Annotated in this window: 72 protein-coding genes, 1 tRNA gene and 39 pseudogenes; 77 read left to right on the top strand and 35 right to left on the bottom strand. The window is 73.6% G+C overall.

All coding sequences use genetic code 11. From position 1 onward, the window contains the following. Positions 1-201 precede the first annotated feature (201 nt). Positions 202-1,068, top strand: a complete 867-nt coding sequence (locus ACZ411_RS01395) for a PH domain-containing protein (RefSeq protein WP_464167951.1) — start codon at positions 202-204, stop codon at positions 1,066-1,068. On the opposite strand, the gene ACZ411_RS01390 is transcribed toward ACZ411_RS01395, so the two are convergent. Both ACZ411_RS01390 and ACZ411_RS01385 read right to left on the bottom strand, forming a co-directional pair. Next, positions 1,065-1,238 (bottom strand): hypothetical protein, encoded by a 174-nt coding sequence (locus tag ACZ411_RS01390; protein ID WP_464167949.1) that lies wholly within the window; start codon positions 1,236-1,238, stop codon positions 1,065-1,067. The two genes, ACZ411_RS01395 and ACZ411_RS01390, sit on opposite strands and share 4 nt — an antisense overlap. A gap of 5 nt (positions 1,239-1,243) precedes the next feature. Then, a complete protein-coding gene (locus ACZ411_RS01385) occupies positions 1,244-1,612 on the bottom strand; it encodes a GtrA family protein (protein ID WP_464167947.1) in 369 nt (122 codons plus the stop codon). 135 nt (positions 1,613-1,747) lie between these two features. Here ACZ411_RS01385 and ACZ411_RS01380 point away from each other — a divergent pair. The 4 genes and pseudogenes from ACZ411_RS01380 to ACZ411_RS01365 form a co-directional block, all read left to right on the top strand. Further along, a pseudogene (locus ACZ411_RS01380) lies at positions 1,748-2,874 on the top strand (5-(carboxyamino)imidazole ribonucleotide synthase). Positions 2,875-2,959: 85 nt separating this feature from the next. After that, positions 2,960-3,485, top strand: a pseudogene (gene purE, locus ACZ411_RS01375) (5-(carboxyamino)imidazole ribonucleotide mutase). Next, positions 3,482-3,952, top strand: coding sequence for a hypothetical protein (locus ACZ411_RS01370; RefSeq protein ID WP_464167945.1), 471 nt, complete (start codon positions 3,482-3,484; stop codon positions 3,950-3,952). Before purE ends, ACZ411_RS01370 begins: the two are co-directional and overlap by 4 nt. 37 nt (positions 3,953-3,989) lie before the next feature. After that, positions 3,990-4,532 (top strand): annotated as a pseudogene (locus ACZ411_RS01365) (LCP family protein); the annotation flags it as partial. A 157-nt stretch (positions 4,533-4,689) separates the two neighbouring features. Here ACZ411_RS01365 and ACZ411_RS01360 read toward each other — a convergent pair. After that, a complete protein-coding gene (locus tag ACZ411_RS01360) occupies positions 4,690-5,574 on the bottom strand; it encodes a glycosyltransferase family 4 protein (protein ID WP_464167943.1) in 885 nt (294 codons plus the stop codon). 86 nt (positions 5,575-5,660) lie between these two features. Here ACZ411_RS01360 and ACZ411_RS01355 point away from each other — a divergent pair, with 86 nt between their 5' ends. Continuing rightward, a complete protein-coding gene (locus ACZ411_RS01355; RefSeq protein ID WP_464167941.1) occupies positions 5,661-5,927 on the top strand; it encodes a hypothetical protein in 267 nt (88 codons plus the stop codon). A 154-nt stretch (positions 5,928-6,081) separates the two neighbouring features. Here ACZ411_RS01355 and ACZ411_RS01350 read toward each other — a convergent pair. The 4 genes and pseudogenes from ACZ411_RS01350 to rfbB form a co-directional block, all read right to left on the bottom strand. Continuing rightward, positions 6,082-6,800, bottom strand: a pseudogene (locus tag ACZ411_RS01350) (ABC transporter ATP-binding protein). Positions 6,801-6,825: 25 nt separating this feature from the next. Then, positions 6,826-7,693 (bottom strand): annotated as a pseudogene (locus ACZ411_RS01345) (ABC transporter permease). Positions 7,694-7,788: 95 nt separating this feature from the next. Beyond that, positions 7,789-8,643: pseudogene (rfbD, locus tag ACZ411_RS01340) on the bottom strand (dTDP-4-dehydrorhamnose reductase). Next, a complete protein-coding gene (gene rfbB / locus ACZ411_RS01335; protein WP_094115369.1) occupies positions 8,640-9,629 on the bottom strand; it encodes a dTDP-glucose 4,6-dehydratase in 990 nt (329 codons plus the stop codon). The pseudogene rfbD and the gene rfbB overlap by 4 nt, the downstream one beginning before the upstream one ends. Positions 9,630-9,784: 155 nt before the next feature. Here rfbB and ACZ411_RS01330 point away from each other — a divergent pair, with 155 nt between their 5' ends. From ACZ411_RS01330 to rfbA, 3 genes are read left to right on the top strand one after another with little or no spacing between them, the layout of a single operon-like run. Beyond that, positions 9,785-10,237, top strand: a complete 453-nt coding sequence (locus ACZ411_RS01330) for a GtrA family protein (RefSeq protein WP_094115370.1) — start codon at positions 9,785-9,787, stop codon at positions 10,235-10,237. Positions 10,238-10,262: 25 nt separating this feature from the next. Then, complete coding sequence (locus tag ACZ411_RS01325) at positions 10,263-10,865, top strand: dTDP-4-dehydrorhamnose 3,5-epimerase family protein (protein WP_464167938.1); 603 nt, start codon at positions 10,263-10,265, stop codon at positions 10,863-10,865. A 9-nt stretch (positions 10,866-10,874) separates the two neighbouring features. Next, on the top strand, positions 10,875-11,738 hold the full coding sequence (rfbA, locus tag ACZ411_RS01320) for a glucose-1-phosphate thymidylyltransferase RfbA (protein WP_464167936.1): 864 nt from the start codon (positions 10,875-10,877) through the stop codon (positions 11,736-11,738). 218 nt (positions 11,739-11,956) lie between these two features. Here rfbA and ACZ411_RS01315 read toward each other — a convergent pair whose 3' ends face one another. Further along, positions 11,957-12,298 carry a hypothetical protein gene (locus tag ACZ411_RS01315; RefSeq protein ID WP_464167934.1) on the bottom strand — a complete coding sequence of 114 codons (342 nt, stop codon included), beginning with the start codon at positions 12,296-12,298 and terminating at the stop codon, positions 11,957-11,959. Between the two features lie 643 nt (positions 12,299-12,941). Here ACZ411_RS01315 and ACZ411_RS01310 point away from each other — a divergent pair. Beyond that, positions 12,942-15,155: a hypothetical protein gene (locus tag ACZ411_RS01310; RefSeq protein WP_464167932.1), complete on the top strand. Its 2,214-nt coding sequence runs from the start codon at positions 12,942-12,944 to the stop codon at positions 15,153-15,155. Then, positions 15,152-16,114, top strand: a complete 963-nt coding sequence (locus tag ACZ411_RS01305) for a glycosyltransferase (protein ID WP_464167930.1) — start codon at positions 15,152-15,154, stop codon at positions 16,112-16,114. Before ACZ411_RS01310 ends, ACZ411_RS01305 begins: the two co-directional genes overlap by 4 nt. Positions 16,115-16,156: 42 nt before the next feature. Here the strand turns inward: ACZ411_RS01305 and ACZ411_RS01300 are convergent, their stop codons facing one another. Both ACZ411_RS01300 and ACZ411_RS01295 read right to left on the bottom strand, forming a co-directional pair. Then, positions 16,157-17,155: a glycosyltransferase family 2 protein gene (locus ACZ411_RS01300; protein WP_464167928.1), complete on the bottom strand. Its 999-nt coding sequence runs from the start codon at positions 17,153-17,155 to the stop codon at positions 16,157-16,159. A gap of 89 nt (positions 17,156-17,244) precedes the next feature. After that, complete coding sequence (locus tag ACZ411_RS01295) at positions 17,245-19,095, bottom strand: hypothetical protein (RefSeq protein WP_464167926.1); 1,851 nt, start codon at positions 19,093-19,095, stop codon at positions 17,245-17,247. 181 nt (positions 19,096-19,276) lie between these two features. Here ACZ411_RS01295 and ACZ411_RS01290 point away from each other — a divergent pair. The 5 genes and pseudogenes from ACZ411_RS01290 (at position 19,277) to ACZ411_RS01270 (ending at position 25,972) form a co-directional block, all read left to right on the top strand. Continuing rightward, positions 19,277-20,126 (top strand): annotated as a pseudogene (locus ACZ411_RS01290) (glycosyltransferase). Positions 20,127-20,192: 66 nt separating this feature from the next. Further along, entirely contained in the window at positions 20,193-21,356 is a 1,164-nt protein-coding gene (glf, locus tag ACZ411_RS01285; protein WP_094115377.1) for a UDP-galactopyranose mutase, read from the top strand. Continuing rightward, positions 21,356-23,374, top strand: coding sequence for a glycosyltransferase (locus ACZ411_RS01280; protein ID WP_094115378.1), 2,019 nt, complete (start codon positions 21,356-21,358; stop codon positions 23,372-23,374). Before glf ends, ACZ411_RS01280 begins: the two co-directional genes overlap by 1 nt. A gap of 135 nt (positions 23,375-23,509) precedes the next feature. Next, the gene (locus ACZ411_RS01275; protein ID WP_464167923.1) at positions 23,510-25,348 is read left to right on the top strand and encodes a hypothetical protein; all 1,839 of its coding nucleotides are present in this window, start codon (positions 23,510-23,512) and stop codon (positions 25,346-25,348) included. A gap of 297 nt (positions 25,349-25,645) precedes the next feature. Next, complete coding sequence (locus ACZ411_RS01270; protein ID WP_464167921.1) at positions 25,646-25,972, top strand: GtrA family protein; 327 nt, start codon at positions 25,646-25,648, stop codon at positions 25,970-25,972. Between the two features lie 27 nt (positions 25,973-25,999). Here the strand turns inward: ACZ411_RS01270 and ACZ411_RS01265 are convergent, their stop codons facing one another. From ACZ411_RS01265 to ACZ411_RS01250, 4 genes are all read right to left on the bottom strand, one after another. Next, entirely contained in the window at positions 26,000-26,407 is a 408-nt protein-coding gene (locus ACZ411_RS01265; protein WP_464167919.1) for a hypothetical protein, read from the bottom strand. A gap of 312 nt (positions 26,408-26,719) precedes the next feature. Further along, a complete protein-coding gene (locus tag ACZ411_RS01260; protein WP_464167917.1) occupies positions 26,720-27,292 on the bottom strand; it encodes a hypothetical protein in 573 nt (190 codons plus the stop codon). A 48-nt stretch (positions 27,293-27,340) separates the two neighbouring features. After that, a complete protein-coding gene (locus tag ACZ411_RS01255) occupies positions 27,341-28,711 on the bottom strand; it encodes an O-antigen ligase family protein (RefSeq protein WP_464167915.1) in 1,371 nt (456 codons plus the stop codon). A 171-nt stretch (positions 28,712-28,882) separates the two neighbouring features. Continuing rightward, positions 28,883-30,061 carry an acyl-CoA dehydrogenase family protein gene (locus tag ACZ411_RS01250; RefSeq protein WP_094115382.1) on the bottom strand — a complete coding sequence of 393 codons (1,179 nt, stop codon included), beginning with the start codon at positions 30,059-30,061 and terminating at the stop codon, positions 28,883-28,885. Between ACZ411_RS01250 and manA the strand changes: the two genes are divergently transcribed. The 7 genes and pseudogenes from manA to ACZ411_RS01215 all read left to right on the top strand — a co-directional run bounded on the left by manA (position 29,945) and on the right by ACZ411_RS01215 (position 37,738). Beyond that, the gene (gene manA / locus ACZ411_RS01245) at positions 29,945-31,531 is read left to right on the top strand and encodes a mannose-6-phosphate isomerase, class I (RefSeq protein WP_464167913.1); all 1,587 of its coding nucleotides are present in this window, start codon (positions 29,945-29,947) and stop codon (positions 31,529-31,531) included. The two genes, ACZ411_RS01250 and manA, sit on opposite strands and share 117 nt — an antisense overlap. 35 nt (positions 31,532-31,566) lie before the next feature. Further along, entirely contained in the window at positions 31,567-32,535 is a 969-nt protein-coding gene (galE, locus tag ACZ411_RS01240) for a UDP-glucose 4-epimerase GalE (protein WP_464167911.1), read from the top strand. A gap of 149 nt (positions 32,536-32,684) precedes the next feature. Beyond that, a complete protein-coding gene (locus ACZ411_RS01235) occupies positions 32,685-33,002 on the top strand; it encodes a WhiB family transcriptional regulator (RefSeq protein ID WP_104291124.1) in 318 nt (105 codons plus the stop codon). A gap of 100 nt (positions 33,003-33,102) precedes the next feature. Further along, positions 33,103-33,696, top strand: a pseudogene (locus ACZ411_RS01230) (glycosyltransferase family 2 protein); the annotation flags it as partial. A 205-nt stretch (positions 33,697-33,901) separates the two neighbouring features. Next, positions 33,902-36,235: a glycosyltransferase family 2 protein gene (locus ACZ411_RS01225; protein ID WP_464167909.1), complete on the top strand. Its 2,334-nt coding sequence runs from the start codon at positions 33,902-33,904 to the stop codon at positions 36,233-36,235. Beyond that, positions 36,222-36,362 (top strand): hypothetical protein, encoded by a 141-nt coding sequence (locus ACZ411_RS01220; protein WP_464167907.1) that lies wholly within the window; start codon positions 36,222-36,224, stop codon positions 36,360-36,362. Before ACZ411_RS01225 ends, ACZ411_RS01220 begins: the two co-directional genes overlap by 14 nt. Further along, entirely contained in the window at positions 36,359-37,738 is a 1,380-nt protein-coding gene (locus ACZ411_RS01215; protein ID WP_464167905.1) for a DUF5719 family protein, read from the top strand. Before ACZ411_RS01220 ends, ACZ411_RS01215 begins: the two co-directional genes overlap by 4 nt. 98 nt (positions 37,739-37,836) lie before the next feature. On the opposite strand, the gene ACZ411_RS01210 is transcribed toward ACZ411_RS01215, so the two are convergent. Then, complete coding sequence (locus ACZ411_RS01210; protein ID WP_464167903.1) at positions 37,837-38,277, bottom strand: metallopeptidase family protein; 441 nt, start codon at positions 38,275-38,277, stop codon at positions 37,837-37,839. Positions 38,278-38,322: 45 nt separating this feature from the next. On the opposite strand from ACZ411_RS01210, the gene ACZ411_RS01205 reads away from it, so the two are divergent. The 8 genes and pseudogenes from ACZ411_RS01205 (at position 38,323) to ACZ411_RS01170 (ending at position 44,756) form a co-directional block, all read left to right on the top strand. Then, a complete protein-coding gene (locus tag ACZ411_RS01205) occupies positions 38,323-38,526 on the top strand; it encodes a DUF3499 family protein (protein ID WP_464167901.1) in 204 nt (67 codons plus the stop codon). Positions 38,527-38,541: 15 nt separating this feature from the next. Further along, positions 38,542-39,971 (top strand): annotated as a pseudogene (locus ACZ411_RS01200) (phosphomannomutase/phosphoglucomutase). 151 nt (positions 39,972-40,122) lie between these two features. Next, positions 40,123-40,404, top strand: coding sequence for a metal-sensitive transcriptional regulator (locus ACZ411_RS01195; RefSeq protein ID WP_015489737.1), 282 nt, complete (start codon positions 40,123-40,125; stop codon positions 40,402-40,404). Positions 40,405-40,510: 106 nt separating this feature from the next. After that, on the top strand, positions 40,511-40,726 hold the full coding sequence (locus ACZ411_RS01190; RefSeq protein WP_094115387.1) for a heavy-metal-associated domain-containing protein: 216 nt from the start codon (positions 40,511-40,513) through the stop codon (positions 40,724-40,726). Between the two features lie 80 nt (positions 40,727-40,806). Further along, positions 40,807-43,201, top strand: a pseudogene (locus ACZ411_RS01185) (heavy metal translocating P-type ATPase). 62 nt (positions 43,202-43,263) lie between these two features. Next, positions 43,264-43,620, top strand: a pseudogene (locus ACZ411_RS01180) (adenosylhomocysteinase); the annotation flags it as partial. A 94-nt stretch (positions 43,621-43,714) separates the two neighbouring features. Beyond that, positions 43,715-44,140: pseudogene (locus ACZ411_RS01175) on the top strand (adenosylhomocysteinase); the annotation flags it as partial. A 70-nt stretch (positions 44,141-44,210) separates the two neighbouring features. Next, the gene (locus tag ACZ411_RS01170) at positions 44,211-44,756 is read left to right on the top strand and encodes an adenosylhomocysteinase (RefSeq protein WP_464167859.1); all 546 of its coding nucleotides are present in this window, start codon (positions 44,211-44,213) and stop codon (positions 44,754-44,756) included. Positions 44,757-44,902: 146 nt separating this feature from the next. On the opposite strand, the gene ACZ411_RS01165 is transcribed toward ACZ411_RS01170, so the two are convergent. Together ACZ411_RS01165 and ACZ411_RS01160 are read right to left on the bottom strand one after the other, a co-directional pair. Then, positions 44,903-45,343 (bottom strand): hypothetical protein, encoded by a 441-nt coding sequence (locus ACZ411_RS01165; protein ID WP_464167858.1) that lies wholly within the window; start codon positions 45,341-45,343, stop codon positions 44,903-44,905. A 9-nt stretch (positions 45,344-45,352) separates the two neighbouring features. After that, positions 45,353-45,451: pseudogene (locus ACZ411_RS01160) on the bottom strand (RDD family protein); the annotation flags it as partial. Between the two features lie 343 nt (positions 45,452-45,794). On the opposite strand from ACZ411_RS01160, the gene ACZ411_RS01155 reads away from it, so the two are divergent. Then, positions 45,795-45,980, top strand: a complete 186-nt coding sequence (locus ACZ411_RS01155) for a hypothetical protein (protein ID WP_464167856.1) — start codon at positions 45,795-45,797, stop codon at positions 45,978-45,980. A 200-nt stretch (positions 45,981-46,180) separates the two neighbouring features. Beyond that, a pseudogene (locus ACZ411_RS01150) lies at positions 46,181-46,805 on the top strand (stage II sporulation protein M). A 75-nt stretch (positions 46,806-46,880) separates the two neighbouring features. Here the strand turns inward: ACZ411_RS01150 and ACZ411_RS01145 are convergent. Both ACZ411_RS01145 and ACZ411_RS01140 read right to left on the bottom strand, forming a co-directional pair. After that, a pseudogene (locus ACZ411_RS01145) lies at positions 46,881-49,339 on the bottom strand (beta-glucosidase); the annotation flags it as partial. Between the two features lie 74 nt (positions 49,340-49,413). Continuing rightward, positions 49,414-50,442: an MFS transporter gene (locus tag ACZ411_RS01140; RefSeq protein ID WP_464167854.1), complete on the bottom strand. Its 1,029-nt coding sequence runs from the start codon at positions 50,440-50,442 to the stop codon at positions 49,414-49,416. 497 nt (positions 50,443-50,939) lie between these two features. Between ACZ411_RS01140 and ACZ411_RS01135 the strand changes: the two genes are divergently transcribed. Then, entirely contained in the window at positions 50,940-51,443 is a 504-nt protein-coding gene (locus ACZ411_RS01135; protein WP_464167852.1) for a TetR/AcrR family transcriptional regulator, read from the top strand. 97 nt (positions 51,444-51,540) lie between these two features. Here ACZ411_RS01135 and ACZ411_RS01130 read toward each other — a convergent pair whose 3' ends face one another. The 5 genes and pseudogenes from ACZ411_RS01130 to ACZ411_RS01110 all read right to left on the bottom strand — a co-directional run bounded on the left by ACZ411_RS01130 (position 51,541) and on the right by ACZ411_RS01110 (position 57,045). After that, complete coding sequence (locus ACZ411_RS01130) at positions 51,541-52,848, bottom strand: DUF58 domain-containing protein (RefSeq protein ID WP_464167850.1); 1,308 nt, start codon at positions 52,846-52,848, stop codon at positions 51,541-51,543. A 16-nt stretch (positions 52,849-52,864) separates the two neighbouring features. Then, a pseudogene (locus tag ACZ411_RS01125) lies at positions 52,865-53,817 on the bottom strand (AAA family ATPase). Then, positions 53,814-55,070, bottom strand: coding sequence for a DUF4350 domain-containing protein (locus tag ACZ411_RS01120; RefSeq protein ID WP_464167848.1), 1,257 nt, complete (start codon positions 55,068-55,070; stop codon positions 53,814-53,816). Before ACZ411_RS01120 ends, ACZ411_RS01125 begins: the two are co-directional and overlap by 4 nt. Then, positions 55,067-55,753, bottom strand: coding sequence for a DUF4129 domain-containing protein (locus ACZ411_RS01115; RefSeq protein WP_464167846.1), 687 nt, complete (start codon positions 55,751-55,753; stop codon positions 55,067-55,069). Before ACZ411_RS01115 ends, ACZ411_RS01120 begins: the two co-directional genes overlap by 4 nt. Next, positions 55,750-57,045 (bottom strand): DUF7847 domain-containing protein, encoded by a 1,296-nt coding sequence (locus tag ACZ411_RS01110; protein ID WP_464167844.1) that lies wholly within the window; start codon positions 57,043-57,045, stop codon positions 55,750-55,752. Before ACZ411_RS01110 ends, ACZ411_RS01115 begins: the two co-directional genes overlap by 4 nt. Positions 57,046-57,167: 122 nt before the next feature. Here ACZ411_RS01110 and mtrA point away from each other — a divergent pair. The 10 genes and pseudogenes from mtrA (at position 57,168) to secA (ending at position 66,026) form a co-directional block, all read left to right on the top strand. After that, positions 57,168-57,849: pseudogene (mtrA, locus tag ACZ411_RS01105) on the top strand (MtrAB system response regulator MtrA). A gap of 4 nt (positions 57,850-57,853) precedes the next feature. Continuing rightward, entirely contained in the window at positions 57,854-58,444 is a 591-nt protein-coding gene (locus ACZ411_RS01100) for a hypothetical protein (protein ID WP_464167842.1), read from the top strand. Beyond that, a pseudogene (locus ACZ411_RS01095) lies at positions 58,329-58,862 on the top strand (HAMP domain-containing protein); the annotation flags it as partial. The gene ACZ411_RS01100 and the pseudogene ACZ411_RS01095, both read left to right, overlap by 116 nt. Positions 58,863-59,199: 337 nt before the next feature. Further along, complete coding sequence (locus ACZ411_RS01090; protein WP_464167840.1) at positions 59,200-59,490, top strand: ATP-binding protein; 291 nt, start codon at positions 59,200-59,202, stop codon at positions 59,488-59,490. Positions 59,491-59,561: 71 nt separating this feature from the next. After that, positions 59,562-59,732, top strand: a pseudogene (locus ACZ411_RS01085) (hypothetical protein); the annotation flags it as partial. A gap of 88 nt (positions 59,733-59,820) precedes the next feature. Next, positions 59,821-60,567 carry a GerMN domain-containing protein gene (locus tag ACZ411_RS01080; RefSeq protein WP_464167838.1) on the top strand — a complete coding sequence of 249 codons (747 nt, stop codon included), beginning with the start codon at positions 59,821-59,823 and terminating at the stop codon, positions 60,565-60,567. Between the two features lie 309 nt (positions 60,568-60,876). Next, positions 60,877-61,218: an LpqB family beta-propeller domain-containing protein gene (locus tag ACZ411_RS01075; RefSeq protein ID WP_464167836.1), complete on the top strand. Its 342-nt coding sequence runs from the start codon at positions 60,877-60,879 to the stop codon at positions 61,216-61,218. Positions 61,219-61,364: 146 nt separating this feature from the next. After that, positions 61,365-62,234, top strand: a complete 870-nt coding sequence (locus tag ACZ411_RS01070) for a ComF family protein (RefSeq protein ID WP_464167834.1) — start codon at positions 61,365-61,367, stop codon at positions 62,232-62,234. A 70-nt stretch (positions 62,235-62,304) separates the two neighbouring features. Beyond that, positions 62,305-62,994: a ribosome hibernation-promoting factor, HPF/YfiA family gene (gene hpf / locus ACZ411_RS01065; protein WP_094115398.1), complete on the top strand. Its 690-nt coding sequence runs from the start codon at positions 62,305-62,307 to the stop codon at positions 62,992-62,994. 266 nt (positions 62,995-63,260) lie between these two features. Next, complete coding sequence (gene secA, locus ACZ411_RS01060; RefSeq protein ID WP_464167961.1) at positions 63,261-66,026, top strand: preprotein translocase subunit SecA; 2,766 nt, start codon at positions 63,261-63,263, stop codon at positions 66,024-66,026. 195 nt (positions 66,027-66,221) lie between these two features. On the opposite strand, the pseudogene ACZ411_RS01055 reads toward secA, so the two are convergent. Further along, positions 66,222-66,551 (bottom strand): annotated as a pseudogene (locus tag ACZ411_RS01055) (Rv3235 family protein); the annotation flags it as partial. Positions 66,552-66,949: 398 nt separating this feature from the next. Between ACZ411_RS01055 and ACZ411_RS01050 the strand changes: the two are divergent. Both ACZ411_RS01050 and ACZ411_RS01045 read left to right on the top strand, forming a co-directional pair. Continuing rightward, positions 66,950-67,558: a hypothetical protein gene (locus tag ACZ411_RS01050; protein ID WP_094115401.1), complete on the top strand. Its 609-nt coding sequence runs from the start codon at positions 66,950-66,952 to the stop codon at positions 67,556-67,558. 237 nt (positions 67,559-67,795) lie between these two features. After that, positions 67,796-68,257, top strand: coding sequence for a hypothetical protein (locus ACZ411_RS01045; protein ID WP_464167830.1), 462 nt, complete (start codon positions 67,796-67,798; stop codon positions 68,255-68,257). On the opposite strand, the gene ACZ411_RS01040 is transcribed toward ACZ411_RS01045, so the two are convergent. Further along, a complete protein-coding gene (locus ACZ411_RS01040) occupies positions 68,223-68,570 on the bottom strand; it encodes a hypothetical protein (RefSeq protein WP_464167828.1) in 348 nt (115 codons plus the stop codon). The genes ACZ411_RS01045 and ACZ411_RS01040 overlap by 35 nt on opposite strands. 316 nt (positions 68,571-68,886) lie before the next feature. On the opposite strand from ACZ411_RS01040, the gene ACZ411_RS01035 reads away from it, so the two are divergent. From ACZ411_RS01035 to ACZ411_RS01020, 4 genes and pseudogenes are all read left to right on the top strand, one after another. Continuing rightward, on the top strand, positions 68,887-69,852 hold the full coding sequence (locus ACZ411_RS01035) for an AAA family ATPase (RefSeq protein WP_464167826.1): 966 nt from the start codon (positions 68,887-68,889) through the stop codon (positions 69,850-69,852). Beyond that, a pseudogene (locus tag ACZ411_RS01030) lies at positions 69,813-70,262 on the top strand (histidine kinase N-terminal domain-containing protein); the annotation flags it as partial. The gene ACZ411_RS01035 and the pseudogene ACZ411_RS01030, both read left to right, overlap by 40 nt. Before the next feature lie 157 nt (positions 70,263-70,419). Further along, positions 70,420-70,920, top strand: a pseudogene (locus ACZ411_RS01025) (histidine kinase dimerization/phosphoacceptor domain -containing protein); the annotation flags it as partial. Then, on the top strand, positions 70,871-71,365 hold the full coding sequence (locus ACZ411_RS01020) for a sensor histidine kinase (RefSeq protein WP_464167824.1): 495 nt from the start codon (positions 70,871-70,873) through the stop codon (positions 71,363-71,365). The pseudogene ACZ411_RS01025 and the gene ACZ411_RS01020, both read left to right, overlap by 50 nt. 91 nt (positions 71,366-71,456) lie before the next feature. Here the strand turns inward: ACZ411_RS01020 and ACZ411_RS01015 are convergent. After that, positions 71,457-71,706, bottom strand: a pseudogene (locus ACZ411_RS01015) (WhiB family transcriptional regulator). 698 nt (positions 71,707-72,404) lie between these two features. Beyond that, a pseudogene (locus tag ACZ411_RS01010) lies at positions 72,405-72,880 on the bottom strand (peroxiredoxin). 154 nt (positions 72,881-73,034) lie between these two features. On the opposite strand from ACZ411_RS01010, the gene ACZ411_RS01005 reads away from it, so the two are divergent. The 4 genes and pseudogenes from ACZ411_RS01005 (at position 73,035) to ACZ411_RS00990 (ending at position 75,223) form a co-directional block, all read left to right on the top strand. After that, a tRNA-Lys gene (locus ACZ411_RS01005) sits at positions 73,035-73,114 on the top strand. A 286-nt stretch (positions 73,115-73,400) separates the two neighbouring features. After that, positions 73,401-73,906, top strand: a pseudogene (locus ACZ411_RS01000) (CarD family transcriptional regulator). Between the two features lie 206 nt (positions 73,907-74,112). After that, the gene (locus tag ACZ411_RS00995) at positions 74,113-74,301 is read left to right on the top strand and encodes a hypothetical protein (protein WP_464167822.1); all 189 of its coding nucleotides are present in this window, start codon (positions 74,113-74,115) and stop codon (positions 74,299-74,301) included. Between the two features lie 184 nt (positions 74,302-74,485). After that, on the top strand, positions 74,486-75,223 hold the full coding sequence (locus ACZ411_RS00990) for an HNH endonuclease family protein (protein WP_464167820.1): 738 nt from the start codon (positions 74,486-74,488) through the stop codon (positions 75,221-75,223). A gap of 570 nt (positions 75,224-75,793) precedes the next feature. On the opposite strand, the pseudogene ACZ411_RS00985 reads toward ACZ411_RS00990, so the two are convergent. From ACZ411_RS00985 to ACZ411_RS00975, 3 genes and pseudogenes are all read right to left on the bottom strand, one after another. Continuing rightward, positions 75,794-77,284, bottom strand: a pseudogene (locus tag ACZ411_RS00985) (amino acid permease); the annotation flags it as partial. A 746-nt stretch (positions 77,285-78,030) separates the two neighbouring features. Further along, positions 78,031-79,359, bottom strand: a pseudogene (locus ACZ411_RS00980) (MFS transporter). Beyond that, positions 79,356-79,589, bottom strand: a complete 234-nt coding sequence (locus ACZ411_RS00975; protein WP_464167818.1) for a hypothetical protein — start codon at positions 79,587-79,589, stop codon at positions 79,356-79,358. The pseudogene ACZ411_RS00980 and the gene ACZ411_RS00975 overlap by 4 nt, the downstream one beginning before the upstream one ends. 661 nt (positions 79,590-80,250) lie before the next feature. Between ACZ411_RS00975 and ACZ411_RS00970 the strand changes: the two genes are divergently transcribed. Then, entirely contained in the window at positions 80,251-81,108 is an 858-nt protein-coding gene (locus tag ACZ411_RS00970; protein ID WP_464167816.1) for an alpha/beta fold hydrolase, read from the top strand. Positions 81,109-81,172: 64 nt separating this feature from the next. Here the strand turns inward: ACZ411_RS00970 and ACZ411_RS00965 are convergent. Beyond that, positions 81,173-83,050 (bottom strand): annotated as a pseudogene (locus ACZ411_RS00965) (glycoside hydrolase family 15 protein). A gap of 89 nt (positions 83,051-83,139) precedes the next feature. On the opposite strand from ACZ411_RS00965, the gene ACZ411_RS00960 reads away from it, so the two are divergent. Continuing rightward, positions 83,140-84,522 carry a glucose-6-phosphate dehydrogenase gene (locus tag ACZ411_RS00960; protein ID WP_464167814.1) on the top strand — a complete coding sequence of 461 codons (1,383 nt, stop codon included), beginning with the start codon at positions 83,140-83,142 and terminating at the stop codon, positions 84,520-84,522. 52 nt (positions 84,523-84,574) lie between these two features. Here ACZ411_RS00960 and ACZ411_RS00955 read toward each other — a convergent pair whose 3' ends face one another. Then, on the bottom strand, positions 84,575-85,630 hold the full coding sequence (locus ACZ411_RS00955; RefSeq protein WP_464167812.1) for a hypothetical protein: 1,056 nt from the start codon (positions 85,628-85,630) through the stop codon (positions 84,575-84,577). Between the two features lie 245 nt (positions 85,631-85,875). Here ACZ411_RS00955 and ACZ411_RS00950 point away from each other — a divergent pair. The 7 genes and pseudogenes from ACZ411_RS00950 (at position 85,876) to ACZ411_RS00920 (ending at position 92,608) form a co-directional block, all read left to right on the top strand. Continuing rightward, positions 85,876-87,029 (top strand): annotated as a pseudogene (locus ACZ411_RS00950) (SLC13 family permease). Between the two features lie 119 nt (positions 87,030-87,148). Continuing rightward, on the top strand, positions 87,149-87,691 hold the full coding sequence (locus ACZ411_RS00945) for a TetR/AcrR family transcriptional regulator (protein ID WP_464167959.1): 543 nt from the start codon (positions 87,149-87,151) through the stop codon (positions 87,689-87,691). Positions 87,692-87,731: 40 nt separating this feature from the next. Further along, positions 87,732-87,953, top strand: a complete 222-nt coding sequence (locus ACZ411_RS00940; protein ID WP_464167810.1) for a hypothetical protein — start codon at positions 87,732-87,734, stop codon at positions 87,951-87,953. Beyond that, a complete protein-coding gene (locus tag ACZ411_RS00935; RefSeq protein ID WP_464167808.1) occupies positions 87,950-88,828 on the top strand; it encodes an MMPL family transporter in 879 nt (292 codons plus the stop codon). The genes ACZ411_RS00940 and ACZ411_RS00935 overlap by 4 nt, the downstream gene beginning before the upstream one ends. Before the next feature lie 365 nt (positions 88,829-89,193). Then, a pseudogene (locus tag ACZ411_RS00930) lies at positions 89,194-89,775 on the top strand (MMPL family transporter); the annotation flags it as partial. A gap of 815 nt (positions 89,776-90,590) precedes the next feature. Next, on the top strand, positions 90,591-90,716 hold the full coding sequence (locus tag ACZ411_RS00925; RefSeq protein ID WP_464167806.1) for a hypothetical protein: 126 nt from the start codon (positions 90,591-90,593) through the stop codon (positions 90,714-90,716). After that, positions 90,713-92,608, top strand: a complete 1,896-nt coding sequence (locus ACZ411_RS00920) for a YhgE/Pip family protein (RefSeq protein ID WP_464167804.1) — start codon at positions 90,713-90,715, stop codon at positions 92,606-92,608. The genes ACZ411_RS00925 and ACZ411_RS00920 overlap by 4 nt, the downstream gene beginning before the upstream one ends. 87 nt (positions 92,609-92,695) lie before the next feature. On the opposite strand, the gene ACZ411_RS00915 is transcribed toward ACZ411_RS00920, so the two are convergent. Both ACZ411_RS00915 and ACZ411_RS00910 read right to left on the bottom strand, forming a co-directional pair. After that, the gene (locus ACZ411_RS00915) at positions 92,696-92,998 is read right to left on the bottom strand and encodes a putative quinol monooxygenase (protein WP_464167802.1); all 303 of its coding nucleotides are present in this window, start codon (positions 92,996-92,998) and stop codon (positions 92,696-92,698) included. 47 nt (positions 92,999-93,045) lie between these two features. Continuing rightward, positions 93,046-93,984, bottom strand: coding sequence for a sugar phosphate isomerase/epimerase family protein (locus ACZ411_RS00910; RefSeq protein ID WP_464167800.1), 939 nt, complete (start codon positions 93,982-93,984; stop codon positions 93,046-93,048). A gap of 220 nt (positions 93,985-94,204) precedes the next feature. Between ACZ411_RS00910 and ACZ411_RS00905 the strand changes: the two are divergent. The 14 genes and pseudogenes from ACZ411_RS00905 to ACZ411_RS00840 all read left to right on the top strand — a co-directional run. Further along, positions 94,205-95,027: pseudogene (locus tag ACZ411_RS00905) on the top strand (fructosamine kinase family protein). A gap of 109 nt (positions 95,028-95,136) precedes the next feature. Next, positions 95,137-96,730, top strand: a pseudogene (locus ACZ411_RS00900) (alpha,alpha-trehalose-phosphate synthase (UDP-forming)). 288 nt (positions 96,731-97,018) lie between these two features. Then, positions 97,019-97,564, top strand: a complete 546-nt coding sequence (otsB, locus tag ACZ411_RS00895; RefSeq protein ID WP_464167798.1) for a trehalose-phosphatase — start codon at positions 97,019-97,021, stop codon at positions 97,562-97,564. A 137-nt stretch (positions 97,565-97,701) separates the two neighbouring features. Further along, positions 97,702-100,267, top strand: a pseudogene (locus ACZ411_RS00890) (proton-conducting transporter transmembrane domain-containing protein); the annotation flags it as partial. An 85-nt stretch (positions 100,268-100,352) separates the two neighbouring features. Continuing rightward, positions 100,353-100,634, top strand: a complete 282-nt coding sequence (locus ACZ411_RS00885; RefSeq protein ID WP_464167957.1) for an MnhB domain-containing protein — start codon at positions 100,353-100,355, stop codon at positions 100,632-100,634. A 4-nt stretch (positions 100,635-100,638) separates the two neighbouring features. After that, positions 100,639-101,217, top strand: coding sequence for a Na(+)/H(+) antiporter subunit C (locus ACZ411_RS00880; RefSeq protein WP_104291017.1), 579 nt, complete (start codon positions 100,639-100,641; stop codon positions 101,215-101,217). After that, a pseudogene (locus tag ACZ411_RS00875) lies at positions 101,214-102,791 on the top strand (Na+/H+ antiporter subunit D); the annotation flags it as partial. The gene ACZ411_RS00880 and the pseudogene ACZ411_RS00875, both read left to right, overlap by 4 nt. A gap of 259 nt (positions 102,792-103,050) precedes the next feature. After that, positions 103,051-103,200 (top strand): annotated as a pseudogene (locus ACZ411_RS00870) (Na+/H+ antiporter subunit E); the annotation flags it as partial. A 292-nt stretch (positions 103,201-103,492) separates the two neighbouring features. After that, positions 103,493-103,756 carry an MrpF/PhaF family protein gene (locus ACZ411_RS00865; protein WP_464167796.1) on the top strand — a complete coding sequence of 88 codons (264 nt, stop codon included), beginning with the start codon at positions 103,493-103,495 and terminating at the stop codon, positions 103,754-103,756. Then, positions 103,753-104,322 carry a monovalent cation/H(+) antiporter subunit G gene (mnhG, locus tag ACZ411_RS00860; protein ID WP_464167953.1) on the top strand — a complete coding sequence of 190 codons (570 nt, stop codon included), beginning with the start codon at positions 103,753-103,755 and terminating at the stop codon, positions 104,320-104,322. Before ACZ411_RS00865 ends, mnhG begins: the two co-directional genes overlap by 4 nt. A gap of 78 nt (positions 104,323-104,400) precedes the next feature. Next, a pseudogene (gene ilvD, locus ACZ411_RS00855) lies at positions 104,401-106,100 on the top strand (dihydroxy-acid dehydratase); the annotation flags it as partial. Positions 106,101-106,155: 55 nt separating this feature from the next. Continuing rightward, a pseudogene (locus tag ACZ411_RS00850) lies at positions 106,156-107,956 on the top strand (acetolactate synthase large subunit); the annotation flags it as partial. A gap of 25 nt (positions 107,957-107,981) precedes the next feature. After that, a pseudogene (gene ilvN / locus ACZ411_RS00845) lies at positions 107,982-108,490 on the top strand (acetolactate synthase small subunit). Between the two features lie 103 nt (positions 108,491-108,593). Further along, positions 108,594-108,743, top strand: a pseudogene (locus ACZ411_RS00840) (ketol-acid reductoisomerase); the annotation flags it as partial.

Here is a 108,743-nt window from a genome sequence, read left to right as displayed (position 1 = left end):
GCTGCCGGCCTCGTCGAACGGCTTGCCGATGTGTGCGACCATCGGGCGGGATGTCCGCGTCGAGCTCCCGGGTGGCGGGAGCTGCTCGGGCGCTGACCGGGGGTGGACGACGACGGGCGGCTCACCGTGGAGTCCGCCGGGGATCCGGCCGTCACGTCTGTCGCCGCCGGGGACGTGACGCATCTGCGGTATCAATGAGGCATGGCGCACACGGGTGACACGCAGCGGTACGCACCCGGGGAGGGCGGTCGAGCGCTGCCGTCTGTGGCGCGCTGGGCCAGGCGCAAGGCCGAGAAGGAGGAGCGCCGGCGCATCGCCGACGACGAGGCCGCCCGCCTGACGTCGTCGCACGACGTCGATCCGCGCCTCGGCCGGCCCGTCGCCCCGCCCGCCGCGCCGGCCCAGCAGGTGGTCGCCGCCGACCCGGAGCGCGTCCTCGTCCGCCTCCGGCCGCACGGTCGCGCCCTCACCCTCCCGGCTTCCTGCTCCTCGCCGATCTGCCTCGCCGCCGGCTACTTCGGCTCGTGGTTCCCGGAGCGGTGGGAGAACATGCTGCTGCTCGTCTCCCTCGCGGGCGTGGGCGTGTTCGTCACGGTCCTGCCGGTGCTCGTCTGGCTCAACCGCCGCTACACGGTCACCACCCGGCGGCTCGTCGTCTCGCACGGCTTCTTCGTGCGGACGCGCCAGGAGCTCCTGCACTCGCGCGGCTACGACGTGACGCTCCGTCGCGGACCGCTGCAGCACCTGCACCGCAGCGGCAACGTGACGATCAACGCCGGGCTCGAGGCCCCTCGTCGTCCTCTGCGCGACGTCCCCTCCGCCGGCTGTCGTGCAGGCCCTGCAGGACCTCATGGAGGAGAACGCCAACATGGTGGCCGAGCGGCGCCGCCAGGAGGAGTCGCGCCGCGGGCGCCCGGGGGACGTCGCGTGGCGGCAGCAGGACGACGTCCGGTCCGCGTGGCCGGACGACACCCAGCCCTGGCAGCGGTCCTGACCGGTCGCCGGCCGGTCCCTACCAGGTCCCCGGGCCCGCGCCCGTGGGGCGGACCCCGCGGCACGCGCGGCTAGGGAGCGGCGATGCGCTCCGGCTGCACGGCGCCCTGCGCGCGCGGGTCCGTCACGACGGAGGGGCCGGACGGCCGCGCGTCGAGGTCCGTCGCCGCGACCGCGTGGCGGCGTGCGGGGGAGTACACCCACTGCCGGTACAGCACGAAGCGCACCGCGGATCCGAGCCCCATGCCCATCACGTTGGCGGAGACGTTGTCCGCGAGCGGGACGTGAGGCCGAGCAGGTAGTGCGAGACGTAGAGGCAGCCGAGGCCGATGGCCATGCCGACCAGGTCGACGGCGAGGAACTCGAGCGCCTCCCGGCCGCGCCGCGCGGTGCGGTCGGCCCCGAACGTCCAGTACCGGTTGCCGACCCAGTTCACGGCGATCGCGACGACCGTGGAGGCGGCCTTCGCGAGGATCGGCTGCTCGACGGCGTCCGGATGGAAGACGGTCGCGCGGAGGAGGTTGAAGACCCCGAGGTCCACCAGGAAGCCCAGCCCGCCGACGAGGCCGAAGCGGGCGATCTGGACGCCGAGCGACGCGAGGGAGCGGCGGGGGGACATGGGCGGGGTCCGTCCTGGATGGGGAGGATGGCGGTGGCGAGACGGACGATGCTACCGGCTGGTTCCGGGCGGCGGCTGTCGCGCCGACGCCTCCAGGCGCCTTCGCGCCCACCCACCTTCGCAGAGGAGCACACCATGACGCCCATCGTCGGAGTCGTCGGCGGCGGCCAGCTCGCCCGGATGATGATCGCCCCCGCCGTGGAGCTCGGCATCGGGATCCGCGTGCTCGCCGAGGCCGACGGCATGTCCGCGGGCCTCGCCGCGACCGCCGTCGGCGACTACCGCGACCTCGACGCGGTCCGCGAGTTCGCACGCGGGGTCGACGTCATCACCTTCGACCACGAGCACGTGCCGCAGCACGTCCTGCGCGCCCTCGTCGCCGAGGGCGTCGCGGTGCACCCGGGGGCCGGACGCCCTGCTGGTCGCCCAGGACAAGCTCCTCATGCGCGAGCGGCTGGAGCAGCTGGGCGTGCCGGTGCCGGTGTGGGCGCGCGTCGCCGACCGCGCCGCGCTCGCCGCCTTCCTCGCCGACAACGGCGGGGTCGCGGTCGGCGAACACCCGCGCGGCGGGTACGACGGGAAGGGCGTGCGGTCGTGCGGTCGGCCGACGAGGCGGACGACTGGTTCGCCGCGCTCGGCGCCGGCGACGCCCTCCTCGCCGAGGAGCTCGTGGACTACGCCGGCGAGCTCGCCCAGTCCGTCGCCCGCCGGCCCTCCGGGGACATCGCCGCGTGGCCGGTCGTCGAGTCCATCCAGCGCGACGGCGTGTGCGCCGAGGTCATCGCGCCGGCGCACGGGGCGAGCCCCCGGCTCCGCGAGGCGGCCGAGGAGATGGCCCGCGGATCGCGGAGGGCCTCGGCGTCACCGGCGTCCTCGCCGTCGAGCTGTTCGAGACCGTCGACGGCCGCCTGCTCGTCAACGAGCTGGCCATGCGCCCGCACAACACCGGGCACTGGTCGATGGACGGGGCGGGCCACCGGACAGTTCGAGCAGCACCTGCGCGCCGTGCTCGACCTGCCGCTCGGCTCCCCGCGCCCGCTCGCGCCCTGGTCGGTCATGATCAACGTCCTGGCGGCCCGGAGGACGGCACCGTCGCGGACCGCTACCCGCGCGCGCTCTGGACCAGCCCGAGGCCCGCTTCCACTTCTACGGCAAGGAGCCCCGGCCCGGCCGCAAGGTCGGCCACGTGACCGTGGTCGGCGACGACCTCGACGATACTTGCGTACCGCGCCCGCGCGGCCGCCGCGTTCTTCCGGGGCTGACCCGCGACCGCACCGGCGTCCCTGGCGCGCACTCCCGCGGCGGCGGCTGCGTGGCGAGGCCGGGCACGCGGATCCGGCACCTAGCATGGAGCCCGTGAATCCCGACACCCCTGCACTCGTCGGCCTCGTCATGGGCTCCGACTCCGACTGGAACGTGATGGAGAAGGCGTCCGTCGCGCTCGACGCCCTCGGCATCGCGCACGAGGTCGAGGTCCTGTCCGCGCACCGCACGCCCGAGCGCATGATCGCCTACGGGCAGGCCGCGCGCGAGCGGGGGATCCGCGTCATCATCGCCGGCGCCGGCGGGGCCGCCCACCTGCCCGGGATGATCGCCTCGGTCACCACGCTGCCCGTCATCTCGGTCCCCTGTGCCGCTCGCGACCCTCGACGGCATGGACTCGCTGCTCTCGATCGTGCAGATGCCCGCGGGCGTCCCGGTCGCCACCGTCTCCATCGGCGGCGCGGAGAACGCGGGGCTCCTCGCCGCGCGGATCCTCTCGACGTCCGACGAGCGCATCGCCGACGCCCTCGCGCGCCACCGCGCCGAGCTCGCCGAGCTCGTCGAGCGCAAGAACGCCGCGCTGCAGCAGAAGGTCTCGTCGCGCGCGTGAGCCTGACGCAGCCCATCCGGCACCCGGACAGCCGGTCGCCGCGGATCATGACCACCCGGGCCTGGTGGCTCGTCGTCCTGAACGTCCTCATCCCCGGATCCGCTCAGGTCCTCGCGGGGAACCGCCGGCTCGGCCGGATCGGGCTGGCCTCGACGCTCGTCGTCTGGGGCCTCGCCGTCGTCGTCGGCGGGCTCGGGCTCTTCGCGCGCGGCGCGCTCATCCAGCTCGTCTCCGAGGAGTGGCTGCTCGTCGTGCTGCAGGTCGTCCTCGCGGCCTACGCGGTGCTCTGGGTCGTGCTGGCCCTCGACACCCTGCGGCTCGCCCGCATCATCCGGGTGGCGCCCCGGGCCCGGCCGGTCATCGCGGCGCTCTCCGTGCTCCTCATGGTGGGCACCGCGGGTTCCGCCGCCTACGCGGCGACGTCGTCGGCGTCGGCCGCGGCGCACTCGGCGGGATCTTCGGGATGACGCCAGCGAGGCGCCGGTGGACGGGCGGTACAACATCATGCTGCTCGGCGGCGACGCGGGCAGCGACCGCGCCGGCCTCCGCCCGGACAGCATCACGGTCGTCAGCATCGACGCCGACACCGGGCGCGCCACCATGGTCGGGCTCCCGCGGGACATGGAGGACGTGCCGTTCTCCGACGGCTCCCCGCTCGCGGCGCGCTACCCGGACGGGTACCGGCGCTGCGACGTGGACGCCTGCATGCTCAACTCCATCTACACGGAGGTGGAGGTCTACAAGCAGGACCTCTACCCGGACGCGGTGGAGCGCGGCAGCCTGCCCGGCATCGAGGCGATGCGCGAGGCCGTGCAGGGCGTCACCGGGCTGACGATCCAGTACTACGCGCTCATCGACATGCAGGGCTTCTCCGAGATGGTCGACGCGCTCGGCGGCATCGAGATCCACGTGCAGCGGCGCATCGGCATGGGCTCCGGGCACGACGAGCAGTTCTCAACCCGGTCCCGATCCCCGAGTGGATCGAGCCGGGGGAGGCAGCGGCTCGACGGCTACCACGCCCTCTGGTACGCGCGCTCCCGCTACCAGACCACGGACTACGACCGCATGGCGCGCCAGCGCGAGGTCCAGCAGGCGGTCGTCCAGCAGTTCGACCCCGCCAACGTGCTGACCAAGTTCGACGCGATCGCGGAGGCCGGCCAGCAGGTGGTCAAGACCGACATCCCGCGCGGCATGCTCGGCTACTTCACCCAGCTGGCGCTGAAGACGAAGGGCCAGCCCATCGACGACCTGGAGATCGTGCCGCCGCGGTTCGACTCGCAGGACCCGGACTTCCCGGCGATCCGCCAGGCGATCCAGGACCGGTTCGCCGAGGGCTCCGCGGGCTGACCCGCGCCGCGCCTACAGGTCGGCGTGCAGCTGCCAGACCTTCTCGGCGGCGTCGCGCCAGCTGAATGCGCGCGGGCGCGGTCCTGGCCGACGACGGCGAAGGGCGCTCGCGGGCGGCTGGGTCGGAGAGCAGGCCGCCGATGGCGTGGGCCAGGCGCTCGGGATACCCGTCGGGGTCGTCCCGGGGCACCACGACGCCGGCGTCGGCCGCGACCTCGAGCAGCGCGGGAACTGGACGTCCCCAGTGCACGACGGGCGCGCCGAACGACAGCGCCTCGACCACGGGCAGGCCGAAGCCCTCCGAGAGGCTGGGGTGCACGAAGACCGTGGCGCGGTCGAGGGCGACGGCGAGGTCGGCGTCCGAGAGGGATCCGAGGCTGCGGACGCGCGACGGGTCGACGCCCGCCTCGTCCGCCACCTGGGCGAGCTCGACGTCGCCCCACGTCGCGGGCCCGACGATGAGGAGGGGGAGGTCGCCCGTCTCCGGCCGCGCCAGCGCCTGCACGAGGGCCTGGACGCCCTTCCGCGGCTCGAGGCTCCCGACCGTGAGCAGGTAGTCGGCGGGGAGGTCGAGCTCCGCGGCGCGGGCGGCCGGGTCCTCGGGCAGCGCGATGCGCGGGCTGACGGCGCCGCCGATCACCCGCACCCGGTCGCCGAGGTCGACGTACCGCGCGAGCTCGTCGGCCAGCGCGTGCGACGGCACGACCACGGCGTCGGCGTGCTTGCGCGCCCGCTTCGCCATGGCCTTCGTCCCGGAGACGGAGGCGCTCGTCTATGCTCTCGGTGCGTCCACGCGTTGACGTCGTGGATGGTCGCGACGATCTGGTCGTGCGTGTTGACCCGGTCGTGGCGTCGGAGCGGCGCCAGGAGGCCCGGAGCGTGCACCATGCCCGTCGTCCCGGGCGTCGGCAGCCCGAGCTGCCATGCGCGGGAGAGCTCACGGCGGGGAGCGGCACGCGCGTGATGCGGGCGAGCCCCGGCAGCCGTGCCTCGAGGTCGGCCGTCTGCTCCGGCGTGATCGCGGAGACGACGCCCTCGACCTCGCAGCCGCTCGGCGTGGCGGCGACCACGGCGCTCGTCAGGTCCTCGGCGTAGCGGCCGATGCCGCCGGGCGCGGGGCCGGCTCAGCTGGTCGATGATCACGCGCAGCGTGGTGGTCACGGTCCTCCATCGCGCGGGTGTCGGGTCGGCCCGCGGGAGGACCATCGTACCGACGGCCGGCGCGGGCGGCAGGGAGGAGCGCCGGACGTCAGCCCTGGCGCATCCGCTCCACGGCCTCCTTCGAGGGGCCGTCGAAGCGCAGACCTTCCCCGACTGGTACTGAGGATCCCGCGCTCGCACAGGTCCGAGACCATGTCGAGGTCGTGGCTCACGACCACGAGGGTCTTGCCCTGGTCGTGCAGCTCGCGGATCTTCGCGAGGCACTTGCGCTGGAACGGCTCGTCGCCCACCGACAGGATCTCGTCCACCAGCAGGATGTCGACCTCGGTGTGGATGGCGACCGAGAACGCGAGCCGGAGGAACATGCCCGAGGAGTAGTGCTTGACCTCGGTGTCGATGAACTTCTCGATCTCGCTGAAGGCGACGATCTGGTCGAAGCGCGCATCGATCTCGGTGCCGCTCCATGCCGAGGATCGCCGCGTTCAGGTAGATGTTCTCCTCGGCGCCCGGACAGGTCGGGGTGGAAGCCCGCGCCCACCTCGATGAGGCCCTGACATGCGCCCGCGGGCGAGCACCTCGCCGCTGTCCGGCTGGTAGACGCCGGAGATGAGCTTCAGGCAGCGTGGACTCGCCGGATCCGTTGAACCCGAGCAGCTGTCGACCGGACCCGCCGGGACGCACGGAGAAGCTGACGTCCTCCAGTGCGTCGAACGTGGAGGCCAGGGGCTTGCGGCGGACGGCCGCGATGACGGTCTCCTTGATGGAGTGCGTGTGGCGAAGCAGGAACGACTTCCGCACGTTCTCCACGATGATGCGCGGGAGCGCGTCCGACTCAGAGGTCCTCGGCAAAGCGCCCCTCCAGCTTCTTGAAGACGAGCTGCCCGAGCAGGAGGCTCAGGAGCGAGACGCCGAGGGCGATGAAGCCGTACATCCAGAGGTTCGGCGGCAGCTCGCCCGTGCCGCCCGTTGTGGGATACCAGAAGGCCGCGTGGAAGAGCTCGACCGCGGCAGTGACGGGGTTCAGCTGGTAGACCACGAGCATCCAGTCGGGGAGCACTTCGGACCTGCCCGTACGGGTATAGGACCGGCGAGGCCCAGACCACGACCATGACGATGAGCTCCACGAAGTTCTGCGAGTCGCGGAACGACACGTTGGCGGCGCCGAACAGCATGCCGAGGCCGATGGCCAGGGTGCCGATGATGGCGATGCCCAGCAGGATCCCGAGGACCTGCACGGGCGTGGGCGCCCACCCGACGAAGAGGCAGACGACCAGCAGGATCACCAGCTGCGGCAGGAAGTTCACGAGCGCCACGAACGTGCTGGAGACCGGGAACAGCTCCCGCGGCAGGTAGATCTTCTTGATCAGCGCCCCGTTGTCGACGAGCGACTTCGTCGAGTTGGAGAACGCCTCCGTGTAGAAGTTGATGAGGATGATCCCGGAGAACAGGTAGACGGGGTAGTTGACCTGGTTGCGGTTGAGCTGCAGGAAGATGCCCATGGCCACGAAGAACACCGCGAACTGCGCCGCCGGCTTCACGTACGACCACAGCCATCCGAGCACCGAGCCGCGATACCGGACCTGCACCTCCTTGCGCACGAGCAGGGAGAGGAGGTAGCGGCGACGGTAGACGTCGAGGAGGCCCGCACCCGTGCCGGGCCTCGAGAACTCCCGCGCCTCGGAACTCGTCATGCTCGACACGTCGGTGGTGCCCTTCGGACTGCGTGGGGCCCGCGCGGGGCGCGGAGCGGGGACGGGGACGGCATCCGGGATCGGACCGGACACGAGTGTAGCCGTCAGGGTGCCCGGAGGACGCCGTGGGCCGCGGCGTCGGACAGCGCCTCCCGCCAGTCCCGCAGCGGGGCGAGCCCCACGCGCGCCCAGCCGTCGTGGCCGAGCACGGAGTACGCGGACGGGGCGCCGGCCGCACGAAGGACGCGCTGTCGGTGGGCCGCACGCGCTCGGGATCGAGTCCCGCCTCGGCGAAGACGGCACGCGCCAGGTCGTACCAGGTGGCGACGCCCGACGACGTCCCGTGGAAGACCCCCGCGGGCGCGCCGGCCTCGACGAGCTCGACGAGGCGCGCCGCGAGGTCGACCGTCCACGTCGGCTGCCCGCGCTGGTCGTCGACGACGGAGACCGTGTCGTGCGTCTGCGCGAGCCGCAGCATGGTGGACGGGAAGCTCGGGCCGCCCGCGCCGTACAGCCAGGCGGTGCGCACCACGCTCGCGCCCGCCGGGTGGCCCGCGAGCACGAGCCGCTCACCCTCGGCCTTGGTGCGCCCGTAGGCGGAGACGGGAGCGTGCGGGGCGTCCTCCGGGTACGGCGCGACGGCGGATCCGTCGAACACGTAGTCGGTGGACACGTGCACGATGCGGGCGCCCGCCCCGGCCGCGGCCCGTGCGAGGACGCCGGCGCCCGTCGCGTTGACGACGCGGGCCTCCTCCTCGTGCTCCTCGGCCGCGTCGACCGCGGTGTACGCCGCGAGGTTCACGACCACGTCGTGGCCGGCGACCGCGGCACGGACCGCGGCCTCGTCGGCGATGTCCAGCTCGGAGCGCGTGGGCGCGGTCACGTCGTGGCCGGCGAGGGCCGGCAGGAAGGTCCTGACCGAGCATCCCGCGGGCGCCGGTGACGAGGATCCGGCTCACGCGGGCAGCTCGGCGCGCTGCTTCAGCGGCTCCCACCAGGAGCGGTTGTCCCGGTACCACTGCACGACGTCGGCGAGGCCCTGCTCGAACGGCACCTGGGGCGCGTAGCCGAGCTCGCGCTGGATCTTGGAGATGTCGACGGAGTAGCGGAGGTCGTGGCCCTTGCGGTCCTCGACGCGGTCGACGTACGACCAGTCGCGGCCGGTGGCGTCGAGGAGGAGCTGCGTCAGCTCGCGGTTGGTGAGCTCGGTCCCGCCGCCGATGTTGTAGATCTCGCCGGGCGCGCCCTGCACGAGCACGAGCGCGATGCCGCGGCAGTGGTCGTCCACGTGCAGCCAGTCGCGGATGTTCAGGCCCTCGCCGTAGAGCGGGACGTGCCGGTCGTCGATGAGGTTCGTGACGAACAGCGGGATGACCTTCTCGGGGAAGTGGTACGGCCCGTAGTTGTTGGAGCAGCGCGTGATGGACACGTTCAGCCCGTGGGTGCGGTGGTACGAGCGGGCGAGCAGGTCGCTGCCGGCCTTCGACGCGGAGTAGGGGGAGTTGGGCTCGAGCGGCCGCTCCTCGTCCCACGAGCCCTCGGCGATGGACCCGTAGACCTCGTCGGTGGAGACGTGCACGAAGCGCTTCAGGTCGTGGCGGAGGGCGGCGTCCAGGAGCTTCTGCGTGCCGAGCACGTTCGTCTCGACGAAGATGCTGGCGTCGCGCACGGAGCGGTCGACGTGGCTCTCGGCGGCGAAGTGCACGACCGCGTCGACCTTCGGGATCCACTCGTCGAGCACGGCGTCGTCGCGGATGTCGCCGTGCACGAACGTGTACCGCGGCGAGTCGCTGACGGGGGCCAGGTTCTCGAGGTTGCCGGAGTAGGTGAGCGCGTCGAGCACGATCACGTCGGCGCCCTCCAGCCCGGCGTAGTGGTCCTGGAGCGCGTGGCGCACGAAGTTGGAGCCGATGAAGCCGGCGCCGCCGGTCACGAGGATCCTCATGGGGATACGTCCTGTCGTCGAGACGCCGGGCGGGTGGGCCGACGTCGGGGAGAGTCCGCGTTGTTCGGGGGCGGATCGCCTGCGAGTGTACCGGCGGCGGCCGCGCGGGCCACGTCCCCGTGCGGGAGGGCGGTCGGGCGCGGCATGATCGCTGCATGGCCGACTCCCGCATCCGCGCGCTCCTCCGCGACGAGCGCGTGGCGTTCCTGCTCGTCGGCGCCTTCAACACCGCATTCTCCTTCCTCCTGTTCGCCGGCCTCGCGGCGACCGCCGGACGCGCGCTCGACGCCGCCGGCCTGCCGGTGCTCGGCTCGCTGGTCCCCCTGGCGGGCAGCTACGCCGTGGCCGTCCTCGTGGCGTTCGTGCTCTACCGCCGGCTCGTCTTCCGCGTCCGCGGCCACGTCCTCCGCGACCTCGCCCGGTTCGCCTCGGTGTACGTCGTGTCGATCTCCCTGAACGCGGTCTCGCTCCCGCTGCTCGTCGCCGCCGGGGTGCCGCGGCTCCTGGCGCAGGCGGTCATCGTGGCGGTCATCACGGTCATCAGCTACGTCGGCCACCGCTGGTTCTCCTTCCGCCGCCCGCGCGAGGACCGCGCGCCGGGCCGCTGAGAGGCCCGTTGTGAGACTCCGACCCGTGCAGATCCGCGAACTCGCCGTACCCGACGCGTACGAGCTCACCCCCGTCCAGCGCACCGACGACCGGGGCGTGTTCCTCGAGTGGTACCGGTTCGACGAGATCCAGGAGGCGGTCGGCCACCCGCTCGACCTCCGCCAGGCGAACATGAGCGTGTCGAGGCGGGGCGTCGTCCGCGGCGTCCACTTCGCCGACGTCCCGCGCGGCCAGGCCAAGCACGTGAAGGCCGTCTCCGGCGCCGTGCTCGACTTCATCGTGGACATCCGCGTGGGCTCGCCGACCTTCGGCCAGTGGGACAGCGCGCGCCTCGACACCGAGACCCACAAGGCGGTCTACATCTCCGAGGGCCTCGGCCACTGCTTCGTCGCGCTGACCGACGACGCCGCCGTCACGTACCTCGTGAGCGACGTCTACAACCCGGCGGCCGAGCACGGCATCACGCCGCTCGACCCCGACCTCGAGCTCCGCTTCCCCGAGGAGGCCGGCGAGGCGCTGCTCTCCCCGAAGGACCTCGAGGCGCCCACCCTCGCCGAGGCGGCAGCCGCCGGGCTCCTCCCCGCCTGGTCGGACATGCGTGCCTTCCGCCAGACTCCCAGAAGGTGAGCTGATCCCGTGAAGGGCATCATCCTGGCCGGCGGTTCCGGCACGCGGTTGTGGCCGATCACGAAGGGCATCAGCAAGCAGCTGATGCCGATCTACGACAAGCCGATGATCTACTACCCCCTGTCGACGCTGATGATGGCGGACATCCGCGAGGTGCTCATCATCACGACGCCCGAGTACGACGACCAGTTCCGAGCGCTGCTGGGCGACGGCTCGCACCTCGGCATGCGCATCGAGTACGCCGTGCAGCCCTCGCCCGACGGCCTGGCGCAGGCGTTCGTCATCGGCGAGGAGTTCATCGGGGACGACTCGGTGGCGCTGGTGCTCGGCGACAACATCTTCCACGGCGCGGGCCTCGGCACGAGCCTGCGCAAGAACACCGAGATCGACGGCGCGCTGATCTTCGCGTACCACGTGGCCGACCCGACGGCCTACGGCGTCGTGGAGTTCGACGACGACTTCACGGCCGTCTCCATCGAGGAGAAGCCGGCGAAGCCGAAGAGCGCCTACGCGGTGCCCGGCCTCTACTTCTTCGACAACGACGTGGTCGAGATCGCGAAGTCCATCGAGCCGAGCGAGCGCGGCGAGCTCGAGATCACGACCGTCAATGACCACTACCTCCAGGCGGGACGCCTGCGCGTGCAGGTGCTCGACCGCGGCACAGCCTGGCTCGACACCGGCACGTTCGAGAGCATGATGCAGGCCTCCGAGTACGTGAAGGTCATCGAGGACCGCCAGGGCTTCAAGATCGGCTGCATCGAGGAGATCGCGTACCGCGCCGGCTGGATCGACCGCGACGCGCTCGAGGCGCTCGCACGTCCGCTCATCAAGAGCGGGTACGGGCGGTACCTGGTCACGCTGCTGGAGCAGTAGCGGCGCAGGAAGCCGACGGGGTCGCCGGGCCGGCGCAGACCCCGGATCAGCTTCCCGTCGACCGCGACATGCGACGCCCGCGATAGAGGTACACGAGGCGGCGCGACAGCGCCTTCGCCCGGGCCATCAGATCGCCGAGCCGCACATCCGAGCGAGAGACGACGCCGGGATGCGCGTCGAGCGCCCGGCGGTGGAAGCCGGCCGCCGCGCTGGCCTGCTCACCGGCAAGCCGTGCGCTTCCACTGGGAGTCGGAGATGCGGAAGCCCGCGAGGGCCTTCGGGCCGACCGAGGCGAAGTCGCCGCGGAGCAGCACCTTCGCGTACGTGGTCTCGTCGATGAGGTACGGCCAGCGGGAGTCCCACCAGCCGACGGCCTCGAGGTCGGCGCGGCGCATGCGGACGCAGCCGGGCTCGCCGAACATGTTGGTGCCGGAGCGGATGGTCCGGCGCACCGCGGCGGCGCCGGACATGGCGATGCGCGCCCCGGAGACGCCGTGGTCGCGGACCACCGGTCGGCTGTCCGCGTCGACGATGTCGCGCGGCGAGGCGACGAGCACCACCGAGGCCGTGAGGCGTCGATCTCGGCGACCTGGCGTTCGAGGATGGTCGGGTAGAGGAGGTCATCGCCGCACACGAGCTTGATCAGCTCGCCGCGGGCCCTCCTGGCTCACGCGGTTCCAGTTGCGGAGGGCCCCTCCTCCCGCCTCGGTCGTGAGCAGCCGGAAGCGCGGGGTCGTCCGCGTAGCGGGCCATGACGCCTGCCCGTGCCGTCGGTCGACGAGTGGTCGGCGATCGCCACCTCGAAGTCCGTGTAGGTCTGCGCGAGGACGGACGCGATCAGTCTCCTCGAGGTAGTCGGCGTTGTTGTACGCGGGGATGACGATGGACGCGCGGGGTGTCGGACACGGGGGCTCCGGATCTGATTGGGGGCTGGCGCCCGCGCCCCGCTTCGGCCTCCCGGAGGGGAGCGCGGGTCGCGGCGGAGGGAGACGGGACCATCGTCTCACGCCGCCCGTGCGGGGCTCCGGCTCCGGCGCCGTGAGCGAGTGCGCGTCCCGGCTCGGCGGCGGCGGCAGCGTATACCCTGAGGGAGGCTTCCGGGCGCCCAGGGCGGGATCGTCCGCCGGCGCAGGGTCCCGGCGCTCCGTCGGACCGCAGTCGCCGGTCGGAGCCGGCGTCAACGTGTGGAGGTACCAGCTGAACGTGTCGAAGAGAGCCGTGTGGCCCCTGGTGGTCGTGGTCGGCGTCCTGGTGGGCGCCGTCATCCCCCTGCTCGTGGATCCCGGCTACTACTTCGTGGACGACAGCCAGTCGGGCTTGTTCGGCCAGTGGTACGAGATCGGCAACCGCGTGCTCGCCGGCGAGTGGGCCCTCGTCGTGCCCCAGGTCTGGCAGTCCGGCAACTACCTCGCCGAGGGTGCATGGGGTCTGTTCAGCCCGGCGCTGTGGCTCATCGGAGTGGGTTCCCACCAGCTGCCCGACGCCGTGGTCTACGTGACCCTCGTCAAGCTGGTCTTCCTCGTCGTGGCCGGGCTCGGTGCGCAGCTTCTCGCCCGCACCTTCGGCATACCGCGGTCGTGGGCCGCCGTCACCGGCATCGCCGCGCCGCTCGCCGGCTTCACCCTGTACATGGACGCGCCGTCCTGGGCGAACGGCCTCATGGCGTACTGCCTCTGGCCCCTCGCCTGGGCCCTCGCCCGGCGCACGGCGCTCCTCGGCCGGTCGGCCGTCCCCGCGGTGATCGTCGGGGCCACGCTCATCGGGTTCAGCTATGCCGCGGCGACGATCTTCCTCGGGCTCGTCCTCGGGTCCACCCTGTTCGAGGCGTGGCGGTTGAAGAGGCCCGGCATGGTCCTCCGGGCGTTCTGGCTGTCGGTCGCGCTGGGGTCGTTCGCCGTGATCGTGCACCTGCCCGGCCTCCTCACCGCACCCGTGACGGGACGGACCGACGGCATCATCAACACCGGCCTCCTGACCGTGAACCTCAGCGGCCTGTTCACCTCGAGCACCCCGGTGGGGAGCCCGCAGATCTACATCTTCGACCGCTACTTCCCGCTCGTCCCCATGCTGTACATCGCCTGGTTCCTGCCGCTCCTCGCATTCGTCGACTGGTCCCGGCTCGTTCGCCTGCTCCGCTCGAGGTCGCGTCGCGGGATCCTCGTGGTGCTGGTGGCCGCGACCATCGGTGTCCTCCTGCCCAGCGACTTCGCGGTGTTCCGCTTCCCGGTGCGGATGATGCCGTACCTGACGCTGGCGGTGCTCCTCATCACGGCGCTCGCGCTCGGCCGGGCGCGCGTCGCGCGCGTGACGCGCCGCCGTGTCCTGTTCGCGGTGGGCTTCGTCGTGGCGAGCTCCGCCTTGACCGACAGCCAGACGCCCGCCTATTGGAAGGTCATCGTCCTGGCGGCCGTCGCCTCGATCGCCGGGGTCCTCCTGGCCGCGCTCGTCATCCAGCGGCGGCGTGCGGTGGCTCCGGACACCGTGACGCCCGTGGCGGGGGACGCGGTCACCCGGATGCTCGCCGTGCTGGCCATCGCCGGCACGCTGCTGTTCCTCGTCCCTCAGCATCTCGCGCATCCCAGCTCGCCGCTGCGGAACTACGACGTCCCCGCGGACGTCGCGGACTACCAGCGGCAGCTGACGGGAGCCGAGGGTGACGTGCTCGTCGTGGGGACCGTCGCGGACGACGCAGCCGAACGCCGTCAGTGGGCCGACACCCTCGTCGCGAACCTCTGGTACGTCAATCCCGCCCAGGTGCAGAACGCCTACTCCTCCGTCTACTTCCCCGCCTACCAGGACACCCTGTGCATGGCGTACAACGGGTACACCTGCTACCAGCTGTTCTCCCGTCTCTTCACGATCGAGCCGCAGACCGGCGAGCGGTACGTCGACCTGCTCTCCGTGAGCTCGATCCAGCTCATCAAGGAGTCCTTCCCGACCGACGCCGGCTGGTCCCGGGTGCCGGACGGCTGGCACGTGGCGTCCGACACGGCGCTGACCCGTCTCCTCGTCCGCGATGAGCCGCTGCCGACGGCGGGCGGCGTGGTGTGGCAGTCCGACGGAACCCGCGTCACGGAGGTCGACAGGGACGACTCCGGAGTCCGATTCCGCGTGGACGAGGTGCCGGCGGACGGTGGCTCCGTCGCGCTCAGCCGCATCCCCTGGCCCGGCTACAGCGCGTCGGAGGGCGAGGTGCAAGCGGAGCCCGTCGCCGGGTTCCTCACCCGCGTTGACCTCGACGGCGCGAGCCCCGGGGACGTCGTGGACGTGACCTTCCGAAGCCCCGGATGGCAGGTCCAGTCCCTCGCCGGGATCCTCGTGCTCCTCGGCCTGGGCGTGATCGAGGTGCACCGCTTCCGTGCACGGCACCGTCGACGTGCCGTGACGTCCTCGCCGGCGGCCGAGGTGCGCGCGTGACGCGCCGCGAGCCACGCGTCGTCGTGGTCGTCGTCGCCTACGACCGTCGTGAGCTGGTGACGGAGACGCTCGCTGCTCTGGAACGGCAGACCCGGCAGCCCGACGCGGTCGTCGTCATCGACAACGCCTCGACCGACGGATCGCCGGACGCCGTCGCCTCCCTGTTCCCGGCCGTCCACCTGACGCGGCTCATGCGCAACACCGGTGGCGCAGGCGGCTTCGCCGTCGGGATCGAACGCGCCCTCCACGCCCACGACGCCGACGTCGTGTGGCTCATGGACGACGACACCGTCCCGGACCCTGGCGCGCTCGCCGCCCTGTTGCGCGCACGGGCGGCGGCGCCGGCCCGGACCGCGGTCCTCGCGTCCGCGGTGCGCTGGGTGGACGGTCGACCCCACCCCATGAACACCCCCCGCGCGCGGCCCTCCTCGCGGCGCCGAGAACGCGAGCGCGCCGCCGAGCACGGGTGCACGCCAGTGCGTTCGGCCTCGTTCGTGTCCTTCATGATCGAGGGCGACGCCGTCCGCCGACACGGCCTCCCCGTCGCCGACTACTTCCTCTGGAACGACGACTTCGAGTACAGCACGCGCGTGCTCCGCGAGGGTCGCGGGTACCTCGTGCGGGACAGCACGGTGGAGCACCGGACCCGCACGTTCGGGTCGACGGACGTCGATCCGGGGGCGCGGTTCTACTTCGAGGTGCGCAACAAGGTGTGGCTGCTCACCCGCAGCCGTGCGCTGTCGCCCCTCGAGCGGATCCTCTACGCCGGTGCCGCCACCCGCTCCTGGACACGGACCTTCCGACGCTCGTCGGCCCGTGCCGTGCTCGCCGACGGCTTGCGCCGGGGGCTGGCTGACGGCCTCGCCCGCGGCCCACGGGCCTCCGCCGTCGTGCTGTCCGGCCTCGGCCCGATCACCGACGGCGTGAAGCGACTGGAGCGGGGCGCCGGGCGGGCGTGACCGCGCGGTCGGGGCGCGGGCCTGCCGCCCCGGACGTGGTTCTCACACCTCCGGGCGCAGCGGATCGACGGCCACCGTCTTCTGATGCGGTCGCGCACCGTGGTGGGTGTCGATCAGGTAGAGCGGACGGTTCTGCACCTCGTCGTAGACGCGCCCGAGGTAGCTCCCGAGCACGCTCAGCATGATGATCTGGACACCGCCCACGAAGAGGATGGCGATGACCGTGAACGTCCAGCCCGGCACCGTGTTCTCGGGAGCGACGAGGCGGCTGATCAGCACGTAGACGACCAGGAGCGCGCTGATCGCGGAGACGATCCAGCCCACGAGCTGGATGAGCTTGAGCGGGAACGTGGAGAAGCCGAGGATGCCGTCGGCGGCGAACTTGAGCATCTTCCGCAGCGGATAGCCGGTCTCGCCGGCGTGACGCTCGTCGCGGTCGAACTGGACGCTCGTCTGCCGGAACCCGACGTACGACACCATCCCGCGCAGGAAGCGGTTGCGCTCGGGGAAGCGGCGGATCGCGTCGATGACCTTGCGGTCGATGAGCCGGAAGTCACCCGTGTTCCGCGGGATCTCGATCTCGGCGACCAGCTGGAGGACCCGGTAGAAGACGTCGGCCGTCACCTTCTTGAAGAAGGTGTCCTTGCGTGTCCGGCGCTGCGCGTAGACGACGTTGTAGCCCTCGCGCCAGGTGCGGATGAGTTCCACGGCGACGCGCGGGGGATCCTGCAGGTCCGTGTCCATGATGACCGCTGCGTCCCCGCGGGCGTGGTCGAGGCCAGCCGTGACGGCGATCTGATGACCGAAGTTGCGGGAGAAGTCGATGACCTGGACGCGGTCGTCCTCGGCGGCGATGGCCAGGAGCTTCTGCAGCGTGTCGTCCCGGGAGCCGTCGTTGACGTAGATGAGCTCCATGTCGACGTCCAGGTCGGCCTCCTCGACCGTGTCGACGAGGGTGCGGTAGAAGAGGTCGACGCTGCCCGCCTCGTTGTACGAGGGGAGGACGAAGCTGACGAGCGGGCGGGCGGGCGTGGGAGTCACGGTCGGTTCAATCCTCGGTTCTCGGTCTCGGTCCCGGGTCGCGGGAGGCGTCGGTCGGGCCGTGGACGAGCTTATCGACCGGCCCCGAGTCATCCGGCGATGCGGTACAGGACGGCGCGGTCGCCCGTCGCATCGTCGTAGACGACCCCGTCGGTCTCGACGAGGCCGGGATCGGATGCCGGGTCGGCCCCGGCCGTGCACGCGGAGTCCGCCACGAGCCACGTCACCCCCGCCTGCCGTGCAGCCTCGACGTCGATGCGGCCCTCCGCGGCGGATGCGCGCACGCGGTCGACCGCCTCGCGGTCCGCCGGCCATGCCATCCCGAGGTTGTAGTGGGCGATGGCGCGACCTGCGTCGACCTTGACGATCTGCGGGTCGAGGCACGGTCCGACCGCGATGAGCCCGTCGGCCGCGCCCGCGGTGACGTCGGCTACCGCTCGGTCCACGGGGACGGCGAACGTGATCTGACGCAGGTCCCGGCCTGCGCCGAAGAAGCGCACCCAGTCGATCGCGCTCGTGACGCCCACGGCGACGATGAGCAGCGCGCAGACGGAGACGACCGTGCGGCTCCTTCGGGCGTCCCGGGATCGCGCGACCGCCGGGGTGCGGGCGTCGGGGCGGACGCCGACGTCACCGCGAGGGGCGAGGGTGCGCACGGCCACGTCGAGCAGCACCGGCACGATCGTCACGGCGATGAGCAGGAACGAGTCGATCCACAGACGGTACGGCTCCTGGTTCGCCTTCCAGAGGTCGTTGGTCGACGTGATCGCCCAGGTGAGCATCGCGCCGCCGGCGTAGGCGGTCCACACCGTGCGGCGGGCGCGGATGCCCGCGACGAGGATGACGACGAGCGGCACGATGAGCGCGGCCCCGGCGAGGGGACCGAGGGGCAGGTCCACGCCCAGGTCCTTGCTCGACGCGACGCGGTAGGAGAGGAACGGATCGTCGGCCGCCGCGGCGAGCGCGGTCGCGATGAGCTGGGGGAGCGTCGCGGCGAGCGCGGCGCCCATGGGCACCAGGGCACGGCCGCGGGTGCGCCCGATGGTGGCCAGCAGCCCCGGCACGGTGGGGAGGAGCCCGACCACGAACGCGGGCAGCGGCCCGACGGCGGACGCGACGACGACCGCGAGCGCGAGCGAGGCCGGCACCATCACGGCGGACAGCACGAGGAGGCGGCGACGGGGGCGCTCCAGAACGGCGTACGCCGCGACGACGTAGGACGCGAGGAACACGGTTGCCAGGAACGAGTAGACGTGCACGTTGAGCAGCCCGCCCAGGACGACGGCGACCGCCGTCATCGCGATCAGGCGGGCGCGGCGCGACGAGCCGCGGAGGAAGGGCACGAGCGCCCCGAGGAACGCGATGCCGGCGACGGAGAGCGCGGCAGCCTCGCCGTTGAGGGTGAACAGCACGCCGAACGGTCCCCACAGCACCGCGTGGGAGCTCATCTGCCAGTACCACGCGCCCGGCCCCTGCGTCCACGCGAAGGTCCCGACGAGCAGCGGCGCGAAGCCGAGGACGCCGGTCCAGGCGCGACCCGTCACGCGGATGCAAGCGATCCCGATGGCGGCGACGAGGGCCGCCTGCAGCGCGGTGCCCACGACGTTCCACGCCTCGACGGGTCCGAGGCCCGTGACGTGCCCGACGGCGCCGAGCACAAGGTAGTAGAGGTGCGGGTAGGTGTTGCGCCCGGTCTCGGTGAACGGCTCGACGGACGCGAAGTCGCCACGGGCGAAGTTGACGACCATGGAGAGGTACGACAGCTGGTCGTAGACGAAGTAGTCGCGGAACGTGCGGACGACGTCGCCCGTCCGATGCACGAGCATCCCGACCTGGGTGAGGAGGAAGAGGAGGACCGCGACCGCTACGGCGGCCGTCGACGTCAACGGCCCCGGAGGCCTCCGCGCATCGATCCGGGGCGGGGAGGCGGGGGAGGGCACGGGCGCTGATGCTATCAGCCGGGCATCGGGCCCCCGTGGGCTCCTCGCATGGCGTGGGAACGCCTCCGTCGGTTCCCCGTCGCGCCCCGGGTACACTGGGCCGCTCGACGCCCGCGGCCCACGCGGCCGGGCCCGTCGATCCAACGGACGTGAGGCTGCGCAGGCAGCAGAGGGGACGCGCATGCCCACCGAGGCCTTCTCGCTCCTCCTCCCCGTGTACCGCGGCGATCGTCCCGAGTTCCTCCGCCGTGCGTTCCGCAGCAGCGTGGACGACCAGACGCTGCGGCCGGACGAGGTCGTCGTCGTCCGAGACGGGCCGGTGTCCGCGGAGCTCGCGCGCACGATGGCGGAGCTGCGCCGACGCCTCGCCCGTCCCCGTCGTGACCGTCGAGCTCGCCCGCAACATGGGCCTCGCCTACGCCCTGGAGCGCGGGCTCGAGGCGTGCGCGCACGACGTGGTCGCACGGATGGACGCGGACGACATCAGCCTCCCGGAGCGCTTCGCGCGCCAGCTGGAGCTCATCTCCAGCGGCCTCGACCTCGTCGGCACGGGGATGTACGAGTTCGCGGACGAGGTCGGCACCATCGCGGGCCGGCGCACCCCTCCGGTCGGAGCCGACGCGATCTCCCGCTACGCGCGCTTCCACGACCCGTTCAACCACCCGACGGTGGTGTACCGCCGCGCCGCGGTGCAGCGCGCGGGCAGGTACTCCCCATCGGGCTCATGGAGGACTACTACCTCTTCGCCCGCATGATCCAGTCCGGTGCCCGGGTGGACAACCTGCCGGACCCCCTCGTCATGTACCGCGTCAGCGCCGGGGCGTACGCCCGGCGCGGCGGCGTCGCGCAGCTGCGCGCGGAGCTGCTCCTGCAGCGAGGAGTTCCGCCGCCGCCGGTTCACGTCCCTCGCGCAGGCGCTCCGCAACGTGGCCGTCCGCGGCAGCTACCGCCTGATCCCGGAGGCCGTGCGGCGCGGCCTGTACCGCCGGCTCATCACGCGCGACCGGACCGCCTCGCGGGCCCGCGGCTGAACCCCCGTTACCCTTGACCAGTCCCCTCGAGCGCCCGACGGGCGCCACCCAGCAAAGGAATGTGCCATGAGCCCTGATCTCGTAGTGGTCGGATCCGGTTTCTTCGGACTCACGATCGCGGAGCGCGTCGCCGAGGAGCTGGGCCTCAAGGTCCTCGTCATCGACCGTCGCGACCACATCGGCGGCAACGCGTACAGCGAGAAGGACCCGGAGACGGGGATCGAGGTGCACCGCTACGGCGCCCACCTCTTCCACACCTCCAACGAGACCGTGTGGGAGTACGTCAACCGCTTCACGGAGTTCACGCCCTACGTGCACCGCGTGTACACGGAGCACCGCGGCGAGGTGTTCCCCCTGCCGATCAACCTGGGCACCATCAACCAGTTCTTCCGCTCGGCGCACGGGCCGCAGGCCGCGCGCGACCTCATCGCGGAGCAGGCCGCCGAGCTCGACGCCGGGGAGGCCCGGAACCTCGAGGAGAAGGGCGTCTCCCTCATCGGGCGTCCGCTCTACGAGGCGTTCATCCGCGACTACACCGCCAAGCAGTGGCAGACGGATCCCACGGACCTGCCCGCCGAGGTCATCAGCCGCCTCCCCGTGCGCTACACGTACGACAACCGCTACTTCAACGACACGCACGAGGGCCTGCCCGTCGAGGGCTACACCGCCTGGCTCGAGCGCATGGCGGACCACCCGAACATCGAGGTGCGCCTCGAGACCGACTTCTTCGACGAGACGCAGGAGGTCAACCGGGCCTCGGTCGTGGGCCGGGTCCCCGTCGTCTACACGGGCGCCATCGACCGGTACTTCGGCTACTCGGAGGGCGCGCTGTCGTGGCGCACGCTCGACTTCGAGCGCGAGGTGCTCCCGGTCGGCGACTTCCAGGGCACGCCCGTCATGAACTACGCCGACTCCGACGTGCCGTACACGCGCATCCACGAGTTCCGCCACTTCCACCCCGAGCGGGAGGCGCCGGCCGACAAGACGGTGATCATGCGCGAGTACTCGCGCTTCGCCGAGGGCGACGACGAGCCGTACTACCCGGTCAACACCGCGGCCGACCGCGAGGGGCTGCTCAAGTACCGCGAGCTCGCCAAGCAGGAGGAGGGCGTCTTCTTCGGCGGCCGCCTCGGCACGTACCAGTACCTCGACATGCACATGGCCATCGGCGCGGCCCTCTCGATGTACGAGAACAAGCTGAAGCCCGTCCTCGCGAAGGACGCCTCCTGATGGCCGCCGACCTCGCGGGCGCACCCGCCGGGCTCGACCTGATCCAGCGCGTCATCCTGCCGTCCGAGCACGACCCGGACATCGTCCCGCTCTACGTGGACGCGGACTACTGGACGAGCATCCCCGTCGCGCCGGAGAAGCGCCGCCGGTCCTCGCTCCGCGTGGTCGAGCCGGACGCGAGCACCGCCGTCGTCCGTCTCAGCGACATGGGCATCATCAGCGCCATCACGGGCGACCGGGGCTTCCAGGTGCCCCACCGCCGCAAGGTGTCCTTCGGCACGTACTTCAACGCCTTCCCCGCCTCCTACTGGCGGGCGAGCACGACGCTCGACGGCGTCGTCCTCGAGGTCGAGACCAGCGGCGAGGGCCAGGTCATCGTCTACCGCTCGAACGCCCGCGGCGTGATCCAGAAGGTCGACGGCGCCGCCGTCTCCGGTCCCACCACCTCGCGCTTCGAGCTCCCCTTCACCTACTTCGCCGATGGCGGCTGGTACTGGTTCGACCTCATGGGCGAGGAGGCGGACTTCGCGCTCGTCGAGGCCGGCTGGTACGCCCCCGCGGGGACGGAGCCGACCGCGGGTGCCGCCGGGTCCGTCAGCATCGCGATCACGACCCTCAACCGGGCCGAGTACTGCGTGAAGCTCCTCACCGACATCGGCGGCAAGCCCGACGTGGCCGCGCTCCTCGACCACGTCTACGTCACCGACCAGGGCACCCAGAAGGTCGCCGACCAGCCCGCGTTCCCGCGGGCGCAGGAGCTCCTCGGCGAGAAGCTCCGCGTCATCGACCAGGCGAACCTCGGCGGCTCCGGCGGGTTCTCGCGGGGCATGTACGAGACCCTCAAGGAGGGCGCGAGCGACTACGTCCTCGTCATGGACGACGACATCACGCTCGAGCCCGAGAGCATCCGACGCGCGGTCAAGTTCGCGGACTACGCCCGGACGCCCACCATCGTCGGCGGCCACATGTTCGACATGTACGACAAGAGCAAGCTCCACGCGTACGCCGAGGGCTTCGACATGCACAACTTCATGTGGGGCCCGGTCACGCCGACGCGCCACGACTTCAGCGCCTCGAACCTCCGCCAGACGCGCTGGATGCACCGCCGCGTCGACGCCGAGTACAACGGGTGGTGGATGTGCCTCATCCCCGTCTCCACCATCAAGCGGATCGGCCTCTCGCTGCCGGTCTTCATCAAGTGGGACGACGCCGAGTACGCGCTCCGGGCACGGGAGGTCGGCGTGCCGACCGTCACGCTGCCGGGCGCGGCCGTGTGGCACGTCTCGTGGGTCGACAAGGACGACTCGCAGGACTGGCAGGCGTTCTTCCACGCGCGCAACCGGCTCATCGCGGCGCTGCTGCACTCGCCCTACGAGCGCGGCGGGCGCTTCCTCACGGCGAACCTCGCCACCGACGTCCGGCACCTCGTCTCCATGCAGTACTTCGCGCTGGCCGCCCGGCACGAGGCGTACCGGAACATCCTCCGGGGGCCCCGCGGCCTGCACCAGGACATGGTGACCCGGCTCGCCCGCACCCGCGAGCTCGCGCAGGGCTTCTCGGACGGCGTGCCGATCCGGGATCGCGCGTCCCTCCCCGAGATCGTCGCCGCCGAAAAGCCCCAGCGTCGGCGTGGAGGCGGAGCGCCCGCCGGGCTCGCGCGCATGGTGTGGCTGGCCCGGACGGTCGCCCGTCACGCGCTCTCGCCGATCAGCCCGGCGGCGAGCCGCGGCCCGGAGGCGCACCTGTCCTTCGAGGACGCCCGCTGGTGGGTGGTCCCGTCGTTCGACAGCGTGCTGGTCTCCAACGCCGAGGGCTCCGCCGCGCTCCTGCACCGTCGCGACCCCGCGATGTTCCGCCGCATGCTGTGGACGAGCATCGTCCTCCGGTGGCGCATCCTCGCGCGCTGGCCTCAGCTGAAGGCGGCGTACCGCGCGGCGCTGCCCACCGTCACGAGCCCCGAGGCCTGGGCGCGCACCTTCGGCGTCGACCAGCCGCCGGCAGGCCGCCGGGCGCGCTAGTCGTCGCCGGCGATCCGCCGCAGACCATCGAGGGAGGCGCCCTCTCGCCGCATCGCGGCGGGAGGGCGCCTCGTCGACATGTGAGAATCACAGGACTGCACGGGGACGCAAGGGGATGCATTGGCCGACGACGGGGTGGACCACAGCAGGCGCGCGCGCCGAGGATCCAGGCTCATCGCCTGCCTGGCCGTCTGGGCGGTGGCGCTCGGCGTCGGCCTGATCGGCACGGGCGTGGTGGGGCAGGGGGCGGAACCCGCGGGGGCCGCGACCGGGAGCGACTTCGATCCCGGCATGATCATCAGCGACGCCAAGTTCTACGACGGCGACGCGATGTCGCAGGGCGACGTCCAGCGCTTCCTGCGCGAACGGGTACCGAGCTGCGCCTCCGGCTACGTGTGCCTCCGCGACTACGTCGAGAGCATCCCGGCACGCGCGGCCGACAGCAGGTGCTCCAGCCTCCAGGCGTCGCGGCTCACCGGCGCGGACATCGTCTACTGGGTCGGTCGCGCCTGCGGCATCAGCCAGGCGGCGCTCCTCGTGCTCCTGGAGAAGGAGCAGGGCCTCGTCACCGACAGCACCCCCAGCGCACGCCAGTACCGGAGCGCGACGGGCTACGGCTGCCCGGACACGGCGGCCTGCGACTCGCTCTACTACGGCTTCTTCAACCAGGTCTACAACGCGGCGCACCAGTTCAAGGCCTACCAGGCGAATCCCACCCGATGGAACTACCAGGCCGGCCGCAGCGACCGCGTCCTCTGGCACCCGAACGCCGACTGCGGTTCCTCGCAGGTGACCATCCGCAACCAGGCGACAGCCGGCCTGTACATCTACACGCCGTACCAGCCGAACGCGGCGGCCCTGCGCAACCTCTACGCGACGGGCGACTCCTGCTCCTCGTACGGCAACCGCAACTTCTGGCGCCTCTACACCGACTGGTTCGGCAGCACGAGCGACGGCCCGGTCTCCTCCTTCGTCAAGACGGCGACGGACGCCACCGTCTACCTGGTCAGCCGCGGCCAGAAGCACCGCGTGCCCGACCTCTCCGTCTACCGGGCGCTCTCGGCCCTGGGCGGCATCAGCACCGTGTCCCGCTCCTACGTCGACGCGCTCCCCTCGGGCGTCCCGGCCTCGGAGCTCGTGCGCGATCCCGTCTCCGGCTCCGTCGGCCTCGTGCAGTCCGACCGGCGGCACCGGTTCGGCTCGTGCGACCTCGTCGCGACCTACGGCTACGGCTGCGGCGACGCGGTGGACCTCGACCCCGGCCAGCTCCGTGCGCTGCCCGACGCGGGGGAGATGAGCGCCTTCTTCGTCCTGCCGGGCAGCCCGATCACCTACCTCCTGAGCGGCGGCGTCAAGCACCCCATCTCGACCTGGGCTGCGCTGCTCGCGCTCAACGAGGGGCGCTCGCCGTTCGTGGCGACGATGCGGAGCGCCGTCGGTGCCCTGTACACCACCGGTCACGCGGCGCTCGAGCCGGGCACGCTCGCCAAGGCGTCGAACAGCGCCGACGTGTACCTGGTGGACGGCCTCGACCGGAAGACGCGCGTGCCGGACTTCGCGGTCACCGCGGAGCTGGGTCTCGGACGCTCCTTCGCCACGGTGGCGCCGGCGACCATGGACGGGTATCGGCGGGCTGCGGGCGACCTCTCCCTCCTCGTCCGCTGCGCCGGGGTCACCTCGCTGGCGACCCAGGGCCGGGTCGTCACGCTGTCGACGCCCGGGTCCACGGGGCTCCCCGTGACCGACCTCTCCGCGTCCACGTGTCGCACCCTCGACCGGGCGTCGGGCTCCGTCGCCGGCTCCGTCTTCGTCCGGGGCGCCTCGGCGGCCACCGTCTACCTCCTGCAGGGCGGGCAGGCTCGGCCCGTCTCCTCGTGGGATCGGCTGGTGGCGTTGGCGGGCACGACCTCGCCGACCATCACGACGCTGGGCGGACCCGCCCTCGCCCGCATCCCCGTGGGCGCCGCGTACTGACGCCCGACGGCACCCGTCGTCGGTCGGCGGGCGGGTGCCGCGGCAGGTCGTCCAGCGGCCAGCGGATACAGTGGGGGCCGCACCGGTCCGAGCGGGGCGGCCCGTCGGCTGTCCGCGACGCCCGCCGGCGCGGTGAGGAGAGCGAATCGGACCAGCACGCGGACGGAGTCGACGCATCCCGCGAGGAGGCACCGGCGCCCCGGCCCGGCATCCTGCTCCGGCTGATCAAGGACGAGCGCGTCGCGTCTCCTGCTCGTCGGCGGCTTCAACACCGTCCTCGGCACGGCGTGGTTCGCCATGTTCTACCTTCTGTGGGGGCACGCGATCCCGTACCCGATCGTCCTCGTCATCGCCTGGGCGGTGCAGCTGCCCATCGCCTTCACGCTCCATCGCAAGCTGGTGTTCAAGGTGAGCGGCAACCTGGTGCCCGACTTCTCGCGCTACACGCTCGTCAACCTCATGCCCCTCTTCGCGAACATGCTGCTGCTCCCGCTGGTCGTCGAGACGACGCCCCTGGAGCCGATCGTCGCCCAGGTGCTCGTGACCATCGTGATCACGGTCGCCACCTACACCGGCCACAAGTTCTTCTCGTTCCGCCGCCCGCGCGACGAGGCCGTGCGCTGACGCGTCCCGCGTCCCGCCTCTCGCGGATCAGCCGGGCCGGTGCTCCTCCGGCAGCCCGTGCCGCCAGCTGCGGCCCTGCGCGGCCTTGACCGCGCAGATCACGAGCAGGACCCAGCCCCACTCCACGAGCGTCGCGCTCTCGGCGAGCGAGGACACGAGCAGCACGACCAGCACGAGCGCCGTCCAGACGTAGCCGACCCCGCGCTTCGTGGTCGCCAGCACCCAGGAGCGCCCGAGCGCGAGGGCGCCGAACACCGCGAACAGGGCGAGGCCCACGAGCCCGGCCTGCAGGTACAGGTCGAGGTAGGCGTTGCGCCCGCTCTCCTGCGCGCCGCGGCTGACCAGGTCGAGCGCCGTGTAGGGGTAGGCGTCCAGGGGCCAGGAGCCGACGAACCCCCACCCCTCGATGGTGTTGAGGTCGATGAGGCGGAGCATCTCCCGCCAGACCGCCGACGCGCTGCAGGTAGTCGGGGCGGGCCTGCAGCACCTGGAGCACGGGGGAGCGGAACGCCACGACGAGGACCGCGACGACGGCCGCGAGCACCAGGACCGCGCTGTTCGCGAGCGGACGCGCCTGCCGGGCGAGGTGCCGGAGGCCGAGGATCGCGAGGGCGGCGACGGCGAGCACGAGGAACGTGCCGAGGATCACCGACGAGCGCGTGAGGGACGCCACGAGGAGGGCGACGGCGATCGAGAACACGCCGCGGCCGCGGGAGACGGAGCGGGTGATCAGCTCCACGGCGAAGGTCACGGCGGCGACCAGGGCCACGATCCCGAGCGCGTTGCGCTCGCCGAGGAGGCCCTGGATCGGTCCCAGGCGCTCGAGCGCGCCGCGGATCCCGAGGAACGGGATGGGGCCGTCGATGAGGAGGCCCGCCAGCACCTCGAGGGCGAGGGAGGACACGAGGACCAGCCGCAGGACGTCGCCGGCGGCCCGCACGATCTGGATGAGATCGCGGACGACGCCCACGTACACGGCGAGGAAGGCGGAGGCGGTGAGGTACAGCACCCGCCGACCGCATCCGACCGGGAGGCCGTCCACAGCAGGGTCGCCGCGCACCAGCCCACCAGGACGAGCAGCGAGATCGGGAGGAGCCCCCGCCACTCCCAGTCGCCCCGCTTCGCCGCGAGCGATCCGGCGGCCATCGCCACGAGCGCCGTCACGACGGCGGCGAGCCCCGCCCAGCCCATCGTGGAGCGGAGCGCGTGCGCGAGGACCGCCGTCCCGAGGATGCACTGGGTGAGCGCCGCCGAGAAGCGCGCCGATCCGAGGAGGTCGGGTAGGCGCTCGGGCAGGGGGAGGCGGGCGGGGAGGGTCATGCGCGGGGCGTCGCGGAGGGGAGGCGGTGCACCGGTCGGCCGCGCGGCTCAGGCGACGCCGGGATCGGCGGTCGCGATGGACGGGGCGGGTGCGGCGCCGACGGGCGACGCCGCGGCGGTCGACGGCACCGCGGATGACGCCGCGGCGGCACCCGGACGGGCCGGAGCGTCACGGCGGCGCGAGTCGACGGGGCCGGGGACGTCCTCGCGCGCCACCATGCCGGAGCGGGTGGCGATGGCGATGACGACGAGGAGCAGCCAGTTGCCCTCGTAGAGGAGGCGGCTCTCGGCGAGGCTCTGCACGACCAGCGCGGTCATGAGGAGCAGGGGCGCGAGCGCGAGCGCGGTGTAGGGCTCCACGCGGTCCCGCCGGTGCTGGGGGCGGTCGATGGCCGCCCACCAGGAGCGGACGTACGTGGTGACGACGAGGCAGGCGAAGACGAGGAGCCCCACCACGCCGAGCTGCATGAGGACGTCGAGGTAGGCGTCGTGCGCCTGGAGGTAGGTCACGCCGCTGCGGACGGCGAGGCCCTCGAAGGGGTGGACCCACGGCGCCCAGTAGCCGATCCAGCCCCAGCCGAGGACGGGGTGCTGCTGCCAGAGGCCGAGGACCGACTCCCAGATCTCGAAGCGGCCCGTGAGGTCGGGCGACCGCCCGAGGAGCTCGAAGACGTCCGCCGTCCGCGTCGCGACGACGACCGCTGCGCCGACCGCGGCGACGATCACGCCGGCGGCGAGCACGAGCCGGCCGCGGAGTCCCACGCGGCGGGCGAGAAGGGCGAGCGCGGCGACGACGCCCGTCATGACGAGCGCGACGAGGACGGTGGAGCTGCCGGTGAGGGCCAGGGTCGCCAGCGCCACGACGATCCACGTGACCGCTCGGCGGCGGGGCAGGGTGCGGGCGGCGAGCTGCAGCGCGACGACGACGAGGGCCAGCAGGGCGACCATGGCGAGGAGGTTCGCGTTGCCCACCACCCCCTGGATGCGGCCCCCGCTCAGCAGCTCCCCGCGGGTCCAGGCGAAGGCCGCCGGCGCATCGGGACCGTAGTCGGTGAAGAAGGGCATGACCGGCTGCCGCACCACGACCGCGACGAGCAGCTCGAACGCGAGCGACAGACCGAGGATGATGCGCAGCGCCCGCCCGAGCGCCTGCACGATCTCGGCCCACGAGAGCAGGAGGACGAGCGTCACCGCGGCGATGGACGTGGACAGCTGGATGACGACGCCGATCGCCGACTCCGGCCGGTACCCCGACCACGCGATGGACAGCACCGCGAGCCCGGTGAAGGCGATCAGCGGGACGGGCAGCACGCGGAGGCGCGGGAGCGGCCGCGACCGCACGATGAGGGTGCAGCTCGTGATCAGGATCGCGAGGGCGATGGCGCCGAACCCCCACCAGCTGAGGCCGTTCCGCCACATGTCACCCGCGAAGGTGGTGACGAGGACGGCGGTCGCGAATCCCGGAGGGCTCGGCGGCTGGCGGTGGGCATGCCCATCAGGGTATCCGGGTCCGGCCGTGCGTCCCGCCGTCTGAGGGAAGCGGCGGGGACGGCGCCCGGGTGCCGGGTGCGCCGCCCGTCGCGCTGTCCGTCAGACGAAGGCCGCGTGGCCCGTGATGGCACGGCCGACGATGAGCGTGTTCATCTCCCGGGTGCCCTCGTAGGAGTAGATGGCCTCCGCGTCGGCGAAGAACCGGGCCACGTCGTAGTCGAGGACGATGCCGTTGCCGCCGAACGCCTCGCGGCACCAGGCGACCGTCTCCCGCATGCGGCTCGTCGCGTAGGCCTTGGCGAGCGCCGAGTGCGAGTCGGTCTGCGTGCCGTCGTCGACCATCTCCGAGGCGCGCGTGACCAGGCCGATGGAGGCGGTGATGTTGCCGAGGCTGCGGACGAGCAGGTCCTGGATCAGCTGGTGCGCGCCGAGGGGCTTGCCGAACTGCTCGCGCTCGCCCGTGTAGGCGACCGCGGCCTCGTACGCGCCGACCGAGATCCCGATGGCGGCCCACGCCACCTCGGCGCGCGTCAGGCGCAGCACGGTGGCGGTGTCGGCGAAGGAGCGCGCGTTCTGCAGCCGGTTCCGCTCGGGCACGATGACGCCGTCCAGCTCGATGTCGGCGTTCTGCACGATGCGGAGGGCCTGCTTGTCCTCGATGCGCGTGGCGCGGAAGCCGGGGGAGTCGTTGGGCACCAGGAAGCCCTTCACCTGGCCGTCGTCGGCGTCCTTGGCCCAGATGACGGTGACGTCGCTCACCGTGCCGTTGCCGATCCAGCGCTTGCTGCCCGTGATGCTCCACTCGTCGCCGCGGCGCGTCGCGACGGTGCGGAGGCCCCGGGCGGAGTCGGATCCGGACAGCGGCTCGGTCAGCCCGAAGGAGCCGAGGATCTCGCCCGAGGCGAAGCGCGGCAGCCACTCGGCCCGCTGCTCGGGGGACCCTGCCACGGCGACGCTGCCCATCACCAGGCCGCTCTGCATGCCGACGAGGGTCGCGATGCTCGCGTCGACGCGGCCGAGCTCGAGCGCCGCCCAGCCCCGGTACACGGCCGAGTTCTCGAAGGGGCGGGTCTCGGCGAACGGCATCCCGAAGATGCCGCGCTCGGCCAGCCCGCCCACCACGTGCCGGGGGAACTCGGCCCGGGCCCACAGGCCGTTGACGTGGGGCCTGACCTCGGCCTCGAGGTAGGCGCGCAGGTCGGCGAGGGACTCCTTCTCCCGGTCGCCGAGCCGGGACTCGTAGCCGTAGAAGTCGCCGATGAGGGGGGTGAGGGACACGATGCTCCGTTGCGGTTCGTCGGCGCCCTCGGGACGGGCGCCTCGCGGCCGAGCCTATGTCGGCGTCGCGGCGGCGCCCCGATCGGTTGGTACTTTGGTCGCGTCCGGACAGGACGCGCCCCCTCGGGCGTTGTAGGTAGCCGCCAAGCCCGACAGGATCATCCGTGTTCACCTCCCTCGCCAACACCCCTCGCGACTACGCCTGGGGGTCCCGCACCGCCATCGCCGAGCTCCTCGGCCGCGAGCCGTCCGGCGGCCCGGAGGCGGAGCTCTGGCTCGGGGCGCACGACGGCTCGCCGACGCGCATCGTCGATCCCGCGCAGGCGCGGCGGCGCGACGACGCTGTCCGCGTGGATCCAGGCGGATCCCGCGACCACGCTCGGTCCCCTCGCCGAGGGCCTCCGCCCGGGCGACGGCCCCGGCCTCCCGTTCCTCCTCAAGGTGCTCGCGGCGGGCGGCCCGCTCTCGCTCCAGGCGCACCCGGACCTGCACCGGGCCCGCCTGGGCTTCCGCGACGAGGAGGCGCGCGGCGTCCCCATCGACGCCCCGCACCGCAACTACAAGGACCCGCTGCACAAGCCGGAGCTCGTGTACGCGCTGAGCGACGAGTTCCACGCGCTCTGCGGCTTCCGTCCGCTCGCGGAGGTGCGGCAGGTGTTCACGCTGCTCCTCACGCTCGACGCGTCCGGCCCCGACTCCGACCCGGCGGTCATCCGCAGCGTCCTCTCGCGCCTCACCGGGGCCGAGGCGGACGTCCTCCGGGACGTGTTCGCCTTCCTCATGGGCGGGGGAGCCGCCGTGCGGCGCCTGGTCGACCGCGTCACCCTGCTGGCGAGCCTCGCCTCCGACCGGCAGTGCCGGGAGTTCTCCACCGAGATGCGCACCGTGCGGGAGCTCGCCGAGGCGTACCCGGGCGATCCGGGCATCGTCACCTCGCTGCTGCTCAACCGCGTGACGCTCCGCCGCGGCGAGGCGCTCTACCTGCCCGCCGGCAACATCCACGCGTACCTGCACGGTCTCGGGATCGAGCTCATGGCCGCGTCCGACAACGTCCTGCGCGGCGGCCTCACGCCCAAGCACGTCGACGTGCCCGAGCTGCTCGACGTGCTCGAGTTCCAGGCGCTGCCCGTGCCGTACCTGGAGCCGGAGCACGCGGCGCCGGGCGTCGAGCTGTACCGGCCGGACGTGCCCGACTTCCTGCTCGCGCGCATCGCGCCGGCCACGCGCGACGCGGCCGACGGCGACGCGGGCGCGAGCGTCGTGGTGATCGACGGGCCCGCCATCGTCATCTGCACCGCCGGCGCCGTGTCGATCCGCGGCGAGGCCTCCGCGGTCGACGTCGCCCGCGGCGAGGCCGTGTTCGTGACCCCCGACGAGGGCCGGCTGGTCGTCGTCGGCGACGGTGAGGCGTTCCTCGCGACGACGCCCGCGCCCACCGCCCGGGACGAGGACGACGCCCCCTCCGCGTGACCGGGGCACCGCGGCGCCGTCGATAGGGTTGCCGCATGACATGGTTGGTCACCGGCGGCGCCGGCTACATCGGTTCGCACATCGTCTCGGCGTTCAGGCGCGCGGGGCTCGACACGGTCGTCCTCGACGACCTCTCGAGCGGGCACGAGTCCTTCGTCCCCGAGGGGGTCCCCTTCCACCGCGGATCCGTCCTCGACCGCGAGCTCCTCGCCCGCGTCCTCGGGACGGGCGACATCCGCGGCGTCGTGCACGTCGCGGGCTTCAAGTACGCCGGCGTCTCCGTCCAGCGCCCGCTGCACACGTACGAGCAGAACGTCACGGCCACGGCGGTGCTCCTCGAGGAGATGCAGCGCGCGGGCGTCGACAGCATCGTGTTCTCGTCCTCCGCCGCGGTGTACGGCACGACCGACGTCGACCTCGTCGACGAGAGCACCCCCCGGGCGCCCGAGTCGCCGTACGGGGAGTCCAAGCTCATCGGCGAGTGGCTGCTGCGCGACCAGGGCGTCGCCACGGGCCTCCGGCACGCGTCGCTGCGCTACTTCAACGTCGTCGGATCCGGCGAGGAGGGCTACTTCGACACGAGCCCGCACAACCTGTTCCCGCTCGTCTTCGACGCGCTGCTCGACGGCCGGACGCCCCGCATCTACGGCGGCGACTACCCGACGCCCGACGGCACGTGCGTCCGCGACTACATCCACGTCGCCGACCTCGCGGCCTCGCACGTCGCGGCCGCACGCCGCCTCGAGGCGGGGGAGCCCGTCGAGCCCGTCTACTGCCTCGGCAGCGGTGAGGGCGCGAGCGTGCGCGAGATCATGACGGCCATCCGCACGGCGACCGCCATCGACTTCGAGCCGGAGCTGCACGACCGCCGCCCCGGCGACCCGGCGCGCATCGTCGCGTCCGGGGAGCTCGCCGCGCGCGACATCGACTGGGCCATGCGCCACACCCTCGACGACATGGTCCAGAGCGCCTGGCGGGCCCGCCAGGCCGGCACCGGGGCGTAGCGCCGACGGCGAGCCGCGGCGCGTCGCAACCCTCGAGGAGCGGCTGAGGGTTTACTCTCCGCAGCTTGACGAAGGCGAGTTACACCGGTGTAATTATGACGATGAGCTGGGGCCGGCCGGGCGCCCCTGCCGCGTGGGGAGATCGTGACATGGCACTACCTGAGTACCACGCCGGAGTCCCCGACGACTGGTTCGTCGACCCCGTCCGACTCGGGGTCCCGGGCGTCCGCACCGTCGAGGACGGCAACCCGCTCGCGTGGCAGGCGGACTCGCTCTGCGCGCAGACCGACCCCGAGGCGTTCTTCCCCGAGAAGGGCGGATCCACCCGCGACGCGAAGAGGATCTGCGGCTCGTGCGAGGTGCGCAGCGAGTGCCTCGAGTACGCGCTGGAGAACGACGAGCGCTTCGGCATCTGGGGCGGCCTCTCCGAGCGCGAGCGCCGCAAGCTCCGCAAGCGCGCCGTCTGAGCGCCCACCGGGCACCCGTCCGCGCCCCGGCGCGGGCTGACCGGCGCGCCGGTCGGCTGCGGCGGATCCGCACCACGCACCACGTAGGGTCTCCTCTGTCATGCAGCCACGAGTAACCGCGATCCTCGTCGCCCACGAGGGCGCGCAGTTCCTCGACCGGACCCTCCAGGCCCTCGCGGCCCAGACGCGTCGCCCGGACCAGGTGGTCGCGGTCGACCTCGGCTCCCGCGACGCGTCGGCCGCCCTGCTCGCCGCGTCCGAGCCGACGCGCATGGTGCAGGCGCCCGCCCGGATGACCTTCGGGCAGGCCGTCGACCAGGCCGTCCGCGTCATCGCGTCGCCCGAGGGCGACCACGAGCTGCTCTGGCTGCTCTCCGCCGACAACGCGCCCGCGCCCGACGCCCTCGAGCGGCTGCTCGCCGCGGTCGAGGCGTCGCCGAGCGTCGCGGTCGCCGGTCCGAAGACGATGGAGTGGGACCACCCCGGCTACATCCACGAGATGGGCACCACGCTGACCACGCTCGGGGCCGCCGTCCCCATCGTCGACGTGGAGCTCGACCAGGCGCAGTACGACGAGATGAGCGACGTCCTCGGCGTGGCCGCGGGCGGCATGCTCGTGCGCCACCGCCTCTGGGACGAGCTGGGCGGGTTCGACGACGCGCTGCCCGCCGTCGACGACGCCATCGACCTCTGCGTGCGGGCCCGGCTCGCCGGCCACCGCGTCGTCGTGGTGCCGGCCGCCACGCGTCGCCTCCGCGGGCGACGCCGCGCCCGGGACCGCCTTCCTCGGCCGCCGAACGCCCCGTCACCGCCGCCGCCGGCTGCGCCGCCAGGCGCAGCTGCACCGCCGCCTGGCCTACGCGCCGCCGGCCGCCGTCCCGTTCCTGTGGCTCTCCCTCGTGCCCCTGGCCGTCCTCCGGGCGCTGCTGCAGCTGCTGCGGAAGCGGCCCACCGCCGCGCCCGGGGAGATCGGCGCGGCCGTCCGCGTCGCCGTCGCACCCGGACGGATCCGGGCCAGCCGCCGCCGCCTCGCCGCCGTGCGGACCGCGCCCTGGTCGAGCATCGCGTCGCTGCGCCAGCCGCTCGCCGTCGGCCGCCGACGCCGGTCGCTCGCCCGCGAGCAGTACCGCGTCGAGCACATGGGCGTGTCGGACGGCGTGGAGTTCCTCGCCACGGGCGGCGGCTGGACGGTGCTCGCGGCCCTCCTCCTGGCTGCCGTCATGTGGCTGCCGCGGCTCGCCGGCACCGCGCTCACCGGCGGGCAGCTCCTGCCGCTCGGGCCGAGCGCCGGTGCGCTGTGGGCGCAGGTCGGCATCGGGGTGCGCGGCTCGGGCGCCGGACCCGTGGCCCCGTCCGACCCGTTCGCGTACATGCTCGCGGTGCTCGGCAGCGTCACGGCGTGGGAGCCCTCGCTCGCGGTCCTCGGGCTCTTCGTGGCGGCCCTGCCGCTCGCCGCCCTGGCCGCGTGGCTCTGCGCCGCGCAGCTCACCCGGAACGCGTGGCTCCGGGCCCTGGCCGCGCTCGTCTGGACGCTCGCGCCGACCCTCCTCGTGGCGCTCGGCGAGGGCCGTCTACCCGCCGTGCTCGCGCACCTGCTCCTCCCGTGGCTCGCGCTGGCGGTGCTGCGCGCGCCCCGCTCGTGGTCGGCGTCCGCCGTGGCGGGGATCCTCATGGCCGCCGTCGGCGCGTCCGCCCCGTCGCTGGTGCCCGCCGTCCTCGTGCTCTGGCTCGTCGCGACCGTGCGGGCCGGACGCCGGGCCGGGCGGCTGGTCACGATCCCCGTCCCGCTGGTCGCGCTCGTCGCGCCCCTCGTCGCGTACCGCGTCATGCAGGGCCAGCCGCTCGCCCTCGCCGCCGATCCGGCCGTGCCCGCCGCCTTCGCCCCGGCGGACGTGCCGGGGCTCGCCCTCGGCTTCCCCGTCTCCGGCCTCGGCGGCTGGACGGCGTTCGTCGACGGGCTCGGGCTCGGCCTGCCGTCCGCCGTGCCGCTCGTCGTCGTCGCGGTGCTCGTCGCCCCGCTCGTCCTCGGCGCCCTCGCCGCCCTGTTCCTGCGCGGATCGCACCGTGCCGCCCTCGCGCTCGGCGTGACGGTGCTCGGGTTCGCCACCGCCGTCCTCGCCGCGCGCACGGTCGTGCAGGCGAGCGGCCCCGACGTCGTCGCCGTGTGGCCGGGATCCGGCCTCAGCCTCCTCTGGCTCGGGCTCGCGGGCGCGCTGGTGCTCGGGTTCGCCACCCTCGGGCGCCGCTCCGTCGTCCCCGGCCTCGTCGCCGCGGTGACGCTCGTGGTGCTGGCGCTGCCGCTCGTCTCCGCGGCGGTCGCCGGATCCACCGCCGTGCGCGCCACCGCCGAGACCTCGCTGCCCGGTCTCGTGGTCGCGGAGGCGGCGAGCGACCCCTCCGTGGGCACGCTCGTGTTGCGCGCCGCCGACGACGGCTCGCTCATTGCGGACGTCGAGCGCGGCACCGGCCGGACCCTCGAGCAGGTCTCCACGGTCGACTCCGCCGTCGGTGAGCTCACGGACACCCAGCGGCGCGTCGCGGAGCTGGCCGGCAACGTCTCCTCCCGCTCCGGCCTCGACGCGACCGAGGAGCTCCGCGGCCTCGGCATCGGCTACGTGCTGCTCGCGCCGCCCGCGGGCGAGGCGCAGGCGGCGCTCCACGACCGTGCGCGCGCGGCCCTCGACGACGATCCCGTGTTCACGGTGGTCGGCGAGACCGAGGCCGGCCTCCTCTGGCGCTTCGTCGGCAGCGACGACCTCGACGCCCGGGTCCCGGTCCCCGGCAACCTCGACGACGCGGGGCGCGCGGGCGTGCTCGCGGCGCAGGCCCTGGTATTCGCGCTGACGCTCCTGCTGGCCATCCCCACCGGCCGGCTGGCGGCGCGCAGCCGTCCCCTCCCCGCGTACCGCGAGACCGTGGTCGCCGCCGACGCGCGTCCCGCGGACGCGGACGAGCCGCGCCCCGAGCACGACGACCGCGGCATGCCCGCCTACCTGGACGAGGCCACGGGCGCGAGCGTCGAGTCGGCGGCATTCGGCGACATCCCGCAGGCGGGGGAGCGCAGGCCCGACGACGACGACGCCGTGGACGTCCCCGTGCCCGCCGACGGCGGGCGCTCGGACCGCGAGGAAGGCGACCGCGAGATCCGCGACCGCGAGATCCGCGACCGCGAAGACCGCGACCGCGGAGCCGACCCCCACGACGACCGCAGGAGGACAGATGGCCAGGCGTGACGCCGTGCGCATCGCGACGCGCGTGACCACCGGGATCGCCGGGGTGGCCGTGCTCGGGGTCGTCGTCGCGGGGGCGCTCCTGCTGCCGCCGTCGGCGGTGGGGACAGCGCGCCCTCCGTCCTCGTGACGCCCGTCGCCACCGACCAGCTGCGCGTCTGCGCGGGCGCCCTCCTGCGCCCGCCCGAGGCGGACGCCTCCTCCACCACGACCGCGGTCGCCGTCGGCAGCGCCGCCGTGACGAGCGGATCCGCGGTCGCCGGCGCCGCCGACGGCGGCCCCGGTGTCCGCACCTCCCGCATCCCCGCCCCCGACGTGCAGGGCGGCGACTCGAGCCAGGCGTCCGTGCTCGCGGTCGCGGGCGACGTCGACGGGGAGCCGACGGACCTCGCCGGCGCCGCGTCCGAGATCGCCGGCGAGAGCGACCTCGCCGGGCTCGCCGCCGTCCCGTGCGCGGAGCCGACGGCCGAGTCCTGGCTCGTCGGCGGCGCCACGACGACCGGCCGCACCACCTTCGTCGTGCTCGACAACCCGTCCGGCGTCGCGTCGACCGTGGACCTCGCCATCGCGGGCGAGGAGGGCCCCGTGAGCGCCCCGGGCGCGAGCGGCATCTCCGTCCCGGCCGGCAGCAGGCGCGTCCTCAGCCTCGCGGGCCTCGCCCCCGACCTCGCCTCCCCGGCCGTGCACGTCCAGAGCCGCGGCGGCCAGGTCGTCGCGCGGCTGGAGCAGAGCACGGTGCGCGGCCTCCTCGCGGGCGGCGTCGACTGGATCGGGCCGGCCGCGGCCCCCGCCACCCGGCTCACGATGACGGGACTCCGCATCGACTCCGCCTCCGCGCCCGTGGCGCCCGTGGAGGGCGAGGAGGCCCCCGCGGCCGACGACGGCGGGTCCGCGCCCGGCGCCGGCTCGGATCCCGGCACCGACCCCGACCGCGAGACGGCCGTGCGGATCCTGGTGCCCGGCACCGAGGACGCCGACGTCAGCGTGAGCGTCGCCCCCGAGGACGGCACCGACGGCACGGGCACGACCTTCACGGTGCAGGCCGACGCGGGCCGCACCCTCGACGTGCCCGTCACCGACCTCCCCGACGGCCGCTACGCCGTGACCGTGCAGAGCTCGGTCCCCGTCACCGCCGCCGTGCGGAGCGTGTCGGGTGCGGCCGAGAGCGGCGCCACCGACTTCGCCTGGCTGCCGTCGGCCGAGGCGCTCACGCGCGACGCGCTCGTCTCCGTCCCCGAGGGGCCCGCGCCGCTCCTCCACCTGCGGAACGCCGGGGACGCGGTCGCGACCGTGACGGCGCGGCCGACGGACGGCACCGAGGCCGTCGAGATCCAGGTGCCCGCGGGATCCGCCGCGTCGGTCGCGGTCGCCGCCGGGCGCACCTACCTGCTCGAGGGCGCGACGGACCTCACGGCCACCGTGACGCTCGCCGAGCCGGGGCGGTCCGCCGCCCTGCCCGTGGTGCCCGTCCTGCCGGCCGCGGACCCCCTGCGCGTCCACCCCTGAGCGTCGACCCCTGAGCCCCGCGCCGGCCGTCGCGCGGCGCCGACGGGGCATCGGCGCGCCCGTCGCGCGGAGACCTGCCGGGTGCGCGGCATCCGCCGCTAGTGCGGGTCGTACCTGTCCGGGGCGAGGTCCCACGGGTCCTTGCCGAGGAGCTCGCCGACCGCGCGGAACACGCAGCCCTCGACGAGCGCGCGCTGGTGGTGCTCGTCGTCCTCGTGGAGGTGCGCGAGGCGCTCGATGGGGAGCCGGTAGAAGATGACGCGACGCTGGTCCTCGAGCACGCTCCAGCGGTCGATGCCGTCCCGCTCGCTGTTCTCGGCGGAGGCGGCGACCTCGAAGGAGACCCGGTCGAGCTCGTCGGGCCAGAGGCCGCGGAGGTACTCGGCGGCGGACGCGACGGTCTGGTCGAAGAGGTCCGCACGCGTGCGCAGCACCGGCAGCTCGGGCCCGGTGACGGGGGAGCGGAGGCCGCGGCCGTGCCGGTCGCGCCAGGAGCCGCGGATCGAGACGTGGCCTCCCCGGCGGCGTGGACGTGGCATGGCCCCATCGTACGGCCCCGGCGACGGCGGTAGTGTGGGCCCGACATGACGAACAGGCCCTGCTCCCGCGTCGGCTGCACCGGCGGCGCCACGACCACGCTCACCTACGTCTACGCGGACTCCATGGCCGTCCTCGGTCCCCTCAGCCACGACTCCGAGCCGCACAGCTACGACCTGTGCGACCGCCACGCCGCGCGTCTCTCTGGCCCCGCAGGGCTGGCAGATCGTCCGGCACGGAGTGCTCGGTGAGGTAGGTTTCGGAGCATGACGACGACTGCCGCCGAGAACCTGACCGCCATCGTGAAGACCTACGACGTGCGGGGTCTCGTCGGCAGTCAGCTCACGGAGGAGCTGGTCACGGCCCTCGGAGCGGGCTTCGTCGACGAGCTCGGCGCGGCCGGCAGCGAGGTCGTCGTCGGCCACGACATGCGCGACTCCTCGCCGTCCTTCGCCCGGGCCTTCGCCGAGGGCGCCACGGCCCGCGGAGCCGACGTGCTGCTCATCGGCCTCTGCTCCACCGACGAGACGTACTTCGCGTCCGGATCCCTCGACGCGCCCGCGGTCATGTTCACCGCGAGCCACAACCCGGCCACCTACAACGGCCTCAAGTTCTCCCGCGCGGGCGCGCAGGGCATCAGCCTCGACACGGGCCTCGCTGCCATCCGCGACCGCGCCATCGGCTTCCTCGCCGACGACATCGCTGCCGTCGAGCCGGCCGGCCAGGTGCGCGAGCGCGACGTCCTCGCCGACTACGCGGGCTACCTCCGCCAGCTGGTGGACCTCTCCTCCATCCGCCCGCTCCGCGTCGTCGTCGACGCCGGCAACGGCATGGGCGGCATGACCGTCCCCGCCGTCCTCGGCACCGCGGCCGGCCTGCCCGAGCTGCCCATCGAGATCATCCCGCTCTACTTCGAGCTCGACGGCACCTTCCCGAACCACGAGGCGAACCCGCTGGAGCCCGCCAACCTCGTCGACCTGCAGGCGGCCGTCGTCGCGCACGGCGCCGACCTCGGACTCGCCTTCGACGGCGACGCCGACCGGTGCTTCGTGGTCGACGAGAAGGGCCAGGCGGTCACGCCCAGCGCCGTCGCCGCCGTCGTCGCGCTCCGCGAGATCTCGCGCGTGAAGGCGCAGTCGCCGGACGACGAGGTCACCGTGCTCCACGACCTTCATCACCTCGCGCATCGTCCCCGAGACGATCGAGGCGGCGGGCGCCACGGCGGTCCGCACGCGCGTCGGCCACTCGCTCATCAAGGACCAGATGGCCGCGACGGGCGCCGTCTTCGGCGGCGAGCACTCCGCGCACTACTACTTCCGCGACTTCTGGGGTGCCGACAACGGCATGCTCGCCGCCATGCACCTGCTCGCGGAGTTCGGGCAGAGCGAGGGCCTCATGTCCGACCTGTCGGCGCGCTACACGCCGTACGCGCTCTCGGGCGAGATCAACAGCACGGTCGAGGACGTCCCGGCCGCCTACGAGCGCATCGTCGAGGCGTTCTCGCGGCCGCGGCGAGTTCGACGAGCTCGACGGCCTGACGGTCGACGGTCCGGTCGAGGCCGACGGCGCGTTCTGGTGGTTCAGCGTCCGCCCCTCGAACACGGAGCCGCTGCTGCGCCTGAACGTGGAGGCCTCCACGGAGGAGCGCATGGCGTCCCTCCGCGACGAGCTCCTGGGGCTCATCCGCGGCGCCTGACCCGCATCGCACCGCCCACGACGCCGCGTCCCTCCTCGAGGGGCGCGGCGTCGTCGTGCGTGCAGCTGTCGTCGCCTCGATCGGATACCCCCGGGGGGTTCCATGCCATACCCCTAGGGGGTACCATGGATGGGAACGGGAGGTGGCCGCGATGGTCGGGTACAGCGAGGGCAAGGACGACATCCTCAAGCGGCTGCGCCGCGCCGAGGGCCAGGTGCGCGGCATCGAGCGCATGGTCGAGTCCGACACGTACTGCATCGACGTGCTCACGCAGGTCTCGGCCGTCACGCGGGCCATGGAGACCGTGGCGCTGAAGCTCCTCGACGACCACCTCGCCCACTGCCTCGCCGAGGCCGCGCGCGAGGGCGGCCAGGTCGCGGACGACAAGGTGCGCGAGGCCTCCGCGGCCATCGCGCGGCTCGTCCGCTCCTGATCCGCCCGGCGGCCGCGTCGGCCGCCGCCCGTCGCGCCCCCGTCGCACCACGACGCCTCCCGCGCCTGCGAACCCCCGCACCTGCGAACCCCGAGAAGGAGATCCCATGACCACCACGACCTTCCCCGTCACCGGCATGACCTGCGCCCACTGCGTCGCGAGCGTCACCGAGGAGGTCGGCGAGCTGCCCGGTGTCGCGTCCGTGGCCGTCGACCTCGTCGTCGGCGGCGCGTCCACCGTCACCGTCGAGAGCGACGGCCCGCTCGACCCCGAGGCCGTGCGCGCCGCGGTCGACGAGGCCGGGTACGTCGCGGGGCTCTGACATCGACCGAGCCCGTCACCGGATCCGCCCCCGTCGCGGAGGACGCCGCGCGCACCCGCGTCGACCTCGACGTGCAGGGAATGACCTGCGCGTCGTGCGCCCTGCGCATCGAGCGGAAGCTCGGCCGCATGCCCGGCGTCGAGGCGGCCGTCAACTACGCGACCCACCGGGCGCGCGTGCGGCTGCCCGAGGGCGTGAGCGTCGCGGACGCCATCCGCACCATCGAGCGGACCGGCTACCGCGCCAACGAGCGCGCCGCGCACGGGAGCACGAGGGCGCCGGAGGAGGCTGAGCTCGTCGAGGCGCCGGTCTCCGCGCGCTCCTCGATCGCCGACGCCGACGCCGACGCCGCTACTGCCGCCGCGCCGCGCACCGCGCCCGCCGCCCCGACCGGGGACCCGGGCCGGAACTGGGCCGTGGCCTCGACCCCGGCCGGGGCCGCGACTGCGGGACGGGGCCCGCCCGCGCGACGCCGTCGCCGCCCGCGTCCCCGACGCCGACGAGCTCGCCCTCCGGCAGCGCCTCGTCGTCTCCGCCGCGCTCACGGTCCCGGTGTTCCTCACGGCGATGATCCCGGCGCTCCAGTTCCCCGACTGGCAGTGGCTCTCCCTCGCGCTCGCGGCGCCCGTCGCCGTCTGGGGCGCATGGCCGTTCCACCGCGCCGCCGCGGTCAGCGCGCGCCACGGCGGCGTGGGCATGGACACGCTCGTCAGCATCGGCGTCGCGGCCGCGTTCCTGTGGTCCCTCTACGCGCTCTTCCTCGGCGACGCCGGGGAGCGGGGCATGACGATGACCATGGCGCTCGTCGGGGAGCCGGGCGCGGGATCCGGCGACATCTACCTCGAGGTCGCCGCCGCCGTCACCGTCTTCATCCTCGGCGGGCGCTACCTGGAGGCGCGGGCCGCCCGCGCGTCCGGCGCCGCCCTCGCGGCGCTCCTCGACCTCGCCGCGAAGGACGTGGCGGTCGTGCGGGACGGCGTCGAGCGGCGCATCCCGATCGGCGCCCTGCGCGCCGGCGAGGAGTTCGTGGTGCGCCCGGGCGAGCGGATCGCCACCGACGGCGTCGTCGTCGACGGCGCGAGCGCGGTCGACCGGTCGCTGCTCACGGGCGAGTCCCTGCCGGAGGAGGTCGGGCCGGGCGACGACGTCACCGGCGCGACGCTCAACGCCGGCGGCCGCCTCCTCGTGCGCGCGACGCGCGTGGGGGAGGAGACGCGCCTCGCCCGGATGGCGGCCCTCGTGGAGGAGGCGCAGACGGGCAAGGCCCGCATCCAGCGCCTCGCCGACCGCGTGTCGGCCGTCTTCGTCCCCGTCGTGCTGGTCCTCGCGCTCGGCACGCTCGTCGGCTGGCTGCTGCTCGGGTTCCCGCCGGAGGCCGCGTTCACGGCGGCCGTGGCCACCCTGATCATCGCGTGCCCGTGCGCCCTCGGGCTCGCGACGCCGACCGCGCTCCTCGTGGGCACGGGCCGTGGTGCGCAGCTCGGCATCCTCATCACCGGCCCCCAGGTGCTCGAGTCCACCCGCCGCATCGACACCGTGCTCCTCGACAAGACCGGCACGGTCACCACGGGCGTCATGTCCCTCGTGCGCGCCGTCCCGGCCGCCGGGGTCGACGCCCGGGAGCTCGTGCGTCTCGCGGCCGCCCTCGAGGCGCGCTCCGAGCACCCGGTGGCCCGGGCCGTCGTCGAGGCGGCGGGCACCGAGGCGTCGGGCGCCGGATCCGCGCCCGCCGTCGAGGGCTTCGTCGCGACCCCGGGCCTCGGCGTCCACGGCGTGGTCGACGGCCGCGCCGTCGCCGTGGGGCGGCCGTCGTGGCTGCGGGACGCCTGGTCCGCGGAGCCCGACGCGGCGCTCGCCGACGCGCTCCGTGCGGCGGAGGCCGACGGGTCGACCGTGGTCGCGGTCGCGTGGGACGGCGCCGTCCGCGGCGTGCTCGCGGTCGCCGACACCGTGAAGCCGACGAGCGCCGAGGCGGTCCGCCGCCTCCGGGCGCTCGGCCTCCGTCCCGTGCTCCTCACGGGCGACACCGCGGGATCCGCCCGACGCGTCGCCGACGAGGTGGGGATCGAGGAGGTCGTCGCGGGCGTCCTGCCCGAGGGCAAGCTCGAGGCGGTGCGCCGGCTGCAGGACGAGGGCCGCGTCGTCGCGATGGTCGGCGACGGCGTCAACGACGCCGCCGCGCTCGCGCAGGCCGACCTCGGCATCGCCATGGGGACCGGCACCGACGCCGCGATCGAGGCGGGCGACATCACGATCGTCCGCGGCGACCTCGTGCTCGTGGCCGACGCCGTGCGCCTCGCCCGCCGCACGCTCGGCACCATCCGCGGCAACCTGTTCTGGGCCTTCGCGTACAACGCCGCGGCGATCCCGGTCGCGATGGCGGGGCTCCTGAACCCGCTCGTCGCGGGGCTCGCCATGGCGCTGTCCTCGGTGTTCGTCGTCACGAACAGCCTGCGCCTGCGGTCCTTCCGCTAGCCGCCCGGCGCCCGCCCGTCACGCACGGGCGGGCGTCATGCCGCGGATGCGAGACTGGGGGCATGACCCTGCTGCCGGAGGCCACCTCCACCGCTCTGCCCTTCCGCGTCGCCGACCTCTCGCTCGCCGAGTCCGGCCGCCACCAGATCCGCCTCGCCGAGAACGAGATGCCCGGCCTCATGGCGCTCCGCGAGGAGTTCGGCGCGTCGCAGCCGCTCGCGGGCGCGCGCATCGCCGGATCCATCCACATGACCGTGCAGACGGCCGTGCTCATCGAGACCCTCACCGCGCTCGGCGCGCAGGTCCGCTGGGCCAGCTGCAACATCTTCTCCACGCAGGACGAGGCCGCGGCGGCGGTCGCCGTCGGCGCGGGCACCCCGGAGGCGCCCGCGGGCGTGCCGGTCTTCGCCTGGAAGGGCGAGACGCTCGAGGAGTACTGGTGGTGCACCGAGCAGATCTTCGACTGGTCGGGCGAGGGCGCTGGCCGCCGGCGCCGAGCGGACGGGCCCGAACATGATCCTCGACGACGGCGGCGACGCCTCGCGTCCTCGTGCACAAGGGCCGCGAGTACGAGCTGGCGCAAGCCGTGCCGGAGAACTCCCCGAGGACGCGAGCCACGAGTACCGCGTCATCCTCGACACTCTCCGCCGCAGCCTGCAGGCGTCCGGCGACCGCTGGACCCGCCGCGCCGCCGACATCCAGGGCGTCACCGAGGAGACCACCACGGGCGTCCACCGCCTGTACGAGCTGGCGCGCGACGGCGAGCTGCTGTTCCCGGCCATCAACGTCAACGACTCGGTCACCAAGAGCAAGTTCGACAACAAGTACGGCATCCGCCACTCGCTGCCGGACGGCCTCAACCGCGCCACCGACACGCTCATCGGCGGCAAGGTCGCGTTCGTCGTCGGCTACGGCGACGTCGGCGAGGGCGCGGCCGAGGCGCTGCGCGGCCAGGGCGCCCGCGTCATCGTCTCCGAGGGTCGACCCCATCTGCGCGCTCCAGGCGGCGATGGACGGCTACCAGGTCGCGCGGCTGTCGTCGGTCATCGAGACCGTCGACATCCTCGTCACCGGCAACGGGCAACGTTCGAGCGCCGTCCGCGCGGACGACATCCAGCGCATGAAGCACCAGGCGATCATCGCCAACGTCGGCCACTTCGACAACGAGATCGACATGGCCGGCCTCGAGCGCCTCCCCGGCGTGGAGAAGGTCGAGATCAAGCCGCAGGTGCACGAGTGGCGCCTGCCGTCCGGCCGCAGCGTGCTGGTGCTGTCCGAGGGCCGCCTGATGAACCTGGGAAACGCCACCGGGCACCCCTCGTTCGTGATCAGCAACTCGTTCACGAACCAGGTGCTCGCGCAGATCGAGCTCTACGTCCGCAACGACCAGTACCCGATCGGCGTCTACGTGCTCCCGAAGCACCTCGACGAGAAGGTCGCGCGCCTCCACCTCGACGCGCTCGGCGTGGAGCTCACCGAGCTCCGCCTCGAGCAGGCCGCCTACATCGGCGTGCCCGTCGAGGGGCCGTACAAGGTGGACCACTACCGGTACTGATCGACCGCTCGGCCGCCGACGCCGTCCGACCCGCAGCGCGGGGCGGGCGGCGTCGTCGCGTGCGGGGCCCGGGCGCAGCGCGCACGCTCGTGCACCCGCCCTGCGCGTGCGGACATGCGCGTGCGGACCGCGGACCGCGGGCGGCGTCAGGCCGGGGTCGAGGGCCCGGGCGGCGGGAACCCGTGCGGGCGGCCCGCGAGGATCGGCTCGAGCGCCGTCATGCGGTCGCGCTCGAGCATCAGCGCCCGGTGCTCGCGCTCCCGGCGGACGGCGCCCACGGCGGTCACGAACGACTCCGGGTCGGTCGCGGGTACGGGCGACACGTGCGCGGCGGCCTCCGCGGCGAGCTCCGCCGCGAGGCGCGCGCGGGAGGCCGGGGTCATGGCGCCGCGCTGGGTGAGGAAGCGCGCGAGGCGGCGGCCCAGCTGGTCCGGGAGCCGGCCCACGTCGGCCTCGGCGGCCCATGCGACGAGGTGCGGCGGCACGGCCGGCAGCGGTGCGGGGTAGGCGGGCACGCGCTCGTGCTGCGAGCGGGTGCCGGCCACGAGGTCGCCGAGGCGCTGCGCGCGCGGCGAGAGGAGCCCCACGAGGGCGGCCGGGACCCCGCCGAGGGTCAGGTGCAGCTCGAGGATCCCGACGAGGGCGCGGGCGACCGCGTGGCGGAGGCCGATGCCGCCGCCGTCCGCGCGGACGATGCGGGCTCCGACCGCCCAGCGGCCGAGCGAGCGGCCGACGGGAGGCGACCTCGACCACGACGGGCATCACGACGATCGCCAGCACGACGGCGGCGATGACGCAGGCCGCGCCGGACGCCTCGTCGAGGAGCCCCGCCTCCGCGAGCCGGCCGATGAGGAGGACGAGCAGGAGGCCCACGACCAGGGACGCGAGCACGTCGATCGCGGCGCCGGCCGCCCGGAGCACGAAGCCCGCGGGGCGGACGTCGAGGGCGACGGCCTCGCCCACCACGAGCGCGTCGGGGCCGTCCGAGGATCCCGGTGCCGTGCGCGTCGGCGGCCGCCATGCATATAGTCAAAGCAGATGGACCTCGACGCCTACACCGCCGCCCACCGGGACGCGTGGGACCGGCTCGCCCGCCTCGCCGGCCGGCGCCGGCTCACGGGACCCGACGCCGACCAGCTCGTCGCGCACGACCGGTACCAGGCGGGCGCGGCGCAGCTCTCCGCGATCCAGGCGCTGACCTGCCGGGTCCACCGCGCAGGGTGACCGGCTCTCCGTCGCCCTCTCGCGGGCCCGCATGCGCTTCACCGGGCAGGCGACGGACCCCGCCGCGCGCATCCCCGCGTTCTTCGCCGTCGACCTCCCCGCGGCGCTGTGCCCGGATCCGCTGGCTGACCCTCGCGGTCGCGCTCGCGACCATCGCGATCGTGGCGCTCTACGCCACCTGGATCCTCGGCGACCCCGCGATGATCGCCAGCCTCGGCAGCGACGAGGACCTCCGCCGCTACGTCGAGGACGACTTCATCGACTACTACAGCTCCAACCCCGCGGCCTCGTTCACGGGCCAGGTCTGGACGAACAACGCGTGGATCGCGGCGCAGTGCGTCGCCTTCGGCGGTATCACGGGGCTGTGGGTGCCGTACGTGATCCTGCAGAACGCGCAGGGCCTCGGCACCACCACCGCCGTCATGTTCTCCTACGGGGAGGGCGGCACGTTCTTCTCGTACATCCTCCCGCACGGCCTGCTGGAGCTGACCGCCATCTTCGGGGCCGCCGCCGCGGGCCTGCGCATCTCGTGGTCGTGGATCGCGCCCTGGGGCCCGCACCCGCGGCCAGGCGCTCGCCGAGGACGGGCGGGCCCTCATCACCGTGGCGATGGGGCTCGTGCTGGTGCTGCTCGTGAGCGGGATCATCGAGGGCTTCGTGACGCCGCAGCCCTGGCCTGTGCCGCTCAAGATCGGCATCGGGGCCGTGGCGCTCGGGGCGTTCCTCTTCTACATGGTCGTCGTCGGCGGCCGGGCGGTCCGCTCGGGCGCCACGGGCGACCTGGACGAGTTCGAGGCGGGCGGCCGGCGGATCGTCGCGGGCTGAGCCCCGTGGATCCGCCGGCCGCCCGCCCTCGCGGGTCGTGCCGGTGCGGGTCAAGCCGGCGGCGGGGGCGCCGGACGGGTCGACGTCCTGCTCGAGCGGCGTCGCGTCCACCGAGGCGCCCACGTGCAGGCGGAAGGCGCCGGCCTCGCGGCGCCACCCGCCGTCCCAGTGCTCGAAGGCGCGGGCGGCGATCGCGACGGGGACCTCCGCCGACGCCCCGGGCTCCTCGGCTCCACGGACGCGAAGCCCGCGAGCCAGCGCACCGGCCGGTCCACCGAGGAGGCGGCGCGCGACGCGTAGGCCTGCACGACCTGCTTGCCCGCCCGGTCGCCGGTGTTCGTCACGGTCACGGTGGCCGTGATCCCGCCGCTGTCCTCGGTCACGTGCAGGTCGTCGAGGGCGTGCGTCGTGTAGCCGAGGCCGTGGCCGAACGGGTAGGCGGGCGTCGCGCCGGCGCGGAGCCGGGCGCGGTACCCGACGTGGATCCCCTCGTCGAAGACGACCTTCCCGTCGACGGGCGTGACGCTCGTGACGGGCACGTCCTCCTCCGCGGCGGGCCATGTGGTGGGGAGCCGTCCGCCGGGCTCGACCGCGCCGAGGAGCACGTCCGCGAGGGCCGCGCCGAACTCCTGGCCGCCGAACCAGGCGAGGAGTACCGCGTCCGCCTCCTCCCGCCACGGCAGGGACCGGGGAGCCCGAGTTCACGACGACGACCGTGCGCGGGGCGACGGCGGCGACCCGGCGCACCAGCTCGTCCTGGCGGCCCGGCAGCGCGAGGGACTCGCGGTCGAAGCCCTCCGACTCCACCTGGGCGTTCGTGCCGACGACGACGATCGCGACGTCCGCGCCCGTCGCGGCCGCCACGGCCTCGTCGAGGAGGCGCTCGGGGTCGGACTTCGTCGGCCTCGAGGCCCACCGTGATGCCGAGGATGCCCGCGAGGCCGCCCGGCATCGACGTCAGCTCGAACTCCACCCTGAGGTCCACGGGCTCGCCCGCGGTCGCCGGCAGCGCGGCCGAGATCGAGGGCGGGGACATGAGGCTCGCGCCGAGGTCCATGCCCACGGGCGCGGCGCCGTCCTCGCGGAGGAGCGCGCCGTAGGAGTACACGCGGCCGCGGCCGGTGGCGCTGAAGCCGAAGAGCACCTCGCCCGTCGTCGTCGGGGTCCAGCGGGCCGTGATCTCGATGACCGCCGCCGTGCCCGTCGGGGCGTCGCCGCCGAAGTACATGAGGGTCGTCGCCCGGCGGTCCTCCGTGAACATCTCGCCGCCGTCCGCGTCGAGGAAGCGCACGAGCGCGCCCGGCTCGCCCGTGCGGGGGTTCCGGATCTCCGCGAGCGGCAGCTCCTGGATCCCCTTCTGCACGACCGCGCCGCGCGCGTACCGCACCGCGACGCCGTCGGGCAGCGCGTCGCGGATCCCGTCGAGCGGCGTGACCACGTGCTCCGGGATGACCGTCGCGCTGCCCCCGCCCTGCGTGCGCGCCTCGACGGCATTGTGGCCGATCACGGCGACGGTGCGGAGGGCGGACGCGTCGAGCGGGAGGACGTGGCCGCATCCGCACGAGCACGCTGCCGGCCGCGGCGGCGGTGCGCACGAACGCGACGCCGTCCTCGACGGCGACGGGGGCGGGCGCCACGGCGTCGAAGCCCTCGAGCGCGCCGACCCGGGCGGCGAGCCGGAGGAGGCGGAGGACCTTGCGGTCGATGTCGCCCTCGAGCACGCGGCCGTCGCGCACGGCGTCGAGGAGCGCGGGGCCCCACGCGCCGAGCGGGCCGGGCATCTCCAGGTCCTGCGAGGCGCGCGCGGCGTCGACGCTGCGGACGCCCGTCCAGTCGCTGACCACGACGCCGTCGAATCCCCACTCCGAGTTCAGCGGCGTCTCCAGCAGGTCGTTCTCCGTGGACGTCGTGCCGTTGATGGAGTTGTACGAGCTCATGACGAGCCAGGCGCGTGACTCGACGACGGCCTTCTCGAACGCCGCGAGGTACAGCTCCCGGAGCGCCCGCTGGCGACGACGCTGTCCGCCGGTGAACCGGTCGGTCTCGTACTCGTTGGCGACGTAGTGCTTGGGGGTGGCGCCGACGCCGTTCTCCTGGACGCCCCGCACGTACGCGGCGGCGAGGTCGGCGGTGAGGAGCGGATCCTCGCTGAACGCCTCGAAGTGCCGCCCGCCGTAGGGGGAGCGGTGCAGGTTGATGGTCGGGCCGAGCACGACGTCGACGCCCTTCCGGCGCGCCTCCACCGCGGACGCCCGGCCGTAGCGGGCGGCGATCCCGGTGTCCCAGGTGGACGACAGCGCGGATGCCGACGGCAGGTTCAGCGAGGGCGAGCGCTCGTCCCACACCTCGCCGCGCACGCCGCTCGGGCCGTCGGAGACGAGCATGCGGCGGAGGCCGATCCCCTCCACGGGCCACGTGGTCCAGAAGTCGCGGCCCGTGACGAGCTGCACCTTCTGCTCGAGGGTGAGGCGCCCGGCGAGCTCCTCGAGGCGGGCGGTGTCGGGGTCGAGCGGGGTGCTCTCGCGGGGGTCCATGGGTGCTCCTTCGGGGACGTCGGCGTCGGGGCGAGTCTCCTCGCCCCGGTCGGGTGCGGGGAAGACGGGGCCGCTCATCGGACGCCCTTCACGCGGAACGCGGCCACCGCGCCGAGGAGGCCGGCGGCGGCGCCCGCGAGGAAGAGGCCCGGGTAGCCGGCGACGGCGACGACGCCGCCCGCCGCGGTCGGGACGAGCGACTGGGGCAGCGCCTGCGCGATGTTCACGACCCCGAGGTCCTTGCCGTTGTCGGAGTCGCTCGGGAGGACGTCGGTGATGAGCGCGAGGTCGACGGCGTCGAACGAGCCGATGCCCGCGCCGATCACGAGCTGGGCGGCGTAGACGACGGCGAGGCTGGGCGCGAGGGCGAGGATCACGAGGCCGACGACCGCGACGAGCGCGGCGGCGGCCACGAACACCTTGCGGCGGCCGAGCCGGTCGCTCAGCCAGCCGGCCACGAAGGTGGTCGAGACCACGCCGACCACGTTGAAGAGGGTCGCGAGGAAGACCGCGTTCGCGACGTCGGCCTCGGCGACGCCGAGGTCGTCGATGAGGTACAGCGCCAGGTAGTTGGTGGCCGTGACGGCCGACGCGGTGAGCAGGAAACGCATGAGCCAGGCCCAGCCGAAGTCGGGGTTCCTGCGCGGGTCGAAGACGAACGACCCGAGCAGCTGGCGGACGCCGAGGGGCGCGGCGGGACGCTCGTCGAGCACGCGGTCCCGGAAGACGAGCGCGAAGGCGACGACCACGGCCACGCCCACGGCGCCGGGCACGAGCACCTGCTGCGTCGTGGTGGTGAACAGCTGCACGATGAAGGTGCCCACCACGAGCGAGCCGTTCTGCGCCACGCCGACGGCCGCGGCGACGCGGCCGCGGTTGCGGGGGCGGGCGGAGTCGGCCATCACGGCGATGAGGGCGGCGATGGCGGCGTTGAAGCACGCCTCGACGAGCATCCACGCGCCCACCAGGGCGAGCACGGTGGTCGCCTGCGTGAGGAGGACGAGCGCGCCGTAGCCGAGGACGACGCCGCCGATGATCCAGGGACGCCGCATGCCGAGGCGGCCGGTGGTGCGGTCCGAGAGGCGGCCCGCGAGCGGGTTCACGACGAGCGCGACGACCGCGCCGAGGCCGAGCGCCGAGGCTCAGCGTCCCGGCGGTGCTTGCCGGCGCCACCTCGTTCACCTTCAGCGCCGACGACACGATGATCGGCGGCAGCAGGGCCACGAACAGGCCGAGGAGCGCGATGGGCATCCCGATCTCGGCGCGACGCGAACCGGGCGGACGGACACCGTCCCCGACGCGGGGGGAGACGCGCGACGCGCCCCCGGTGTGCTGCTCTCGGACTGCGTCGGCCACGGTGCCTCCTGGTGTCTGGCCGCCCTCGTCGGCGGCTCGGCACGACGGTAGCACGCAAAACCGACCTTCGGTAGGTACTCTCCGTCGCCCGGGATCGCTAAGGTCGGACCATGGTTGGGGCAGAGGGGCCGCGGCGGTACGCCAAGGGGGCGACCCGGCGGCGCGAGATCCTCGAGGCCGCGCTCGCCCTCATCGCCGAGCGGGGGTACTCGGCGTCCTCCCCCTGCAGGAGATCGCCGACGCCGTGGGCATCAGCAAGGCGGGCGTCCTCCACTACTTCGAATCCCGCGAGGCGCTCATCGCCGCCGTGCTCGAGGAGCGCGACGCGCACTCCGCCGCGGACCACCGCGAGGCGATGCCCGACGCGGACCCCGCCGACATGGTGGGCGCCCTGCTGCACGCCAGCTCCCGCAACGCCGAGACGCCCGGCCTCGTCGCGCTGTACTCCCGCCTCGTCGTGGACGCGGCCGGTGTCGAGCACCCCGCGCACTCCTACATCGCCGACCGCTACGCGCGCGTCGTGGGGGCGCTCGCCGACCAGGTGCGCGACCTCGGCGTGGAGCTCCCCGCAGGCATGGACCCGGACGGCTTCGCCCGCCTCGCCGTGGCCGTCAGCGACGGCCTCCAGCTGCAGTGGAGCTACCGCCCCGACATCGACATGCGCGACGCGCTCGAGAGATCGATCCGCGCCCTGAGCGGCGGGGTGCTCCCGCTGCCGGCCGAGGAGCGCGCGGTCACCCGCGCCTGAACCGGTCGCCGCCCGACCGCGACCACCTCCGGTCCCGGACGCCGTCCGCCGCGGGCGCGGCTCGCGCCTGTCGAGGGCCGGGGTCCGAGGTCCGGGCTCAGAGCCGCCCGGTGGCCTTCAGCCGGATGTACCGGTCGGCCAGCGCGGGCGGCAGGTCCGCCGGCGCGCCCGTGACGACGTCCGCCCCGAGCCGGCGCACGGCCGCCTCGACGCGGGCGACGTCGAGGAGCGCGCGCTCGGCCGCGGCGGCGCGGTACACGGCCGTGCGCCCGGTGCGGTCCGCGGCGCGCTCGGCGAGGCCGGGATCCACGACCGCCGCCACCAGCACGTGGTGCGTGCGCGTGAGCTGCGGCAGCACCTGCAGCAGCGCCGTGGAGCTGCCGGGGGAGTCGATGGACGTCAGCAGCACCACGAGGGAGCGCTGCGTCACGATGCGGCGGACGAGCGCGGGGACCGCGGTCCAGTCGGTCTCGAGGAGCTCCGGATCCACGGGGGCGAGGGCGTCGACCATGCGGGACACGACGTCGCCGCCGGATCCCGCGCGCACCCGGGCGCGCACGCGCCGGTCGTGCGCCACCATGTCGACCCGGTCGCCGGAGCGCGTGGCGAGCGCGGCCAGCAGGAGCGAGGCCTCGAAGGCCGTGTCGAGCCGAGTCTCGTCCTGGATCCGTCCCGCGGCCGTGCGCCCGGTGTCGAGCACGAGCACCACGCGCCGGTCGCGCTCGGGGCGCCAGGTGCGGACCACCACGTCCTGCCGTCGGGCGGTCGCGCGCCAGTCGATGGAGCGCACGTCGTCGCCGCGCACGTAGTCGCGCAGGCTGTCGAACTCGGTGCCCTGCCCGCGGACCATGAGGGCCGTGCGGCCGTCGAGCTCGCGCATCCGGGCGAGCCGCGACGGGAGGTGGCGCCGGGAGCGGAACGGCGGCAGGACCCGCACGGCGCCGGGGGAGAGGAGCGTCGCCTGACGGGCGGCGAGGCCGAGCGGACCGGCGGAGCGGATCATGACCCGCTCGGTGCGGCGCTCGCCGCGGCGCGTGGGGGTGAGCGCGAGGCGGATCGCGCGGCGCTCGCCGGCCGGGATCCGCACGCGGTCGCGCGTGGAGGAGGCCCCGGCGGAGGGCTGCCAGGCGTCCCGCACGACGGCGCGGAGCGTCCGCGATCCGCGGTTCGTCATGAGCAGGAGGCTCTCGCCGGTCTCGTCGAGGCGGATCCTGGCGGGCAGGCTCCGCTCCAGCGCAACCCGGCGGGGGCTCGCGGCGAGGGCCAGGTCGAGCGTCACGAGGAGCGCGACCAGGAGGATCCAGCCGGCGAGCAGCGCGTAGGCCGCGTCCGACCCGTCGCCGAGCGCGACGAGCGGCGCGAGCCCCAGGAGGAGCAGCGCGACCGTGCGGCCGGTGAGGGCCATGCTAGCGCGGCGCCATCTAGATCGGCACCTGCACCTGCGACATGACCCCGCGGAGCACGGCGTCGACGGAGACCCCCTCGAGCTCCGCCTCGGGGCGGAGCGCGATGCGGTGGCGGAGCACGGGCAGCACCATCTCCTGCACGTGGTCGGGCGTGACGGCCTCGATCCGCTCAGCCAGGCCCATGCGCGGCTCGCGGCGAGGAGGCTCGTGGACCCGCGCGGCGACGCCCCGAGCTGCACCGACGGCGACCGGCGGGTGGCGCGCGCGAGGTCGACCATGTAGGCGAGCACGTCGGCGCCCACGCGCACCTCGCGCACGGCGGCCTGCGCCCGGCGGAGCCCGTCCGCGTCGAGCACGGGCGCGACGCCCGCGGCGCGGAGGTCGCGCGGGTCGAAGCCCGTCGAGTGGCGGCGGAGCACCTCCACCTCGGCGTCGCGCTCGGGGAGGTCGAGGACGAGCTTCAGCAGGAAGCGGTCGAGCTGCGCCTCGGGCAGCGTGTAGGTGCCCTCGTACTCGACGGGGTTCTGCGTGGCGGCGACGAGGAACGGGTCGGGCAGCGGGTGGCTCTCGCCGTCGACTGTGACCTGCCGCTCCTCCATGGCCTCGAGCAGCGCCGACTGGGTCTTCGGCGGCGTGCGGTTGATCTCGTCCGCCAGCAGGATGCTGGTGAACACGGGGCCCCGGCGGAACGAGAACGCGGCCTCGCGGGAGTCGTAGACGAGCGACCCCGTGATGTCGCCCGGCATGAGGTCGGGGGTGAACTGCACGCGCGCCGTGTCGAGGGCGAGGGCCTGGCTGAGCGACCGGACGAGCAGCGTCTTCGCGACGCCGGGGACGCCCTCGAGGAGCACGTGGCCGCGGGCGAGGAGGGCGATGATCATGCCCGTCACGGCGCCGTCCTGGCCGACCACCGCCTTCCCGACCTCGGTCCGGACGGCGAGCAGGCTGGTGCGGAGGTCGTCGGTCATGGCGTCCATTCTCCTAGGCGGGGTCCACGGCGCGGGCGACCCGGCGCTCGAGGGCGGCGAGCCGCCCGGCGAGGTCGACGAGGTCGCGGTCGGTGCGGGGGCGGGTGTCGAGGAGCAGGGCGCGGATCCCGGCCGGGTCCTCGCCGACGGCGGCTGCCGCGGCGGCCAGCTACCTCGTCGACGGACGCGAGCCGCCCGAGCGCGAGCGTCGTCGCGAGCCGGTCCACCGTTCCCACCCGGAGCGCGTCGAGGGCGTGGCCGCGCGCGTCGGCCCGCAGGTACAGCCGGGCGCGGCCCTCGGCGGTCTCGTCGGCCGGGACCACGACGGGCAGCCGCTCCACCACGAGCGGTCCGAAGCGGCGGCCGCGCCAGACGGCGGCGGCGAGGGCGGCGGCGCCGAGCAGGAGGATCGCGGGGGTCGCCCACCCGGGCGTCAGCTGGCCGAGCGTGGGCGGCGCGTCGGCCGCCGCGTCGTCGGGCGACGGCGTGTACCAGACGAGCCGGGGGCGCTCCCCGAGCACGCCGAGCGCGAGGGCGGCGGACCCCTGCTCCCCGATGCGGTCGTTGGTCAGGACGGGATCGGCGTCCAGCACGACGACCGTGCCCCCCGGTGCGAGGACCGCGGGCACCTCGAGGAGCGCGAAGGCGTCCCCGGTGTCGTCGGGGAAGCACGTGACGACCGCGGAGGCGTCCTCGCCGACGAGGCGGAACACGGGCGCGTCGTCGGGGACGGATCCGCGGCCACCGCGGCCGGGAGGGCGCACCGGGCGTCCAGGGCGCGGTCGTCGGACTCGGCCGCGCCGCCCGCCGCGACGTCGGGCGCGATCGCGCGGAGCGTCCGGAAGTCGGGGGAGAGGAGCACCGTGCGCGTCGTCCAGCCGGCCGACCTCGGCCAGGCGGTCGTCGTCGAGGCGGTCCGAGGTGGGCCCGAGCACGAGGGTCGCATGGTCGCCCTCCCCGACCGCGGCACGGGCCTCGGCGAAGGTGCCGGCGAGGGTCACGTCGACGCCCTGGGCGGCCAGCACGCGGGCGAGCGCCTGCGTGCCGCCCGGAGCGGGGTTGTCCGGCGCGAGCGCGTCGCCCGGCCGCGCCGCGCCGCCGATCGCGAGGGACGCCAGCGCCACGAGGACGGCGAGGGCCGCCAGCGCGATCCAGGTCCCGGCCCGCCGGAGCGCCTGGCCCGGCGTGCGGGTCTCGGCGGTCGCGAGGGCGGACTCCGAGGGGGCGGAGGCGGAGGACGCGGGCGCGTTCACGCGGGACCCGCGCCCACGGGCTCGCGGAGCACGGGCGCGGCCGTCCGCAGGTCGCGGTCCAGCGCGACGAGCCGGTCGACCATCTCCTCCGTGCCGGCGCGTCCGAGGTAGCGGACGGCGTCGAAGTCGTCGGCGGCCGCGACGAGCCGCTCCGCGTGGCCGGGGTGGGCGGATCCGGCGCGGCGGGCGAACCCGCGGGCGGTGCTGCCGGGATCCACCGCGACTATGGTGCGCTCCGCCTGCTCGCGGGCGATGGCGCGGAACAGGTCGGAGACGGCGGAGTCGAGGTCGCCGGCGCGCCGGGCCGCCTCGGCCGCGCGCCGCAGCTCCTCCGCCGAGCGCCGGTCGTCGGATCCGAACAGCCCGTCGCCGCGCTCAGCGGCCCGCCGCCGGTCGCGCCGCGGAGCGCCGAACACGAGGAACGCCACGACGACCACCGCGAGGACGAGCGCCCCGATCACGAGGGGCGCGAGGTCGGCCAGGCCGCCGCTCGCCCCGCCCAGGATGCGCGCGATCCAGTCGCCCACCGCCTGCGCGGCGAGGTCGAGCGCGTTCGGCCGCGCCGCCTCGTACTCGGGGCGCCCGAGCTCGTCGAGGAGGAGGCGCCGAGCGTCGTCGGCGTCGGGCTCGAGCGGGACGGCGGACGCGCGCACGGCTGCCGCGAGGGAGACGGAGGGGATCACGGGCGTCTGGGGGCGGCTCCGGGCGCCGCGTAGGGGTCGCGGGCGTCCGGCCCCGTCGCCGTCGGCGCGCCGGCGGCCCGCTCCTCGGCGAAGCGGGCGAGCTCGAGGTCGAGCCCCTCGCGCCGCATGCGCAGGTCGACGTAGAGGATCGTCGCGTTGGCGGTCGTGACGATGGCGCCGATGCTCCCCACGACGACGCTCACCACGATGGCGAGCAGCTGCGACCCGAGGTAGAAGACGACGGACGCGTCGAAGGACTCGAAGTCGAGCTCGCCGTTCGGGAAGAGCACGCCCTGCAGGATGGAGGAGAGCAGCGTCAGGGGCACCGTGACGATGTTCGTGGCGGCCGACACGATGACGCCCGTGAGCAGCAGGATCCCGAGCACGCGCCAGAACGAGCCGATCGTCAGCGACCAGGAGCGCCGGGCGGCGGCGAACGGCCGGAGCCGCTCGATCACGATGGCGCTCGGCACGAGGGCGAGGCGGGTCGTGACCCAGGCGGCGACGACCACGAGGCCGGCCACGCCGAGGACCCCCACGATCACGCCGACGACGATGCCCGCGCCGCCCGCGAGCACCAGGAGGACGACGACGCCGGCCAGCACGGCGGCCACGAGCGTCCAAGCGGCGGCGAGGAAGGCGCTCCACAGGACGAGCGAGCCGACGCGTGGACGGGCGAGCCGCCACAGCGCGCGCATCCGGAGGCGCTCGCCCAGCGTGCCGCGGGCCACCTCGCTCGCGATGACGCCCTGGAGGAAGGCGGACGCGACGATGGAGAGCACCAGCGTCACGAGCGCCGCGACCACGACGGCCGCGACGCCGCCCGCGATGAGCGGTCCCTGGTCGGCCTCGCGCGCCGAGAGCACGCGCAGCACGACGAAGCCGCTGACGCCGCCGACGATCAGCAGGGTCAGGACGCCGACGATCCCCTGGATGAGGAGCGCGCTGCCGATGGTGGGTCCCGGGTTCCGGCGCAGCGTCTGGAAGGAGCCCGCGAGGATCGCGCCGAGCCCCAGCGGGCGCAGCGGGAGGAGGCCGGGCTTGGGCGGCGGCGTCCAGCCGGGTGCGGCGCCCCAGCCGGGAGCGGGCGGGTACCCGGGGCCCGGGGCGTACCCGCCGGCCGGCGCGTAGCCCGGCGCCGCCGGGTAGCCGGGCGCTGCCGGAGGACCGGCCGGAGGCGCGGCCGGAGGGGCGCCGTGGCCCGCGTCCGCGTCGTGTCGTGCGGGTTCCGGGGATCCGCCCGGACCGGACGGTGCGCCGCCCGGGGCCTGCCAGCTCTGGTCATCGGTCACAGTGCCCCAGCCTCCCACAGGCGCCCGGCGGAGTCACGGCGCCGGCCGGCGTCCGCGCGCCCGGGCGTCCCCGCGGATCCACCGGCTACCCTGGGGGTTCCGAGGACGGGGAACACGGTTTCATGACAGCACGGATACTGGTGGTCGACGACGACACCGCGCTCGCCGAGATGATCGGCATCGTCCTGCGCACCGAGGGGTTCGAGCCCTCCTTCTGCGGGGACGGCGGCCAGGCGCTCGCCGCGTTCCACGACGGCAAGCCCGACCTCGTCCTGCTCGACCTCATGCTCCCGGGGCTCGACGGCATCCAGGTGTGCGATCTCATCCGCGCGGAGTCGGGCGTGCCCATCATCATGCTCACGGCGAAGTCCGACACGGCCGACGTCGTGAAGGGCCTCGAGTCCGGCGCGGACGACTACATCGTCAAGCCGTTCAACCCCAAGGAGCTCGTCGCGCGCATCCGCACGCGCCTGCGTCCCCGCGTCCTCCTCGTCGCCCGGCCTCCTCCAGGTCGGCGACCTCGTCGTCGACGTCGAGGGCCACGAGGTCCGTCGCGGCGAGGAGCGGATCGACCTCACGCCCCTCGAGTTCGACCTCCTGCACGCGCTGGCGAGCCGCCCGCAGCAGGTGTTCACGCGCGAGATGCTCCTCGAGCAGGTGTGGGGCTACCAGTACAAGGCCGACACGCGCCTCGTCAACGTGCACGTGCAGCGCCTCCGCGCGAAGGTCGAGGACGACCCGGACAACCCGCGCATCGTCATGACCGTGCGCGGCGTCGGCTACCGCGCGGGGGCCGCGGCCTAGCCCGATGCGCCCCCTGCCCGCGTGGCTCGTCGACTGGAGGTCGTGGCCGCGCCGCCTCGTCCGGATCTGGTCGGTGTCGCTCCAGTTCCGCACCGTCCTCATCACGGTCGCGCTCTCGGGCGTCACCGTCCTCCTCATCGGCGTGCTCATGACGCAGAGCATCTCGAGCGATCTCTTCCGCCAGCGGCTCGACACCGTCCTCCAGCAGTCCAACAGCGCCACGGGCCGGATGCAGGAGCAGTTCACCTCCTCCGACGCCTCCGACCAGACGGAGCTGGAGCAGCTGCGCACCCAGGTCTTCGACGAGCTCCGCGGCAGCGCCATCAACCTGTCCGACTTCGCCTTCCGCCGGACGCCCGGCACCGAGGCACGGAACGTCCTGCAGAACGCGTCCACCGCCGAGCTACGTCGACAGCCTCCTGAGCGCCGACCTCCGCCGTGCGGTCGGCGAGGGCACGGGCACGCAGCAGTGGCAGTCGGTGGCGATCCCGGTGGGCGACCAGGGCGCCACCAGCCCGGGCATCGTCGTCGGCTCGAGCATCGACATCCCCTCGGCCGGGCGCTACGAGCTCTACCTCGTCTACGACCTGGGTGACATCCAGCAGACCCTCGACTTCGTCGCCGGCACCATCCTCCTCGCGTTCCTCCTCCTGGTGGTGCTCATCGGCGCGATCGCGTGGCTCGTCGTCCGCCTGGTCGTGGCGCCCATCCGCGTGGCCGCCGACACGAGCCAGAAGCTCGCCGCCGGTCAGCTCGAGGAGCGGCTCCCCGTCAAGGGGGAGGACGTGATCGCGACCCTCGCCCGGTCGTTCAACGGCATGGCCGACTCCCTGCAGTCGCAGATCACCCAGCTCGCCGACCTCTCGCAGCTGCAGCAGCGCTTCGTCTCGGACGTGTCGCACGAGCTGCGCACACCGCTCACGACCATCCGGCTCGCGGGCGGCGTGCTCTACGACCTGCGCGAGGACTTCAGCCCGCCGGCGGCCCGCAGCGCCGAGCTCCTGCACACCCAGGTGGAGCGGTTCGAGACCCTCCTCGCGGACCTGCTGGAGATCAGCCGGTTCGACGCGGGCGCCGTCGACCTCGTGACCGAGCCGACCAACCTCGTGCGGCTCGTGGAGGACAGCATCGAGGAGTTCGAGGGCCTCGCCGCGCAGAAGGGCTCCGAGCTCCGGCTGGTGGCCCCGGGCGGCTACTTCGACGCCGAGATGGACGCGCGGCGGGTGCGCCGCATCGTCACGAACCTGGTCGGCAACGCGCTCGACCACGGCGAGGGCCGTCCCATCGTCATCACGGTGGACAGCGACCGCGACGCAGTCGCACTCGCCGTGCCGCGACTACGGCGTCGGGATGACGCGCGAGGAGATGGGCCGCGTCTTCGACCGGTTCTGGCGCGCGGACCCCTCCCGCCAGCGCGCCGCGGGCGGGACGGGCCTCGGGCTCGCGATCTCGCTGGAGGACACGAACCTGCACCACGGCTGGCTGCAGCTCTGGTCGCGTCCCGGAGAGGGGTCCTGCTTCCGGCTGACCCTCCCGCGCCGTCCCGACGTCCCCCTCGAGGGCTCGCCCGTGCAGCTGCCGCCCGACGACCCCGCGAACGACCACGCCGACGAGGAGGACGCCCGTGTCCCCAGCCCCTGACCCGCGGCGCCGCCACGGCCGACCCGTCCTCCGCCGTCGCCGGACGGCCCGCTCCCGCCGCCGTCGCGCTCGTGGCGTCCGTCGCGGTCCTCCTCGCCGGCTGCGTCTCCATCCCCTCCGGCGGACCGGTCTCCGAGGGCGACGCCGCCGTGATCGCGGACGAGTCGGGCGTCAGCTACCAGCCGGACGGCCCCCAGGCCGGGGACGGGCCGGACGACGTCATCGCGGGCTTCGTGGACGCCGCGACCAGCTCCGCCGACCAGTACGGCGTGGCACGCCAGTTCCTGCGCGTCGGACTTCGCCTCCCGCTGGGATCCCTTCGCCAGCGTCGTGGTGTGGGAGGGCCAGGCGTCGACCTCGGAGGAGGTCGACGGCACGTACAGCTACTCGGTGACCACCATCGCGACGGTCGACGGCCAGGGTCACTACCGGGAGGTCGGCAGCGACCAGGAGACGCGCCTCTCGTTCCAGCTCGTGCAGGAGCGCGGCGAGTGGCGCATCCAGCGGGCACCCGACGGCATCGCGCTGCGGTCGACCTACTTCCGCGAGATCTTCAGCGCGCACGCGCTGTACTTCTTCGACCCCACGTTCTCGTTCCTCGTGCCGGATCTCCGCTTCTTCGTCACGAGGGCATCGCAGAGCGTCAGCACCCGGATCGTCAAGTCGCTCCTCCAGGGGCCGTCGCCCTGGCTGTCCCAGCCCGCGGTCGTCACGGCCTTCCCCGAGGGCACGCGGCTGGCGTCGTCGGCGGTGACGACGGCGGGCGGGACGCCCAGGTGGACCTCTCGACGGAGGCGCGCGCCGCGGACGGCGTCACCCAGCAGCGCATGGAGCTGCAGCTGCGGCAGAGCCTGTCGAACATCCCGTCGGTGCTCGACGTGCAGGTGCTCGTCGACGGGACGCCGCTCACGGTGCCGGACCTCGGCGGGCGGGGCCCGGTCAAGGACCCGCAGGCCGAGTCGCGGCCGCTCGTCCTCGCCCAGGGCGCGTTCGGCTACCTCGGCGGCGGGGAGGTGGCGCCGCTCGGGACCCTGGGGACGCGGGTCGCGGCCCTCGGCGCGGACGCGGCGACGCTGAGCGCCGACGGCGGGCAGGCGGCGGTGCGGAACGCGTCCGGTGTCTGGACCGTCGGCGACGGCGATCGCGACGCGGTCCTCCTCGACACGCGCCCGGGCCTCGTCGCACCCTCGCTGGACGCGCAGGGCTACGTGTGGTCGACGCCGTCGTCGGATCCGCGGGGCCTCGTCGCCTGGGGTCCCGACGGCGTGGCCCACCCCGTCGCCGTGAGCTGGACCGCGACCGGCCGCGTGGTGTCGCTCGACGTGGCGCGCGACGGCGCCCGCGTGCTCGTGCAGCTCGAGACGGGGGCGGGCCACGCGGCTGCTCGTGGCGTCGATCGTCCGCGACGGCGGGGTCCCCGTCTCGCTGACGACGACCCCGCTCGAGCTCGTGGCCGCGCCCGGCACGCCGCTCGACGCGACCTGGGTCGACGAGCTCGACGTCGCGACCCTCACCCTCACGCCGGACGGCGAGCGCCAGGTCGACCTGCACCAGGTCGGAGGCCCGTCGGAGAGCATGGGATCCGCGACCGACGGGGTCTCCATCACCGGGGCCAACGACGCGAGCGGGCTGCGCGTCCTCACGAGCGCCGGCGCGCTCCTCACCCCGCGCGGCAGCACCTGGCAGCAGACGGCCACGGGCGTCTCCTTCGTGGCCACCAAGCGCTGACGCCGTCCCCCGATCCGTCCCCGGCGCCCGTCACCCGCTGGGCACCTGCGAACCTGCGCGCGTGATCCCCGCCGACCCGCCGCCCGCCCTCCCCGCACCCCGCCCCGCGCCGGGTCACCCCGCCCGGCCGCCGCGCCCGCGGGCTCGTGCGCTCCGCCCTGCTCGACGCGCTCGCCGTGCTCGCCCCGGTGTCGTGCGCCGGGTGCGGCACCCCCGACCGCTCCGTCTGCCCGTCGTGCCGCGCCGCGCTCCACGGCGCCGTCCGGATCCGCGCCCTCGCCCTGCCGCCGGTGCCCGCCGCGGCCGGGATCGCCGGCGCCCGCGTCGTCCCGGTCGCGTGCGGGAGCGCCTACGAGCCGCCGTGGCCCGCGCTCCTGTCCGCCCTCAAGGAGGAGGGCCGCACGGACGCGGCGCGGGCCATGGCCGTGCCGCTCGCCCGCGCGCTCCTCGCCGCGGAGTCGGCCGCCGTCGGCCGGCGACCCGCCCCGGCAGACGCCGCCCCGGCAGACGCCGCCCCGGGGGAGCGCGCCGTCGCCGCGTTCGACGTCATCGACGTCCCGTCGTCCGGCGCCTCCCTGCGGCGACGCGGCTATGCGCCCGTCGAGGTCCTGCTCTCCCGCGCGGGCGTGCGCCCGCTGCGGCTGTCCGGGCCCCGCGGTCTGCGGCGCCACCCCCTCCGCTTCATCCGCCGACCCGCGGACCAGGCGGGTCTCGGGGTCGCCGCCCGTGCTGCGAACGTCGCCGGGTGCCTCGTCGCGCGCGTCGACCTCACGGGGCGTCGGATCGTCGTCGTGGACGACGTGCTCACCACGGGCGCCACGCTGCGGGAGACGTGCCGGGCGATCCGCGCGGCGGGAGGCGAGGTCGCCGCGTGCGCGGTCCTCGCTGCCGTTCCGGGCCGTCGCCGTCCGAGGGCGTCCCCGGGGCCCGACCCGGAGCGTCGCTCCCTGTGCACTTCCGATGCACTCGCGGTCCACCCGCCGGATGCCTCGCGCAGGGACGAGCCCGAGGTCTAGGCTCGCCCGAAAGGCGTGAAAGTGATCGCCCTCTTCCAGCGGGCGGCGCGTCATGATCTGGAGGTACGTCATGGACATCAACATCACCGGCCGCAACGCGGAGATCACCGATCGTTTCCGCGTGTACGCCACCGAGAAGGCCGACAAGATCGCCCAGCTCGCCGAGAAGTCCATCTCGCTCGACATCAAGGTCTCGCGGCACAGCGAGAAGTCCGGGGGTTCCGCCGGCGACGACCGCGTGGAGATCACGCTCGTGGGTCCCGGCCCCGTCATCCGGGCCGAGAGCAGCGCCGCCGACAAGTTCGCGGCCTTCGACCTCGCCCTCGGCCGCATGCTGGAACGGCTGCGCCGCGCGAAGGACAAGAAGAAGATCCACCGCGGCAACCACCGCCCGGTCTCCCTCCACGAGGCGGCCACCGGCGGCTTCGCCCAGATCGACCTCGACCCGGCCGACGCCGAGCTCATCGAGCGCGTCAACGGAAGGAGCGTCGCCCCCGTCGACCAGCCCGTCGCCGAGGAGGACTACTGCCCCGTCGTCATCCGCACCAAGGTCTTCCCCTCCCAGTCGATGACGGTCGACCAGGCGCTGGAGCACATGGAGCTCGTGGGCCACGACTTCTTCCTCTTCGTCGACGCCGAGACCGACCGTCCGAGCGTCGTCTACCGCCGCAAGGGCTGGGACTACGGCGTCATCGGCCTGGCCGACGGCGAGCAGGAGCTGGAGGGCGCCGGGGCCGGCTCCCGGTCGCTCCGCCGCTGATCCGCTCCCGCTCCCTCCTCGAGCACCAGGCCCCGTGCGCTCCGGCGCACGGGGCCTCGTGCGTGCGCGGTTCCACGGGTCAGGGCGCTCCCGGGAACGGGGGCGGGCGAGTCGGTGCTATGGCGGTGCTCGTCGGCGGCGATATCCGCGCGCCGACACGGCGGTCGTCGTCACCCGGCGCCCGCCCCAGATCCGCAGGGAGACACCGATGGCGTCGGTGCTTCGAGAAGGTCCTTCGCGTCGGCGAGGGCCGCACGCTCCGCAAGCTGCAGAACTACGCGAAGGCGGTGAACCAGCTCGAGGAGGACTTCACGCACCTCACCGACGAGGAGCTGAAGAACGAGACGGTCGAGCTGCGCGAGCGCCACGCCAACGGCGAGTCCCTCGACGACCTGCTCCCCGAGGCCTTCGCCGCCGTCCGCGAGGCCTCCCGCCGCACCCTCGGCCTCCGTCGCTTCGACGTCCAGATCATGGGCGGCGCCGCCCTCCACCTCGGCAACATCGCCGAGATGAAGACGGGCGAGGGCAAGACCCTGGTGGCCACGCTTCCCGCCTACCTCAACGCCATCGCCTCCCGCGGCGTGCACGTCATCACGGTCAACGACTACCTGGCGAGCTACCAGAGCGAGCTCATCGGCCGCGTCTTCCGTGCCCTCGGCATGACCACCGGCGTGATCCTCGCGGGTCAGACCCCCCAGCAGCGCCGCGAGCAGTACGCCGCCGACATCACCTACGGCACGAACAACGAGTTCGGCTTCGACTACCTGCGCGACAACATGGCGTGGCAGGCGGCCGACATGGTCCAGCGCGGCCACTTCTTCGCCGTGGTCGACGAGGTCGACTCCATCCTCATCGACGAGGCCCGCACGCCGCTCATCATCTCGGGCCCGTCCGCTGGCGACGCGAACCGCTGGTTCACCGAGTTCGCGACCGTGGCGAAGCGGCTCATCCCCGAGGTCGACTACGAGGTCGACGAGAAGAAGCGCACGGTCGGCGTGCTGGAGGCCGGCATCGAGAAGGTCGAGGACCACCTCGGCATCGACAACCTGTACGAGTCGGCCAACACGCCGCTCATCTCGTTCCTCAACAACTCCATCAAGGCCAAGGCGCTGTTCAAGAAGGACAAGGACTACGTCGTCATGAACGGCGAGGTGCTCATCGTCGACGAGCACACGGGCCGCATCCTCATGGGACGCCGGTACAACGAGGGCATCCACCAGGCCATCGAGGCCAAGGAGGGCGTCGCGGTCAAGGCCGAGAACCAGACGCTCGCCACGGTCACCCTGCAGAACTACTTCCGCCTCTACAAGAAGCTGTCCGGCATGACCGGTACGGCCGAGACCGAGGCCGCCGAGTTCATGAGCACCTACAAGCTGGGCGTCGTGCCGATCCCCACGAACCGGCCCATGCAGCGCAAGGACCAGTCCGACCTCATCTACAAGAACGAGAAGGCCAAGTTCGAGCAGGTCGTCGAGGACATCGCCGAGCGCCACGCCTCCGGTCAGCCCGTGCTCGTGGGCACGACGAGCGTGGAGAAGAGCGAGTACCTCTCGAAGCTCCTCGCCAAGAAGGGCGTCCGCCACGAGGTCCTGAACGCGAAGAACCACGCGCGGGAGGCGGCCATCGTCGCGCAGGCCGGTCGCCTCGGGTCCGTCACCGTCGCCACCAACATGGCCGGTCGTGGCACCGACATCATGCTCGGCGGCAACGCCGAGTTCCTGGCGGTCGCCGCCATGAACTCCCGCGGCCTCAGCCCGGTCGAGACGCCGGAGCGGTCCGAGACCGAGTGGGACGACGTGTTCGCCGCCGTCAAGGCGGAGGTCGACGAGGAGGCCGCCAAGGTCATCGACGCCGGTGGGCTGTACGTGCTCGGCACCGAGCGCCACGAGTCGCGGCGCATCGACAACCAGCTCCGCGGGCGCTCCGGCCGCCAGGGCGACCCGGGCGAGAGCCGGTTCTACCTCTCCCTCACCGACGACCTGATGCGCCTGTTCAACAACGGCGCCGCCGCCAGCCTCATGGGCCGCGACAGCGTCCCGGACGACGTGGCCATCGAGTCGAAGGTCGTCAGCCGCGCCATCCGCAGCGCGCAGGGCCAGGTCGAGGCACGCAACGCCGAGATCCGCAAGAACGTCCTCAAGTACGACGACGTGCTCAACCGCCAGCGCGAGGCCATCTACGGCGACCGCCGCCACATCCTGGAGGGAGACGACCTGCAGGAGCGCTCGCAGCGCTTCCTCGAGGCTGTCATCGACGACGTGCTCGACTCGCACATCGGCGAGGGCAACGGCGACGACTGGGACTTCGACGCCCTCTGGACGGAGCTCCGCACTCTGTACCCGATCTCCATCAGCATCGACGAGGTCATCACCGAGGCCGGCAGCAAGGGACGCGTCAACCGCGACTTCGTGCGCCGGGAGATCCTCTCGGATGCGAAGCTCGCGTACTCGAAGCGCGAGGAGCAGCTCGGCGAGGCTGCCATGCGCGAGCTCGAGCGCCGGGTCGTGCTGTCGGTCATCGACCGCCGTTGGCGCGAGCACCTGTACGAGATGGACTACCTGAAGGACGGAATCGGGCTCCGTGCCATGGCGCAGCGCGACCCCCTCGTCGAGTACCAGCGGGAGGGCTTCGCGCTCTTCCAGCAGATGATGGGCGCGATCCGCGAGGAGACCGTCGGGTTCCTGTTCAACCTCGAGGTCGAGGTCCAGGCGCCGACCGACGCGGAATCGATGGGTCCGCGCATCCAGGCGAAGGGGCTCGCCGCCAACCAGGCGACGGCCGACAAGCTCCGCTACACGGCGCCGACGGACGACGGCGGCGTCGAGGTCCGCAACCAGCGCGGCCAGATCGAGAAGGCGGCCACCGCGAAGGCACGCAAGGAGCAGGAGGCGGAGGATGCCGTCCTGATCGGCGAGGACGAGCCGGAGGCCCCGCAGGGACCGCCGGCGCGCGGCGCCTTCGGCCAGCGCACCGGCGCGTCCGCGGCGCCCGTGAACCGCGAGGAGCGCCGCAAGGCCGATCGCCGCAAGTAGCGTGCCGGGCGGCGGGACACCGTCGCCCCGTGCATGCTCCGCGCATGATGAAGGGCGCACCTCCCCGAGGGAGGTGCGCCCTTCGTCATGCGACGGACGAGGCGGGCGTCGGCGTCGAGGACGTTGACGGCCGTCAGCGCGCCAGCGGCGGTCGAGACCCTCGAGGCGGATGGCGACCGCACGTGCGCGGGCCCTGCCGTGGACGACGATGACCGCCTCGATGACGCCGTCGCGCGGGGAGAACGACGTGACCGTGCCGATCGTGAACACGGGACGGGTCACCGACTGGCCCTTCGTACGCCGTGCCCGCGCGCTCAGCACCACGCGCTTCAGGAGGTGACGGTAGACGTCATCGCTGACCCAGCGCGCGATCTGGTCGAGCTCACGTGCTCCCGCGAGGATCTCGATGACGCATCGGGTGAGGTTCTCGAGCAGGGGACCGGACGGGGGCAGGTCCTGGCTGCTGCAGGGCTGGCGTCCGAAGAAGTCGTCGACGTCGAAGCGCTTGCGGATGGTGCCGCGCACAGGGGCGGTCGCCGTCGGCGCCGTCGTGCCCGGCGCACGTGCAACGGCCCCTGCCGGGGGGGATCGCCTGCGGTGGTGGAGGCGCTGGACGGCTTCCGAGCTGGAGCGCGGCGCGCGGTCGCGCTCTCTGCGTCTCCCGCGATGGTGCTCCGGCGGTCAGGGAGTTCCTCCCGTGGCACTGCTTCACTCATGCGTCACTCCCATCCGGGTGCTCCCCCCGGTCGGGGGACCACGATGACTGGACAACTGTGACATCACGAGAGGATCGCTGCACGCCCAGGACACAACATGTGGAGAACTGAGAGCGGATCTCAAGGAACCGACCCCAAGGTGACCGGGATGTCCCCGCCCTCCTCGTCGCCGCCACGTCCGTCCGACGCTCCTGTTGCGGGCCGCGCGTGAGGTGGGACAACCTCTTCGACGACCTCGAGGGCCAGTGGGAGACCGCCCGGCTCGCGGAGGAGCGCGACCAGCGCGCCGAGGAGGAGCGCGTCCGCGTCGCGCGCACCGTGGTCCGCGATCGTCTCCGCGCACTGACCGCGTCCGACCAGGGCCGCCCGCTCCGGCTGTCCCTGTCCGACGGCACGTGGGTGGACATCCGCGCCAAGGTGCTGGGGCGCGACTGGCTGTCCGGCGACCTCGTCGTCCCCGGGGAGGCGAGCGCGTCGCGCGAGGAGCGGGCGTGCATCCTCCCGCTCGCGTCGGTCCACGCCCTCGCCATGGACCGCGATCAGATCAGGACGAGCCTGCAGCCCGTGTCCGAGCTCCCTCCGGAGCGGGGGATCGTGGACCGGATCGGGCTGCCGTTCGTCCTCCGGGACCTGTGCCGGCGTCGCGCGCGGGTCGAGCTGCGACTGGCCGGCTCGGTCGTCGGCGGCACGCTGGACCGGGTCGCCCGCGACCACGTGGACGTCGCCGTCCACGAGGCGGGCACGCCGCGACGGGAGTCCGCCGTCCTCGGGTACCGGCTCGTGCCGCTCGTCGGGATCGTGCTCGTCCGGGTCTGAGCCGGCATGTGGACAACGCGCGACGTCCGTGCACCCCGTCCCGGACATTGACCCGCATGCCTCCCACCCCTCGTCCTGCGCGTCCGGCGCGCCGTCCAGCCTGGCTCGATCCCCGCTTCGTCGTCGGGCTCGTCCTCGTCCTGGTGTCCGCGGGCGGGGTCGTGGCGCTCCTCCGCTCCGTCGACTCGTCCACGGTCGTCATGGCCGCGGCATCCGGCCTCGACGCCGGCAGCACCGGTGCATGCCAGCGACCTCGTGCCCGTGCGGGTCCGCATCGACGGCGCGGCCGCCGGCCTCTACGTCGCGCCGGGCGCGGCGGACGGGTCCGTAGTCACGCGGTTCGTGGGCGGGGGCGAGCTGGTCCCGAGGTCCTCCCTGTCCTCGTCCGATGCGCGCACCACGGCCTCGCTCGTCATCGCCACGGCCGCCGGAGCCGAGCACCTCGTCGCGGCGGGCACGGTCGTCGACATCTGGGCCGCGGCCGCGAAGGGATCGGGCGTCGACTCCTACGACCCGCCTCGGGTGATCGTCTCCGGCGCGACCGTCGCCGAGGTGATCCGCCCGGAGGGCTTCGTGGCCGACCAGGAGCACACGCGGGTGCGGGTGACGGTTCCGCGGCAGGACGTCGCGGCACTGCTGGCGTCCACCGACGCCCGCGATCAGATCACCCTCGTGCCCGTCGGCGACGCGGGCGCCTGACGTGGCCTTCCTGATCCTGGCGCTCCCGCCCCGCGTGGAGGACGCGCTCCTGCGGGACGTCGTCGACGCCGGCCACACGGTCCTGGCGCGGGTGACGGGGGCGGCCGAGGTGGTCGCCGCGGTGCGTACGGCCGCGGCGGACCCTCTGCACCTCGTCATCGCGGCGTCCTCGTCGACGCTCGACCGCGACGTCCTCGCCGTCCTCGACGAGCGCGGTGCGCGTGCCGTCGCGGTGGCGTCCAGCGAGGCCGACCGGCGGAACGCCCACGCGCTCGGGCATCACGAGGTCGTGGGCGAGGGGGCCGGATGGCATGAGATCGAGGCGCTGCTGCTGACCGTCCGTCCGGTCCCCGGAGGAGTGGCCCGTACCGGCGCCCGTCGGGCCGACCCGGTCGCCGGCCATCCGGCGGCAGACGCCCTCGAGCGCACGCCGGCAGACGTCAGTGGCCGGTTCCGGGCAGCGGAGACGCCGGACCCGGGCCGGGGCCCGGGCTCGGCGATCGTCTCGCGGTCGCGGTCGCGGTCGCGATGCCGACGCCATCCGGCGGGAGGCGGTCGCGGACGGCGCCGTCCCGCGGCCCCGGCCCCGTCCGTTGCGTTCCCGCCTCGGTCTCGTGCGTCGTCCGCGCGTGCCCGCTCCCGTGATCCGGGACCGGGAGGCGCCTCCCACCGAGGCGGGCGGAGCGCCGACGGGCCGCGTGATCGCGGTGTGGGGGCCGCAGGGAGCACCGGGCCGCACGACCACGGCCGTGGCGATAGCGGGGGAGATCGCGGCGGCCGGCGAATCGACGGTGCTCGTCGACGCCGACGTGCACGGCGGCACGGTGGCCGCCACGCTAGGCCTGCTGGACGAGGCGCCCGGCTTCGCGGCGGCGTGCCGGCTCGCGGCGGCGGGCAGCCTCACCGTCGAGGAGCTCGAGCGCATCGCCCAGCACCATCCGTCGACCCGGGCGCCGGGGTTCTCGGTCCTCACGGGCATCTCACGGCCGGACAGGTGGCCGGAGCTCGCCGAGGGTCGCGTGTCGGCCGTGCTCCAGGCATGCCGGGGCTGGCGCGATCACACCGTCGTCGACGCGTCCTTCAACCTCGAGGACGACGAGGAGATCTCGAGCGACATGTTCGCGCCGCGCCGCAACGCGGCCACGCACGCGGTGCTGCGGGACGCCGACCATGTGGTCGCCGTCGTGTCCGCCGACACGGTGGGGCTGTCGCGCTTCTTCCGCGCCTACGTCCAGCTCCTCGAGATCGTCGACCCGTCGCGGGTCTCCGTGCTGGTCAACCGGGTGCGGCCGAGCGCGGGCGGCTGGGATGCGGCGGGGCAGGTCCGTCGCACGCTCCTTCAGATTCGGCTCCGTCGAAGCGGCGGCATACGTTCCCGACGACCGGGACGCCCTCGACGCGGCCGTGCTCTCGGGAGCGACGCTCCGCGACGTCGCGCCGCGCTCGCCCGCGCTCCTCGAGTGGTCGCGGTGCGCGCGGACGGCGCTCCTGCCGCCGGAGGACGCGTCGCGGCGGACACGGCGGGCGGTCCGGTCGTCCCGCCGCGGCGGCGAGGATGCGGGGGAGGAGGCGGTCGCGACCCGCCTGGGCTGTAGCCGTGTCCACGCTCAGCGATCTCGTGCATGCCCAGGGTCTGTCCTCCGACGCCGACGTCGAGTGGCTGCATCTCCTCGTCGGCGACTGGCAGCTGCTCGCGGACCTGGCCTTCGCGGACATCGTTCTTCTGGGTCCCGACGGTCAGCGGCAGCTTCGTGGCCGTCGCGCACGCGCGGCCCTCGAGGACTCCGCCACGCTCTTCTACCGCGACTTCGTGGGCCGGCCGATCAGAGGCGGAGTGGCGCAAGCAGGTCGCCGACGCCCACGAGACGGCCCGGATCATCGACTCGTCCGCCCGACTGGTACGAGGAGACCCCCACCCGGGTCCGCGCCGTGCCCGTGCTTCCGCCGCCTCGCCCAGGGCAGCCCCGAGGTCGCCGACACCCCCATCGCGGTGATCACCCCGCACACGAACCTGAGCGAGACGCGCACGCCCAGCCGCCAGGAGCTCGCCTTCGACCAGTGCGCCAACGACCTGCTCGCGATGATCGCGGACGGGGACTTCCCGGACCTGGGATCGCCGACCGGACCGCGACGCGGCGCCCCGCGGTGCGTCGGATGGCCTCCTGCGGCTGGACGTCGACGGCATCACCACCTTCGCGAGCCCCAACGCCCTCAGCGCGCGTTCGACCGGCATGGGCTTCTCGGAGGAGCTGGAGGGGGAGTCGCTGGCCGACGCCACGTCGAGCCTCCTCACCGGCAAGCGGCTCACGGTCGACGAGTCGCTGCCGCTCATCGTCGCGGGCCGGGCGCCCTGGCGCACGGACATCGAGTCCCGCGGCGTCGCGGTCTCCCTCCGGGCCATCCCCATCCGCAGCCACGGCGAGCGGGTCGGCGCCGTCGTGCTCTGCCGCGACGTGACGGAGCTCCGCCACCAGGAGCGGGAGCTCATCACCAAGGACGCGACCATCCGCGAGATCCACCACCGCGTGAAGAACGACCTCCAGACCGTGGCGAGCCTGCTCCGGATCCAGGCACGCCGGTCGCACACCGAGGAGGCGCGCGAGGCCCTCGGCCATGCCCAGCGTCGGGTGGGAGCAATCGCGGTGGTGCACGACACCCTCAGCGAGGGCCTCAACCAGAACGTGGACTTCGACGCCGTCTTCGACCGCGTGCTGCTGCTCATCGCCGAGGTCGCGTCGGCGCACAACACGCGCGTGCACCCGAAGATCCTGGGCAGCTTCGGCGTGCTGCCGAGACGCCTGCGCGACCCCGCTCGCCCTCGCGCTCACCGAGCTGGTGACCAACGCCGTGGAGCACGGCCTGGCCGGGCGCTCGGGCGAGGTCGCCATCGAGGCGGCGCGCACCGAGGAGACGCTCACCGTCAGCGTGCGGGACGACGGCGTGGGCCTGCCCGAGGGCAAGGTCGGGACGGGACTGGGGACGCAGATCGTGCGCACCCTCATCCAGGGCGAGCTGGGCGGGACCATCGACTGGCACACGCTCATGGGCAGCGGCACGGAGGTGACCATCGAGGTGCCGCTGCGCTGGCTGGCTCCCGTCACGGCCTGACGCCTGCTCGGAGCCGGGGACGACGAGAGCCGGGCCGCCCGTGGGGCTGCCCGGCTCTCGTCGGTCGTGCGATGGATCGGTGGTGCGTGGCTCAGCTGGCGCGGCGGGCGCGAGCGGCGCGGCGCTTGAGCGCGCGGCGCTCGTCCTCGCTGAGGCCGCCCCGAGTACGCCGAGCCCTGGCCGGTCTCGAGTGCGTACTGCAGGCACATCTCGGTGACGGAGCAGCGGCCGCAGACGGCCTTGGCCTTGTCGATCTGGTCCACGGCCGGGCCGGTGTTCCCCACGGGGAAGAACAGCTCGGGGTCCACAGTCAGGCAGGCTGCCTTGTCACGCCAGTCCATAGGGGTGCTCCTCAGGTCGGTACTCGTTGCACGGCGGATCTGCCGCGGGATGGGTGGGGCGAGGCGTCCGGGAACCGCATCGGGACGGGGCACGTGGCCCCTCCTCGTGAGATGCTCGGCTTCGGGAATGCGTTCCTTGTGAGCTCGGTTCCGGATCTGCTCACCACCCTGTGAACGAACTCGACCTCGAATATCGTCGCCATAGAGCCAACGATCGATCAATAGCTTTGTATGGGAACGTGCTGTGACCGGAACCGCGGGTGCCATCGATCCGGACGACCGCGCCGAAGGCCCGAGGCGCACTCCCGCCGTCGTCCTCCTCACCGTCCTCCTCGGCCTCGAGGCCCTGGGGATGGCGGGCATCACCGGCCTCCTCGTCGTCGACCTGCTGACGTCCACGCCGGCGTCCCTCGCCAGCGCCGTGGCGCTCATCGCCCTCTCCGCGCTCGCCGCCGTGTTCCTCGGGGCCGTCGTGCGGGGCGTGCTGCGGGGACGGAGCTGGGTGCGACCTGCGGCCGTGACGTGGCAGAGTGCTGCAGATCGCCGTCGGGGTGGGCAGCCTCCAGGGCGTCGACGCGCGGCAGGACATCGGCTGGGGCCTCGTCGTTGCCGTCGGCGGTGGTGCTCGTCCTGCTCTTCACCCGCTCGGTGCTGCTCGCCACTCGCCGGCGCGACTGAGCGTCCGCGCCGGCGTGCGCTCAGGCGTGGATGCCGAGCTTCCTGCGGAGCGACGCCACGTGGCCCGTCGCCTTGACGTTGTAGAGCGGGAGGGCCACGCGGCCCTCGCCGTCGACCACCACCGTGGAGCGGATGACGCCCGTGACCTTCTTGCCGTCGAGCGACTTCTCCGTAGGCGGCGTAGGCGCGGTGCACCTCGAGGTCGGGGTCCGACAGGAGGGTGAAGCCGAGGCCCTGCTCCTCGCGAGCACGCCAGGTCCTCCTGCGGGTCCTTGGAGACGCCGAGGACGCGGTAGCCCGCGCCCTGCAGGGAGCCCATGCTGTCGCGGAAGTCGCAGGCCTGGGTCGTGCAGCCGGGGGTGCCGGCCGCCGGGTAGAAGTAGACGATGACGTCCTCGCCCCGGAGGCCCGACAGCGTGACCGGCGCGCCGTCCTCGTCGGGGAGCGTGGAGTCGGGGGCGGTCTGCCCCTTCTCGAGGCGGGCGGTCTCGGTCATGGCGGAGCCTCTCGTTAGGGGGTGTCGGCCTCCATGGTAGGGCCGCCGGCGGCGGGGCCCTCGCCCGGTCCGCGACCTCGATTCGCGTCCGCCCGCGACCTGGTGCTAGTGTCATCTCTCGGTCCGGTGCCCCCGAACGACAGGGTCCTCACCTGCGCCTCTTTAGCTCAATTGGCAGAGCAACTGACTCTTAATCGGTTGGGGTTCTCGGTTCAAGTCCGAGGGGGTGCACCACACGCTCCCGCATGCGGGGCAGCTCGATCGAGCGTCCGTCGTCCCGCGTGCCGGTGGCGTCGCTCGGCGCCGGAGAACCGTGAGAGAATACCAGGGTCGGACCATCACCGCGGACGCCCTCGAGCAGAGCGCCGCGGCGGCCGGTGATCTCGGTGCACCGGCCACGCATCGCGACGACGCCCCACGGGGCCGGTCGCGACGCGGGACGTCGGCGCCCACGCCGGCTCTGCATGCGCGTGCGCGACATCTCCGGCACACATCTCGAGGGATCGAAGGACAGCACTACATGATTTTCGAAGTAGGGGAGACCGTCGTGTTGTACCCCCACCACGGCGCAGCCACGACGATCACCGCGGTCAAGACCCGCACCATCAGAGGGGGTCGACCAAGAAGATCACATCACCCTCCAGATCCACCAGAGCCAGCTCGTCATCGACGTGCCCGTCGACAACGCGGAGCTCGTCGGGTTGCGCGACGTGATCGACAGCTCCGGCGTGGAGGCCGTGTTCGACGTCCTGCGCGGCGACGTCGAGGAGGAGGCCGGCAACTGGTCGCGCCGCTTCAAGGCCAACACCGAGAAGATGGGCTCCGGCGACGTCCGCCGCGTCAGCGAGGTCGTCCGCGACCTCTGGCGCCGCGACCAGGACTCGGGCGTCTCGGCCGGCGAGAAGCGCATGCTGGCCAAGGCGCGGCAGATCCTCGTCTCGGAGCTCGACGCTCGCGCAGAAGTCGACCGACGAGGAGGCATCCGTCGTGCTCGACGGCGTCCTCGCGCAGAGCATCTCCGCCTGACCCATCGGCGCGTCCCGCGGATGCGCCACCGCCGACGGGCCGTCTCCCGACCTCGGGAGGCCGCCCGTCCGCGCATCCTGCCGTCCGTCGACGAGGGGAGCGACCGGCGGGTAGGGTGCGGAGCATGCGCGATCACCCCGAACGACCCGACCACGACGGCCCCCTCGAGGCAGCACCCGCTCCAGCCCGCGCGACGGGGGCTGAAGGTGTCCGAGATCTACGTGATCGCGGCGGTCGTCGTCATCGCGGTGGTCGCGTTCGCGCTCGTGCGCTTCGCGACGGCCGGGCAGAACGCCCCGGGCCCTCGTCCCTCGGCGCGCTGGTCGCCCTCGTGGCCGGCGCTCGCGCCCTGCTCTGACCATCCGCGGCGCCGCGGCGTCCCCGCCGCCCGCTGACGGCTGCGCTCCTCCCACGACGCCCGGGAGGTCGGTGTCGCACCGCCTGGACGCACCGCGACGGTCGCTGCCCCGGATCCGATATCCATGCCTCCGGGAGGGGACATGGGCGGAGCGAGGGCGTGGCTCCTGGGCGGGCGCGCGGGATGCTCGCGCGTGGGTCCGCGGCAGGCCGCGCCAGGCCGTGCGCGTGCTCTTGGCGGTGCTGGCCGTCGGCGTCGTGGTCGTGTCCGTCGTCGCCGGGGCACGCCAGCAGGTCCTCGGGCCCGGTGCCGGCGGAGGACCGCTGACGGCCGTGGTCGCCGACGGCGAGGTGGTCCGGCAGCTCGCCCGTGCGGGCCTCGTGCGGGACGGGCGGATCGACGTGGCGGCCGCGCGATCCGCGACCGCCTCCCTCCCCGCGGACGCCCGCGAGCGGCATCCGCGGTACGACCGCGACGCCTTCGGGCCCGCGTGGGCGGATGCCGACGGGAACGGGTGCGACCAGCGCGACGACGTGCTGGTGCGCGATCTCGCCGTCGTCGCCTTCGCGGCGTCGGACGACGGCTGCACGGTGTCGACGGGCCGGCTCGAGGACGCCTACACGGGACGGTCGATCGACTTCCGACGGGAGCCGCGGACGAGCGCGGCCGTCCAGGTCGACCACCTCGTGCCGCTGTCCTGGGCCTGGCGGCACGGGGCGTGGGCGTGGTCGGACGCCCGACGCGAGCGTCTCGCGACCGACCTCGACGAGCTGCAGGCCGTCGACGGCCCCGCCAACCAGGAGAAGTCCGACCAGGGCCCCGCCACCTGGCTCCCGCCAGCGGCCGCGTACCGGTGCATCTACGTCGCCCGGTTCGCCTTCGTGGTCGGCCGCTACGGGCTCGAGATCGACGAGGAGGACCGCGACGCCATCGACGGGGTGCTCGCCGCGTGCTCATGACCCGGGCATCGGCGGGGCAGCGTCGGTGCGCCCGCATACGCTCGGCACGATGCGGCCGGGCGTCGACGCAGGCGGACCGTCTGCGTCGGGTGACCCGAGGGGATCGGCATGTGGAGCAAGCAGAGCGGCGATGCGACCGGCGCGATCAGCCCGGCGCCGGAGCACCCGCACGCGCATCCCGTGCAGGGGGGCATGGCTCGTGCGCGTGGCGACGGCCCCGCGCTCGGGTGGGTCCTCCGGCACCGAGCGGACCTCGCGGACCCGTTCACCTACGAGGTCTACGCGTGCGGCCTCGGACCCGACAGGCTCCGGGTCTGGATCACCCGCAGGACAGCCTCAACGCCGCGGTGCGCGTGGGTGCTGCAGCACGACGAGGAGATGCTGGCGTTCGGACGTCGGCTCCGCGCAGACCCCGGTCAGCCTGCCGGACGTGACGCGGACGCCGGCTCGCCGGACGCGGGCTCGCCGGACGCGGACGCCGCCGCCCCCGGGAGCGGGGACGGCGGCGTGGAGGCGGGCAGGGACGCCGGTCAGCGCTTCCGCTGATCCGCGGCGTCGCGACCAGTGACGGGGAAGCGGGCCGGTGATGCCCTCGCGGACCCGGGCGATCTCGAGGATCCTGTCGCGCTGCAGGTACCAGCCGACGACGAGCAGCGGGATGATCACCACGAGCGACGCGACCGTGAGCGTGCCGATGGGCCAGTCGATGGCCATGAGCACGAGCACGCTGACGAGGAACGCGAGGGTCAGCCACGACGTGACGGGCGCGCCCGGCAGGCGGAAGGACGGCTCCTTCGCCTTGCCCTGCTTCGCCCACGTGCGCAGGCGCATCTGGCACAGGATGATCGTGGCCCAGCCCGCGACGATGCCGAGCGCGGCGACGTTCAGCACGATCTCGAACGCCTAGTCCGGCACGACGGCGTTGAGGCCCACGCCGAGCAGCGTGATCGATCCGGTGAGCAGGATCCCGCCGAAGGGCACGCCGCCCTTCGACATGACGGTGGTGAATCGCGGCGCCGAGCCGTTCATGCCCATGGAGTGCAGCACGCGGCCGGTGCTGTAGAGGCCCGCGTTGAGGCTCGACATGGCGGCCGTGAGGACGACGAAGTTCATGACGGAGCCGGCGATGGCGCCGACCTCGGGCGAGCCGAGGCTGGAGAAGAAGGTCACGAACGGGCTCTGGTCCGCGCTGTAGGCCGTGTAGGGGAGCAGCAGCGAGAGGAGGACGATGGAGCCCACGTAGAAGATCGCGATGCGGAACACGACCGAGTTGATGGCGCGGGGGATGACCTTCTCCACGTCCTGCGTCTCACCGCTCGCCGTGCCGACGAGCTCGATGGCCGCGTACGCGAACACCAGCCTGGACGACCAGGACGACGGGGACGAGGCCCTGGGGGAGGATCCCGCCGTTCTCCTGCAGCACGGTCCAGCCGGTCTGCACCTCGGCGCCGCCGACCGTCACCGGGAAGCTCCAGGCCAGCCAGACGATGCCCACGATCAGGAAGACCACGAGCGCGGCGACCTTCACCAGCGCGAACCAGAACTCCATCTCGCCGAAGACCTTCACGGCGACGAGGTTGAGGGCGAGGACGATGGCGAGGGCGATGAGGGCGAGCAGCCACTGCGGCGCGGCCGTGAACGCCGACCAGTAGTGCATGTACAGCGCGACCGCCGTGACGTCGACGATGGCGGTGGTCGCCCAGTTGAGGAAGTACATCCACCCGGCGGCGTAGGCGAACTTCTCGCCGTAGAACTCGCGCGTCGAGGAGATGAACGACCCCGAGCTGGGCGGTGCAGCACCAGCTCGCCGAGCGCCCGGAGGATGAAGAAGGCGAAGACGCCGCAGATCAGGAAGACGATCGCGAGGGCCGGGCCCGCGGAGGCGAGGCGCCCGCCCGCCCCGAGGAAGAGGCCCGTGCCGATCGCGCCGCCGATGGCGATCATCTGCAGCTGGCGGGGCTTGAGGCCGTGCTGGTAGCCCTCCTGCTCGTGGCTGAAGTCCTGCGCCACGAACTCCGGATCCGGTGTGACGGGACGGCGGTCGCTCTCGCTTCGTGTCATTCCGCATACGGTAGTGGCAGTGGGCATCCGCCCCGATCCCCGCGTCGATCCACTTCCGCGGGGCACATCCGCCGTGGTAGGCGCCGAGGAGGTCCGCATGGTCCGCACGCAGCCCCCGCGACGCCGGATCCGCGCGTGGGGCGCCCTCGGCGGGATCGCGATGGGCGCGCTCCTCCTCGCCGGCTGCACGACGGATGGCGGACAGCCGGCCCCCGCGACCCCGTCGCCGTCCGCCAGCGCGCCCGCGGACGCGGGAACGGGCGCCGGCCCGCGGCCGACCCGCAGCCGACCGTCACGCGCGCCCCGGCCCGCCCACCGAGGACGAGCTCGCGACCTGCTCCACGCTCGCGCAGGTGCTGCCCGACTCGACGCGCCTCGTGCAGGCGCTGGGGGACGGCGAGGCGGTGGACCCGGCTCTCCTCGAGCGCGTCCGGCAGGGTGACGCGGCGCTCGCGGGCATGGCGCCTGAGAACATGCAGCCCCTGGTGGCGTCGTTCTCGACGATCGTGGACGAGCTGGAGGCCCTGCGCAGCGGCGCGGACACCGACGGCGCCTCGCTCGACACCGGGCAGTACCTGCGCTCGGTCGACGCGTTCCTCGACTACTGCCTCGACGACGTCGGGTACGCCCCCCGCGAGCGCGACGCCCGCGCCCTGAGGCGCCGGGGATGCCGAGGCGCCGGGGATCCTGAGGCGCCGGGGATCCTGAGGCGCGGGGATCCTGAGGCGCGGCCCCGCGGCGCCGCGTCAGGTGCGGCGCGCCACCGCCTCGTCCGCCTCGATGTCCTCCCGGGCGTCCTCCCGGCGGTCGCGGCCGTCGCCGTCGTGCGTCACGAGCAGGTGCGGCGTGCGGTGGATGCGGTACGAGATGCGCAGGTGGCGGTGCAGCACGAGCCATGCGATCGCGATGAGGGCGGAGACGATGCCGCTCGCCGCGCCGACCATGAGGGCCGCGCGCAGCCCACTCGTTCGCGATCCAGCCCACGATCGGCGCGCCGAGCGGCGTGCCGCCGACGAAGATCGCCATGTACACCGCCATCACCCGTCCGCGCATGCGCGGCTCGACGGTGAGCTGGACCGTGCTGTTGGCGCTCGTCATGAGCGTCTGGGAGACGACGCCCACGATCGCGAGGGCGCCAGCGAACAGGAGGTAGGTGGGCGCGATCGCCGCGAGCGCGGTGGCGATGCCGAAGAGCGCGGCGCCGACGAAGACCAGTCGGATCCGCGGCCGCTCGCGCCGGGCGGACAGGAGCGCGCCGGCGACGGATCCGCCGGCGAGGCTCGAGGAGAGGAGGCCGAACTCCGTCGCGCCCTTGCCGAACTCGACGCTCGCCATGGTGGAGGTGAAGATCGGGAAGTTGTAGCCGAACGCCCCGACGAGGAAGACGATGACGAGGATCACCATGATGTCCGGGCGGCCGCCGATGTAGCGGAAGCCCTCCCGCAGCTGCCCGCGCGACCGGGCGACCCGCTCCGGGCGACGGAGCTCCCCGACGCGGAGGCGGGTGAGCGCGATGAGCACGGCGACGAAGCTCACGGCGTTGATGAGGAAGACCCAGCCGGTGCCCACGCCCGCGATGAGGACGCCCGCGACGGCCGGCCCGATCATGCGCGCGGCGCTGAAGGAGGCCGAGTTCGAGCGCGACGGCATTGGAGAGGTGGTCGTCGGAGACGAGCTCGGAGACGAACGACTGGCGCGCCGGCACGTCCAGTGCGGAGGCGACGCCGAGGAGGAGGGCGAAGACGTAGACGTGCCAGAGCTCCGCCCGTCCGGAGAGGACCACGAGACCGAGCCCGAGGCCGAGCACCGCCATGGCGCCCTGCGTGATCATCAGCACGCGGCGCTTGTCGTAGCGGTCGGCGATGAGGCCGGCGTAGGGGGAGAGCAGGAGCATGGGGCCGAACTGCAGGGCCATGACGATGCCGACGGCGGTCGCGTCGTAGCGCGTGAGCTCGGTGAGGACGATCCAGTCCTGGGCGGTGCGCTGCATCCACGTGCCGACGTTCGACGCGAGGGCGCGCGGCGAACCAGATGCGGTAGTTCGGGGCGCGGAGGCTCCGGAACACCGCGCTCACGCGGAGGCCATCCGGGCGAGGAGCGCGGCCGCGTCGGCGAGGGTGGTGCGCTCGTCGGGCGTCGGCTCGTCGAGCCGGAGGGACAGCCACGCGTTCCGCTGACGTCGGGTCTCCTGCACGATGCGCCGGCCGGGCGCCGTGACGGTCACGGTGACGCGGCGGCCGTCGTCCGGGGCGGGGGAGCGCTCCGCGTAGCCCGCGTCGACCAGGCAGTTGACCGTGCGGTTCATGCTGGGGGCCGTGACGCGCTCGATCTCGGCCAGCCGCCCCGGGGCTGGTGGGCCCGTCGCGGAGCAGGAGGGCGAGGACGACGAACTGGCTGTCGCTCAGCTCGTGGTCCGCCTTCTCGGCCCGCAGGCGCCGCGACAGGCGCATCGACGCCGACGCGGAGGCTCTGGCTGAGGTCGGGGGAGTCGGGCATGTCGTCCGGGTAGCTCATTAGCCGCACTAACGAGGTGGCGGCCATGACGGGATCCTGCGAGACGGCCGAACCCGGACAGGCCGGGCGGAGGGGGCCGCGCGGACGGGCAGGATGGGAGCGCGCCGCCGGTCGCGGTGCGCGCGAGGACGCGGGCACCGGCCGCGCGACGACAGGAGGCACCGACATGACCCACCACGACGGCACGGCCGACGCGCACGACGACGACGCCGGTCTCGGCGGCGACGGCACGATCCCGGCGGGGGAGAAGGGCGTCGCGGCCGGCCACGACGGGGGGAACGACCAGCTTCGAGCCCGAGGAGGACACCCCCCACCACACGGACGACGACGGCGCCTCCGCCTCAGTCCGCCGCCCGCGGCGCCCGTCCGCCCTCGTTCGTCCCGGCCCTCATGGGCCCCGGCGGACGGCGCGCAGGCGGGCGCCGCGTTGCGTCCGCGTAGCCTGGATCCCCGTGGACACCGCGACCAACCCCCTCGACGGCACGCGCATCGCCTACCGGGTGTTCGGCGCCCCGCCCGGGCCCGGCCTCGCGCACCGAGGCGGCGCGACGCCTGACACGGCCCCCGCTCCCGTGGTCCTCGTGCACGGCACGGCCCTCTCGCAGGCGATCTGGCGCGGCTTCGGCTGGGTCAGGGCGCTGTCACCGGGGCGTCCGGTGATCACGCTCGACCTCCGCGGGCACGGCCGCAGCGGGACCCCGCACGATCCGTCCGCCTACGCCATGGACCTGATGGTGGCCGACGTCGTGGCGGTGCTCGACGCGGTCGGCGCGCCCGTCGTGCACCACGTGGGCTACAGCCTCGGGGCCCGGGTCGGCTTCTCGCTGGCGGCCGCGCATCCGGATCGCCTCCTCTCCACCTCGAGCCTCGGCGGCTCCCCGCGCAGCGGCGTGGGCGTCTTCGACCGCGTGTTCTTCCCCGGCTGCATCGAGGTGCTCGAGACCGGGGGCATGCCGGGCTTCCTCGCGGCCTGGGAGCAGCACGGCGGGCGCGTCGTGGACGCGGCGACCCGCGGCGCCTTCCTCGCCGACGACGCGGGCGCGCTGGCGGCGTACATGCGGGAGTCGGAGCGGGACCCGGGCGTGCCCGACGACGTGGTCGCGGCGTCGGCCGTGCCGCTCCTCCTCGTGGCGGGCACGCGGGACGCCGAGCGCCTCCGGGCCGCCCGGCACGTGCGCACGCTGCGGGCCGACGCCCGCCTCGTCGAGCTGGACGGCGCGACGCACGCGGGCACGCCCCGGCACCCGGACGCTCTCACGGCGGTGACGGCGTTCCTCGCGGGGGTCCCGGCGTCCGGAGCCGACCGCTAGCGCCGGAGGCGGTCATCGGCCGAGCGGAGGACGCCCGGCCCGACGCGACCCTCCGGCGAGCGGATCAGGCGACGGGTGCCGCCGCGGTCGCGCGTCGGGCCGCCTCCGCGTGCGCGCGGGCGGCGTTGCCGTCCTCGTGCGCCCGGTCGAGGTCGTCCGGATGCGCTGCGGCTGCGGCCTCCAGCGCGTCCGCCGCCCGCACGAGCGCGAGATGGGACAGGGCCTGCGGCACGTTGCCCGCCTGGCGGCGGCCCACCGGGTCGTACTCCTCCGAGAGGAGGCCCACGTCGTTGCAGAGGCCGACCAGCCGGTCCATGAGCTCGCGCCCGTCCGTCACCCGGCCGGACCGCGCGTACTGCTCGACCAGCCAGAACGAGCAGGCGAGGAACGGGTACTCGCCCGCGGGCAGCCCGTCCACCCCGGCGCTCGTGTCGTACCGCAGCAGGAAGCCCTCGTGCATGAGGGTGCGCTCCATGGCGTCGACGGTCGCGAGCATGTGCGGGTCGTCGTAGGCGCAGAAGCCGGCCTGGGCGAGGATCAGCAGCGAGGCGTCCACCTCGGTCGTGCCGTAGTGCTGGCGGAACGCACCCGTGGCGGGATCCACGCCGCGGTCGAGGATCTCGTCGCGGACGCGGTCTCGCAGCGTCCGCCACTGCTCGACCGGTCCGTCGAGGCCGTGCCGCTCGACGCCCTGCACGGCCGCGTCGAGCGCCGCCCAGATCATCGCGCGCGAGTGCGTGAAGTGCTGCTCGGCTCCGCGGATCTCCCAGATGCCGCTGTCCTGGCGCTCCCAGTTGTCCTCGACGAAGCCGATGAGGGCGCGCTGCAGCGGCCAGGAGAACTCCGTTCTCCCGGACGCCCGCGTCGCGAGCCGCCTGCAGCGCGAGCATGACCTCGCCGATGACGTCGGCCTGGTACTGCTCGAACGCGCCGTTCCCGACGCGGACGGGCCCGGAGCCCTCGTACCCGGGGAGGCTGTCGAGGTCGCGCTCCGGGAGGAAGCGCTCGCCGCTCAGGCCGTACATGATCTGGACGTCGCCCGGGTCCCCGGCGATCGCGCGCAGCAGCCAGGTGCGCCACTCGTCGGCCTCGTCGTCGAAGCCGTGCGCGAGCAGCACCTCCAGGGTGAGGGACGCGTCGCGGAGCCGCACGTAGCGGTAGTCCCAGTTGCGGGATCCGCCGAACTGCTCGGGGAGGCTGGTGGTCGCGGCCGCGACGATGCCGCCGGTGTCCTCGTGCGTGAGCGCGCGGAGCACGAGCAGCGACCGGCGGACGGCCGCCTGGTGCGGGCCCTGGTGCTCGATGGAGCTCGCCCAGGTCTCCCACCACTCCGTGGTGTGCTCGAGGGCCGCGTCCACGTCGAACGCGGGCGGCTCGCTGCGGTGCGAGGGGTACCACGTGAGGGCGGTGTCGACGGTCTCGCCGGCCGACACCTCGAAGGCCACGCCGTGGTGGTGGTCCGTCGCCGTCAGCTCGGGACCGCGGATGACGACCGCGTCGGGGCCGGCCACGGCCACCAGGCGCGGGTCGTCGCCGTCGAGCTTGCGGATCCACGGCAGCGCCGTCGCGTAGCCGAACCGGAGGCAGCAGGTCGCCCTGCATCCGCACCGTGCCGCTGATGCCCTGGACGCGGCGGACGACGTCGGCCCGCCGGTCGCCCATGGACATGAAGTCCGTCGGCCTCGACCGCGCCCTCCGGCGTCTCCCACCGCGTCCACAGGACGAAGGTGTTCCCGAGGTAGGTGCGCATCGACACGGTCGCGTCGGGGGACGCGGGTGCGAGCTTCCACGCGCCGTGCTCCTCGGTGCCGAGGAGGGCCCCGAACATGGACGCGGAGTCGAACCGCGGCAGGCACAGCCAGTCGATGGACCCGTCCCGCCCGACCAGCGCTCCCGTGTGGCAGTCCCCGATGAGTGCGTAGTCCTCGATGCGCATGGCCATGCCACATGGTCCCACGGGGCACCGGGGCGTCCGCGCCACGGGGCGCATCCGGCCACCGGGGGCGGGGCGCCGCGGCGTAGCCTGGCCGCATGCCCGCCACCTCCACGCTCCTCGTCCTCGGCGCCAGCGGCGACCTCTCCGCGCGCCTGCTCCTCCCCGGCCTCGGGGAGCTCCTCGCCCACCGGCCGGACCTCGACCTGCAGCTGGTCGGCGCGGGCACGGAGGACTGGGACGACGACCGCTGGCGCGAGGTCGTCCGCACCTCCTTCGCCTCGCTCGGCGCGGAGGGCCCCGCGGTCGACCGCGTGGTCGCCGGCACCACCTACCACGCGGCCGACGTGACGGCCGAGGCCGACCTCGAACGGCTGCTCGCGGCGTGCGACGCCGCCCCCGCCGTGTACTTCGCCCTGCCGCCGGCCGTCACCGAGCGGGCCTGCGAGGCGATGACGCGCATCACCCTGCCCGAGGGCACGTCGCTGTCGCTCGAGAAGCCGTTCGGCACGGACCTCGCGAGCGCGCGGTCGCTCAACCGGCTGCTCGCGACGCTGGTCCCCGAGGAGCGCACCCACCGCGTCGACCACTTCCTCGGCCGCTCCACCGTCCGGAACCTCCTCGGCCTCCGCTTCGCGAACCGGCTGCTCGAACCCGTCTGGAACGCCCGGCACATCGCGAGCGTCGAGATCGTCTACGACGAGCAGCTCGCCCTCGAGGGGCGGGCGCGCTACTACGACACCGCGGGCGCGCTGACCGACATGATCCAGAGCCACCTGCTGCAGGTGATGGCCGTGTTCGCCATGGAGCCGCCCGCCACGACCGATGCCCGCGACGTGCGCGACCAGAAGGCGCTCGTGCTCCGCGCGACGCGGCCGTGGGGCGGCGATCCCGTGGCGTCGTCCCGACGTGCCCGCTACACCGCCGGCGACGTCGAGGGCCGCGAGCTCCCGGCCTACGCCGACGAGGAGGGCGTCGACCCCGCGCGCGGCACCGAGACCCTCGCCGAGATGACGGTGGAGATCGCGAACTGGCGCTGGGCGGGCGTGCCGTTCCGGCTGCGCTCCGGCAAGGCGATGCGGGACCACCGACGCGAGATCGTCGTGACCTTCCAGCCGGCGCCGCACGTGCCGACCGGGCTGACCGGGGCGGACGAGCCGGACCGGATCCGCATCCTCCTCGCACCCGACGAGCTGCACCTGGAGCTGAACGTCGACGGGCCGGCCGACCCCGACGTCATCGACCGCGCCGAGCTCGTGACCGCCTTCGACCCGGGCGACCTCCCGCCGTACGGCCAGGTCATCGACGGCATCGTCTCGGACGACGAGACCCTCTCGGTGCGCGGCGACACGGCCGAGGAGTGCTGGCGGATCGTCGAGCCCGTCATCTCCGCGTGGCGCGCGGGCGACGTGCCGCTCGAGGAGTACGCGGCGGGTTCGGCGGGGCCGTGGGACAGCCCGCAGGTGGCGCCGAAGGGCTGACCCCGCGGGCGCCGTCGGCACCGGGCGGGCGGGCGGGCGGGCGCGGCGGCGCCTAGGCGCTGCGCACCGCGCGCAGCACCGCGGGGACCCGGAGCGGCTCGGCGGCCAGCTCCGCGAGGGCGTCGTCGAGCGGATCCGCGTCGAACACGGCGAGCTCGCGCAGCACGGCGTCCTGGCGGGCCGCGTCCTCCCGAGCATCGTCGACGTCGCGGTCGCCGTCGCCGTCGGGGGATCCGGTCGCGCGCGCGTCCTCGAGCGGGAGCGCGGCGGCGGCCGGGGACGCGCCGAGGGCCAGGGCGACGTCGCGCGCGATGTGCGCGGTCATGAGCTCGTCGAAGAAGCCCGCGGTCGTGTCGGACGAGCGCCGGACGAGCGCCCAGGCGCCGTCGGGGCCGAAGTGGTGGGCGAGCGCGGCGTGCACGATCTCCGCGAGGGGGCGGAGGTCCGGCTCCGCGAGGGGGCGGACGTGCGGTTCCTGCGTCTCGGTCGGCTCGCCGACCGCGGCGGACGCCGGGGGAGCGGGCGCCGCGACTACCTCGGCCTCGGCCTTGTGCGCGGGCACGTGGGCCGGCCGGACGGGTCCGCCGTGCAGGCGCGCGGCGATGGCGGCGAGCTGGCCCGTGGCGAGGGACACGCCGGGCGGTGTCGGCACGGATCCGGTGCCGGGACGACCGGGGGCGTCCCCTCCCGCGATGCCGGGCGACTCCGCGGCGGGGGATGGCGCGGCGGGCGCGGCCTCGGTCGGGACGGACTTGCCTCTGCGCCACCGGAACATGATCACGGCCTCCCCGATCGCACCAGCGACGATCGGGACCATCATCGTGGGCGACACGCCCGGGCCGAACCGCGACACGCCGGGGATCATGGGGGTGGGGCGCCGAGAGCGACGCGGTCGCGCCGCTTCCGCGCCCGGCCGCGCGCCGCGCACGCGGACGACGCGCACGCCCCGGGGGACATGCGCATCGCGGAGCGGACGGCGGCTAGTTGCCGATCTGCCGTCGCGCGAGTCCTCGATGACGGTGCCGACGGCGATGGCCACCGTGATGGCCCAGCTGAGCCACATGAGGCCGAGCTTCCAGTCGCGCGGACCCCGACGGGTCGTCTGCATGGTGCTCCAGCCGCCCACGAGGGCGCTGAGGACGCTGCCGTTAGGAGTGTCTTGCGCATGACACCTCCCAGTGTTCCTCCACGGTACCGGGATCCGGCCCCCGCGTCCGCCGCCCGGCCGCCCTCGGCCCCTCCCGTCGGCCCGCCGCCGACGCGCCGCGCGCCCGCCGGCATCCCCTTCCGCACCCGGCGCGGACTCCCGGGAGCCGATGAGTACAGTGAGCGCGGATCAGACAGGAGGCGCCCGTGCGCACAGCCCTCATCGGGGTGGTGCTCCTCGTCGTCGGCGCCGTCGCCGTGGCCACCGGAGCCCTCCCGCTCGACGACCTCGGCGTCCTGTACGAGCGCGTCTGGCCGATCCTCCTGTTTCGTGGTCGCCATCACGGTGGTCACCGAGCTCGCGAGCGAGGCGGGGCTCTTCACCTGGATCGCCGAGCGCGCGGCGGGCCTCGGCCGCGGACGCACCTGGGCGCTGTGGCTCGCGACCGTCCTCCTCGCCTGCCTCTGCACGATCTTCCTGTCGCTCGACACGACCGCGGTGCTCCTGACGCCCGTGGTCGTCGTGCTCGCGCGGCACTGCGGGCTGCCCCGCTCCCGTTCGCCCTGACCACCGTGTGGCTCGCCAACACCGCGTCGCTCCTCCTCCCCGTGTCGAACCTCACGAACCTGCTCGCGGAGCACGAGCTCGGCGGGCTCGGGCCCGCGGGCTTCGCGGCGCTCACGGTCGCGCCCGCGCTCGTCGCCATCGCCGTGCCCGTGCTCGCGATCCTCGTGCTCCACCGGAAGGACCTCTTCACTCGCTACGAGGTCGGGGCGCGGAGCGCGCCGACGGACCCCGTCCTCCTCGTCGGCAGCGCCGTGGTGGTGGGCCTCCTGGTGCCCGCGCTCGTCTCGGGCGTCGAGGTCTGGATCCCGGCGCTCGCCGCGGCCGTGGTGCTCGCGGTCCTCACCGCCGTGCGCCGGCCGAGCGCGCTCCGGCCGGGGCTCCTGCCGTGGCAGCTCGTCGTGTTCGCCTCCGGGCTCTTCGTCGTGATGGAGGCGGCGCAGTCGCTCGGGCTCACGGCCGTCATGGCGGCGGTGTCGGGCGAGGGCAGGACGCCGCGGCGCTCTTCCGGCTCGCGGGCGTGGCGACGCTGAGCGCCAACGCGGTCGACAACCTGCCGGCGTACCTGGCGCTCGAGCCCGTCGCGGGGTCCCCGGAGCGCCTCGTCGCGATCCTCGTGGGCGTCAACGCCGGGCCGCTCATCACGCCGTGGGCGTCGCTCGCCACGCTCCTCTGGCACGAGCGGCTGGTGAGCATGGGCGTGCACATCCGGTGGTCGCGCTACGTGCTGCTCGGCCTCGTGGTCGCGCCCTTGACGGTCGGCCTCGCGATGGCCGCCTTCGTCCTCACGCGATGACCGACGGGCCGCTCCCTGTCAAGCCCCCGCACATCTGACCGATCAGTCAGGTCCTGACCGATCGGTCAGCGTAGGCTTCCTCGTGTGACCAGGACCCCCGCGCCTCCGCCGGCGACGAGCTGCGCCCCATCGCCGCCGCGCGCTTCGCCCGGGACGGCTTCCAGGCCACCTCGCTCCAGCAGATCGCCGACGAGGCGGGCTACTCCAAGTCCAGCGTGCTGTACCACTTCGCCTCGAAGGAGGCGCTGCTCGAGGCCCTGCTCGAGCCGACCATCGACGCGCTCGCCGAGGTCATCGACCGGGCCGACTCGATCCGCGGCGACGCCGACGCGCGGCGGGCCTTCGTGGAGCGCTTCATCGACTTCCTCCTGCTGCACCGGCACGAGGTCTCCCTGTTCATCACGCAGGGCCGCTCGCTCGGGCACCTCGCGGTCATCCAGCGGGCGAACGACCTCGTGCGCCGGCTGGGCGAGACCGCCGGCGCCCTCGACAGCGCCCTCGACCAGCTGCGCTACGGCGTGGCGCTCGGCGGCGCGGCGTACGTCCTCGCCGCGAGCGACGACTGGTCCACCAACGAACCGCTGCCCGACGACGAGGTCAGGGCCGCTCTCGTCGTGGTCGTGGGGGAGCTCCTCGCCCCCCTCGCCTCCCGCTCCGCCTGACCCCGCACCGCACGTCCCCTCGTAAGGAGAGCCACCGCCCATGGCCACGCTTCTGTACCGGCTCGGCCGGATCTCGTTCCTCCACCCGTGGCGCATGGTCGCCGCGTGGATCCTCGTCCTCGGCATCCTCCTCGGCGGCGGCCTCGCGCTCGGCGGGAAGACCCAGGAGTCCTTCTCGATCCCGGGAACGGAGTCCCAGGAGGCCATCGACCGCCTCGCGGCCGTGTTCCGCAGGCCGCGGGCGCGAGCGCGCAGATCGTGACCGAGGCCCCCGCGGGGGCGGAGGTCACGGACGCCGCCGAGCAGGCGGCCATCGAGGCCACCGCGACGGCCGCGGGCGAGGTGCCCGGAGTGGAGACGGCGCTCTCCCCGTTCTCCGAGTACGCGACCGACGCCGTCTCCGACGACGGCACCGTCGCCATCACGACCGTGCAGTTCCGAGGGCAGAGCGACCAGGTCACCGACGCGACCCTCGACGCCCTGCGGGAGTCCGCGCAGGCGGCGACCGACGCGGGCCTCACGGTCTCGTTCGGCGGCCAGGTGTTCCAGGACATCCACTACGGCGTGACGGTGACCGAGGCGTTCGGCGTGCTCTTCGCCGGCCTCGTGCTGGTCCTCACCTTCGGGTCGATGCTCGCCGCGGGCCTGCCGCTCATCGGCGCGCTGGTCGGCGTCGCGGCCTCCGCGGGCGCGCTGCTCGCGGCCGCGCGGTTCGTCACGGTCTCGAGCGCCTCGCCGCTGCTCGCCGTGATGATCGGCCTCGCGGTCGGCATCGACTACGCCCTCTTCATCCTCATGCGGCACCGCACGCAGCTCGCGAACGGGATGCCCGTCGAGCGCTCGGCCGCGACGGCGGTCGCGACCGCGGGCAGCGCCGTGATCTTCGCCGGCGTGACGGTCATCATCGCGCTCCTCGGGCTCCTCGTGGTGCAGATCCCGTTCCTCACCGTGATGGGCCTCGGCGCCGCGTTCGCCGTGCTGCTCGCCATGGGCGTCGCCACGACGCTCCTGCCCGCCATGCTCGGCCTCGCGGGCGAGCGGCTCCGCCGAAGGAGGGCTCGCGGGCCGCCCGGCGGGCGACGGCGCAGGCCGCGGGCACGCAGCGCACGCTCGGCGCGCGCTGGGTCGCGATCGTGACGAAGGTGCCGATCATCCCCGTGGTCATCGTCATCGGCATCGCCGGCCTGCTCGCCGTCCCCGCGTCGCAGCTGCAGCTGGGGCTGCCGAGCGGGGCCACCGAGCCCGAGGGATCCACCAGCCGCGTCGCGTACGACACCGTCTCGGACGCGTTCGGCCCCGGGCACAACGGGCCGCTCGTCGTGCTCGTCGACATCACGCAGACCACCGACCCGATCGGGGTGCTCGAGGACATCGGCGGGGAGATCCGCGGCCTCGACGACGTGGCGTTCGTCGGGCAGGGGACGCCCAACCCGTCGGTCGACACCGCCATCATCCAGGTCGTGCCGGACAGCCCGCCCGAGTCGGCGGAGACGACGGCGCTCATGCAGTCGATCCGCGACCTCGCCTCCGGCCTCCAGGACCGGTACGACGCGCGCGTCTCGGTGACCGGCACGACGGCCGTGCAGAACGACATCTCGCAGCGGCTCGACCAGGCGCTCGTGCCGTTCGGCATCGTCGTCGTGGGGCTCTCGATCATCCTGCTGATGATCGTGTTCCGCTCCGTCTTCGTGCCGGTCAAGGCGGCCGTCGGCTTCCTGCTGAGCGTCGTCGTGTCGTTCGGCACGGTGGTCCTCATCTTCCAGGACGGCCTGTTCGCGGACGCGCTCGGGGTGACGCCCGGCCCGATCCTCAGCTTCATGCCGATCCTGCTCATGGCGATCCTCTTCGGCCTCGCCATGGACTACGAGGTGTTCCTCGTCTCCGGGATGCGCGAGGACTTCGTGCACCGCGGCGACGCGCGCCGCGCCATCGTGACCGGCTTCTCGGGTGCCGCGCGCGTCGTCACGGCGGCGGCGCTCATCATGTTCTTCGTCTTCGCGGCCTTCGTGCCCGAGGGCGCGGGCGTCATCAAGACCATCGCGCTCGGGCTCGCCGTCGGCATCTTCTTCGACGCCTTCCTCGTGCGCATGACCCTCGTGCCCGCCGCCATGGCGCTGCTGGGGAAGCGGGCCTGGTGGATCCCGCGCTGGCTCGACCGCCTGCTGCCGGACGTGGACATCGAGGGGGAGGGGCTCCGGGAGCACCAGGACGACATGGACTGGGCGCGGGCCTCCGGTGCCTCCGTCGCCGCCGAGCGCCTGGTCGTCGGCATCCCGGGCCACCGCCTCGCGCCCGTGGACCTCGCCGCCGCGGCCGGATCCCTCGTGCTCGTCGAGGGCGACGTAGCCAACCGCCGTCTCCTCGGCGCGACGCTCGGCGCCCGCCTCGTCCCGCTGGCCGGACGCGCGCAGGTCGCCGGGCACCCGCTCGCGTCGGAGGCCGGCCGCGTGCTCACGAGCGTCGCCATGGCCGACCTCGGACGCGTCGACCGCGTGGACTCCGGCGTCGCGGTGGGGGATCTCCTCGCGGAGCGCATCGACCTGTCCGAGCCCCTCGGGCGCCGCCGCGGAGCCCGCGCGCGGCAGGGGGAGTGGCTGGCGCGCATCTCCCAGGCGGCCGACGCCGCCGGGGCGCGCCGCATCGGCGCGGACGACCCCGTCGGATCGCTCCTGCCGCTGGAGCGCGCCATCGCGCTCACGGCCGTCGCCGCCTCCGGACGCGCGCCCGTGCTCGTGCTCGACGTGGTGGACCCGTTCCCGGACGCCGCCGCCGAGCGCGCGTTCCTCCGGGCGCTCGCCGCGCTCGTCCACGAGAGCACGACCGTCGTGCTCGGCGCCCCCGTGTTCCCGGACGACCACGGCATGCCCGGCCGGCCGACGAGGTCCGCCTGCGCCTCGCCGTGGACGACGGCCCGGCGGCCGCCGCTCGGCCGCTCGACGCCGACCACGACGTCGCCGAGTACGGCGACGCCGAGCCCCTCGACATCGACACGCACGTCACGACCGGCAAGGAGACCCGCCGATGACCACCCGCTCCGCACGCCGACGGCTCGCCGTCGCACTCGTCGCGCTCGTCCCGCTCGCGGTCGCGGGCCTGTTCATCGGCTCGCTCTCGGACGTCGCGGACGGCGTCGAGCGGATCCCCGCCGCCATCGTCAACCAGGACGAGATCGTCCAGCAGACCGCGCCCGACGGCACCGAGACGCCCGTGCTCGCCGGCCGCCTCCTCGTCACGCAGCTCACCTCGGACGAGAACCAGGCCTTCGACTGGACCATCACCAACGCCGAGGAGGCCGAGCGGATGCTCGACGACGGCGAGGTGTACGCCGTGCTGACGGTGCCCGAGGACTTCTCCGCGTCGGTCGTGTCGCTCTCGACGGACACCCCGGAGCGCGCGCAGATCCGCGTCACGACGGACGACGCGCACGGCTACCTCACGGGCGCCGCCACGCAGGCCGTCGGCGTCGGCATGACGAGCGTCTTCGGCAACGCCATCACCTCGCAGTTCGTCTCCGGCATCTACACGACCTTCGGCAGCCTCAAGGGCTCGCTGACCGACGCCGGCACGGGCGCCGACCAGCTCTCGGACGGGGCCACGCAGCTCTCCTCGGGGGCGACCGCGCTCGGCGACGGGCTCGCGCAGCTCGGCGACGGCCTCGGGCAGTCGCAGCAGGGCGCGTCGCAGCTCGCGGACGGCCTCGGGACCTACACGGGCGGGGTCTCCCAGCTCTCCTCGGGGCTCGACCAGCTGCAGACGGGCGCCGCCGGGCTCTCGCAGGTCGCGGACGGCGTCGAGCAGTACGCGGGCGGGGCGGGGCAGATCGCGCAGCAGGTCGCGGGGATCCGGCAGCAGCTGTCGGCCGACCCGCGCACGGCGCCGCTCGCCGCGCAGCTCCAGCCGCTCGAGCAGGGGCTCGACCAGTACGCGGCGCAGGGGCGGACCCTGGCGACCCAGGCGGGCGCCGGCATCCAGGGCGTGCAGCAGGGCATCGGGCAGAGCGCCTCGGGCGCCGCCCAGCTCGCCGCGAACGGCGGTGCGCTCGTCACGGGCGCCCGCCAGCTCGGCGACGGGCTCGGTCAGCTCCGCACCGGCGCGACCGGCGCGGCCACGGGCGCGGGCGACCTCGCCACCGGCGCCGACGCGCTCTCCTCCGGGGCCACCGAGCTCGGAGCGGGGCTCACGCAGGGCGCCGAGCAGATCCCGTCGCTCGACGCGGACCAGGCGACCGCGGCCTCCGGCGTCGTCGCGGACCCGGTGGGCCTCACGGTCGACCGCGAGAACGAGATCGGCAGCCCCGGGGACGCGATCGCCGCCATCACGGTGCCCATCGGCCTCTGGCTCGGCGCCTTCGCGACCTTCCTCGTGCTGCGGCCGGCCGCCCGTCGACTGCTCGCGTCCTCGGCCGCGACCGGCCGCGTCATGGGGCGCGTCCTCGCCCGCGCCGCGCTGATCGCGCTCGCGCAGGTCGTGCTCCTCGTCGCGCTCGTGCACGCGGCGCTCGGGCTGTCCCTCGCGCTCCTGCCGGCGTCCCTCGGGTTCGCGGGCCTCACCGCGGCGGCCTTCACCGCGATCCACTACCTCCTCCGCCAGGCGCTCGGCCGCGCGGGGCTCGTGGTCTCGCTCATCCTCCTGGCCGTGCAGGCCGCGGCCCTCGGCGGCATCGTGCCGGCGCAGCTCGTGGCGGCGCCGTTCGCGGCCGTCAGCCCGTTCCTGCCGCTCACCTACGCGTCCTCGGGGATGCAGGCGATCATCGCCGGCGGCGCGCCGGCGGTCGTGTGGGGATCGGCGGGGGTCCTCGCCGTGCTCCTGCTGCTGAGCCTCGCCGTGTCGTACGTCGTCACGCGGCGCTCGCGGCGGGCCCGGAGCCTCGGGCTCATCCCGGGCGCCGCGCCGTCGTCGGTCGCCGTCGCCGTCTGACCGACGACGGGCGGGCCCGCGACGCCCCGCCCGTGCACGACGAGGGCCGCCCGGATCGCCGGTCGGCCCTCGTCGTGCGGGAGGCGGCTAGAGCGCGAGCGCGATGCGCCCGCTGAACACGCGGGTCACGGGAGGCGCGGCCAGCACCTCGCCGAGGCGCGCAGCGCCCTCCGGGGTGGCGCGCCAGGCGACGTAGGCGTCGTGGTCGGCGGTGCTCGTCCACTGCTCCACGACGATCATGCGCGCGGGGTCGGCGTCGTCGACCAGGACCTCGAGGCCCTCGTTGCCCGCGAACGCGCGCGTCGCCTGCAGGGTCTCGGCGAGGACGTCGGCGACGTCGGCCAGGCGGGTCTCGTCGACCTGGATCTCGAGGTGCACGGTGGTGCTCATGGTGTCTCCGGTCCTGACGCCGGGCCGGCGGGGCCGCGCGACATCGCTCATGTGCGGGGACGTTCCCCTGCCCCATCCAACCGCGACGCACCGAGGAGCATGCCCTCCCGCCGGTCGCGGGCGTGTCGGCGGGGGAGCCCGTCGCGGGGCGGGCGCGCGTCGGGCTGCGGCGTCAGCGGTCGCGGCGGAGGGCCGTGCGGAGCTTGCGGTACCCCGAGAGGGTGGGCGGCACGACGGGCGTCCGCTCGGGAGCCGTGTCGAGCCGCAGCTGCCGCTGGGCGAACTCGCGCGTCTCGATGAGCATCTCGAGCCGCTGCTCCTCCGTCTTGGCCTTGCGGGTGTTGACCTCGGCGACGACGCCGCCGTCCCAGCCCTGCTCGGCGAGCCAGCGCAGCGTCTCGGCGACCGGCTGCGTGCCGCGGCCCGGGAGGAGGTGCTCGTCGAAGACGCGGCCGTCGTCCTGCGATCCCCGAGCCGTCGCACAGGTGCACGTGGCGGAGGCGGGATCCCAGGGTCCTCGCCATCTCGAGGGCGTCCTGCCCGGAGAGCGCCGCGTGGGAGAAGTCGAGGGTGGTCGCGTCGCAGTCCATGACGGTCGGGTCCCAGCCGGGCGCGTACGCCTTCATGCTGCGGCCCGCGACCTGCCACGGGAACATGTTCTCGACGGCGATCTCGACGCCGGTCGACGTCTGGATGGAGCGGACGATCTCGAGGAACGACTCGGCGTAGCCGGCCTGCCAGCGGAACGGCGGGTGCACGACGACGGCGGGCGCGCCGACCGCGGCGGCGAGCTCCGCGGAGCGCTCCAGCTTCACCTTCGGATCGCGGCCCCACACGAAGTGGGTGAGGAGCAGGACGGGCGCGTCGATCGACATGATCGGCAGGCCGTGCTTCTCCGACATGGCGCGCAGCGCCGCGGCGTCCTGGGTGACCTCGTCGTTCGTCACCATGATCTCGACGCCGTCGAAGCCCGCCCGACCCGCCATGGAGAAGGCGGCGTCGACGGGCTGGGGGGTACACGCAGGTCGTGCTCATTCCGACACGGATCACGTCGGCGAGCGTACCGGCCGTCACTGGGCGCTCGGGGTACGCGGCCCGTCCGGCGCGTGTCGGATGCGCGACGCGGACACGTGATGACGGCAGGCTGGGGGTCATCGACGGACGTGGTGGAGGGGCGGCGCGCCGCCCGCATCGGGAGGGACGCGCATGGCGACGGCATCGGACGGGCGGGTGTTCCGCAAGGAGCGGGCGGACGCCCCGCCGGGGTTCTTCGAGGCGGAGGCCGCGGGTCTCGCGTGGCTCGCCGAGGCGGAGGCCCGCGGGGGAGCGCGCGTGGTCCGCGTCGTCGCGGTCGCGCCCGGCCGCATCGACCTGGAGCGCCTCGGCCCCGCGCGACCGACGCGGGAGTCGGCCCGCGCCCTCGGCACGGCGCTCGCCGCGACGCACGACGCGGGCGCCCCCGCGTTCGGGTCGCCTCCGCCGAGGCTCGCCGGGCCGGCCTTCATCGGGCGCCAGGCGCTGTCGGTGGAGGCCGCCGCGACGCGGCCGACGGCGGACGGCGATGCGCGGGCGGGAGGCTGGGGCGCCTGGTACGCCCGGGAGCGCGTGCTGCCCTACCTCCGCCGCGCGGTCGACGCCGGGCACGCGACCCCGGCGCAGGCGGCCGACGTGGAGCGCGCCTGCGCGGCGTGCGCCGACGGCCGGTTCGACGACGGGCGGCCACCGGCCCGGATCCACGGCGACCTCTGGTCGGGGAACGTGCAGTGGACCCGGGACGGGCGCGGTCCTCATCGACCCGGCCGCGCACGGCGGCCACCGGGAGACCGACCTCGCCATGCTCGCGCTCTTCGGCTGCCCCGGGCTCGAGGACCTCCTCGGCGCGTACGCGGACACGGGATCCCTCGTCGCGGGCTGGCGCTCCCGCGTCCCGCTGCACCAGCTCCACCCGCTCGCCGTGCACGCCGCCTCGCACGGACCGGCCTACGGCGACGCGCTGCACGACGCCGCGCGGGCGGTGCTGCGCATGTGACGCGTGGGGTCACGGGCCACCCTCCTCCCGGTCGGGCGACGACCGGGCTGGTAGCCTGCGTGAGAGCCGAGCAGGCACCACGAAGCTCTGCGCGACCGAGACGGGAACCGTGACTCCGCCACCCTCATCCACCTCCTCCGCGACCGAGCCGACGACGACCGGCGCCGACGCCGACGAGGTCGAGCCCGGCACCTACGACCTCGTCGTCGTGTCGAACCGCCTCCCCGTCGACCGCGTCGTCGCCGCCGACGGCACCACCTCCTGGCGCCACTCGCCGGGCGGCCTGGTCACGGCGCTCGAGCCCGTCATGCGCGCCAACGAGGGCGCGTGGATCGGCTGGCCGGGCATCGCCGACCACGACGTGGCGCCCTTCGTCGACGACGGCATCTCGATCATCCCCGTCACGCTCTCCGAGCAGGACCTCGCCGAGTACTACGAGGGCTTCTCCAACGACACCCTGTGGCCGCTGTACCACGACGTGATCGCGCAGCCGAGCTACCACCGCGAGTGGTGGGACACGTACGTCACGGTCAACCAGCGCTTCGCCGACGCCGCGGCCCTCGCCGCCGCGCCGGGGGCGACGGTGTGGGTGCAGGACTACCAGCTGCAGCTCGTCCCCAAGATGCTGCGCGAGAAGCGCCCCGACCTCACCATCGGCTTCTTCAACCACATCCCCTTCCCGCCCTACGGCATCTACTCGCAGCTCCCGTGGCGCACCCAGATCATCGAGGGCCTCCTCGGCGCCGACGTGATCGGCTTCCAGCGGGTGGCCGACGCGGGCAACTTCACGCGCGCCGTCCGTCGGCTGTTCGGGTACACGACCCGCGGATCCACGGTCGACGTGCCCGTGCGCGGCGGCGTGGCGCTCACGGTCCCCGGCACGAAGCCCTCGAAGCCGGTCCGCGAGCTGCCGGACCCGGCCCGTCATCGCGAAGCGCTGCCCCATCTCCATCGACGCGCGGAGCTGCGAGGAGATGGCGAAGGACCCCGCCATCCAGGAGCGCGCGCGCCAGATCCGCGCCGACCTCGGCAACCCGCGGACGATCCTCCTCGGCGTCGACCGGCTCGACTACACGAAGGGCATCGGGCACCGCCTCAAGGCCTTCGGGGAGCTGCTCGCCGACGGCCGGGTCAAGGTCGAGGACGCGACCCTCGTGCAGGTCGCGAGCCCCAGCCGGGAGCGCGTCGAGACGTACCGGCAGCTGCGGGACGAGATCGAGCTCACGGTCGGCCGCATCAACGGCGACTACGGCTCCATCAGCCACACGGCCATCAGCTACCTGCACCACGGGTACCCCAAGGAGGAGATGGTCGCGCTGTGCCTCGCGGCCGACGTGATGCTCGTCACCGCGCTCCGCGACGGCATGAACCTCGTCGCCAAGGAGTACGTCGCGACGAAGCGCTCCGACCAGGGCGTCCTGGTGCTCAGCGAGTTCGCGGGCGCCGCGGACGAGCTGAAGGCCGCGCTCCTCGTGAACCCGCACGACATCGAGGGGCTCAAGGAGTCGATCCTCCGCGCCATCGAGATGCCGGTCGCCGAGCAGCGCAAGCGCATGCGCTCGCTCCGCAAGCGCGTCTTCGAGAACGACGTCGCCGCCTGGTCGAGCTCGTTCCTCGCCGACCTGGGGCGCACGCACGCCGCCTCCATCCACGAGGGCCCCGACGAAGAGGTCGTCGAGCCGCTCATGGACGAGGGCTGGTAGCGCCCGTGGTCGAGCTCGACACCGACATCCAGGCCAAGGGCGGCCGCGGCTTCCCCGGTCGCCTGTTCGAGGCGCTCACGGAGCTGGCGCGCACGCCGCGTCTCCTGGTCGCCCTCGACTTCGACGGCACGCTCGCGCCCGAGGTCGACGACCCCGAGAAGGCGCGCGCCGTCCCCGAGGCCCGCGCCGCCGTGCTCGCGCTCCTCGCGCTCCCGGACACGCGCGTCGCGCTCGTCTCCGGTCAGGGCGCTGCGGAGCCTCGAGGCCGTCGCCGACCTGCCGGACGAGGTGCTGCTGGTGGGCTCGCACGGCGTCGAGATCCGCCTCGACAGCGACGACATCGAGCTCGTGCTGGACGCCGACGAGCTGGAGCAGCGCGGGGTCCTCTCCGACGTGCTCGGCCAGGTCGCCGACTCGCTCGACGAGGTCTGGATCGAGGAGAAGCCGGCGGGCTTCGCCCTGCACACCCGCCTCGCGACCGAGCGCCACAGCCGCATCGCGCACCTCGTGGCGACGCAGGAGGCGCACGCCGAGGTCGACGGCCTCAAGGTGCGCTCCGGCAAGGACGTGCTGGAGTTCAGCATCCGGCAGGCCACCAAGGGCGAGGCGGTGGAGCACCTGCGCCGCTACGCGGAGGCCACGGCCGTCTTCTACGCGGGCGACGACGTGACCGACGAGGACGCCTTCGCCGCGCTCCAGGCCGGCGACCTCGGCCTCAAGAGCGGTGCGGGCGCGACCGCGGCGGACTTCCGCGTCAACGGCCCGCACGACGTGGCGCGCGTGCTGCAGGTGCTCGCGGACCTGCGCGGCGACCCCGCCCTCCTGTCCCGCTGACGCACCCGTCCCCGAACTCCCAGGCGGAGCCCAGGTAGACTGGGACACCAGCCGACTCGCGAGGGAGACCGTACGTGCTCGTCCTCCTCTCGGTGTTCCTCCTGGCGTCCGTCGCCGTGCCGTTCCTCGCCCGCGCCATGGGCGTCCGTGCCTTCCTCGTCGCCGCCCTCGTGCCCGCGGCGGCCTTCGCCTACACCGTCGCGCAGGCGCCGGCGGTCCTGCCGGACGGCGAGGTCGTCGAGCGCCTCACCTGGATCCCGTCGCTCGGCATCGCCCTCGACATGCGCATGGACGCGCTGTCGTGGCTCCTCTCGCTCGTCGTCACGGGCGTCGGCGCGCTGGTGCTCCTGTACTGCGCCCGCTACTTCCGCTCGTCGGAGGAGGGCCTGGGACGGTTCGCGGGACTCCTGCTCGCGTTCGCCGGCGTCATGTACGGCCTGGTGCTCGCCGACGACGTCTTCGTGCTGTTCACGTTCTGGGAGGCCACGAGCGTCCTCTCCTACCTGCTCATCGGCCACTACACGGGCAAGAAGGCGAGCCGCGGCGCCGCCCTGCAGGCGCTCCTCGTCACCACGGCCGGCGGGCTCGCGATGCTCGTCGGGCTCGTCATCCTCTCGGTCGCGGGCGGCACGACGAGCCTCGCGTCGCTCGTGGCGGATCCACCCGGCGGCCCGCTGATCCCCGTAGCCGTCGTGCTGGTCCTCCTCGGCGCGCTCTCGAAGTCGGCGCTCGTCCCCTTCCACTTCTGGCTCCCGGCCGCCATGGCCGCGCCGACCCCCGTGAGCGCGTACCTCCACGCCGCCGCGATGGTGAAGGCGGGCATCTACCTCATCGCGCGCCTGGCCCCGGGCTACGCGGACGTCCCGGGCTGGCGCGTCCTCCTGGTGGGCCTCGGCGTCGCGACCATGCTCGTCGGCGGCTGGCGCGCGCTGAAGCAGATGGACCTGAAGCTCGTCCTCGCCTACGGCACCGTGAGCCAGCTGGGGTTCCTCACCGTCGTGGTGGGCTACGGCACGCGCGACGCGGCCCTCGCGGGCGTCGCCCTCCTCCTCGCGCACGCACTGTTCAAGGCCACCCTGTTCCTCGTCGTGGGCGTGGTGGACCACCGGGCCGGCACCCGCGACCTCCGCAAGATCAGCGGCCTCGGCCGCAAGGCGCCGGTCCTCGCGGTCATCACGGCGCTCGCCCTCGCCAGCATGGCGGGCCTCCCGCCGTTCCTCGGCTTCGTCGCCAAGGAGGCCGTGCTCTCGGGGCTCCTCCTCGACGCGGAGCTCGGCGGCGGCCTCGGCTGGGTCGCGCTCGTGGGCGTCTCCGTCGGCTCGTGCCTCACGGTCGCCTACAGCGCGCGCTTCATGTGGGGCGCGTTCGCCCGCAAGCGCGGGGTGGACGAGGTCCAGCCGGTGCACGAGCACCTCGACTTCCTCGTGCCGCCCGCCGTCCTCGCCGCGACCGGGCTGGTGCTCGGGTTCCTCGCATCGTCGGTCGACGGCTGGGTCGCCGGGTACGCGGACACGCTGCCCGCCGTCAGCGCGGGGACGTCCGGGGAGCCGGACCACACCTACCACCTGGCCCTCTGGCACGGGCTGGAGCCCGCGCTGTTCATCTCCGCGGGCACGCTCGTGGTGGGCCTCGCGATGTTCCGCCTCCGCGACGGGGTGTTCGCGCTGCAGTCGCGGGTGCCGTCGTGGATCGACGCGGCGCGCATCTACTGGGCGTCCATGCGCCTCATCGACCGGGTCGCGGCGCGCACCACCGCCACCACGCAGCGCGGCTCGCTGCCGTTCTACCTGGGCGTCATCCTGCTGGTGCTCATCGGCTCGGTCGGCGCCGCGCTCGCGCTCAACCGGTCCTGGCCGACCACCGCGGTGCCCTTCGACCACCCCGCGCAGCCCGTCATCGGCATCGTGATGATCGTCGCGGCCATCGCCGCCGCGCGCGCCGGCAAGCGGTTCCAGGCGGTCGTCCTCGTGGGCGTCACCGGGTACGGCATGGCCGCCCTCTTCGCGCTGCACAGCGCCCGACCTCGCGCTCACGCAGGTGCTCATCGAGACGATCACGCTGGTCGCGTTCGTGCTCGTCCTCCGCCGCCTGCCCGTGCGGCTGGGGGAGCGGAACCGCTCGGTGCACCCCGTCTGGCGGGCGTCCATCGGCATCGCGGTCGCCGTGCTGATGTCCACAGTGGCGGTCGTCGCGCTCGGCGCCCGCGTGGCGACGCCCATCTCGCTCGAGTTCCCGCGCCTCGCCTACGAGCAGGGTCACGGCAGCAACGTCGTGAACGTCACGCTCGTCGACATGCGCGGCTGGGACACCATGGGCGAGATCTCCGTGCTCATCGTGGCGGCCACGGGCGTCGCCAGCCTCATCTTCCTCAACCGCCGCACCGACTCGCTGCCCCGTCTTCACGGCGCCGTCGCGCCGCAGCCTCCTCGCCCGGCTCTCCGGCCGGCGCGACCCGGACGCCGCTCCGCTCGAGGTCGAGCAGGGCGCCGACGGCCGCACGGCATGTCCCGCCAGGCGCTGAAGGACAGCCGGCGCTCGGAGCGCAGCCCCTGGCTCCTCGCGGGGCGCACCCTCGCGCCCCAGAACCGGTCGATCCTGCTCGAGGTCGTCGTGCGCCTCCTCTTCCACAGCCTCATCGTCGTGTCCGTCTACCTGCTGTTCGCGGGTCACAACCTGCCGGGCGGCGGCTTCGCGGGCGGCCTCCTCGCGGGCATGGCCCTCGTCGCCCGGTACCTCGCGGGCGGCCCGCTGCGAGCTCGGCGCGGCGGCCCCCGTCGACGCCGGACGAGTGCTCGGCACGGGCCTCGTGTTCGCGGTCGGCACCGCCGCCGTGCCCCTCGTCTTCGGCGCCGACGCCCTCGCCTCCACCTGGATCGACACCGAGGTGCCGCTCATCGGGCACGTCGAGTTCGTCACCAGCACCTTCTTCGACGTCGGCGTCTACCTCGTCGTCGTCGGCCTGCGCGTCTCGACGTGCTCCGCAGCCTCGGCGCGGAGGTCGACCGCCAGGAGGAGAGCGACCGCACGGTCGAGCAGGGAGCGGACGGCATCGAGACCGAGCAGGGGGTGAGCGTGTGAGCGTCTCCGTCACCCTCATCGTGATCATGGCCGCGCTGTACGCGACGGGAATCTACCTCATGCTCGAGCGCAGCATGACGCGCGTGCTCCTCGGGTTCCTGCTCGTCGGCAACGCGACCAACATCCTCATCCTCATCATGTCCGGGCGGGTGGGCCTCGCGCCCATCTACGACGAGGACGTCGACCCGTCGGAGTACGCGGACCCGCTGCCGCAGGCGCTCATCCTCACCGCCATCGTCATCACCTTCGGCGTCTCCGCGTTCCTGATGGCGCTCATCTACCGCTCCTGGCGCCTGGCGAACGCCGACGTCGTCACGGACGACGAGGACGACCTCGCGATGCGCGGCCCGCGCACGGGACTCGGCGAGGAGCCGACCGTCCCGGACGACGACGACACCGAGTTCGGCACCAATGCGGAGGCGGCCATCGCCTCCGCCCGGCAGCTGCGCGACAACCGATCCGACCTGGAAGAAGCCATCGACGACTCCGCCGACGACGACGACCACCGCGACTTCCGCACCATCCGCGCGGAACGGCACGACCGTGGCGCGACGGACGGGGGCGAGGCGAAGTGACCGTGTTCCAGTCCCTCATCCCGCTCGTCGTCCTGGTGCCGCTCCTCGGCGCGGCCGCCGCGCTCGTCGCCGCGCGTCAGCGCCGCCTCCAGGTGGCGGTCTCCGTGCTGGCGCTCGTGATCGTGGTGGCGATCAGCGCCGTGCTCCTCGTCCTGGTCGACCAGCAGGGCGGCCAGTCCGTCGAGGTCGGCGGGTGGCGGCGCCGTTCGGCATCGTCCTCGTCGTCGACCGGCTCTCCGCGCTGATGCTGCTGATCTCGTCGATCGTGCTGCTGGCGGTCCTCATGTTCTCGATCGGGCAGGGCCTCGAGGACGGCGACGGCGAGACGCCGGTCTCCATCTACAACCCGACGTACCTCATCCTCGCCGCGGGCGTCTTCAACGCCTTCGTCGCGGGCGACCTGTTCAACCTCTACGTCGGCTTCGAGATCCTGCTGGTGGCGAGCTACGTGCTCCTCACCCTCGGCGGCACGGAGGCGCGCATCCGCGCGGGCGTCACGTACATCGTCGTCAGCCTGGTCTCGTCGATGCTGTTCCTCGCCTCGATCGCGATGATCTACGGCGCCCTCGGCACGGTGAACATCGCCCAGATCTCGGTGCGGCTCGACGAGATCCCGCCGGACGTGCAGCTGATCCTGCACATCATGCTGCTGGTCGCCTTCGGCATCAAGGCGGCGGTCTTCCCGCTGTCGTTCTGGCTGCCGGACTCCTACCCGACGGCGCCCGCGCCCGTCACGGCGGTGTTCGCAGGGTCTGCTCACGAAGGTCGGCGTCTACGCGATCCTCCGCACGGAGACGGTCATGCTCCCCACCGACCAGCTCTCCACGGCGCTCATGGTGGTCGCGGCGCTGACCATGGTCATCGGCATCCTCGGCGCGGTCGCGCAGGCCGACATCAAGAGGCTCCTGTCGTTCACGCTCGTGAGCCACATCGGGTACATGATCTTCGGCATCGCCCTCAACACCGTCGCGGGCATGACGGCGACCATCTACTACGTGATCCACCACATCGTGGTGCGGACGGCACGCTCTCCTCGCGTCGGGTTCTCATCGAGCGCAGCGGGCGGCAGCACGTCCATCAGACCGGCTCGGCGGCCTGCTGAAGGCGGCGCCGGTCATGGCGATCCTGTTCTTCATCCCGGCGCTGAACCTCGGCGGCATCCCCCCGTTCTCCGGCTTCATCGGCAAGGTCGCGCTCTTCGACTCGGGTGCCGAGGTCGGCGGCTGGCTCACCTACGCGGTCATCGCGGCGGGCGCGGCCACCAGCCTCCTCACGCTCTACGCCCTCGCCCGCGTCTGGAACATGGCGTTCTGGCGCGGAGCGGAGGAGGTCGAGGACTACGAGTCCCGCTGCTCGACCAGCTCTCCGAGCGCCCGGGCGGCGAGGCGGTCACGACGGTCGAGACGCCAGTGCTCATGACGGGCGCGACGGCCGGCATGGTCGTCGTCAGCGTCGCCCTCACCGTCTTCGCCGGCCCCGTCTACGCGCTCGCCGAGCGTGCGGGGGAGAGCCTCACCGGTCCCGGGTCCGGCGTCGGCTCCGGCGAGCAGGGCTACGTCGAGACCGTGTTCCCCGGGAGGCGTCCGATGACGCCGCGTCGCGCCCGCGCCCGGGCCGAGCGGCTGACCCTGCTCGTGCAGCTGCCCCTGCTCGTGTGGCTCGTGATCCTCTGGCTCCTCCTATGGGGCCACGTCACGGTCATCTCGGTGGTCACCGGCATCGTCCTCGCGCTCCTGGTGACGCGCGTGTTCTACCTGCCGCCCGTGGAGCTGTCCGGCCGGTTCGACATCCGGTGGGCGTTCATCCTGCTCGGCCACTTCGCCGGTCGACCTGGTGCGCGCCTCCTTCCAGGTGGCCGCACAGGCCTTCGACTGGCGCCGCGTCCCCGTCAACGCGGTCATCGCCGTGCACCTCCACACGCGCAGCGACTTCGTCATGACGCTCGCGGCCGAGGTGGTCTCGCTCGTCCCCGGCTCGATCGTGGTGGAGCGAGCCCGCGAGCGCTCGATCCTGTACCTGCACGCCCTCGGCACCTCGACCCCCGGGAGCGGTGGAGCGCGTGCGCGAGAACACCCTGCGGGTGGAGAGCCGCATCGTGTACACGCTGGGCACGGCCGACGACATCTGGCGGATCAACCGCGAGCGCCGGGAGTCCGGCCGGGAGCCGCTCCTGCAGAGCCGGAAGCAGCGCGCGCACGAGCTCGTGCGCGATCGCGACCTGGAGGCCGGACTACCATCACGACCACAGGGGGAGGAGCTTGTCGTCAGCGTCGTCATGCAGGTCGGCTACGTCGTGGTCGGCGCGCTGTTCTTCGCCGCGGCCGTGATGGCCGTCGTCCGCATCGTCCGCGGCCCCAGCATCCTCGACCGGATCATCGCGTCCGACGTGCTCCTCACCACGCTCATCTGCGTGCTGGGCGCCGAGATGATCTACAACGGCCACACGCGCACGGTCCCCGTCATGCTCGTGCTCGCCATGACGGCGTTCCTCGCCACGGTCGCCGTCGCCCGCTACGTCTCGAAGCAGGACCCGTCGTGAACGACATCCTCGTGTCCGGACCGCTCGCCGACGCCCTCGACCTCGTCAGCCTGGTGCTGCTGGTCCTCGGCGGCGTCCTGTCGGTCGCGGCGGGCGTGGGCCTCCTGCGCTTCCCCGACCCGCTGGCGCGCATGCACGCCGCGACCAAGCCGCAGATCCTCGGCGTGATCCTGGTGCTCCTCGCCCTCGCCCTGCAGTCGCAGAGCCTCAGCACCGCGGTGATGCTCGTCCCCGTCCTCCTCTTCCAGATGCTGACGGCTCCCGTCTCGGCGCACATGGTCGGCCGCGCGGGATACCGCCTCCGCCACTTCCTCCGCGAGGACCTCCTCGTCGACGAGCTGGAGGAGGCGATCGACCGCGCCCATGACGAGCTGCGCGCGGCCGACGAGGTGGATGCGTCCACGCTGCCCGTGGGATCCGCGGAGAACATCGCCGCCGAGGAGGCCGGCCACGTCGCCGGCGGAGCGGGCCCCCGCGACGTGGAGTCGCCCGTCGCCGCCGACCCCGGGCACGACGGCCGGGACGACGACGCGCGCGCCGGAGGCCTGCCCCCGGGCATCGGCTGACGATCCCGCCCGTCCGCGCGGCTCCGTCCGCTCCGTCCGACGCCGGGAGTGCTCCCTGCGAGGACCTAAACTCATGCCATGCCTGAGATCGACATGAAGCCCGGAGCCGCGACGTCACCGATGGGATCGAGGCCACCGCGGCGCGCGGCATGCTCCGCGCCGTCGGCATGGGCGACGAGGACTGGGTGAAGCCCCAGATCGGCGTCGCCAGCTCCTGGAGCGAGATCACCCCCTGCAACCTCAGCCTCGACCGCCTCGCGCAGGCGTCGAAGGAGGGCGTCCACGCGGGCGGCGGCTACCCGCTCCAGTTCGGCACCATCTCCGTCAGCGACGGCATCTCCATGGGCCACGAGGGCATGCACTTCTCGCTCGTCTCCCGCGAGGTCATCGCCGACAGCGTCGAGACCGTGATGATGGCCGAGCGCCTCGACGGCTCGGTGCTCCTCGCCGGCTGCGACAAGTCGCTGCCCGGCATGCTCATGGCGGCCGCCCGCCTCGACCTGTCGTCGGTGTTCCTCTACGCGGGGTCCATCGCGCCCGGCTGGGTCAAGCTCTCCGACGGCACCGAGAAGGACGTCACGATCATCGACGCCTTCGAGGCCGTAGCCGCGTGCAAGGCCGGCACGATGAGCCAGGAGGACCTGACCCGCATCGAGAAGGCCATCTGCCCGGGCGAGGGCGCCTGCGGCGGCATGTACACGGCCAACACCATGGCGAGCGTCGCCGAGGCCCTCGGCATGAGCCTGCCGGGCTCGGCCGCGCCGCCGAGCGCCGACCGCCGCCGCGACTACTTCGCGCACCGCTCCGGCGAGGCCGTCGTCAACCTCATCGCGAAGGGCATCACGGCGCGCGACATCATGACCAAGGAGGCGTTCGAGAACGCCATCTCCGTCGTCATGGCGTTCGGCGGCTCCACGAACGCGGTCCTCCACCTCCTCGCCATCGCGCGCGAGGCCGAGGTCGACCTGCAGCTGTCCGACTTCAACCGCATCGCCGACCGCGTCCCGCACCTCGGCGACCTCAAGCCCTTCGGGCGCTTCGTCATGAACGACGTCGACCGCGTCGGCGGCGTGCCCGTGGTCATGAAGGCCCTGCTCGACGCGGGCCTCCTCCACGGCGACGTCATGACGGTCACGGGCCGCACCATGCGGGAGAACCTGGAGTCGATGGACCTCGCGGACCTCGACGGCACGGTCATCCGCACGCTCGACGACCCCATCCACGCCGACCGGCGGCATCAGCGTCCTGCACGGGTCGCTCGCCCCGGAGGGCGCGGTGGTCGCTCAAGACCGCCGGCTTCGACCTCGACGTGTTCGAGGGCCCGGCCCGCGTGTTCTTCGAGCGCGAGCGCGCCGCCATGGACGCGCTGACGGAGGGCCGCATCTCGAAGGGCGACGTCGTCGTCATCCGCGGTGACGAGGGTCCGAAGGGCGGCCCCGGCATGCGCGAGATGCTCGCCATCACCGGCGCCATCAAGGGCGCCGGCCTCGGCAAGGATGTACTACTCTTGACGGACGGTCGATTCTCAGGCGGCACAACCGGACTGGCGCATCGGCCACATGGCTCCCGAGGCGGTGGACGCAGGTCCCGTCGCCTTCGTGCGCGATGGAGACCGGATCCGCGTCGACATCGCCGCTCGCACGCTCGACCTACTGGTCGACGAGGCCGAGCTCGCCGCCCGCCGTGAGGGGTGGGCACCTCTCCCGCCGCGCTACACGCGCGGAGTCCTCGCCAAGTACGCCCGTCTCGTGCACTCGGCCGCCGAGGGCGCGATGAGCCGGGATGCCCTCCCCCTCCTCACCTTCCGCACCCTCTCCCAGGAATCGCGCACTCATGCCAGCTCTGCCCACCCCGCCGCCCACGCCGCAGGCCCCCACCACCACCGGCGACGAGATGCTCACCGGAGCCGAGGCCGTCGTCCGCACCCTCGAGCTCCTCGGGGTCGACGACATCTTCGGCCTCCCCGGCGGCGCCATCCTCCCCACCTACGACCCGCTCATGAGACTGACGAAGCTGCGCCACATCCTCGTCCGCCACGAGCCGCAGGGCGCCGGCCCACCGCAGGGCTACGCGTCCTCGAGCGGACGCACGGCATCTGCATCGCGACCTCCGGGCCGGGCGCGACGAACCTCGTCACCGCCATCGCGGACGCGTACATGGACTCGGTCCCGCTCCTCGCCATCACGGGCCAGGTCTTCTCCACCCTCATGGGCACCGACGCCTTCCAGGAGGCGGACATCGTGGGCATCACGATGCCCATCACGAAGCACAGCTTCCTGGTGACGCGGCCCGAGGACATCCCGTCGACCATCGCGTCGGCGTACCATCGCCTCCACGGGCCGCCGGGCCCGGTGCTCGTCGACATCACGAAGGACGCGCAGCAGCTCGAGGCGCCGTTCCACTGGCCGCCGAAGATCGACCTCCCCGGCTACCGCCCGGTCGTCAAGGCGCACGGCAAGCAGATCCAGGCCGCCGCGCAGCTGCTGGTCGAGGCGAAGAAGCCCGGTCTACTACGTGGGCGGCGGGGTCATCCGCGCCAAGGCGCACGAGGAGCTGCTGGCGCTCGCCGAGGCGGTCGGCGCGCCCGTCGTCACGACGCTCATGGCCCGCGGCGCCTTCCCCGACTCCCACCCGCAGCAGCTCGGCATGCCCGGGATGCACGGCACGGTCCCGGCCGTGCTGGCGCTGCAGGAGTCCGACCTCCTCGTCTCGCTCGGTGCCCGCTTCGACGACCGCGTCACCGGCAAGGCATCGCTGTTCGCCCCGAACGCGAAGGTCGTGCACGTCGACGTCGACCCCGCCGAGATCTCGAAGATCCGCATCGCCGACGTCCCCATCGTGGGCGACGCGAAGGACGTCATCGCCGACCTCGTCGTCGCCTTCCGCGAGGCGAAGGCCGCCCGCCTCCGCCCCGCAGGACATCGCCGACTGGTGGACGTACCTCGAGGGGCTCCGCGAGGAGTTCCCCACTCGGCTACACGCCGCCCGCGGACGGCGCCCTCGCGCGCCCCAGTACGTCATCCAGCGCATCGGCGAGATCACCGGCCCGGAGGGCGTGTTCCTCCGGCGTCGGCCAGCACCAGATGTGGGCGGCGCAGTTCATCAAGTACGAGCGCCCCAACTCCTGGCTGAACTCCGGCGGCGCCGGCACCATGGGCTACTCGGTGCCCGCCGCGATGGGCGCGAAGGTCGCCCAGCCCGACCGCCACGTGTGGGAATCGACGGCGACGGCTGCTTCCAGATGACCAACCAGGAGCTCGCCACCTGCACGATGAACAACATGCCCATCAAGGTCGCGATCATCAACAACTCGTCGCTCGGCATGGTGCGGCAGTGGCAGACCCTGTTCTACGAGGGCCGCTACTCCAACACCGACCTCAACACGGGCGGCGGCACCCGCATGGTGCCCGACTTCGTGAAGATGGCCGACGCCTACGGCGCCCTCGGGATCCGCGTGACCAAGCCCGAGGAGGTGGACGACGCGATCCGCCTGGCGCTCGCGACCAACGACCGCCCCGTCGTCATCGACTTCGTGGTCAGCCGCGACGCGATGGTGTGGCCGATGGTCCCGCAGGGCCTCGGCGACAGCACCATGCAGTACGCCCGCGACCACGCGCCCGACTGGGACGACGACCTCGCCGAGACCGGGAGGACGAGAAGTGAGCCACATCCTGAGCCTCCTGGTGGAGGACAAGCCGGGCCTCCTGACCCGCGTCGCGGGCCTGTTCGCCCGCCGCGGCTTCAACATCGAGTCGCTCGCCGTGGGCGCCAGCGAGATCGAGGGCCTGTCCCGCATCACGGTCGTCGTCGACGTCGAGGCGCTCCCGCTCGAGCAGGTGACCAAGCAGCTGAACAAGCTCGTCAACGTCATCAAGATCGTGGAGCTCGACCCCGGCCAGGCGGTAGAGCGCGAGCACCTGCTCGTCAAGGTGCGCGTCGACAACACGACCCGCTCGCAGGTGCTCGAGGCCGTGAACCTCTTCCGCGCCCGCGTCGTCGACGTGGCCACGGACGCGCTCATCATCGAGGTCACGGGCGACTCGGGCAAGGTCCAGGCCCTGCTCCGCGTGCTCAGCCCTTCGGCATCAAGGAGCTCGCGCAGTCGGCCTGCCTCGCCATGGGCCGCGGGTCGAAGTCCATCACCGACCGCGTGTTCCGCACGGCGTAGCCCACCTCCCGACCCATCAGATCCGACCCCGCGTCCGCGCGGGGCTGCCCGGCGCCGCCCCTCGCGTCACCCGCGGGGACGACAGAACAAGGAGATCCACCACGTGACTGACATCGTCTACGACAAGGACGCCGACCTCTCGCTCATCCAGGGCAGCAAGGTGGCCGTCATCGGCTACGGCTCGCAGGGCCACGCGCACGCGCTGAACCTCCGCGACTCCGGCGTCGAGGTCGTCGTCGGCCTCAAGGGAGAT

It is taken from the genome of Clavibacter sp. AC415, from assembly GCF_979252985.1.
The sequence above is the reverse complement of the archived record's forward strand: the minus strand, read 5'-3'. Positions and strand labels throughout refer to the sequence as shown.

Excerpts from the sequence above, each read along its gene's own strand:
- ACZ411_RS01395 (WP_464167951.1), top strand. The coding sequence starts at position 202 with ATGGCGCACACGGGTGACACGCAGCGGTACGCACCCGGGGAGGGCGGT.
- ACZ411_RS01390 (WP_464167949.1), bottom strand. The coding sequence starts at position 1,238 with ATGGGGCTCGGATCCGCGGTGCGCTTCGTGCTGTACCGGCAGTGGGTG.
- ACZ411_RS01385 (WP_464167947.1), bottom strand. The coding sequence starts at position 1,612 with ATGTCCCCCCGCCGCTCCCTCGCGTCGCTCGGCGTCCAGATCGCCCGC.
- ACZ411_RS01360 (WP_464167943.1), bottom strand. The coding sequence starts at position 5,574 with ATGGCGAAGCGGGCGCGCAAGCACGCCGACGCCGTGGTCGTGCCGTCG.
- rfbB (WP_094115369.1), bottom strand. The coding sequence starts at position 9,629 with ATGAGGATCCTCGTGACCGGCGGCGCCGGCTTCATCGGCTCCAACTTC.
- ACZ411_RS01330 (WP_094115370.1), top strand. The coding sequence starts at position 9,785 with ATGGCCGACTCCCGCATCCGCGCGCTCCTCCGCGACGAGCGCGTGGCG.
- glf (WP_094115377.1), top strand. The coding sequence starts at position 20,193 with ATGAGCCCTGATCTCGTAGTGGTCGGATCCGGTTTCTTCGGACTCACG.
- ACZ411_RS01280 (WP_094115378.1), top strand. The coding sequence starts at position 21,356 with ATGGCCGCCGACCTCGCGGGCGCACCCGCCGGGCTCGACCTGATCCAG.
- ACZ411_RS01270 (WP_464167921.1), top strand. The coding sequence starts at position 25,646 with ATGTTCTACCTTCTGTGGGGGCACGCGATCCCGTACCCGATCGTCCTC.
- ACZ411_RS01265 (WP_464167919.1), bottom strand. The coding sequence starts at position 26,407 with ATGCTCCGCCTCATCGACCTCAACACCATCGAGGGGTGGGGGTTCGTC.
- ACZ411_RS01260 (WP_464167917.1), bottom strand. The coding sequence starts at position 27,292 with ATGACCCTCCCCGCCCGCCTCCCCCTGCCCGAGCGCCTACCCGACCTC.
- ACZ411_RS01255 (WP_464167915.1), bottom strand. The coding sequence starts at position 28,711 with ATGTGGCGGAACGGCCTCAGCTGGTGGGGGTTCGGCGCCATCGCCCTC.
- galE (WP_464167911.1), top strand. The coding sequence starts at position 31,567 with ATGACATGGTTGGTCACCGGCGGCGCCGGCTACATCGGTTCGCACATC.
- ACZ411_RS01235 (WP_104291124.1), top strand. The coding sequence starts at position 32,685 with ATGGCACTACCTGAGTACCACGCCGGAGTCCCCGACGACTGGTTCGTC.
- ACZ411_RS01220 (WP_464167907.1), top strand. The coding sequence starts at position 36,222 with ATGGCCAGGCGTGACGCCGTGCGCATCGCGACGCGCGTGACCACCGGG.
- ACZ411_RS01210 (WP_464167903.1), bottom strand. The coding sequence starts at position 38,277 with ATGCCACGTCCACGCCGCCGGGGAGGCCACGTCTCGATCCGCGGCTCC.
- ACZ411_RS01205 (WP_464167901.1), top strand. The coding sequence starts at position 38,323 with ATGACGAACAGGCCCTGCTCCCGCGTCGGCTGCACCGGCGGCGCCACG.
- ACZ411_RS01195 (WP_015489737.1), top strand. The coding sequence starts at position 40,123 with ATGGTCGGGTACAGCGAGGGCAAGGACGACATCCTCAAGCGGCTGCGC.
- ACZ411_RS01190 (WP_094115387.1), top strand. The coding sequence starts at position 40,511 with ATGACCACCACGACCTTCCCCGTCACCGGCATGACCTGCGCCCACTGC.
- ACZ411_RS01170 (WP_464167859.1), top strand. The coding sequence starts at position 44,211 with ATGGACGGCTACCAGGTCGCGCGGCTGTCGTCGGTCATCGAGACCGTC.
- ACZ411_RS01155 (WP_464167856.1), top strand. The coding sequence starts at position 45,795 with ATGGACCTCGACGCCTACACCGCCGCCCACCGGGACGCGTGGGACCGG.
- ACZ411_RS01130 (WP_464167850.1), bottom strand. The coding sequence starts at position 52,848 with ATGGCCCTCACCGGCCGCACGGTCGCGCTGCTCCTCCTGGGGCTCGCG.
- ACZ411_RS01100 (WP_464167842.1), top strand. The coding sequence starts at position 57,854 with ATGCGCCCCCTGCCCGCGTGGCTCGTCGACTGGAGGTCGTGGCCGCGC.
- ACZ411_RS01090 (WP_464167840.1), top strand. The coding sequence starts at position 59,200 with ATGACGCGCGAGGAGATGGGCCGCGTCTTCGACCGGTTCTGGCGCGCG.
- hpf (WP_094115398.1), top strand. The coding sequence starts at position 62,305 with ATGGACATCAACATCACCGGCCGCAACGCGGAGATCACCGATCGTTTC.
- ACZ411_RS01040 (WP_464167828.1), bottom strand. The coding sequence starts at position 68,570 with ATGCCATCCGGCCCCCTCGCCCACGACCTCGTGATGCCCGAGCGCGTG.
- ACZ411_RS01020 (WP_464167824.1), top strand. The coding sequence starts at position 70,871 with ATGCCCAGCGTCGGGTGGGAGCAATCGCGGTGGTGCACGACACCCTCA.
- ACZ411_RS00975 (WP_464167818.1), bottom strand. The coding sequence starts at position 79,589 with ATGAACCGCACGGTCAACTGCCTGGTCGACGCGGGCTACGCGGAGCGC.
- ACZ411_RS00960 (WP_464167814.1), top strand. The coding sequence starts at position 83,140 with ATGCCCGCCACCTCCACGCTCCTCGTCCTCGGCGCCAGCGGCGACCTC.
- ACZ411_RS00955 (WP_464167812.1), bottom strand. The coding sequence starts at position 85,630 with ATGCAGACGACCCGTCGGGGTCCGCGCGACTGGAAGCTCGGCCTCATG.
- ACZ411_RS00940 (WP_464167810.1), top strand. The coding sequence starts at position 87,732 with ATGGCCACGCTTCTGTACCGGCTCGGCCGGATCTCGTTCCTCCACCCG.
- ACZ411_RS00920 (WP_464167804.1), top strand. The coding sequence starts at position 90,713 with ATGACCACCCGCTCCGCACGCCGACGGCTCGCCGTCGCACTCGTCGCG.
- ACZ411_RS00915 (WP_464167802.1), bottom strand. The coding sequence starts at position 92,998 with ATGAGCACCACCGTGCACCTCGAGATCCAGGTCGACGAGACCCGCCTG.
- ACZ411_RS00910 (WP_464167800.1), bottom strand. The coding sequence starts at position 93,984 with ATGGCGGGTCGGGCGGGCTTCGACGGCGTCGAGATCATGGTGACGAAC.
- ACZ411_RS00865 (WP_464167796.1), top strand. The coding sequence starts at position 103,493 with ATGCAGGTCGGCTACGTCGTGGTCGGCGCGCTGTTCTTCGCCGCGGCC.